This is a genomic window from Mesorhizobium loti (genome assembly GCA_014189435.1).
In the GTDB taxonomy this organism is placed as follows: Bacteria; Pseudomonadota; Alphaproteobacteria; order Rhizobiales; family Rhizobiaceae; genus Mesorhizobium; species Mesorhizobium loti_G.
This window is the reverse complement of record CP050293.1, coordinates 5,678,754-5,791,205: the sequence shown is the minus strand read 5'-3', so window position 1 is coordinate 5,791,205 and position 112,452 is coordinate 5,678,754. Positions and strand designations below refer to the sequence as shown.

Genomic DNA, 112,452 nt, shown 5'->3' with positions numbered 1-112,452 from the left:
TAGATCGGGTTGTAGTAGCCCATCAGCACGATCGGCGTTTCATTGTCGCCGGCGCGGAAGTCGGCCGCCATCTTCAGCGTCTTGACCAGCGTCTGGCCGCCTTTCAGCGCCCTGAGGCCCGCCGCCTGGATCGCCGGGCCGTCGGCCATCGGATCGGAGAACGGCATGCCGAGCTCGATGATGTCGGAACCTGCGCCGGGAAGCGCCTTCATGATCGACAGCGAGGTGTCGTAGTCCGGGTCGCCGCCCATGAAATAGGTGACAAGCGCAGGGCGGCCTTCGGTCTTCAGCTTCGCCATGCGGCGATCGATGCGGGTCACCATGATCAGATCTCCATGCCCAGCATCGAGGCCACCGTATGCACGTCCTTGTCGCCACGGCCGGACAGATTGACGATGACGATCTGGTCCTTGTCCATGGCGGGCACGATCTTCACCGCATGCGCGATGGCGTGCGCGGATTCCAGCGCCGGGATGATGCCTTCGACGCGCGTCGTCAGCTTGAAGGCCTCCAGCGCCTCGTCATCGAGGATCGGCACATATTCGACGCGGCCTGAATCGCGCAGCCAGGAATGCTCCGGGCCGACGCCGGGATAATCGAGGCCGGCCGAAATCGAATGCCCGTCCATGATCTGGCCGTCGGAGTTCTGCAGGAGATAGGTGCGGTTGCCGTGCAGCACGCCGGGTTTTCCGGCATTCATCGAGGCGCAATGCTCGATGCCGTCGAGACCGCGGCCGCCGGCTTCGATGCCGATGATGCGGACCTCCTTGTCGTCGAGGAAGGGATGGAACAGGCCAATGGCGTTCGAACCACCGCCGACGGCGGCGATGATGGTGTCGGGCAGCCGGCCTTCCTGTTCGAGGATCTGCGCCCGCGCCTCGATGCCGATCACCGACTGGAAGTCGCGCACCAGCTCCGGATAGGGGTGCGGGCCGGCGGCGGTGCCGATCAGGTAATAGGTGTCCTCGACATTGGTCACCCAGTCGCGCAGCGCCTCGTTCATGGCGTCCTTCAGTGTGCCGTGACCTGATGTCACCGGCCGCACTTCGGCGCCGAGCAGCTTCATGCGGAAGACATTGGGGCTCTGCCGGGCAACGTCGGTCGCGCCCATATAGACGACGCAGGGAAAGCCGAAGCGCGCCGCGACCGTGGCCGAGGCCACGCCGTGCTGGCCGGCGCCGGTCTCGGCGATGATGCGCTTCTTGCCCATGCGCTTGGCCAGCAGGATCTGGCCGAGGCAGTTGTTGATCTTGTGCGAACCGGTGTGGTTCAGATCCTCGCGCTTGAAATAGACCTTTGCGCCACCGAGATGTCTGGTCAGCCCCTCGGCGAAATAGAGCTTCGACGGCCGCCCGGCATAATGGGTCGAAAGGTCAGTCAGTTCGGCCCTGAAATCCGCATCGTTCTTGACCTCGTTCCAGTGACGCTCCAGGTCGAGGATCAGTGGCATCAGCGTTTCGGCAACGAAACGACCGCCGAAAATGCCGAACATACCCTGTTCGTCGGGCCCGGTGCGGAAGGAATTGGGTGTCGCCGGCTTGTTCATCGCCGATCTCCTGGCTTGTCGTTTAGGGCTTTAGGCGGCGCGGTCGTCGCGTGCTGCCCGGACGGCCCGGAAAAACTGTTCGATCAGCGCCGGATCCTTGACACCCGGCGCGCTTTCCACGCCTGAGGAAATATCTATTCCGGGCGGGTTGGCAAGCCGAAGGGCATCGCCGATATTGGCGGCGTTGAGCCCACCGGAAAGCATGTAATCGACGCCGCCGTCAAGGCCGGCGAGAATGCGCCAGTCGAAGGCAACACCATTGCCGCCCGGCAGTTCGGAGCCTTTCGGCGGCTTGGCGTCGAACAGAAACCGGTCTGCTATGCCGATGAATGGCTTTATCCGCTCGAGATCGGCAGCCTCGCCGAGCGGCAGCGCCTTCATCACTGGCAAGCCATAGCGGGCCTTGACCTCGGCCACCCGCTCCGGCGTTTCCGCGCCGTGCAGCTGCAACATGTCGGGCTGCATCTTGGCAACGATCTCATCCAGGAAGGCGTCGCTGGCATCGACGGTGACGGCAACCGCCAAAGCCTTGCCGCGCGCCGCCTCACGCAGGCGGCCAGCCTCGGCAGGTTCGACATAACGAGGGCTCTTGGCAAAGAAAATAAAGCCGACATGACTGGCGCCGCCGGCCAGCGCCGCGGCCATTGCCGCGTCGGTCTTCAAGCCGCAGATCTTGATGTCGAGTGCCATGGCGCGGGAATTGGCATGAAAAGCGAAAAGAGTCGAGAAAAAGCATGCTGTTTGCCGGCACGGCCAAAGGCGCTACCTATGAATGGACAGGATGCAAGGCGGGAGCACGATCATGGCCGAGAGAACCGTTGCCGAACTCAAACAGAAGATCACGCAGGCGCGCGAGGTCATTGCGCACCTGATGGACAAGGCCGCCTTCAACGGCGCCGAAGCGCACCGCGCGCTCGACTATTTCGGCAGCGATGCCTTCGATGGCAACTTCTTGCCGTGGCCGCATCATGGCGATGAGGGGTTGCGACCGGAGGAGTTGAACGCCGCGAATGACGATTGAATTTCGTCATCCTAGGGCGGAGCGACGCGAAGCGGAGCGCAGACCCTAGGATCCATGCCGTGACATCCACCGAAGGATGCGGCGGTGGAGAATGGCGGCGTTTTCCGCGTTGCGACGATCCCAATTCTGCTCCGCTGCGGCGCTCGTGCGTCGCGGCATGGATCCTAGGGTCTGCGCCGCGTCGCTTCGCTCCTTGCTTCGCCCTAGGATGACGAAGTTGAGACTGCTCAGCCAATCTCCAACGTTTGCACCGTTAACAGCGGACAGCCCTCAAGGCCTCACTTCGCCCATCACTACTCGAACGCGATCGCCTGCAGCGCGCCGCCATTGCGCTTCAGCCATGCCTTGCAGCGCTCGGTGTCCGGGCAGAGCTGCTCGCACAGTTTCCAGAATTTCGGACCGTGGTTCATCTCTTTCAGATGCGCCACTTCATGCGCGACGAGGTAATTGATGACTGGCGACGGCGCCATCATGATGCGCCAGGAAAACGACAGATTGCCGTCGGAGGTGCAGGATCCCCAGCGGCTTGACGTGTCCTTGAAGCGGATCGCCTTGGCGCGCTTGCCCAGCGTCTCGGTGTGCTTGACCACCAGCTTCTCGATCTCGCGCTTGGCCTCGCGCTTGAGGAAATCGGCGATGCGGCGCGGCAGGTGTATGCGCTCGCCATGCACGATCAGCAGCGGACCGCGCTCGTCGCGCGACACGGTGACGGTGCCGCGTTTCGAAGGCTCATGGACGATGCGGTGCGCCACGCCGCGCACCGGAATCTTGATGCCGGGCCGCACCTGCGGCCGGGCCGGCACTTTGGCCAGCCGCTGTTCCAGCCAGTCCTGATGGCGGTCGAGAAATTTTTCCACCTCGCCCCGGCGCAGGCCGGGCGGCACGGTGATGCGCAGGCCGCGACCGCCTGAATCGATGCGCAGCGTCAGCCGCCTCGCGCGATCGTTCTCGACGATCTTGAGCGGCAATGAGCGGCCGGCAACGACGTGCTCGCGCTCTTCGACTGGCGCGGGCTTGGGCTTTGTCAGGTTGCGGAAGAAGCCGAATGACATGGCGCAACGATACGTGATTCGAGGAAAACGAATAGAACAAAAAAGAAACGGCGCCGCTCGCGCGACGCCGTTTTTTTCACGATGTGGCCTGTCGCTTGGCCTCAGTCGTCAAGCAGGTTCGAGCCCTTGCCACGCTTGGTGGTCGTCGTTCCCGTGCCCGGATCGGTCTTCGTCGGCGCCGTCGACTTGTTGCGGTTGGCCATGAAGCGGTCGAACTCGTCCTGATCCTTGGCGCGGCGCAATTCGCGGGCATACTCGTCGAACTGGGTCAGCATCTCGTCGAGCTTGCGGCGCTCTTCGTTCAGGCGCTCAAGTTCCTTTTCGCGCCAGTCGTCGAAAGCGACGTTGCCGGTGCGGGCGGAACCATTGCCCCAGCGCGCGGCCTTGTCGGAACCGCGGCGGCAGCCGGCGAAGATGCCGTCGGTCGCGCGGTTGACGTCACGCTTGAAGCCGTCGAGGCGATCGCCCCAGATGATGTAGGCAAGCATGGCGAAGCCGAGTGGCCAGAACACCATGAAACCCACAACCATCAACGCGATGGTCGCCGGCGTCCAGGCCGGACGGATCAATGCAGATGTGTTCATTTTCTCCCATTCCTTCGGTTGGAGACAGCCAAACCCGGCTGCGTGGAATCGAAATGGGAAGAGAAAAACGGCGATTCAAGACAATGTCCGCCAAAACCGGACAAGCAACTGAAATGATTATCGCTTTTTGAGACTGTCGAGGAAAAGCACGACCGGGCATGAAGAGCAGTGGCAATGCCGCCGGCGGTACAATGGTCTGATGCATCGGCCGGGAACCCGTCCCTTTCAAAAATCCAGCGGCGCGTTGTCGACGACCTCCTTCATGACGAAGAACGTCCTCGTCTGGCGGACGCCGGGCAATGCGATCAACTGATCCCCATGGATCCGGTTGAAATCCGCCATGTCACCGACCCTGATCTTCAGAAAATAATCGAAGTCGCCTGCCACCAGATGGCAATCAAGAATGAATTTCAGCTTCGCGACTGCCTTCTCGAATTCCGCGAAACTTTCCGGGGTCGAGCGGTCGAGGACGACACCAACCATCACCAGCGCGCCTCTGTCGACCTTCCGTGGCGTCACCACCGCCCTGACATGGCTGATGTAGCCTTCATCGAACAAGCGTTGCGTGCGGCGATGGCACGTCGCCGGACTGACAACAACCGACTGCGCCAGCTCCGCATTGGTCAGCCGCCCATTGTCCTGGAGCAGGCGCAACATTCTGAGGTCGATCCGGTCGAGCGACGCTTTCATGGAAGATTCTTCCGCTATTGAGGCACTTTATCGAAGAAAAATAACGTTTTCGCGTCAGAGATTTAGATTCAGGGCATTTTCTGCTCGATCTTAGAGAGCACCTTTCAAGGGAAAAATGATAGTGTTTCCAGTATCAAAATTACAATCAGAGGAGGATTTCTCATGTTGGAGAAGTTCGAACGCTATCCGCTCACATTTGGACCGACCCATATCGAGAAACTGGATCGGCTCAGCGCTCATCTCGGCGGGAAGGTCGATCTCTATGCCAAGCGGGAAGATTGCAATTCCGGCCTCGCCTTCGGCGGCAACAAGCTGCGCAAGCTCGAATACATTATCCCGGACGCGATCGCCTCAAACGCCGACACGCTGGTTTCGATCGGCGGTGTTCAATCCAACCATACGCGCATGGTGGCGGCCGTCGCAGCGAAAATCGGCATGAAATGCCGCCTGGTGCAGGAAAGCTGGGTGCCCCACGAGGACGCCGTCTATGATCGCGTCGGCAACATCCTTCTGAGCCGGATCATGGGCGCCGATGTCCAGATGGTCGATGAGGGCTTCGACATCGGAATCAGGGAAAGCTGGGAACAGGCGATTGCGGATGTGAAAGCCAAAGGCGGCAAACCTTATCCGATTCCGGCCGGGGCTTCGGTGCATAAATATGGCGGCCTGGGCTACGTCGGCTTCGCCGAAGAGGTGCGCGCGCAGGAGAAGGAACTCGGCCTTGCCTTCGACTACATCGTCGTCTGTACCGTCACCGGCTCTACCCATGCCGGCATGGTGGTCGGCTTCGCCAAGGACGGCCGCGAGCGCAAGGTGATCGGCATCGACGCATCCTGCACTCCGGCGCAGACCAAGGCGCAAGTGCTGGATATCGCGCGGGCCACGGCGGCGCTGGTCGAACTCGGCAAGGAGCTCGGTGAAGACGATGTGATCCTCATCGAGGATTATGCCTACCCGGTCTACGGCGTGCCCTCGCAGGAGACGAAGGAAGCAATCCGCCTGTGCGCGCGCCTTGAAGGCATGATTACCGATCCTGTCTACGAGGGAAAATCCATGCAGGGCATGATCGACCTGGTGAGGAAGGGCTATTTCCCCGAAGGGTCGAAGGTGCTCTACGCCCACCTTGGCGGCGCTCCGGCCATTAACGGCTATGCTTACACGTTTCGTAATGGCTGAATGCCTGCAGAGCGTCGCAGGCGACTCGTTGAGCTTGCGGCGCTCGTTGACATCAACACGACAGTCGCCCACGGCGATTCAGGACAATGCCCGCAAAATCCGGACAAGCGGCTGAAATGATTGTCGCTTCTTGAGTTCTTCGAGGAAAAGCACGACCAGGCCGGCAATCAGGCCCCAGAATGCGGCACCAACGCCGAACAGCGTCAGCCCCGACGCGGTGACGACGAAGGTGACGGTGGCGGCCATGCGGTCGCCCTCGTCCTTGAGCGCGATCGACAGCGCGTTGGCGAGCGACGCCATCAGCGCCAGACCCGCCACCAGCACAATCAGGCTCTGCGGCAGCACGGCGAAGATCGCCACCAGCGAGGCGCCGAAAAGCGCGAAGATGAGATAGGCAAGCGCATAGAACGGGCCGGTCTTCCAGCGCTCGGCGGGATCGGGATGGACGTCCGGCCCGGTGCAGATCGCCGCCGAGATCGCCGCCAGATTGGTGGTCGAGCCGCCGAACGGCGCCGACAGCAGCGAGAACAGGCCGGTGACGCCGATCAGCGGGCCGGGCTCGGGGTGGTAGCCGGCGGCGCGCAGCACGGCGAGGCCGGACAGGTTCTGCGAAGCCATGGTGACGAGGTAGAGCGGCAATGCCAGGCCGATCATCGCCTTCGCGGTGAAATCAGGCGCAATCAGCGTCAGCGTCGACAGTTCGGGTGTCGGCAGGCCGCCGACACGGCCGGTGAGGAAAGCGGCGAGGCCGCCGCCGATCAGCACCGCCAGCACCGACAGGGCCGGATTGAACAGGCGGATGACGAAGAAGGCCGCGATTAGCGGCAGGATCAGCCACGGGTCGACAGGAATGGTCTTTACCGCATTGAACGCGAAGGTGACGACGATGCCGGCCAGCATGCCGGAGGCGACCGAGGGCGGTATCCTCGAGATCAGCTGCGTCAGGGGCCGGAACAGGCCGGTGGCGATCAGAAGGATGGCGGTGACGATGAAGGCGGCGACGGCCTCGCCCATCGAAAAGCCGCTCGAGGCCGCGATCAGCGCCAGGCCCGGCGTCGACCAGGCGGTGATGACGGGCATCTTCGTGCGCCAGGACAGCCACAGGCTCTCGATCGCCATGGCCAGGCAGATGGTCGTCACCCAGCTTGCCGTCTCGATCTGCGTCGCGCCGACTGCCTTGGCGGCGGCGATGACGATGGCCAGCGTGCCGCCAAAGCCGACGATGGCGGCGACGAACGCGTGTATCGGAATGGAAACGCGCATCAGTTCCCCCTCTGCGCCATCGCGTCGACGGCCCGCACCAGCATGTCGAGGTCCTGCGGCCGCGACAGGCGGTGGTCGCCGTCAGGGATCAGCGACAAGGTCACGTCGTCGGCCGGCAGCAGGCTGACCAGCTTCAGCGCGTGGCTTGCCGGCACGTCCGCATCGGCCAGCCCCTGCAGGATATGCACCGGGCAATGCGTGTCGATCGGGCCTGTCATCACCAAATTGTCGCGCCCGTCCTCGATCAGCGAGCGCGTGTAGATGTAAGGCTCGGCGGAATAGTCCGACGGCTCTTCGAAGAAGCCTTTCTCAGTGAGGTCGCGCTTCTGCGCCTGCGTCAGCACCGGTTCGACCAGTTCGGCGGTAAAATCCGGCGCCGGCGCCAGCAGCACCAGGCCGGCGATGTTGCTATCGCCAGCCTTGCGCAACTCTTGCACCATGCGCAGCGCGATCCAGGCGCCCATCGAAGAGCCGACCAGGATCTGCTTGCCCTTGGTGAAATGGCGGAACACGGCAAGGCTCTGCGCAAGCCATGTCGAAATCGTGCCGTCGGCAAAGGCGCCGCCGGATTCGCCATGGCCGGAATAATCATGGCGCAGGAAGGCGCGGCCTTCTCTTGCCGCCCAGTCCGACAGCGTCTCGGCCTTCGTGCCCAGCATGTCCGACTTGTAGCCGCCGAGCCAGACGATGCCGGGCGCGGAGCCAGCATTATGGCGCACCGCGATGCGCGTTCCGTCGACATCGATAAAGACGGGGGGCGTGGCGTTCATGACTTTTTCCTCAAGCCCGTCTTTTGGCACAAGGTTTCTTGTGACACAGCCGGTGGCGTGGCGAAAAGTGCTCACTATGTTCTTTGTTTGGTGCAGGGCAGCGATCAGGGTGATTTTCTGTCAATGCTGTGCTATTGACTCCGCCCGCGCGCTCACCACATTGGCGCGTCCACGCATCAACACTGACAAACCCTGAACGAAACGGCCAAGGAGACCACGACCATTCGCAGACCTTTCAAAGCAGCGGCGCCGACCAAGGATGGCCCGCGCTCCAACCGTGACATCCGGGTTCCCCGGGTCCAGCTTATCGACGCCGAAGGCCAGAACCGCGGCGATGTTTCCATCAACGACGCATTGCTGCTCGCCGAAGAGGCTGGGCTCGATCTCGTCGAGATATCGCCCAACGCGGTACCCCCCGTCGTCAAGATCCTCGATCTCGGCAAGTTGAAATACGCCAACCAGAAGAAGGCTGCCGAGGCGCGCAAGAACCAGAAGGTCATCGAGATCAAGGAGATCAAGATGCGCCCGAACATCGACAGCCATGACTACGAGACCAAGATGAAGGCGGTTCGCCGCTTCTTCGAGGAAGGCGATAAGGTCAAGCTGACGCTGCGCTTCCGTGGCCGCGAGATGGCGCATATGGAACTCGGCATGCAGCTTTTGAACAAGGTTCGCGAGGAAGTGGCTACGATCGCCAAGGTCGAGGCGGAACCGAAACTTGAGGGCCGTCAGATGATGATGGTGCTGTCGCCGCGCTAAGGTGTGCTGAGCGCACCTTGGATCACGATGACGTCAGCCTGATCATCGGGCTCTAAATCCGCCTGAATTGTGTTACAGGGCGTCCCGGCGATCGGCGGGACGCCCATTTTCTCAGCCACAGCTGCGATCGCCGGCTAAGCTCTTCGACGATCGGATTCCTCCCTTGGACAAAGAACTCAAATACGGGCTGGGTAACTACCAGCGCACGCGCAGGCTGGTGCTTGCCGTGCTCGTGGTGGTGCTGTTTGCCGCGCTGCTGTTTGGGCAATCGACCTTTCCGCCCGAAACGGCGATGCACGAGTCGATCGAGATGTTCGGCGTGTTGCTGATTTTCCTGGGTATCTGCGGTCGCCTTTGGTCGACACTCTACATTGGCGGGCGCAAATCGTCCGAGGTGGTCACCGGCGGGCCTTACTCGATCACCCGCAACCCGCTCTATGTGTTCTCGACCGTGGCCGCGGCCGGTGTCGGCGCCCAGATCGGTTCGTTCTCCGGCATCATCCTGTTCGCGGTGTTGTGCGCGGGCGCCTTCCACATCGTCATCCTGCGCGAGGAGAAATTCCTCAAGGAAGCGCTAGGCGCCCCGTACCAGGCCTATCTGGCGCGGGTGCCTCGCTTCTTCCCGAAATTGTCGCTCTACCAGGAGGGCGATACGGGCAGCTTCAAACCGCGCCTGTTGTTGACCACGCTGCTCGACGGCCTGGTGTTCCTCGTAGCGCTGCCGGCCTTCGAACTGATCGACGGCGCCCAGCAGTCGGGCATGTTGCCGGTCTGGTTCACGCTCCCCTGACCAAGGACGCAGCGCCGCATCCCCTACAGGTGTTGCACAGCCGCCGTCTTTGACGTATAGGACCGCCGTTCAAGAAAACCGCCCGGCAGGGCATGCCGTGGCGGTTTCATTTGCTTTTCGGGCTTTGGTCGGCCCGAAGCGAACAAGAAGCGCGATAGTGCGCCAACTAGACGGAGTAGCAAAATGCCCAAGATGAAGACCAAGTCCGCCGCCAAAAAGCGGTTCAAGATCACAGGTACGGGTAAAGTCCTGTCGGCTGCTGCCGGCAAGCGTCACGGCATGATCAAGCGTTCCAACAAGTTCATTCGAAATGCCCGCGGCACGATGGTTCTGGCTGAACCGGATGGCAAGAAGGTCATCAAGAATTTTCTGCCGAACGGCCTCTAAGGCATTCGGTCCGGACACGCATTAGTTTTACGCAATTCCGAACGGAAAACCGCAAGGCACTTTTCCTGGAATTGCTTTTAAGGAGATCATGACATGGCACGCGTAAAGAGAGGCGTCACTTCGCACGCCAAGCACAAGAAGGTCCTGAAAGCCGCGAAAGGCTTCTACGGCCGCCGCAAGAACACCATCCGCATCGCCAAGCAGGCGGTGGAAAAGTCGATGCAGTACGCCTATCGCGACCGCAAGAACCGCAAGCGCTCGTTCCGCGCTTTGTGGATCCAGCGCATCAACGCCGCGACGCACGAGCATGGCCTGACCTATGGCCGCTTCATCGACGGCCTCAACAAGTCGGGCATCGAGATCGACCGCAAGATCCTGTCGGACATGGCCATCCACGAGCCGCAGGCTTTCGCAGCCCTGGTCGCCAAGGCCAAGGTGGCGCTCGAATATCTGAAGAACACCACGCCGAACGCTTTTGAAAGCGCTGTCGCCTAAGACCAGCGCTTCCCAAGCATTCGCAATTCTGATTTGGGGAACCCGCGCTGGCACGGCTGGCGCGGGTTTTTCTTTTGCCTGATGTAACCAAAATGGTGACACGCCCGGTGATGGTGGGTCGCCCGATCGAGAGAGCTTCGCCGTGAACGCCACCGCTGGAAATCTTGAAGCCCTGGAAGATTCACTTCTGGCCGACATCGCGTCGGCCGCCGATGAGCCGGCCATCGAGGCCGTGCGCATCGCTGCTTTCGGCAAGAAGGGCACCGTGTCCGAGATGCTGAAAACACTTGGCGCCATGACCGCCGAGGAGCGGCAGGTCAAGGGCCCCGCCATCAACGGCCTCAAGAGCCGCGTCACCGATGCGTTGACGGCCCGCAAGGCCGACTTGAAGGATGCGGCGATCACCGCGCGCCTCGCCGCCGAAAGGGTCGACGTGACGCTGCCGGTGCGGCAGTCGCCGGCCGAGCGCGGCCGCATCCATCCGATCAGCCAGGTCATCGACGAGATTGCGGCGATCTTCGGCGATCTCGGTTTCTCCATCGCCGAAGGGCCGGATATCGAGACCGACTATTACAATTTCACTGCGCTGAATTTCCCCGAAGGCCATCCGGCGCGCGAAATGCACGATACCTTCTTCTTCCAGCCGGACGAGAAAGGCGAGCGCAAGCTTTTGCGCACCCACACCTCGCCGGTGCAGATCCGCACCATGGAGACGAAGAAGCCGCCGATCCGCATCGTCATTCCGGGCAAGACCTACCGGCAGGATTCGGACGCCACCCATTCGCCGATGTTCCATCAGGTCGAGGGGCTGGTGATCGACAAGACGGCCAATGTCGCCAACATGAAGTGGGTGCTGGAGGAGTTCTGCAAGGCCTTCTTCGAGGTGCCGCAGGTGAAAATGCGCTTCCGGCCGTCCTTCTTCCCGTTCACCGAGCCGAGCCTCGAGGTCGACATCCAGTGCGACCGCTCCAGGCCAGGCGAGGTGCGCTTCGGCGAAGGTTCCGACTGGATGGAGATCCTCGGCTGCGGCATGGTGCACCCCAACGTGCTGCGCCATGGCGGGCTCGATCCGGATGAGTATCAGGGCTTTGCCTGGGGCATGGGCATCGACCGCATCGCCATGCTGAAATACGGCATGCCGGATTTGCGCGCCTTCTTCGATGCCGACGTCCGCTGGCTGTCGCATTACGGTTTCAGGCCACTCGACATGCCGACCTTGTTCGGGGGCCTGAGCGCATGACAGCGCCGCACACCGGCGGCTGCCGTTGCGGCGCCGTGCGGTTCGAGGCCTTGGCCGAACCGCACCACGTCAGCTATTGCCATTGCGGCGATTGCCGGCGGGCCAGCGGCGCGCCGGTATCGGCCTTTGTCGGCTTCCTGGTCGATCAGGTCGCGTTCACCGGCAAGGCGCTGAAGATGTTCGAGAACGGCCCGGTGACGCGCTCGTTCTGCGGCATTTGCGGCTCACCCATCGCCTATGTCGACGAGCGGCTGGAGGACGACATCTACTTCATGCTGGGCGCTATGGACATACCGGCCGATTTTGAACCCACGCTGCATGCCTATGTCAGCGAGCAGCTTCCCTACCTGCATATGTCCGACGATCTGCCGAGACATCTGAAATCAAGCGTCAAAAGACCAGACGGAACAGTCCCATGAAATTCACCCTCTCCTGGCTCAAGGACCACCTCGAGACCGACGCCTCGCTCGACGAGATCGTCGAGCGGCTGACCTCGATCGGCCTCGAAGTCGAGCATGTCGACGACAAGTCGAGCCTGAAACCCTTCGTCATCGCCAGGGTGCTGACGGCGGTTCAGCACCCCGATGCAGACCGGCTGCGCGTGCTGACCGTCGATACGGGCGACGGCAAGCCACCCGTGCAGGTGGTGTGCGGCGCGCCCAATGCCCGCGCCGGTCTGATCGGCGCCTTTGCCGCGCCCGGCACCTATGTGCCCGGCATCGACGTGACGCTGACGGTCGGCAAGATCCGGGGCGTCGAAAGCCACGGCATGATGTGCTCCGAGCGCGAGCTGGAGCTGTCCGACGAACACAACGGCATCATCGACCTGCCTGAGGATGCGCCTGTCGGCACCAGCTTCGCCGCCTATGCGCACATCGACGATCCGGTCATCGAGATCAATCTGACGCCGAACCGGCCGGACGCCACCAGCGTCTACGGCATCGCCAGGGATCTGGCGGCGAGCGGTCTTGGCCGCCTGGTCGGCGGCGCCATCATGCCGCATGTCGGCAGCGGCATGTGCCCGGTCAAGGTGACGATCGAGGCGCCGGAGCTCTGCCCCGGCTTTGCGCTGCGGCTGGTCAAGGGCGTCAAGAACGGCCCGTCGCCGAAATGGCTGCAGCAGCGGCTGATCGCCATTGGGCTCAGGCCAATCAGTGCACTGGTCGACATCACCAATTACGTCACCTTCGACCGCGGCCGCCCGCTTCATGTGTTCGACGCCAAGAAGGTCGCCGGCAATCTGACCGTGCGGCGGGCGCGCGATGGCGAAAAGGTACAGGCGCTCGACGGCCGCGAATACACGCTGACGCCGGAGATGTGCGTCATCGCTGATGACAGCGGCGTCGAGTCGATCGCCGGCATCATGGGCGGCGAGCATTCCGGCTGCGACGAGAACACGACCGACGTGCTGATCGAATCCGCCCTTTGGGATCCGATCACCACCGCCCGCACCGGACGCACGCTCGGCATCATCACCGACGCGCGCTACCGCTTCGAGCGCGGGGTCGACCCTGACTTCATGGTTCCCGGCGTCGAGCTGGCAACGAAACTGGTGCTCGATTTCTGCGGCGGCGCGCCGACGGAGATCGAAGTGGCAGGCTACACCGAGCACAAGCCGAAGATCGTCTCCTTCCCGCTGTCGGAAGTGAAGCGGCTGACCGGCATCGAGGTGCCGAAGGCGGAAAGCCTCGACATCCTGTCGCGCCTCGGCTTCAAGCCTGAGGGCTCGGGCGATGTCGTCAACGTCGCCGTGCCGTCATGGCGCCCCGATGTCGACGGCAAGGCCGATCTGGTCGAGGAGGTCATGCGCATCCACGGCGTCGACAACATCGCACCGCAGCCGCTCGGTGCGCATGACGCGGTCAACGCAAAGATCCTCACCACGCTGCAGGTCCGCACCCGCACGGCCAAGCGCGCGCTTGCCGTGCGCGGCATGATGGAGGCCGTCACCTGGTCGTTCATTCCGGCCAAGCACGCCGAACTGTTCGGCGGTGGCCAGACGGCGCTGAAGCTTGCCAACCCGATCGCCGCTGACATGTCCGACATGCGGCCCTCGCTGCTACCGGGCCTGATAGCCGCCGCCCAGCGCAATGCCGACAAGGGCATCGGCGACGTGGCGCTGTTCGAAGTGTCGGGCACGTATGAAGGCGACGGCGCCGACCAGCAGCGGCGCGTGGCCGCCGGCGTGCGCCGCGGCACCGCCAAGCTCGACGGCTCCGGCCGCAACTGGGCCGGCAACTCAGGCCCGGTCGGCGTGTTCGACGCCAAGGCCGATGCCATCGCCGCACTCGAAGCCTGCGGTGCGCCGGTCGAGCGGCTGCAGATCGAGGCCGGCGGTCCGGCCTGGTATCATCCCGGCCGTTCCGGCACGATCAAGCTCGGCCCGAAAACCGTGCTCGGCACCTTCGGCGAATTCCACCCGAAGACGCTGGAAGGGCTCGATGTTTCCGGCCCGCTGTGCGGCTTCGAAGTGTTCGTCGATGCCGTGCCCGAGCCGAAGGCCAAGCCGACCAAAACCAAGCCCAAGCTGGAACTATCCGCCTTTCAGGCGGTGAAGCGCGACTTCGCCTTCGTCGTCGACAAGGCGGTCGAGGCCGGCACGCTGGTCCGCGCGGCGCTCGCCGCCGACAAAAAGCTGATCACAGGCGTCTCGGTGTTCGACATCTTCGAAGGCGCTTCGCTCGGCGAGGGCAAGAAATCGATCGCCATCGAAGTGTCGATCCAACCGGTTGAAAAGACGCTGACCGACGAGGATTTCGAGGCGCTGGCCAAGCGCATTGTCGAGAACGTCGGCAAGCAGACCGGCGGCGTTCTGAGGGGCTAGAAACTTGCGAGCAGATGGCGAATCGTCCTCCAATGGGCGATGGACCATCTGCGTTATTCCGGCCTTCCTTTTGAAGAACAGCGCGCAGCGTTTCTCGACATCGTTTCGGCAGATCCGCTGGTCCTTGACGCGTTGGTACGGGCACGCACGCTTGGCCTCCCGGACTGGCTGGTCGTTTCCGGCGCGCTCTACAACACCGTCTGGAACCATCTGACCGGCAGACCTTCGGGCTACGGCATCAGGGATGTCGACCTGTTCTATTTCGATGACCGCGACCTGTCCTACGAGGCCGAGGACGCGGTGATCTGCCGGTCGGCGCGGCATTTCGAGGGCCTGCCGCTCCCGGTCGAGGTGCGCAACCAGGCGCGGGTGCATCTGTGGTATCCGCAGAAATTCGGCCAGCCGTGCCCGCGCTATACGAGTTCCAGCGAACCCGTCAGCTATTTTGCTTCGAAAACGCATGCGGTCGGGGTTCGATACGATGCTGACGGGCAGTTGGAGCTGGTGGCGCCGTTCGGGCTTGATGACCTCTTTTCGTTTCGCATCGCGCCCAGCCGGGTGATGGACAGCAGGCACACGCATGAGACGAAGGGGGCACGGGCGAAGGCTAACTGGCCGGAGATTACGGTTGTGCCGTGGTGACCTCACCCTCCCCCTTGTGGGGAGGGTCGATCCGCGCAGCGGAGCGGGGTGGGGGGTCTTTGGAGGGCGCTCCCCCACCCCGTCCCGCTGTCTCCGCTTCGCTGCGACAGCGAGCCGACCCTCCCCACAAGGGGGAGGGTGAAGGCTCACCCATTCACCAGCGCCAGCAACTCCTCCGTATAGCGCTTGCCCATAACCTTGTCCGGCGACAGCGCATCGCCAATCGCCGCCACTTCTGCCGCGCTCAGTGCGATCCCGGCCGCAGCCGTGTTCTGCTCCAGATGGCGGATCTTTCGTGCACCCGGGATCGGCACGATGAAATCGCCCTGGTGCAGCACCCAGGCCAGCGCCAGCTGCGCCGAGGTCACGCCCTTTTCAGCCGCTACCTTTTCCAAGGTGGCGATGACAGCGGCGTTGGCTTCCATCGCCTCCGCCTGGAAGCGCGGCAAGGTCCGGCGCCAGTCGTCGTCGCTCAAGGCTTCCGGTTTGGCGATCGTGCCGGTCAGCAGGCCACGGCCGAGCGGGCTGTAGGGAACGAAGCCGATGCCGAGTTCGCGGCAGACGGCAAGCACCTCGTCCTCGGGGTCGCGGCTCCACAGCGAATATTCGCTTTGCACGGCCGATATCGGATGCACGGCATGCGCCCGGCGGATGGTCGCGGCACTCGCCTCCGACAGGCCAAGCGCGCGCACCTTGCCCTCGCGAACCAGCTCGGCCATGGCGCCGACCGTATCCTCGATCGGCACGTTGGGGTCGACGCGGTGCTGGTAGTAGAGGTCGATGACATCGGTGCCCAGCCGCTTCAGCGAGGCCTCGGCCACCGCCTTGACGTGCTCGGGGCGGCTGTCGACGCCAGCCATGCGGTCGAGGCCCGTGCCTTCCTCCAAAATCCTGAAGCCGAATTTTGTCGCGATTGTCACCTTATCACGCACCGATTTCAGCGCCTTGCCGAGCAGGATCTCGTTCTCGTAAGGGCCGTAGACTTCCGCTGTGTCAAAGAAGTTGACGCCGATATCGACGGCGCGGTGCAGCGTGGCGATCGCATCGGCTTCCGCTTGGCCGCCATAGGCGAAGCTCATGCCCATGCAGCCGAGGCCGACCGGGTAGACGTTCAATTCAGTTCCTAGCTTGCGGGGTTGCATCACGCGTCTCCTTGTTTGTGGTGCCAAGGAGATAGCGTCTTGCGCTGTGTTCGATAATCGGCTCTCATTTGTACAGGCTGTTCTAAAAGATAGATCAATGAATCGCGCGCATCTTTCCCAACTGGCCGTGCTGGCAACCGTTGCCCAATGCGGCAGCTTTCGCGGCGCCGCCAGGGAACTCGCCATTGCGCCATCGGCGGTCAGCCATGCGGTGTCCAGCCTCGAGGCGCGGCTTGGCGTTCGCCTGCTGTCGCGCAGCACGCGCAGCGTCGCGCCCACCGAAGAGGGCGCGCAATTGCTGGAGCGGCTGCGGCCGGCGCTCTCCGAAATCGACCTGGCGTTGGAGACGGCGGTCGAGGCGCGCGACCGGCCGGCTGGGAATCTACGGCTGAGCGTGCCGCGCACGGCGGCGCATCTGGTGCTGACGCCGCGGCTGGGCGCATTTGCGGCGGCCTATCCCGACATAGTGCTGGAGATCGTCATCGAGGACCGCTTCACCGATGTCGTAGAAGGCGGTTTCGATGCCGGCGTGCGGCTTGGCGAGAGCCTGCAGCGCGACATGATCGCGGTGCGTATCGGGCCGAATATTCGCGGCGCGGTGGTCGGCGCGCCGGTCTACTTCGAGGCCAACCCCAAGCCGCGCCACCCACGCGACCTGGCCGGCCACCGCTGCATCCGCTTCCGCTTCTCCAGCGGTATCCTCTATCGCTGGGAGTTCGAGAAGGGCCGCGAGGCGATCGAGATGGCGGTGGAGGGACCGCTGATCCTCGACGAGGACCATCTGATCGCCCAGGCGGCAGTCGACGGCGCCGGGCTTGCCTTCGTCTTCGAGGACTATGTCCGCGCCCCGCTTGCCGCCGGCAGGCTGATCCGCGTGCTGGAGGACTGGTGCCCGTCCTTCGATGGCTTCTTCGTCTATTATCCGAGCCGCCGCCAGATGCGCCCGGCGCTCAGGGCTTTTGTCGATTTCTTCAAGGTGAGCGGGTAGGTGCGCGCTCACCCTCCCCCTTGTGGAAGAAAACCGGCATCGCGGTCGTTCACCAACGATGCAAACATCGATCACCAACACGCCAACCCGCTATGGCTGGGGCGCGATCATTCTCCACTGGCTGATTGCCCTGATCTTCATCGGCCAGTTCGGGCTCGGTTTCGTCATGGTGCGGCTGACCAGCCAGCGCACCGCCTTCGAACTGATCCAGCTGCACAAATCCTTCGGTTTTCTGCTGCTCGGTCTGGTGGTGCTGCGCATCGCCTGGCGCCTCGGCAATGTATGGCCGCCGCTGCCGCGCTCGGTCGGAACCCTGGAGCGTCGGGCCGCACCACTGGCCCATCTTGCGCTCTATGCCTTTCAGCTTGCGTTGCCCTTGTCCGGCTGGGCGCTGGTGTCGGTGTCGATGCTGGAGATCCCCAGCCTGCCGTTCAATCTGTTCATCATGCCGAACCTGCCGCTGGCCGAATCGGACGCCGCTGAAAGTTTCTGGGCGGCGGCGCACTGGTATCTCGCCTATGCCGGCATCGCCCTGGTCGCCCTCCATATAGCTGCGGCACTGCGGCATCATTTGCAGCTCAGGGATGGCGTGCTCACGCGCATGATCACGCCTTCGTCAGATCAGGAATAGAGCGGGCGGTTCATTCGTTCATGGGGTGAGGGCGCAGGAAATGCGCTGCCTCCAACAAGGAACACCCCCATGTACACGCGCATCCTCGGATTTGCGGCGATCGCCGCTTGCCTTGCCATGCCTGTCTCAGCGGCCGTCGCGCTTGGCGACGCCGCCGGCAGCTATTCGATCAGCCCGGCCAGCTCCAGCATCCGCTTTTCCATCGGCAAGGTCGGCGGCGGCGGCCTCAATGGCGCCTTCGCCCGCTTCAAGGGCTCGATCCGTATCGACAACAGCGATGTTGGGCACTCGCAGGTCAATTTCACCATCTTTCCCGAAAGTGTTGGCACCGGTCAGGGCCGCATCGATGCCTTCCTGCGCTCCGACGCGGTGTTCGATGCCGCCAACAGCCCGGAAATCCAGTTCCGCTCGACCAGCGTGACCCGCACCAGCGACACCACGGCCCTGGTCTCCGGCCGGCTGACGGCACGTGGCAAGACGTTCCCGGAAAAATTCACGGCCGAGCTTGGTGGTCTCAAGGCCGGCACGATAAAATTCCATGTCACCGGCAAGGTGCTCAGGTCGCGCTACGGCATGGATGTCGGCACGCCGATCTATTCCAACATCGTCGACTTCGACATGACGCTGACCGGTAAACGGGGCTGAGCGGTGCAGAACTTGGGTTCCTCGCCCCCGCAAGCGGGCTACGGGATGCACACATCTTCTGTGACTGCTAGGCTGATCGGCCCGAGGCTTGATCGCCAGGTGGTTCCCCCAATCCGTCGCTGCTTCGCAGCGCCACCTTCCCCCTCCGGAGGGAAAGGAAGGGAGCGTTTCTGGACGAGCGTTGACGGCAAAAAGCTTGGCGCCTTTCCTCTACCCCGTCGATCGGGGGAGAGGTGGCTCGGCGAAGCCGAGACGGAGTGGGGGTCGACCAGCGCAGCATAAGACAATGGCATGCGCCAAGCGGCCATGCACGCTATCGCTTGGAAATGTGGGCATGCCGTAGGGGGCGAGGAACCAGCACTGCGCATTGGCTTTTCCGCCGATTTCGGGCAAACCTCGTCGCCTGTAATCGCTATGGAGAAGCGTGATGTTCCGATGGGGTGTGTTGTCGACGGCCAAGATCGGCCGCGAGCATTTGTTGCCGGCAATGGTCGAGGCGGAGAACGGCGTGCTGTCGGCGATCGCCAGCCGCGACCTGTCGAAGGCCAAGGCGCTGGCCGAGCGCTTCGGTGCACGCCATGCCTTCGGCTCCTATGAGGACCTGCTTGCCTCCAACGAGGTCGACGGCGTCTACATCCCGCTGCCGACCTCGCAGCATGTCGAATGGGCGGCCAAGGCCGTCGAAGCCGGCAAGCATGTGCTGGTCGAAAAGCCGCTGGCGCTCGACGCCAAGGACATTGCCCCGCTGATCAAGCTGCGCGATGCCAAAAAGGTGCTGGTCTGCGAAGCCTTCATGGTCATCTACCACCCGCAATGGATCAAGGTGCGCGATCTTATCGCCAGTGGCGCCATCGGCCGGCTGCGCCATGTGCAGGGCGCCTTCTCCTACTACAATGTCGACCCCAACAACATGCGCAACCAGCTCGATCTCGGCGGCGGCGCGCTGCCCGACATCGGCGTCTACCCGACCGTGTCGACGCGCTTTTCGACCGGCAAGGAGCCGTTGCGCGTGCAGGCGACGATCGAGCGCGACAAGAAATTCGGCACCGACATCTACTCCTCGATCCGTGCCGATTTCGGCGATTTCGAGCTGTCCTTCTATCTGTCGACGCAAATGGCGGCGCGCCAGGTCATGGTGTTCCACGGCGAGAAAGGTTTCATCGAGGTGTTCTCGCCCTTCAACGCCGGCCTCTACGACCACCATCGGGTCGAGCTGCACAACCAGAACCACACCGAGGCGCAGGTGTTCCGCTTTCCCGGCACGCAGCAATACCGGCTGGAGGTCGAGACCTTCGCGCGGGCGGCACAGGGCGGCAAGGAGCGCGTCTTCACGCTGGAGGAATCCATCCTCAACCAGAAGGTCATCGACGCCATCTTCCGCGCCGGCGGCACGGACGGCTGGGAGACCGTCTGACCCCTTACATTTAAGTAGCCGGCTAATTCTGGGAGGAAAGATGGCTGACGATGCGGACGTGATCATTGTCGGCGCCGGCCTTGCCGGGCTGGTTGCCGCCGCCGAGCTTGCCGAGGCCGGCAAGAAAAATCATCATCGTCGACCAGGAGCCGGAGCAGTCGCTGGGCGGCCAGGCGTTCTGGTCGTTCGGCGGGCTTTTCCTCGTCGATTCGCCCGAGCAGCGGCGCATGCGCATCCGCGATTCGCACGATCTGGCGCTCGAGGACTGGATGGGCACCGCAGCTTTCGATCGGCCGGAGGATTTCTGGCCGCGCAAATGGGCGCAAGCCTATGTCGGCTTCGCCGCCGGAGAAAAACGCTCATGGCTCCTGCAGCGCGGCCTGAAATTTTTTCCCGTCGTCGGCTGGGCCGAGCGTGGTGGTGGCAACGCCATCGGCCACGGTAATTCGGTGCCGCGCTTCCACATCACCTGGGGCACCGGCCCCGGCGTGCTCGAACCTTTTGTCCTGCGCGTGCGCGAGGCTCAGAAGCGCGGATTGATAGACTTCAGATTCCGCCATCGGGTCAACGAGTTGACGCGAACCGGCCAGACGGTGACCGGCGTGCGCGGCGACATATTGCAGCCGAGCCCGGTCGAGCGCGGCCACAAGAGCTCGCGCGATGTATCAGGCGATTTCGAGCTTCATGCGCAAGCGGTGATCGTCGCTTCCGGCGGCATTGGCGCCAACCATCAGCTTGTCCGCGAAAACTGGCCGCAACGGCTGGGCGCGGCGCCCAAGCGCATGATCACCGGCGTGCCCGACCATGTCGACGGCCGCATGCTGGCGATCACGGAACAGGCCGGCGGCTCGATCATCAACCGCGACCGCATGTGGCACTATGTCGAGGGCATCAAGAACTGGGCGCCGATCTGGACCGACCATGCGATCCGCATCCTGCCCGGTCCGTCATCGCTGTGGCTCGACGCGCGCGGCAAGCGCCTGCCGGTGCCGCTCTATCCCGGCTTTGACACGCTGGGCACGCTCAGCCACATCATGAGCACCGGCTTCGACTATTCCTGGTTCATCCTGACCAAAAAGATCATCCAGAAGGAGTTCGCGCTGTCGGGCTCCGAGCAGAACCCCGATTTGACCGGCAAGAGCTGGCGCCAGGTGCTCGGCCGCGCCACATCGGGCATTCCGGGACCCGTGAAAGCGTTCATGGAGAAGGGCGAGGATTTCATCGTCGAGGCCGACCTGCCGACGCTTGTCGCGCGCATGAACGCGCTGGCCGGCGGCGAACCGCTGCTCGAACTGGCTGAGGTCGAGCGCGAGATCCGCGCTCGCGACAGGCAGCTCGACAATCCGTTCTCCAAGGACATGCAGATCACCGCCTTGCGCGGGGCTCGCGCCTATCTCGGCGACCGGCTGATCCGCACCGCCAAGCCGCACAAGATGCTCGACCCGGCGAATGGCCCGCTGATCGCGGTCCGCCTCAACATCCTGACCCGCAAGACGCTGGGCGGCCTGCAGACCGATTTGGACAGCCGCGTGCTGGGTGCGGACGGCCAGCCTGTCGCGGGGCTCTATGCCGCCGGCGAGGCCGCCGGTTTCGGCGGCGGCGGCGTGCACGGCTATGCGGCGCTGGAAGGCACCTTCCTCGGCGGCTGCATCTTTTCCGGCCGCAGCGCCGGCCGTGCGGCCGCCGCCGCGGTGGCGTGAAACGACGCCACCGCGGTCTGATTTCCAGCTTGGGCTCCTTATACGCCCAAGCGATAAGCATATGACTTTTTTATATTTTTCAGTTTTCTACCGTCTCGAATACAAATGCGGATGCTTTTATCTTTCGCAGTGCAGCCGGTCCTGAGCCGCTGCAGGCAGTCATCACCTCGTGGTGACAGTTAGAAAGAAGGAAGTCTCCGATGTTCCTCTCAGACGGGCTCTATCTGCCCACCCATCGTCCGTTGCCGAAGTCGCAGCTCGAACAGGCGCGGCTGGAGGCCAACACCAATCGCCGGGCGGTCAGCTTGCTCGCGCCATTCACCGCCACACGGTGGCTCCTGGTCGTCGGCGCCCTGCTGGCCGCCGCCGCGATCGCTGCTCAGCTTTCCTGATCACAAGGCAGGAGATGACCATGCAAGCCTCCCCTATTTCCCCTGACGGAAACGCTCTCCACCGCTTCGTCGTCGGACGCGATGGCGAAGGCCATTGGATCGCGCGCGATGAAGAAGGCCAGACCGGCGGCGTTTTCGCCGACAGGAATTCCGCGGTGCGTTTTGCCACGATGGAAAGCGGCCACCGGGCCGGCGCGATACGCTTCGCACCGGCGAGCGTCCGACTTTCCCTGTTCAACTGATCGCGCCCGGTTCCGTCCTCATCGGAACGATCTGGCCATGGACAATTCCAACGCTGCCGACCTGACCGGATTGCTCGATCGTCTCCCGCATGTCGGCAGATTGCTCGAACACCAGCTGTGGGAGGCCGCATGCGGCCTGTCGCTCGACAGATCATCCCGACATGGCCGCCGGTTTGCCCAGTTGGTCGAGGCCGGCGCCACGCTCGACGCCATCCTCTTGCTCGTCGCCGTGTCGAAGCCGGAGCGTTCGGTGTCCGCCATCAGCAGGATCGGCGAGCGTTGGCTTTGCAGCCTTCAAGCCACGCCTGCGGAGGCGCCGGCCAGGCCCGACAAATTCGACGCGGATCACACTGATCTGGCTGCCGCGCTGCTGTCGGCCCTGCTTTCCTCGCATCTCGAACAGGCAGCGTATCCAAGAAATCATCCAGGAGACTCTGATTGCCATGACACCAGAACAAGCACGACTTCGCCTGACCGGTGCGATGACCGCACTGGTAACGCCGTTAACCGACGGCGAGGTCGACCTGAAGCAGCTGACCACGCTGTTGCATTGGCAGATCGAACAAGGGATAAACGGGCTGGTCCCGTGCGGCACATCAGGTGAAGCCCCGACCTTGTCGTGGGAGGAGCGCCTCGACATCATCGCGCTTTGCGTGAAAATTGCCGGCGGCAGGGTCTCGATCATCGCCGGCACCGGCACCAACAGCACCGAGACGACGATTGCCTTTTCGACAGCCGCCGAAGCTTTCGGCGCCGACGCCGCCCTTATCGTGACGCCGTACTACAACAGGCCGAGCCAGGAGGGGATTTTTCGTCACTTCGAAGCGGTCGCGCGCGAGATCAGCTTGCCGATCATCGTCTACAATGTGCCGGCACGAACCGGCGTCGACCTGTCGCTGGAGACGATCGAGCGCCTGGCGCAGATTCCAACCATCGTCGGCATCAAGGACGCTACCGGCGATGTGAGCCGGCTATCCTCGCTTCCGGCTGTGCTGAGGCGCCGCTTCATCTGTCTGTCCGGCCACGACGCGACGTCGTTCGGCTTCAACACGATGGGCGGACGTGGAACCATCTCGGTGGTTTCCAACGTCGCGCCGCGACTGTGCGTCGAGATGCACGATGCCTGCAGGCAGGGCGACCACCACACCGCCCGCGCCATCCATCATCGCTTGGCGCCACTGATCGCTGCGCTCGAACTGGAGAGCAATCCCGTCCCGGTCAAATACGCCTTGAGCCTGGCGCTGGGATTGAGCCCGGACGTTCGGTTGCCGATGACGGCTGCCCGTCCCGAAACCGAAACCGCTATACGGGAGGCCATGCTGGCCCTGAGCGGGAGCCCCGATGTCGCGCAATCAAACGCGGTGCTGGCCACGTCCGCGCCGTGGCGGCTTTGAGGGTACGGAAGTCGCTTTGCCGTCAACGGCATAGACCAGTCCCGGCTGGACAATCCATTCGCCGGTCCGCAGCGCCTCGACGTCAAAGCATCCGCTGCGGTCGCGCGGTGCAACGCCGACAAAATGGTATTGCAGCCCGCCCGCATCGACGACTGTCTCGGCGATCGGATGGCCAGCGAGCCGGCCAATGATCGCGCCCTGCTCCCTGAGGTTTGCCAGCACGAAATACTCCGTCGGCACCCTGCGGCTAACCCGGGAGGTCAGCCAGACTGAATGTGATTTCATGTTCGTCTGAAGCCAGTTCGTCATTCCGGCCGCCAATCAGGCGGCGGCCCGGAATTACATAGTCGCTGGCTGCATAGGAATTCGAGAGCAGGTTTTGGTCTGAGTTATAAAGGCCGCATATATCCTGCCCTATCAGGGATCCTGCCGATGCGGTCGGCGCGGCTCGATACAGTCAGGCGACGGCGTCGTCGCCGGGCCATCAGCGCAGTCCGGTCCGCCGGGTTGTACGTCCGGCCAGGGCGCGCAATCAATTGCGGGTCCGCTGACGCAATCGGGGCGCCCTGGGCGGTCCGGCCTATCGGGCCAGTCCGGTCTATCGGGTCTATCGGGTCGATCTGGCCGATCAGGTCTATCCGGACGATCGGGCCTGTCGGGGCGCCACGGCCGGTCCGGCCTCCACGGTCTGTCGGGTCGGTGGTCGCGATCCCGCCAGTGGTGTTCGCGCCAGGGGCGGTCGCGATAATCGTCCGTGTCGACACATGCGCTGAGCGTCGCGGCGCAAAGAAGGAGCGCCAACGCGCTTCCAAGCCTGGTCATGTCTGCAATTTCCTGCTGTCGGTCAAACCCATGGTGGTCTGCACCGCCAGCATTGCGCCTGCATTACGCCGGCCGCATCCGATCACATCTGTGTAGTCATCTCACTCACAGGATGGGAAAATAGTTCACCAGCGCCAGGCGCCGCGCCCAAGGGCGGCTACGGCGTCCGCAATCCGGGTGAAGCTCGCGCGGGCGCGGCCGACCGTGTGCCGCGCTCTTAGATAGCCGTGCACCAATCCCGGCTCCTCGAACCAGGTGGCGCGGCCGCCTGCCGCCACGATACGGTCGCGATAGGTCTCGCCGTCGGACGACAGCGGGTCGCACTGCGCGGTGATCAGCACCGTCGGCGGCAGGTTGGAGAAGTCGGTGTCGGCAAGCGGGGCCAGCGTCGCGTCGCCGCTGCGATCCTGCCCGCCGGTGCGGATATGCTTGTAGAATTCGAGATCGCGCATGGTCAGCATCGGCGCTTCGGCGTGGGTCACATAGGAGCCCGTGGAGCGGTCGCCGCCGAGGCCGGGATAGATCAGCACCTGGCCGATCGGCCTTTTCGCGTGGCCGCGCGTCGCATGGCTGACCGCGGCGGCCAGATTGCCGCCGGCGCTGTCGCCACAAAGCACGATCGGGTGCGGGCGGTTGGCGGCGGCCCATTCGAAGGCGCTCATCGCATCGTCGAAGGCGGCCGGATGCAGGTGCTCGGGCGCCAGCCGGTAGTCGACCGAGACCACCTCATAGCCGGTGCGGGCACAGAGTTCGGCGCAGACATCGTCGTGGCTGTCCAACCCACCAAGGATAAAGCCGCCACCATGGACATAGAGCACCGTCACCGCAGCCTCGCGTGTGCTTCGGTAGATGCGGATCGGGATGTCGTGCGTGGGCGTTGCAATGGCGGAGGTTTCAACCGCAACGCCTTCGGGATAGCCGGCAAAGAATTCACGGCACATGCGATCGTAGATCTCGCGCTGCTGCGCGATCGTGTAGTCGATCGTGTCGGACGGATAGTAGGAATTGGTCTTCTCGATGAAGGCCCAGGTCTCGGCATCGATGAGGGTTTTGTAGCCGGTCATGGAACTCCTTTACCTCCCCCTTGATGGGGGAGGTCGCGGTAGAGCGGCGGGTGGCGGCGCTTCACCCCACCCCGGCCCTTCGGTCCGACCCTCCCCATCGAGGGGAGGGTAAGGCCGCTCATTTCCCCTTCCACACCGGCTCACGCTTTTCGGCAAAAGCGCGAAAACCCTCCATGCCGTCCTCGGAGCCATACAGTGCATCGACCGTCGGCAACTGGCGGCGCGTCACCTTGTTCATCGCGTCCTGGAAAGTCAGCGCCTCGGCCACCCGCGCCGTTTCCTTGATCGCGGCGAACACCAGCGGCGGCCCGCCGGCGAGCAGCCGGGCGATCTCCCAGACGCGCTCCTCGAGCTTCTCCTTGGGCAGCACTTCGTTGACCAGGCCCCAGCGATGCGCTTCAGCGACATCCATCCAGCGGCCGGTGAGCAGCAGATCCATGGCGACATGGTAGGGGATGCGCTTCGGCAGCTTGATCGTCGCCGCGTCGGCCAGCGTGCCGGCGCGGATTTCGGGCAGCGCGAAGGAGGAATGGTCCGAGGCGTAGATGAGGTCGCAGGATAGCGCCAGCTCGAAGCCGCCGCCCACCGCCATGCCGTTGACGCAGGCGATGACCGGCTTGTTGAGGTCGCGCAGTTCCTGCAGTCCGGCAAAGCCGCCGACGCCATACTCGCCGTCGACCGCATCGCCGCCTGCGGCCGCCTTCAAATCCCAGCCGGCGCAGAAGAACTTGTCGCCGGCGGTCTTGACGATGGCGACGCGCAACTCCGGATCGTCGCGGAATGCCTTGAACGTCTCGCCCATCAGCCGCGAGGTCTTGAGGTCGATGGCGTTGGCCTTGGGCCGGTCGAGCGTGACTTCGAGGATGGTGCCTTCGCGGCGGGTCGAAATGACGTCAGACATTCTTCTTGTCTCCCAGCACCAGCAGTGCGTCGGCGATCCATGCGCCCTTGCCTTCGCTGCAGACGATCAGCGGGTTGATGTCGAGTTCCTCGATCTCGCCGGCATTCTTCTGCACGAAGCCGGCAATGCCCGAGATGGCGTCGATGGCAGCGGCGACATCGGCCTTCGGCCGGCCGCGATAGCCTTCGAGCAGCGGGAACAGTTTCAGGCCGCGCAATGCCGCCTCGATGTCGTCGCGGGTTGCCGGCAGCATCAGGGTGACGCTGTCGCGCAACAGCTCGACCAGCACGCCGCCGGTGCCCAGCGTCATCACCGCGCCGAACATCGGGTCGCGGGTGAAGCCGACGATCAGTTCGGCAACGCCGTCGCGCACCATGCGTTCGACATAGAGGCCGGTGCCGAGCGGCAACAGGTCATGCGCTGCCGTGCTGACGGATTCGGCATCCCTCAGATTGAGCCTGACAGCACCAACCTCGGATTTGTGGGTGACGCCGAGCGCCTTTAGCGCCACCGGGAAGCCGAGCGCCATCGACGAGATCACCGCCTCGACGGCATTGGCGGCGCGTTCGCCTTTCGGCACCGGCAGGCCGGCCTCGATGAGGCGCGACTTCGCTTCGGCTTCGTCAGGGGTGACGTGGTCGCCACCAGGCGCACCGGCGGCTGACGTGTCAATCGGCTGCGCCTGCGGCTCAGCCCAGGCCCAGCCGATGAAGGCTGCCGCCCCGGCTGCATCCATCGCCTCGGAAATACCGAACAACGGCACCATGCCGCGCGCCATCAGCCCAGCCGTGTATTCCTCCGGCAGGTTCTCCGGCAGCGAGGAGACGATCGCGCCTTGCGCCTTGTTTGTCTTGAGCGCCGATTCGAAAGCGCGCAGCGTCGCCCACCAGTCGGTGTCGGAGCAGCGATCGGGGCGCGGGAAGTCGAGCACCAGCATGTTGAGATCAAAACCGCCCGACACCATGGCGGTGAAGGTGGCGGTCATCGCCGGCTCGTTGTTCCAGATGAAGGTGTGGTAGTCGAGTGGATTGGCCACCGCGACCAGCGGCCCCAGCGTCGATTTGACATGGGCGCGGTGGGTGCCGGTCAGATCAGGGAAATTGACCCAGCGGCCTTCGGCGCTGTCGGCCATCACCGACGCCTCGCCGCCGGAGCAGCTCATTGATGACAGCCTATAGCCGGGCAAAGGTCCGGTGATGTGCAGCAGCTTCAGCGCTTCGATGAAGGCGGGGATGGAATCGACACGCGCAATGCCGAGCCGCCTCAGGAAAGCGCCCGAGGCCGCGTCCGAGCCGGCGAGTGAGGCAGTGTGCGAGACGGTCGCCTGCCTGGCCTGTTCGGAACGGCCGACCTTCATGGCGATGATCGGTTTTTTCAGTTCGCGCGCCCTGGCGGCCAGCCGTTCGAAGCCGGCTACCGAATCGAAGGCCTCGATGTGCAGGCCGAGCGATGTGACCCGCTCGTCCTCGATCAGGCCAAGTGCCATTTCCGACAGGCCGGTCTGCGCTTGGTTGCCGGCCGTCATCAGGAAGGCGATCGGCAGGCCGCGCTTCTGCATGGTCATGTTGATGGCGATGTTGGAGGACTGGGTGATGATGGCGACGCCCTTGCCGCCCTCGGCCAGCCTTATGCCGCCATGCTGGTCGGGCCACAGAAGCGCGCCGTCGGCATAGTTGATCAGGCCATAGCAATTCGGCCCGATGATCGGCATCGAGCCGGCTGCTGCAACCAACTCGGCCTGCAGCCGCTCGCCGTCGTCGTCATAGGCCTCGGTCTCGAGGAAGCCGGCGGCAAAGCAGACGGCGCCGCCGGCGCCGCGCTCGGCCAGCGCCTTGATCACCTCGATGGTCAGATGCCGGTTGACGCCGACAAAGGCGGCATCCGGCGCGTCAGGCAAATCGGCTACTGAACGATAGGCCTTGCGGCCGGCGACCTCGTCCTTGCTCGGATGCACCGGCCAGATCTCGCCGGCGAAGCCCATCTTGATCGATTGCGCGACGACGGCCGCGGCCTGCGCCCCGCCGAACACGGCGATCGATTTGGGGCGCAGAAGACGTTCAAGCTTGTGCACGAGCACCCCCCTCTGCCCTGCCGGGCATCTCCCCCTCAAGGGGGAGATTGGCAGCTTCGTCGTCGGCTCAAGACCGACAACGGTGATAATTGGCGAAATCGAAAATGCCATTCGATCTCCCCCCTTGAGGGGGAGATGTCCGGCAGGACAGAGGGGGGCGCCAAGGAACGCAAACATATCTTTTTCAGGCCCCAAACGGGCGCAGCAGCGCCCTTGAAATAATGTGGCGCTGAATCTCGGACGTGCCTTCCCAGATGCGCTCGACGCGGGCGTCGCGCCAGATGCGCTCCAGCGGCAGGTCGTCCATCAGCCCCATGCCGCCATGGATCTGGATCGCCTCATCGGCAACGTATGCGAGCATTTCGGTGGCCTTCAGCTTGGCCATGGCCATGTCCTGATCGGTGACGGTGCCCTGATCGTACTTCCAGCCGGCTTCGAACACCATCAGGTCGGCGGCCTTCAGTTCGGTCGCCATGTCGGCGAGCTTGAACGACACGCCCTGGAACTTGCCGATCTGCTGGCCGAACTGCTGGCGCTGCGCGGCATATTCCACGGCATGGCCAAGCGCCCGCTCGGCGCGGCCGAGACAGGTGGCGCCGACCTGCAGCCGGGTGGCGCCGAGCCAGGAGTTGGCGACGTCGAACCCTTTGTGGACTTCGCCGAGCACCTGGCTCGCCGGCAAGCGGCAATCGTCGAATTCGAGGATGGCGTTGGTGTAGCCGCGATGCGAGACGTTGCGGTAGCCATCGCGGACGGTGAAGCCCTTGGTGCCCTTGTCGACGAAGAAGGCGGTGATCTTCTTGCGTTTGCCGCGCGGCGAATCCTCTTCGCCGGAAGCCATGAACACGATGGCGAAGTCGGCGAGATCAGCGTGGGAGATGAAGTGCTTGGTGCCGTTCAGCACCCAGTCGTCGCCGTCCTGCACAGCGGTCGCCTTCATGCCGCGCAGGTCGGAGCCGGCGCCCGGCTCGGTCATCGCCAGGCAGTCCCATTTCTCGCCACGGATGCAGGGGAACAGATATTTTTCGCGCTGCTCCGGCGTGCCGGCCAAAAGGATGTTGGAGGGACGCGCCACGCAGGTCCAGTGCAGCGCATAATTGGCGCGGCCGAGTTCCTTCTCGTAGAGCAGCCAGGTCACCGTATCGAGGCCCGCGCCGCCGACATCGGCCGGCATGTTGGCGGCATAGAGCCCAGCCTCGATCGCCTTGACCTTGATCCCCTCGATCAGGTCGCGGCGCAGCACGCCGGTGCGCTCGACCTCGCGCTCATGCGGATAAAGCTCGTTCTCGACGAAGGCGCGCGTCGTCTCGACGATGAGCCTCTGTTCCTCCGACAGCCCGAAATCCATGGTCTCAGCCTTTCTTCTTGCCGGTCTTTTTCTTCGGCTTTTCGGCTTTCTTCACCGGCTTCAAGGCTTTGGCCTTCTCGGCCGCCTTGGAGGCCGTCGGCTTCTTCGCCGCCAGCTTGGCCAGTTGCTTGGTATAGTCCTTGTGCAGCGCGCCGGCGCCCCAGCCCTTGCCTTTGTTCTGCTTCGACAGCGCATCCATGATCGCGACCAGATTGTCGTCGCGGATCTTTTCCAGCTCGCGGATCGACAGGCCATGCGCCTGGTCGTCCGATTGCGTGGCGATCAGGTCGACCAGCTCGTCGTTGAACTCCGGCACGTCCATCAGCTTGGTCCATGGCCATTTCAGGCACGGGCCGAACTGCGCCATGAAGTGGCGCATGCCGGCCTCGCCGCCGGCGACGCGATACACCTGGAACATGCCCATCTGCGCCCAGCGCAGGCCGAAGCCATAGCGCATGATGTCGTCGAGTTCCTCGACCGTGCAGATGCCGTCCTTGATCAGCCACAGCGCCTCGCGCCATGCCGCTTCGAGCAGGCGGTCACCGACGAAGGCTTCGATCTCCTTGCGGATGACGACAGGCTTCATGCCGATCGAGGCATACATCTCCTTGGCGACCTCGATCGCCTCGGGGAAGGTCTGCTCGCCGCCGACGATCTCGACCAGCGGCAGGAGATAGACCGGGTTGAACGGATGGCCGACGACCAGCCGCTCCGGATGCTTCTTCATCGCCACCTGCATATCGGTCGGCTTGATGCCGGAGGTCGAGGAACCGACAATGGCATTGGCCGGCGCATGGGCGTCGATCTCGGCCAGCACGCGGTGCTTCAGGTCGAGCCGTTCCGGCACGCTTTCCTGGATGAAATCGGCATCGGCGACCGCCTCGGCGATGGTCTTGGCGAAGGTCAGCTTGCCTTCCTTGGGCAGGCCGCCGGGCACCATCTGCTTGTAGGCGCGGCGCGCCCCCTTCATCACTTCGCCGACCTTGCGCGACGCCTCGGGATCGGGGTCGAAGATCGACACGTCGATGCCGTTCAGCAGCAACCTCGCCACCCAGCCGGCGCCGATGACGCCGCCACCGATGGCGGCCGCCTTGTTGATGATGCTCATGCTGAGGCTCCGGTTCTTGAAATGGCTGTTGCGGGATCGATAAGGGGCACGCGCTCGCCGGCGCGGATCACGGAGGCGTCGTACGCCTTGCGGGCAAAGACCTCGAGCACAAAGGGCCGGAAGAATTCGATCGGCAGCGTCTCATAGTCGGGGTCGAAGCTCGATTGGTCCCAGCGTTCGCAAAACTGGTCGCAATCGTCGAAATAGGCGTGGCCGGCGAAGCGGTCGCGGGCGTGGCGGTTGCCGCCGAGATGATGGGCGTAATAGAGCCGCTGGAAGTCGCCATGCTTTTCCACCACCCAGGTGCATTGCTCGCGCACGAAGGGTTTCAGGATCGAAGCGGCATATTCGTCGTGATTGTAGGGCGCATAGATGTCGCCGATGTCGTGCAGCAGCGCGCAGGCGATCCAATCGGTGTCGGCGCCGTCGCGCCAGGCGCGCGTCGCCGCCTGCAGCGAATGGCCAAGCCTTGTGATCTTGTAGCCCGACAGGCCCTCGTCGAGCTGCACCAGCGCATCGAGCAGCCGCTCGCCGGTCCTGGCCGCATAGTCGATTTCATGCGCGGTCAGGAACTCGTAGTCGTCCCGGTCGCCATCCTTCATCGCTGTGAATTTGACGGTAGTCATGCCGACCTCCCAGCGAATAATCTATGCCGCGATCGGCGCCCGCTTGGTGAGGTTGAGCTTCTGCCTTACCTCTTCCGGTCCAAGAATCCTGGCGCCGAGATTGGTGACGATGCTGGCGGCACGCTCGACCAGCTGCGCATTGGTCGCCAGCACGCCCTTGTCGAGCCACAGATTGTCTTCCAGCCCGACGCGGACATTGCCGCCGGCCAGCACGGCTGCCGCGGCATAGGCCATCTGGTTGCGGCCGATGGCGAAGGCCGACCAGTTCCAGGTCGACGGCACATTGTTGACCATGGCCATGAAGGTGTTGAGGTCGTCAGGCGCGCCCCACGGCACGCCCATGCAGAGCTGCACCAGCGCGTCGGGGTTGAGCACCTTTTCCTCGACCAGCTGCTTGGCGAACCACAGATGACCGGTATCGAAAGCCTCGATCTCCGGCTTGACGCCGAGCGCCGTCATCATGCCGCCCATGGCGCGCAGCATGCCGGGCGTGTTGGTCATGACATAGTCGGCCTCGGCGAAATTCATGGTGCCGCAGTCGAGCGTGCAGATTTCCGGCAGGCACTGGCGCACATGTTCCATGCGGTTGGTGGCGCCGCCCATATCGGTGCCTTTTTCGTTGAGCGGCAGCGGCGCTTCCGGCGAGCCGAACACCATGTCGCCGCCCATCCCCGCTGTGAGGTTGAGCACCACATCGACATTGGCCTCGCGGATGCGCTCGGTCACTTCGCGGTAGAGATGCACGTCGCGCCTGGGCTTGCCGGTCTCCGGATCGCGCACATGGCAATGGACGATCGCTGCACCCGCCTTGGCCGCATCGATGGCCGAATCGGCGATCTGCTTGGGAGAGCGTGGCACATGCGGGCTGCGATCCTGCGAGCCACCGGACCCGGTGACGGCACAGGTAATGAAGACCTCACGGTTCATCGCAAGCGGCATGGAATTCTCCTCCCATAGAAACAGACCTCAACAATGACTGACTTGCCGGAAACTGTTTTGCGTTTTACGAAGCTCTCATGATCAAAAGCGAAAAACCGACCATCTTTCGTTCGGAACGCTCGCCGCTCAAGGTGACGCTACTGGTGTTTTCCGGTTCGTCCATCATGTGCGTCGCATCCGCCGTCGATCCGCTGCGCGCCGCCAACCGCATCTCCGGCGAGACCCTGTTCGATTTCAAGCTGGTCTCGGTGACCGGCGAGGCTCCGGTCACCACATGCGGCCTGCCGGTCGCGGTCAGCGGCCGCTTCGACGCGGCTGAGCCAACCGACGTGCTTGTCGTCGTCGCCGGCTTCGGCACCCAGAATTATGCAACCTCGGCTCTGTTGTCAGGCCTGCGCCGGGCGGCGCGGACGGCACGCGCCTGCGGCGGTGTCGAAGCCGGCACCTGGCTGGTGGCGCGCGCCGGCCTGCTGGAAGGGCGCAGCGCCACCACCCACTGGGAGGACATGGAGGATTTCTCCTCGGCCTTTCCCGGTGTCGATGTCCGCCCGGACCGCTATGTCATCGACGGGCCGGTGTTCACGTCGGGCGGCGCGTCGCCGACCTTCGACCTGATGCTGCATCTGATCCGCACCCGCCTCGGCATGGCCGTCGCGCTCGATGTCGCCAGCGTCTTCATCTACGACCAGGCGCGCGCCGCCACCGACGCGCAGCCGCTGGTCTCGCTTGGCCGCCTCGACGGCTATGACCCGCGCCTTGCGCAAGCCATCAGGTTGATGGAAGCGCATGTCGACCAGCCGCTGACCATAGAGGCGGTGGCAAAGCGTGCCGGGGTGACGGCGCGCACACTGGAGAGCATCTTTCGCAAATCGATCGGCGAGACGCCGGGCGCCTATTATCTCAGGCTTCGCCTGGGCGCCGCGCGCCGGCTGGTGGTCGATACAAGGGTTGCCATGGCCGACATTGCCGGGCGGACCGGATTTTCGTCCGCCGCGGCGTTTTCGAGAGCGTTTTCAAGGGCTTTCGGCGAAGCGCCGGTCCGGCTGCGGAGGGGGTAGTTTAAAAGAGGGATCAGGCCGCGTTCTGATGGTCGCCGTCGATCTGCGAGCGCATCTGTCTGGCCAGGCGGGTCTCGAAGCGGCTGGCGACCGCGCGATCCCATTCGTTCGAAATCTTGGCGTCGTCGGTTTTCCTCGGCATCGCCATCAGCCGGTCGATGATCGATCCGGCCTCGCCAGGTGAGAGCAGGGCGTCGATTTCACGTTCGTTCTGCATATCGGTTCGCCTCCTTCTTCCTCTCCCGCCACGAGCCAGTCTTATACGAGATACGTGACGGCTGTTTGAAGGCAAGAGCGAGGTCATTGAAGGGCGGCAAGGGGCAAAACCGTGTCGTCGGACGCAGCCTTGCGCAAAGTTTGTTTCCGCGTCCGGGCAGGCCAGGTGAAGCAGAGATCTATTGTTGGTACGCAATTTCCAAGGGAAAGCGCTGTACGCTTTTCCCGGGAAAACCGTCACACACTTTTCCTGGAATTGCTCAAAGCCGCTTTTCGAACAGCACCGTGGTGAAACCACTGTCCCATTCGTCATCGGGATAGCGGTTTTTCTCTATATAGCCGACCGCCTTGTAGAGTGCTTGTGCGGGCAGGTTGAATGTGTCGGTTTCCAGCCGTGCCTGCCCCAATCCGGCGGCGCCGATCGCCTGTTCGGCATGGGAAAGCAATTTGCGGCCGACACCTTGCCCCTGACGGGACGCGATGACGTGCAGGGCTTCGATGAAGTCCGCGCGCCAATGGATCAGGCCGGCGACCGCGCCATCGATCTCGGCAACGGCAAATTCAGGCCAGCGTTGGTCGACATAACGGCCACCAATATCCGTCTCGATGTAGCGCTGCGCCGCGGCCTCGGTGATGTTCGGCAGCCAGGTGCCTTCGAATGTTTCCTGCAGGACCCGCTTCAAAGCCGGGATATCGCTTGCCTGCGCCGGGCGCACGATGATTCGATCCTCTGCCATCTTCCGTCTCCAGCCAGCTCCCGCTCGGGCCCTCTTTCGGCGCGCGCGGCATCTTGATCTCGCGCCGGCTGCCGAAGATCTGTGCGATCCTCGGCAGCCTCTCGCGAAATGCGCTGACTAGCAGATGGTGATGGCGGCGGCTTTCAGCCAGAGGTGGCGGATGTCGGTCCAGAAAACGGGCTTTACACGTACCGGTTGACGATGTTTTCCAGCAGTTCCTGGCGGCCGGACCTTGGCTGCGGCTCGATCTTCTTCTTGACAACGCGCTCGGCGATGTCTTCCAGCGTGCGTTTGCCGGAGAGCATCGCCTTGCCCTCGGCCGTGTTCCAGCCGGCATAGCGTTCGGCCAGCGGCGCCGACAGCGCCTTGTCCTCGACCATGCGGGCTGCGGCTTTCAGGCCGCGTGCGCAGGAATCCATGCCGCCGATATGACCGATCAGCAGGTCCTGCGGATCGAGCGACTGGCGGCGCAGCTTGGCGTCGAAATTGGTGCCGCCGGTCTTGAAGCCGCCGGCCAGCAGGACCTGGTAATAGGCCAGCGCCATTTCCGGCACATTGTTGGGGAACTGGTCGGTGTCCCAGCCCGACTGGTAGTCGTTGCGGTTCATGTCGATCGAGCCGAAGACGCCGAGCGCATTGGCCAGCGCCAGCTCGTGCTCGAAGGAATGGCCGGCCAGGATGGCGTGGCCCTGCTCGATGTTGAGCTTGACCTCCTTCTCCAGCCCGAAGCGGTTGAGGAAGCCGTAGACGGTGGCGACATCATAATCATACTGGTGCTTGGTCGGCTCCTGCGGCTTCGGCTCGATCAGGATCGTGCCCTTGAAACCGATCTTGTGCTTGTAGTCGACGACCATGCTGAGGAACCGGCCTGCCTGCTCCTGCTCGCGGGCAAGGTCGGTGTTGAGCAGCGTCTCATAGCCCTCGCGCCCGCCCCACAGCACGTAGTTCTCGCCCTTCAGCCGCTTGGTGACGTCCAGGCAGCTCTTCACCGTCGCCGCTGCGTAGGCAAACACATCCGGATCGGGGTTGGTGGCCGCACCCGACATGAAGCGGCGGTTGGAGAACAGGTTCGCCGTGCCCCACAAAAGCTTGACGCCGGTCTGCTTCATCTTACCAGCGAAATAGTCCGCGATCTCGTCGAGGCGCGCCGAGCTCTCGGAAAAATCCTTGCCTTCCGGCCGCACATCGGCGTCGTGGAAGCAGAAATAGGGCGCACCGAGCAGCGAGAACATCTCGAAGGCGACATCGGCCTTGAGCTTGGCCAACTCCATCGTATCGACGCCGCCGGCCTTGGGGAACCACGGCCGGTCGAAGGTCTGGCCGCCGAACGGATCGCCGCCCGGCCAGGCAAAGGAATGCCAGTAGGCGACGGCAAAGCGCAGATGGTCTTCCAGCCGCTTGCCGGCGACGACCTCATCGGGGTTGTAGAACCGGTAGGCCAGCGGATTGGTCGAATCCGGCCCCTCATACTTGATCTCTTTGATGTCGCCGAAAAATCCGCTGCTCATGTTTTTTCCTCTCGAATAGTTCGCCCGATTACCTCAGGCGTAATTGGTTTCGTTCTTCCACTGGCTGAAAAGGCTGGTGTCAAAGCCACTCAGTAAAGGAGACAGACCATGACGGACCTCAACAGGATCGCCCAGAACTACATCACCGCCTGGAACGAAAGCGACGCCGGGCGCCGGGCCGACTTGCTCAAGGCGACCTTCACCGAAGACGTCAGCTATCGCGATCCGCTCATGCAGGGCGATGGCCATGAAGGTGTCGCGGCTCTGATCGACGGCGTGCAGCAGCGCTTTGCCGGGTTTCGCTTTTCGCTGAAGGGCACGCCGGACGGTTTTGCCGACAAGATCCGCTTCTCGTGGAACCTTGGTCCGGAAGGCATTCCTTCCGTCATCGAAGGCACCGACATCGGCGTCATCGAGAACGGCCGCCTGAAGAGCGTCACCGGCTTCCTCGACAAGGTGCCGGCGCAGTGAAGGTACTCCGCCAAGGTGCGGTGGAGAGCGCCAACCGCCAAAGTCGGCTCCGCCCCTCATCGCCCTGCCGGGCACTTCTCCCCGTATAGAGACGGGGAGAAGGGGGCTGGCGGCAACCTCGGCCGCCATCTTTCGACCTTGGCGATTGGCGAAATCATCTATGACAGCGTCCCTCTCCCCGTCACTATACGGGGAGAGGATGCCGGCAGGCAGGTGAGGGGCAGCGCAAGCGCCCGGAAACGGGTTATGGGTTAAGCCCTGGCTCACGCCGTGGCGCCTTTGATCGCCGGATAAAGCGCCCGGTAGCGCTGATAGGCATCGGCATAGACCCCGCCGAGCGCCGCGTCCGGTTCGATCGTGGCGTCGGTCCTCGGTGCCGTACAGATTTCAAGCGGATCGGCACCTGTCGCTGCGATCAGGCCGAGCCGTGCGGCGCCAAAGGCGGCGCCGAAGTCGCCGTCGGCGGGAATGTCGACGGGCAGTTGAAGCGCGGTGGCAATCGCCTTCAGCCAGTAGCGCGAGCGCGAACCGCCGCCGATCGCCGTCACCCGCGTCAAGATCGTGCCGGCCTTGGCCAGGGCTTCGAGGCTGTCGCGGAAGGCAAAAGCGACGCCCTCCAGCACGGCCTGTGTCAGCACGGCACGGCTCGATTCATGCGCCAGCCCGGTGAATGCGCCGCGAATGGCGGAATCATTGTAGGGGGTGCGCTCACCCGAGAGATAAGGCAGGAAGGACACATCGCCGGGCGCCTTCAATGTGTCGCCGAGCTCGGCGGTCAATTCGCCGGCGTTCTTCCCGGTGATTTCGGACAGCCAGTTGAGCGAATCGGTTGCCGACAGGATGACGCCCATCTGGTGCCAGGTGTTCGGAAGCGCGTGACAGAAAGTATGCACGGCACTTGCTGGATTGGGCAGGTAGGAAGCATTGGCGGCAAACAGCACGCCCGATGTGCCGAGCGAAACGAAAGCGTGGCCGGCGTCGACCGTGCCCATGCCGCAGGCCGAGGCTGCATTGTCGCCAGCGCCGCCTGCGATCGGAATGCCGGCCTGGACGCCCCATTTGGAGGCCAGTTCGGCACGCAGAGCGCCTGCCTTCTCCGTGCCCTCGACCAACGACGGCATCTGCTTCTCATCAAGCGATGTCGCCGCGAGCAGGTCCGCACTCCAGCGCCGCTTGCCGACATCGAGCCAGGACGTGCCGGCAGAATCCGACACTTCCGAAATATGTTCGCCGCTCAGCCAGAGCCGCAGGAAATCCTTCGGCAGCAGCACTTTTGCGACCTTGGCGAAGACAGCGGGCTCGTTGTTCTTCACCCAGGCAAGCTTTGGCGCGGTGAAACCGGGAAAGACGATGTTGCCGGTCAGCGCGCGGAAGCGCGGATCGGCATCGAGGACGGCGGCCTCGGCATGGCTACGCGTGTCGTTCCACAGGATGCAGGGCCGCAGCACCTTGTCGGCGGCATCGAGCAGCGTTGCGCCATGCATGTGACCGGACAGGCCGATACCCTTGACCGCGGCGAATTCCCCGGGATGCCTGGCCTTGAGGTCGGCAATCGCCTCTTCGCAAGCACGAATCCAGTCGTCGGGATTCTGTTCCGACCAGCCCGGATGCAGGCGTGAAACATCGAGCGACGCATGGCCGGAGCCGATGACGGTTTGCCCGGCATCGATCAGTAGCGCCTTGACGCCCGATGTCCCGAGATCGAGGCCGAGATACATGATTTCCTCCCATGCCATTTAATTTTTTCGGGTCTCGAAAAAATCTGGCTTGGCCAGTTTTTAAAACAAGATCCGCTTCGGGTCAATTCTCTGACAAATCGGCGGCGCGTCGCACAAACAGCGCTGACAGCGGACTGTCGGGCCGCGCCATCGAACGTTCTGCCGTGAGCGCCCTGGCCAGCGCGCCGTCGCCGGCGCGCAAGGCCGCCTCGATCAGTGTCAGGTCGATGACGTCGCGCTGGGCATGGCTGCCGCCGAAACGGTGGGCGATCGCCCGTATCGGCCGGATCAGGCGCACGGTCTCGGCATAGCTGCCTTCGCCGAACGCCTTGATGGCGAGCGTCACTGGATGGCCGACATCCCTTGTGAAAGCCGCATTGTCGTCATTGCCGCGCATGGCTTCGCGCTGCGCCTCAAGCAAGACGAGGGCTGGCGCATCGAGCCCGGCGCCGACAAAGGCCATCATCGCGTGGGCATCGTTGAAGGCATAGAGGCCGGCGCCGGCCTTGCGCCAGTTGTCGGCGAGCGCTGCCCAGCGGTCGCCGACATCGAAGCCACCGAGGTGGAGCCGCCACAGGATCGCCGAGGCATCGACCATGTTGAGCGCCATCGTCGATTGCACGCTGTAGATGGGGCCGTCATAGAGCCCCAGCACTTGATCGATTTCGCCGAGATCATAGTGAAACAGCGCCAGGTGCCACCAATTGTGCACCTGCAGGAAGCTCTCCCTTGTCCACGCTTCCGGGTTGGCGCGCATCCAGGCGATGCCATCCCTTTGCCGGCTCTGCATTTCCATGACATGGGCGACGGCGTGCTGCGCCCAGCCATCGCGCGGCTCCATGTCGACTGCCGAGCGCCCAAGCTGTTCGGCCCTGACATAGTCGCCCATTTCCTCCAGCCCGAACGCCTGCATGCTGAGCATGGCGTGGTAGCCGGGCATGCTGCTTTGCCAGGACGGCAGGGCGCGTGCGATGCGGTCGCGCAGCATGCGGGTATTGCCGGTGAAGAAATCGATCTGGTGGCCGACCTGCAGTGCCAGCCCGTCGCGCGGGGTCTCGATGGTGACATCTTCAAGAATGCGGCTGGCCTCATGCCACCGCCCGTTGGCGAGATGACCAAGGGCTGCGACATGCGCCTGCTCGCGCGTGGTCGCGGCAAGCGGCAGTGACGCCTCATGGCAAGCCTTGGCCACCGCCGTCGCCTCCAGCTCGGTGGCGAGGCCGAAGAGATAGCCCTTGAAGACATGCGCCATGACGAAGCCGGGATCTTCCGCGATGGCGCGGTCGATGGAGGCTACGGGATCGCCGATGAAGCACTGCAGTTCACGCACCGCCTGGCTGTAGGGCGTGAATCCCGCCTCCGTCGCACCAGAAAGCGTCAGGCCGAATGCATCCCTGATTGCCATGCGATGTCCTTTCATTGACGCGTGACAGGCCCTCGATCCTTCGGCCCAAGGCGATCCTAAAGCATGGGCCACGGACACGCCAACCACGCGCTGCGCCAGACCATTTCAGTAGTCTTTGCAGTTTAGCAACCATTCGGAGCAGATTAGGCTTTGTAAAATCGAACCAATTGTGTCTTCATTGCGGCGCCGGGCGGGGAGCTTGAAATCGCGAATCGAGAGGGACGCGATGCGGCATCTGAAAAACAGGCTTCCGAACAGTCGTTCGGAGGATGCAGAAGGCACGGTTGCTTTGCTGCGGCGAAGGCCGCGCCAGCTACATCCATGGCTTATTAGCGTCCTCTCAACTACGGCCTTTGCGTTGCTGCCCAATTCCGCCGCGTTTGCCGCCTGCGTGCTGGGCCCATCCGCCGGGAACACCGTCTACACCTGTGATAGTGGCTCATCGGGCGGCAGCCTCACCGATGCTGCCGGCGACAACACACTGAATTTTCCCGCCGGCGGCACCGGGCAGATATCAGGCAACGTCACCTTTGGCGTCGGCACGGACCGCATCGACATGCAGTCCGGCACCATCACCGGCACCGTCGATCAGGGCGGCGGCACCGATTTCTTCACCATTGGCACGGGCACGGTCGCCGGCAATGTCCAGCAGGGCGCCGGCGTCGACGACTTTAATATGAGCGGCGGCCAGATCGGCTCGCTCAACCAGGGCGACGGCCTCGACACCTTCACGATGACCGGCGGCCGTATCGTCGATTTCTTCGACGATGGCGACCACGCGGTGATGACCGGCGGCCGCATCGGCCGCGTCAACATGAAGCTCGACCAGAACTATTTCAACATGTCCGGCGGCACCATCGACCGCAACCTCGTCACCGGCTTCGACAAGGACACGATCATCCTCTCGGGTGGCACGATCGGCGGCAACATCAGCGTCAGCGGCGGCAATGACAGCGTCACGGTCACCGGCGGCACGGTCGGTGGCGATATCCTGATGAGCTTTGGCGCCGACAATTTCGTGTGGAACGGCGGCGGCATCATCTATGGCGCCGTCGATCTCGGCGGCGATAACGACACCGCCAAGCTCAGCAATCTCACCAACGCCAATCTCGGTGGCACGGATGCAATCACTGGCGGCCTCGGCACCGACGCGCTGACCCTCGACAACGTCAAGCTCGATGGGATCAGCCGGCTCCAGAACTGGGAAAGCATCGGCGCCACCAACGACACCGAGCTGACGCTCGACGGCAATCTTGTGCTGGGCGACAGCGGCACCGGCACGGGTTCGCTCAGCGTCGACGCCTCGAGCACGCTCTATGGCGGCGGTTTCAACGCGGCGATCCAGGCCTTCACGGCCGGCCAGTTGGCGCAGGTCACCAATGCTGGACGCATCGACCTGACCAACGGCAGCACCGGCGCGACCGATCGGCTGACGATATCAGGCAATTATACCGGCCTGGGTGGCCTGCTGCTCATCCAGACCGAGCTCGGCGACGACAGTTCCGCATCCGACCGGCTGGTCCTGTCGGGCGGAACGGCTTCCGGTTCGACCGGCATTTCCGTGGTCAATCTCGGCGGCGCCGGCGCCTCGACCACGCAGGACGGCATCATGGTCGTCCAGGCGGTCAACGGCGCCACCTCGGGCGCCACCACATTCGCGCTCGACGCTCCGGTCGCCGCCGGCGCCTTCGAATATTATCTGTTCAAGGGCGGCGTCAGCGCCGGCAGCGAGGAGAACTGGTATCTGCGTTCGACGCTGAACACGCCGGCCCCGCCGGCCCCAGCCCCGCCGGTGGTCGAACCCACGCCGCCGCCGGAACCCGAGCCGCCGGCGGCCGAACCGCTGCCCCCGCCGCCCTCCGAGCTGCCGCCAACGCCGCCGCCGACCGAGGGCGACATCAACAATCCGCCGGTAGATCCGACGCCGCCGGTGCAGGCAGCAGATCCGGAGCCTGAGCCGCCACCGCCGCCGCCACCGGCGCCGCCCGCGGATCCACCGCCGCCACCGCCGGTGGTGCCGACTGAGGCGCCAGCGCTTCCGGTGCCGACACTGCCTGGCCCGCCACCGGTCCAACCGACGCCGCCGACGCCCGGAGCGACGGCGGTGGAGGCAGCAGAGATCACGCTCTATCGCATCGAAGTTCCGGTCTATTCGGCGCTGCCGCCGGTCGCCGAACATCTGGCGATGACGACGCTCGGCACCTTCCACGAACGGCGCGGCGAGCAGAGCCTGTTGTCGAACACGGAGCTGTCGCCGGTCTGGGGCCGCATTTTCGGCCAGGACAGCAAGATGGCGTATTCGGGAACGGTGTCGCCGTCCTTCGACGGCACACTGTTCGGCCTGCAGGCGGGCTTCGATCTGTTCGGCCGCGAAACGTCGTCAGGCCAGACCGACCGCGCCGGCCTGTTCATCGCCTACGCCAGCATGAATGGCGATGTGCGCGGCCAGGCGCTGGGCTGGAACAATCTGTCCGTCGGCAGCATGGATCTCACCGGCACCAGCGTCGGCGGCTACTGGACCCGCATCGGCCAAAGCGGCTGGTATCTGGACAGCGTCCTCATGGCCACCTTCTTCGGCGGCAACGCAACATCGTCGCGCGACGTCGGCATCGACATCGGCGGAACCGGCGTCACCGCTTCGCTGGAAGGCGGTTATCCCTTGGCGCTGGGGCAAGGCTGGACGCTTGAACCGCAGGCGCAACTGGTCTGGCAGCATCTGGCGCTCGACGATGCTTCGGACCGCTTCTCGTCGGTTTCCTTCGATTCCAACGACAGCGTCACCGGCCGGCTGGGCGTACGGCTGCAGGGCGAGACTGCTATCAACGGCATGCCGTTGCAACCCTACCTCAAAGTCAACATCTGGCACGACTTCGGCGGCACCAGCCATGTCAATTTCGACACCACCGATATCTCGACCGAGGGCCGGTCGACCTCGTTCGAATTCGGCGGCGGCGTGATCGCCAAGGTGACGGACAAGGTCAGCATCTTCGCCACTGGCGACTACACCACCAATCTCGGCGGCGACAAACGCCGGATACTCGAAGGCAATCTCGGCTTCAGCGTCAAATGGTGAGGCAGATCATGATCCCGGAAACCGGTTTCGGGATCATGGCCAGACAGACAGCCTAATTGCTGGAACGCATCGCCACCGTGGCGATGCCGGCGCCGACCAGCAGCGTGCCGCCGGTGCGGTTGAAGATGCGGATTGCCTTGGGGTTGCGCACGACGTTGCGTGCCCTTGCCGCGATCAGCGCATAGCCGAAGGCATTGGCGAAGGCGAGCGCCAGGAAGGTCGTCTCGAAGATCAGCATCTGCGTCCAGAAATCGGCGTGCCGGTCGAGGAACTGCGGCAGGAAGGCGACGAAGAAGGTGATGCTTTTCGGGTTGAGCGCGGTGACCAGCCAGGCATGCGCCATCATCTTGGCCGACGACACCGCGTCGGTGCGCGGTTCGGCTTTCAGCGCGCCGCCGGCGCGAAACAGCTTCACGCCGAGATAGATCAGGTAGCCGGCGCCGATCAGCTTCAGGATGGTGAAGACACCAGCCGAAGCCGCCAGCAACGCGCCGATGCCCAGCATCGACAAGGTCATCGCGGTGAAGTCGCCGAGCGCCACGCCGACGGCCATCGGCAGGGCGGTGCGCCAGCCCTGGCCCAGCGCGTAGGACACGACCAGCAGGATGGTCGGACCCGGAATGATGAGAAGGATCGTCGATGCGGCGGCGAAGGCGGCCCAGTTTTCGAAGGACATGTTTGTCTCCTTTGAGCTCAAAGAAGAGGATAAATCCTTAGGCCCGGGAGAATGTAAAGAGGCGATTTCCCTAATTGCGCCAGCGGCAGACCGGCGTCAGTTCGCGCCGCTCAGCGTGCTCACGATATCGGCCAGGCTGACATTGGCACCGAGAACGGTTGCTGCCGCGACAATGGCAGCGGCAAAAAGCTTGATGTCGGTTTTTAAGGTCTTGCACATGGAGGCCCCTCGCTGATCGCTTGAGAAGTAGGAAACACCAGTGCCGGGATTATGACCCGACCGAGGTCTTTTTGTGCGGCAGCTCCCAGTCAAGGATCAGCAGGAAGGTCGGGCGCCCGCCGGGCAATGCGCAAACGCAGGTCCTGCAAGGTCTTCACGCTTTATCAACCATGAATGATGAAAATGCCTGCTATCCGGCCGGACCGTGCTTCCCGCCGACAGCGTAGGGTTTGGGTATATGCGTGAGTTGCCGCAAGGTCTGACGCCGCCGCGAAACGGCGACGCATTCGAAACCGATCATCATCTTTCCCGCCGCGCCATCCTGTCCGGGGCAGGGGCGCTCGCGTTGCTCAGCGCCGCCGGTTGCTCGACCTCGGGCGGTGGCCTGCCGGCGCTCGAGCTGGACGACGTCACCACCGGCTCCGTGCGGCCGATCCGGCCAAGCATCAGCGTCGACAAGAACATCACCAGCCCCGGCGTCATGTATGCCGCGATGACGGATGGCGGCTTCAACATGCCGGAAGTGCCCTATCTCAAGGTCAAGCCGGAATTCCGCCGCCAGATCGTCGTCGACACGACAGGCGAGGCGCCCGGCACCATCGTCGTTCATCTGCAGGAGCGCATGCTCTATCTCGTCCAGCCGGGTGGCGACGCTATCCGCTACGGCGTCGGTATCGGCAAGGACGGCTTCCGCTGGTCCGGCCGCGCCAACATCCAGTATGGCAGGGAATGGCCGACCTGGACGCCGCCGCCCGAGATGATCGCGCGCAAGCCGGAACTGGTGAAATGGCAGGCCGGCCAGCCCGGCGGCCTCACCAACCCGCTCGGCGCGCGCGCCCTCTACATCTACCAGGACGGCAAGGACACCGGCTATCGCATCCACGGCTCACCCGAATGGTGGAGCATTGGCCAGGCGATGTCGTCGGGCTGCGTGCGCCTGATCAACCAGGATATCATCGATCTCTACAGCCGCGTTTCCAAGAAGAATCCGGTCGTCGTCGTCTGACCCTCATGCGGCGTGTTGGCGCCGCTCGAAACTCCCGTTGCGCGATCCGGCAAGACAGGCCAAGGTGCTTTGAAAACCATCGCGCCGGGAGAAATCAAGCATGGCTGGAACGTTTGTCATCGCGCAGGGCGGCGGCCCAACCGCCGTCATCAACCAGACGGTGGTCGGGGCGACGCTGGAGATCCGCAAGCGGCATCCCGGCGCCAAGGTCCTGGGCTCCATCCACGGCGTGCGCGGCATTCGTGACGGCAATTATGTCGACCTCTCCGCCATATCAGAGGAGCGTTTGCGGCTGATTGCCGGAACGCCAAGTGCTGCCCTTGGCTCGACGCGCGACAAGCCGGATGCCGCCTATTGCGATGTCATCCTCAACGGCCTGAAGAAAGCCGGCGCCGACGCTTTCATCTACATCGGCGGCAACGACACATCGGGCACGCAGCAGATCCTGACCGACGCCGCCGGCGGCAAAATCGCCTTCGTCCACGCGCCAAAAACCATCGACAATGATCTCGAGGAAAACGACCACACGCCGGGCTTCATTTCGGCGGCCGAGTTCGTCGCTGGCGCCTTCCTCTCCGTCGACCTCGATTTCCGCGCGCTGCCCGGCATCTATGTAGGCATCGTCATGGGCCGGCATGCCGGCTTCCTCACTGCCGCGGCCGCTGCATGGCAGCTCGACCCCGACAGCGGCCCGCACCTCGTCTACGTGCCCGAGCGCCCATTCTCGGCCGCCGGTTTCATCGACGACGTGCGCGCCACGCTCGATCGCCACAAGCGCTGCATCGTCGCCGTTTCGGAAGGCGTCAGCACCGCCGACGGCAAGGCGCTGGTCGAAAGCCTGGTGCCGCCGGACAAGCTCGAGCGCGACGCGCATGGCAACGTCAAATTGTCGGGCAGCGACCTGCCGGCCGCACTCGAGCGCGCGCTGGCCGAAGGGCTGCCGGGCAAGCGAGCCCGCGTCGATGCGCTAGGCTACATGCCGCGCGGCTATATCGGCGCCATCAGCGCGGTCGACGCGCAGGAGGCTTTCGATGCCGGCGCCTTTGCCGTCACTGTCGCCGAACAGGGCGGCGGCTCGGTGGCGCTGCAATATGACGGCACCAAAACGGTGCTGAAGAAGGTGCCGTTGAAGAACGTCGCCGGCAAGACCCGCCACATGCCGGACGATTTCATGAAGCCCGATGTCAATCAGCTGTCCGATGCCGGCATGGCCTACCTCAAGCGGCTGGTGCCAGAAAAATACAAGGTCGGGAAGCCGTTCGTTTGATGCCGGGCTCACACTTGATGCCGGACTGGTTCAGCAGGCGCATCGTCGACGACAAGACGACAATGCTGACCGAGCCGTTCGTGCATGCCTATGTACGTGCCAACATCTGGCATCTGCGCGGCCGCGATGCCGACCTGCTGGTCGACACCGGCATGGGCATCTGTCCGCTGGCGCCGCAGATCGAGACGCCCGACGGCAAGCCGCTGCTGGTCGTCGCCACCCACATCCATCTCGACCATGTCGGCTCGCTGCACGAATTTCCGTTGCGGGCCGGGCCAAGGATGAGCGCGGAACAATTCGAGAGCATGGATGAGGCGGCGACCTACGCCTACATGTTCCACGATCTCGAAGGCGCCGTTTCGAAACTGCCGGCGCCGGGCTGGAAGGCGGCCGACTACAAGATCCCGCCCGCTCCATTGACGCGTACCCTGGACGAGGGCGATGTGGTCGATCTCGGCGACCGGCAATTCCGCGTGCTGCATCTGCCGGGCCATTCGCCGGATTCGATCGCGCTGTTCGACGAGGCCGACGGCCTGTTCTTCAGCGGCGACGCCATCTACGACGACACGCTGATCGACAGCCTGCCGGACTCCGACCGGGCCGCCTATATCAGTACGATGCAGCGCCTGCTCGACCTGCCGATCCGCATCGGCCATGGCGGACACGGACCGAGCTTCGACCGCAAGCGCATGCGCGAGATTGCCACCACCTATATCGGGCAAACCGCGGGGATCTGATGCCCCGCGAGGTAGGGAGCCCTGCCTCGCAACATGGTCTCCGTGCCGTCGTCCGGATATTAAATCTTCGTAAGGTCGGCCGAAAACCCTAAATCGGGCCAATCCACGCCCTAGATGCAGAGCCGTCGATCCGGTCGGCTGCCATGCCAGGCGAGACGGGCAATCGCGACCCTCGACACGCCGGAACCCTGTCCCTGCATGGGAACAGGCCATGGCGCAGGATCAATTCTCGCCCGGACAAACGACCATGTCAGATATTCTTCGCAGACATCGCGTCGCGGCCTTGCTGGGCGCTGCGCTGATCATCTCCCCCTTCGTCATGTCTTTCGCCCAAGGCGAGGGCAACACTGTTCCGACGACCCAGACACCTGTCGCCGGCATCACCGCGCCCAACGGCTCGTTCGCACCCATCGTGGCCGCCGACAAACCGGCGGTGGTGACGGTTACCACCGTCATGAAGGCACAGCCGGAAAGCACGGACGACGGCGTGCCTCTCGGCAACTCGCCATTCGACGACTATTTCCGCCAGTTCTTCGGCGACCAGGGCATGCCCGCTCCGCGCACGCCGCCGCAGCAGCCGGCGCAGCGCGCCGAGGCACTCGGCTCCGGCTTCATCGTCGCCTCCGATGGCACCATCGTCACCAACAATCACGTCATCGATGGCGCCTCTTCGATCAAGGTGACGCTCGACGACGGCACCGAACTTCCCGCAACGCTCGTCGGCAGCGATGCCAAGAACGATCTCGCCGTGCTCAAGATCAAAGCCGGCAAACCCTTGCCGACGGTCAAATGGGGTGACTCCGACAAGTTGATGACCGGCGACCAGGTATTGGCGATCGGCAATCCGTTCGGCATCGGCACCACGGTCACCGCGGGCATTGTTTCTGCACGCGGCCGTGACCTGCACAGCGGGCCGTTCGACGACTTCATCCAGATCGACGCGCCGATCAATCATGGCAATTCCGGTGGTCCGCTGGTCGATGTGAACGGCAATGTCGTCGGCATCAACGCGGCGATCTATTCGCCCAATGGCGGCAGCGTCGGCGTAGGCTTCGCCATCCCGTCTGATCAGGCCCAGAAGGTGGTCGCCAAACTGATGAAGGGCGGTTCCATCCAGTACGGTTATCTCGGCGTCGAGATCCAGCCGGTGACGGCGGATGTGGCGAGTGCCATGGGCCTCGATCATCCGGGCGGCGCTCTGGTTTCGCAGGTCAATGATGGCTCGCCGGCTGCAACCGCCGGTGTTGAGACCGGCGACGTCATCACCAGCTTTGCCGGACAGGACGTGAAGGATCCCAGGGACCTGTCGCGGGCCGTCGCCGACGTCGCGCCCGGTGCCCGGGAATCACTTGAGCTCTGGCGCAAGGGCAAGGCAGTGCAGATTTCCGTCGACGTCGGCCGCAACACCGACGATGTGAAGACCGCGTCGGTGGACGACGGCTCCGGCGCGCCAAGTGCCGGGCAAGGCTCGCGCGTTCCGGCGATGGGGCTTGGCCTGATGGACATCACCCCCGACATCCGCGAGCAGATGAACCTCGCCGACAATCAGCGCGGCGCGGTGGTTGCTAGCGTCAATCCCGACAAGGCGGCAGCGGCTTCCGGAATCCAGGCCGGCGACATCATCGTCGCCGTCAATCAGGTGCCGGTGAAGAGCGCCAGGCAAGTGACGCAGGCGATCGCCCAGGCCGGCAAGTCCGGCCGCAAGTCGGTGCTTCTGCTGGTCGAGCGCGACGGCGGCCAGATCTATGTCGCGGTGCCTTTCGCCAATGGCTGAGATGTCGCGTTGACGTGAGCGCAGGACCGGCAGGGTTCGTCGGTGACGATCCCTGCCGGCCTCTGCCCGTCAAGATTTCGGTTGCCCGCAACGACATCTTCGAGAACATTGCATCAGGCCGATGTCGGCCTGATGCATGGGGATTGCCGCGATGGTCACCCGGGGTTTCTCTTCAGGACGGCGCCCGCCAACCGATGACGATGCGCGCATACCGCCGGGCCAATATCTTGAACAGGGGTTTCCAGTGCTGTCGGCGGGTCCGACGCCGCGCGTGCGCACCGAGGATTGGTCTTTCACGCTGAAACATGGGCCACGCCCGATCAAGAAATGGAACTGGGCCGAGTTCAACGCGCTGCCGCTGACCAAGATGACGCGCGACATCCATTGCGTGACCGCATGGACCAAGTTCGACACGCCGTGGCAGGGCGTTCTGGTCGACGATATCCTTGCCGATGCGGGTTTGGAGCCGCCGACCGGCTTCACGCTGGCACACGCGTTCGACGGTTACACCACCAATGTGCCGGTCAAGGATCTCACCGCCGGCAAGGCCATGGTGGCGCTGCTTTACGAAGGCAAGCCGATCACATCGGACCATGGCGGTCCGGCAAGGCTGCTGGTGCCGCATCTCTATTTCTGGAAGTCGGCCAAATGGCTGAACGGCCTGCAATTCACCACGCGCGACGAGCCCGGTTTCTGGGAATTGCGCGGCTACCACATCTATGGCGATCCATGGCGCGAGCAGCGCTACACGGACGATCCATGAGCGATGCGGCAGCAGTGCAATCGCCTTGGCAGACAGCCAGGATCGTCCGCATCGAAATGCGCACGCCGCGTGTCACCAGCTTCTTTTTCCAGCCGTCTCGACCCTTCGCCTATCGCGCCGGGCAGCATGTCGACGTCAGGCTGACGGCGCCGGACGGCTATCAGGCGCGCCGCTCCTATTCCATCGCCTCCGCACCCGAGAGTGGCGGCGTGGTCGAACTGGCGATCGAAAAACTCGACGATGGCGAGGTTTCGCCCTTCTTCCACGAGGTCGCGGCAATTGGCGACGAAATCGAACTGCGCGGACCGCTCGGCGGGCATTTCGTCTGGCCGGAAGATGAGGATGGTCCGCTTGTGCTGGTCGGCGGCGGTTCGGGCGTCGTTCCCTTGATGTCGATGGTCCGTCATCGCGCCGCGCAGAATTCAAGCGTGCCCGTCGTCCTGGTCTTTTCAGCCCGGGTCTGGGACGAGGTGATCTTTCGTGACGAGCTGATCGCCCTCGACGACCGCAAAGGCGGTTTCGATCTGGTGCTGACGCTGACGCGCGAAGCCGCACGCCGCCCGGCCGACTATGCGCGGCGGGTGGACGTCGCGATGATGGCGCAAGCGATGGCGCGGCTGCCCGAGCCGCCCGGTCTCGCCTTCGTCTGCGGCTCCAATGCCTTCGTTTCCGCCGCCGCCCAGGCGCTGATCGATGCCGGCGTTGCAGCGGAAAACATTCGCACCGAACGCTACGGAGTTTGAACGGGCTCCGACGGTTCGGTCGAGACTCGATGCTTCAAGCCTTGAAAATTGACCGGTGAGGTAATACCTTGTCGAAATATGGTATTACCAGGGAATGAAGATGGCCACCACCGTTACGGCAAAGGGACAAGTGACCATTCCCAAACCGGTCCGCGATCTCCTGGGGATCGTCCCGGGCAGCAGGGTCGATTTCCGACGCGCCGCCGATGGCAGCGTGGTGCTGGCTCGTGTTGACAAAGAGCCACCGGCGAGCCGCTTCGCCAAGTTGCGCGGCCATGCCGGCGAGGGGCTCACGACCGACGCGATCATGGCGCTCACGCGTGGCAAAGCGTGACCTTCGTCGACACCAACGTTCTGCTCGACCTTGTCACGGATGATCCCAATTGGGCGGACTGGTCGATCGCGCAGCTCGAGGCCGCGAGCCTCGATGGGCCATTGTTGATCAATGATGCGGTCTATGCAGAACTTGCCGTTCGCTACGTCAGCATCGAGGATCTTGAGGCATTTCTGGATGCGGCCGGTCTCGAAATGGCTCCGATGCCAAGAGCCGCCCTTTTCCTAGCTGGAAAGGTATTCACGCAATACCGCCGATCGGGAGGATCGAGGACCGGCGTCTTGCCCGACTTCTTCATTGGCGCCCATGCCGCCGTCGCCAGGCTTCCGCTCCTGACCCGTGATGTCGGCCGCTACCGGACCTATTTCCCATCCTTGAGGCTGATCGCTCCGGATCCCTGATGGCTGCCGGATGGCCTTCGCGCTTCAGCCAACTGGCGAGAAATCCGCCGACAGCAGCTGGAAAGGCAAGGCGCCATAAGCGGCCACCGTGGCCTCGTCGTTCCATTCGCGAAACTGCCGCGATGGCCGCGCTTCGAGCGTCAATGCAGCTCGCGCGCCGTCGAGCGCCACCTTGCCGCGAAAATGCAGCACGCGTTCTCTACCGGATCGGCTGATGGCCATGGCGCGCAACCGAGCGATATGCTCGTCACCGGCATTGATCTCCATTTCGATGCGGCGTCGGACCGGCGGAACACTGATCCTCACGGTGATATCAAGCATCATGTCGCCGGTCGTTTGCGGACAGGCGATGGCCTGCGAAAACACCAAGGGCGCCGGTGCGGCCTGCGGCTTGCGCGCGGCCGGTCTGCCACGCCAAGGTTTGGCGGGCGGCTCCTGCTGCAACCGGCCCTGCTTCCGCTTCAGGCGCAATTGCTTGGCAAGCCCACGCGACAGCCAGACAAGGCCGCCGAAATCCGTGCGCGGCTTGGCCTGCAGAACCGACGACCAGCGCGACAGGCCAGCCCGGTCGGCCATCTCGAAGGTTCTGGCCAATGTCGGCTCCGGCACGGCAATGCCGATCTCAAACACCAGGTAGGACAATGCCACCGCCGCAGGAACGGCCAGGCCGCGTCTGCCGACGATGTCGAGGAACACGTCCCAGTCGACGTCTCCGCCATGGATGGCGACAGCGCAATCGACGAGCCAGTCGCTATGGGTGTGGGCGTCGAGCCCGCCATGGGCGATGGCCAGAGCCATGCGATCGGCCGGCGACGGCACGAAGACCGCGACGCCGCTGAATTCAGCCGGGATCGCCCGTTGCCAGATCGCCAGATCGTCTTCCGCGCTCGTCTGCGACCCGTCATAGCCGAGCTGGTGCAGGTCGATGTCGCCGAAACGGCCCTTGAAGAAGTTCATCGACCGCAGCGACGCCAACCGGGTTCGCAGATATTGCGCGCTGACGCCCGAGGCGATCTGCCAGTCGCGATCGCGCAGGATGTCGAAGACGGCAGCCATGTCGCGCGGGCGCACCAGTATATCGATGTCGTGCGCGACCCGGCCGCGCTGCGCCGACGCATTCAAGGCAATTCGGCTGGCGCCCTTTATCAGCATGATGTCGGCGCCGCCGTCGGCCATTGCCTTCAGCGCCGGCTCGGCCTCGCGCATCGCCATGCGCGACTTGGTCCACAGCATCTTCTGCAGGCCAACAAGGCGCGGATGGGCGGAATGGCCTGCAAGCTTCCTGCCGAACCTGTCGGAGATGGCGGCAAGCAGACGATGTTCTCGAAACGAGACGAGATCGATGTCGTTCTCGTCCAGCCAGCGCGCGGCGCAGCCGGCGGCAGCGTCTTCATCGGAGAGCAGCGCCGCCTTGAGCAACTGGTCGAGCTGACCGGTCGGCCAGGACCAACCATAGTCCGGGAAGCGGCGGCCGACGCGGCGAGCGGGCGTGGCTTTCAACTGGAGCCCGCCTTGTTCTGGGCTCGCCGCTGCATGGCGAGCCTTGCCACCTGGAGATAGCCGCGGTCGCGTTCCGGATCGCGGCCATAGGAAAGGCTGCCCGGCCTGATGCGGCGCAATGCAAGCACGTCGTCGAGCATGGCAAGGACAAAGCCTGCCTCACGAACCCGGGCGATCCAGTCGATCATCTCGCCGCGGCCGCCTGGTGGGTCGATGATGGGACCGATGGTCAGCGCCACCTCCTGGCGGATCATCATCGTCGTGCGCGACCATCCCGCCCCGCTGGTCGCCTCGGGCAAATCGGGCCTGTCACCGCGAAACGTCCGCCAATGCGTAAAAACGCCCGCGGTTTCGGGATGACGGTCGAGATAGCCCAGCTGCTTTTCGATCTTGTCCGCCAGCCACAAATCGTCGGCATCGAGCGTCGCGACGAACGGAGTCGAGAGTGCGGCAAAACCCTTGGTCGTGGCGCTTCCGGGCCCCGCATTTTCTTGCCGCAGCACCGTCACCGGCAGGTTCATCGCCTCGATCACGGCAGCCGTATCGTCGGTCGAACCGTCATCGACCACGACGATGGCCTCGGCTTTCACCGTCTGGGCCAGAACGGAGTTCAGGGCCGCGCCTATGGTGGCGGCCGCGTTGAAAGCCGGAATGACGACGCCGTAGCCTGTCATCACAGGAATCGCCACTGCGCGAGGTCCTTGAAGTCGAAGATTCCTTCCACCCGGCGCAAGCTGGGGTCGGCCTTGCGACGCTTCATCGATTTGTGAATGGCGCGGATGAACTCGCGAAAGGGCACATCGGCTTCCTTGGTCATGTTGCCAGGATGACGCCTGTAATAGAGAGCCACCGTATCGGGCATAACGTATTTTGCTTGGCTCTCAAAGATACGCAGCAGATAGTCGGTGTCCTCGGCCTGTTTGAAATCCTCGTCGAAGCCGCCGGTGCGCTCGATGAGGTCTCGCGCAAAGATCCCGGCGGACAGGTGGATCCCTCGCACGGTGATGGAGTGGCTGTCGGCGGCCGGTTCCAGCGTCTCGCCATCTATCTTGTCCACGAGGGTCATGAGCGAATAGGTCAGGTCGAGGCCCGGATCCTGTTCGAAGCAGGCGAGATCCGCCTTGAAGCGCCCTGTCGGGGAGATGTCATCCGAATCGAGAAATGACACCAGGCGAGTCTGCGGCAGCAACTGTTTCAGCCCGGCATTGCGTGCTCTGGTGACCCCGCCATTGGTCTGCTGGAAAAGACGAATGCACGGGGCCTCGTCGATCAACGACCGCACGACCGCCGCCGAGCCATCGGTCGACCCATCGTCGATGACGATGATGTCGAGGTCGATGTTTTCGCGTTGCCTGAGCAGCGAGCGCAGCGCGAGGCCAACGAGCTGTTCGCGATTGTAAACCGGCATGATCACGCTCAGTTTCACGAAGCGCCCCCCGCGAGAAAGTCCGCAATCGTGCCGGCGATCTCCTGTGGCTGTGTCCCCAGCGACAGACGATAGCACGGCAGCAGGCGGGTCAGGTCGCTGAAAAAGCGAAAGCCGCTTTCCCGCTCGCCCGGCATCTGCGCTATACCGGACGGCGCCAAGGCGATCATGGCATCCCTGCGCGACACCGGCACGATCGAACTTGTCCCACCACCGCCGATATGTGGCACCACCAGCGCAACGATGTCCAGAGTTTCAGGCACCGGCCGAGGCGCAATGTCATCAATGTGAAACGTATGCTTGCCTTGCCAGTTGAGCGGACCATGGGCCGGCAGGCGGCGCTCCAGCCCAAGCCGCGCAAACCCCCGGGGATCCTGCTTGAGTGTTGAAAACAGCGGGCGGGCAGTCACGCCGTTGGCGAGGTCGACCAGCACATAATCGTCGCCGACGCTGTCCAGGCCGTTGAGGAGGCCGGCGGCGACGGTCCCGGATTTCCCGGCGCCGCCCGCGCCGGCCAGCAGCACGCCCTTGCCATTGGCGCCGAGCGTGCCGGCATGGGCAAGGCGCATGCCGCACGCCGCATATTCCCAATGCAGGAAAGCCCGCAGCGGCGCTCCCGGCTCCCACGGTGGAAAGGCGTCGGCCGAGGCCATCAATTGCACGCCAACGCGACGTTGCGGATCGTAGAACTGCCAGAAGTCGAGATCGTGAAAATAGTTGCCGCGCAATCCGGCTTCCGCCAGGCTGGCGAAGGCATGCTGCGTGAAGGGTCCCTGTCCCCAACTGGCCGGTGCCGCGATGCCGTCAATGCCGGGATGTGCGACGAAGATGCGGCAAGTGACGGCAGGCGTTCGGTTGCCCGGAGCAGTGACAAAGCCATGCGCGACGGCATCCGCCAACGCGCCCGCGCTCACATGCGCGGTCAGCTCCAGATGCGGCAAGCCCACCTTGCGGGTCAGTGGATAATGCGCGGTGCTGCTCTCTGCTTGCGCCAGGACATGACGTGCGTAGTCAGTCAGGTTTTCGAGCGTGACGTTCGGCATGATTTGCCTGTTCCGGAGCCGTCCGGCAACGAGAGCTTGATGGGCGCCTCAGGTGGCCTGCTTCACCGCGGGCCAGCCGAGGGGCTCCTCGACCTCGTGGATGGGGTCAACGACGATGAGGTCGGCAAGGTCGTCATGGATGTCGACCTTGAGGGGCTCGCTGGCAGCGGCAAGCTGAGCCAGCAATTCGCTGGGAACAGGTCTTGCCACGGCGTCGGCCACGGCCGCCAGCAAGCCGAATTCGAGCAATTGTGAAACAAAGCCGTCAATCTCGGCGGCACCGAGGGCGCCAATTCCGGTCGCGGCACCGACCAGTTCGGAGGCAGGCACGCCGGACGACAGTGCATCCCAAAGTCTGCTGCCTGAATCCGAGAAGCCGAAATATTTGCCCGTGGTCAGGTCAAGAACGACGGCTTCGCCGTCGAAGGATTCAAAGACGATATCCTTGCTCGATATTGCGTAGACGTCGGTATGACGCATTGCCCCTGGCCCCCGCAGCTTGCGCGAGCAATCGTCGGTCGGCGCGGTTGCTCTCGCTTACTACGCCTAAACGCTCGATTCCTCCTTGGCAAGCCGGCGTGTACCGGCGCGGCACGGACCATTTTGGGGACTGATCCGGTTCCGAGCGTGTCACGCCTCGATTTCGACCGCCGAAAGCGGTTTTGAGCAACAGGCGAGGATAAAACCGTCGTCGATTTCATGATCGAGGATACCGCCATTGTGGCTCATCTCGACATCGCCCGCGACCTTCCTCACCTTGCAGGTGCCGCACAGGCCGAACTCGCAGGCGGCGGGAATCCGCACGCCCGAGGCCCGCGCCGTCTGCAGCACGGTCTGGCCGGCGACGCATTCGGCGTCGACATCCGAAAGCGCGAAACGGATCGGCGTCGCGGCTTCGACGGCAATGGCGGCACCGTTTTCAGCCGGCGAGGTGAACGGCGCCGGGATTTCTTCCACGACAGGCGCCGCAAAGCTCTCCTGATGGTATTTCGTCATGTCGAAGCCGGCGGAGTCCAGCATGCCGCGCACGGCGCGCATGAAGGGATCGGGGCCGCAGCAGAAGATCTCGCGCTCGCGGAAATCGGGTGCCAGCAGCGGCAGCCGGATCGCATCGATGCGGCCCATATGGCCGAACCAGCCCTCACGGCTCGACCGCTCCTCGATCATGAAGCCGAGCGACAGGCCGGGCATACGGCTGCCGAGCAGTTCGAGTTCCTTGCGGAAAATGATTTCTTCCGGGCGGCGCGCGCAGTTGACGAAGCCGACATCGGTCCACGGCGCGCAGTCATTCAGCCAGCGCAGCATCGACATCATCGGCGTCACGCCGGAGCCGGCCGAAATGAACAGGTACTTGGCCGCCGGGTGGCTGTGCAGCGAAAAATCGCCGGTCGGTCCATAGGCCTTGACGTGCGAGCCCGGCGTCAGGTGGTCGAACATCCAGCGCGTGCCGGCGCTGCCCGGCTGCGCCTTCACCGTCACCGCGATCGAGAACGGCCGCGATGGCGAGGACGACAGCGTATAGGTGCGCATCAGCGGCCCGTCCGATGTCGGCAGTTCCAGCGTCACGAACTGGCCGGGCTTGTAGCGGAACCAGGTCTGGTTGTCGGAGCGGAAGGTGAAGGTCTTCACGTCGGGTGCTTCGTCGCTGACACCGATCACTTCCAGCACCTGCAGCCTGTCGTTCCAGGGCGTCATCTGGTCGAGATGGCGATAGAGGCCAAGATCCGTCATCGCATTCATCCTCTTGTCCCTTTTGTCTCGTGCTAGGCGACGCTGCGCAGCGCGGGCCGGCCGCCCTCGGCAAGGCGCGGGCCGATGAACGACGCGTACCACTCGACGAACTGGATCACGCCACCCTCATGCAGCTCCGAATAGGGACCGGGCTCATAGGCCGGCGACAGGATGCCGAAGGCGTTTTCCTCGACGATGCGGCGGTCCTGGTCGTTGGTCTCGGTCCAGACATGGGTGAGGTCTTCGATGGTGTAATCGACCCCCTCGACCGCATCCTTGTGCACCAGCCACTTGGTCGTCACCGCCGTTTCCGTGGCGCTGATCGGCAGCACACGGAACGTCACGGCGTGATCGATGAGGATGTGATTCCAGGTCGTCGGATAGTGATAGTGCATCAAGGTGCCGATCCGGTCGGCGGAAACGGTGTCGGAGAGGTTCTTCTTGACCGCCAGCTTGCCGGTCATGGTGTAGCTGACGGCATCGCGCAGCAGCGGCGCGCGGGTGGCGCGGTATTGCCCGGCCGGATCGATGCGGAATTTGCTCGGCAGGCCCGATGCCTCGCATTTGGCCCAGTGCGCGACCATCTCGGGGTCGCTGTCGGCGCCGTTGACGCCGGTCACGGTCGGTGCTTCGGGGAAGGTCTTGCACAGCTCGGGATGATTGGCGGCGCAGTGGTAGCACTCGCGGTTGTTTTCCCAGACCAGCTTCCAGTTGCCCTTCTCGATGATCGTGCTCTCGAAGGCGATCTTTGCTTCACGCAAACGGTGCGGCAAAAGATAGGGTTCGATCATCGCCCGCATCGGTGCGAAATCCGCCGGCTGCTTGGCCAGGCAGATGAAGATGTAGCCGCCGACGCTCTCGCAGGCGACCGGCTTCAGGCTGAACTCACTCTTGTCGAAACCGTCGGCCATCTGGCGGGCAAACAGCAGGCGGCCGTCGAGCTCATAGGTCCACTGGTGATAGGGGCAGACCAGCTTTGCCGCCGTACCCTTCTCCGTGTTGCAGACGCGGCTGCCGCGATGCCGGCAGGAATTGTGGAAGGCGTTGATCTTGCCTTGCTGGTCGCGGACAAGAACGACCGGATAGTCGCCGATCTGCACTGTGATGTAGCTGCCCGGCTTCGGCAGTTCACAATCGTGGCCGATGAACAGCCAGTCGCGATACCAGATCAGCTCCATGTCGAGCTTGAAATAGTCTGGATCGGTGTAGAAGGGCTGCTCTAGCGAAAAGCCTTGCCGGCGGCCATTCAAGAGCCTCAGCATGTCGTTGCGAATATCCATGTCCTGTCCTCGCTTCAAGGACTGAACTGGTGGTGACGGAGGAAGGATTGGACGCAGGCCGGCGATAAGCCGGACATGCACTATCCACCTCTTGACCGCCCACCGCGATCAGTCGAGTTCAAACATCTCGGGCTGGTTTCCGGGCTCTGGAGTTGTCCTTGCGGACCATCGCGACACCTTCCCAGGCAGTTGCCCAGTGGTCTCCCGTTGCGACTTGAACTCCACCACCGTTGCGGGGGCAGCGCCGGATTCTGACCGGCTTCCCAATTCTCCGCCTCGTCGTCACGAAGCGGCACCTGAGATGGCATGATCTAACCACGACAGCGATTTCGACATCGGCATGAAAGCGACATCGTATCCATGCGGCGCGACACGGGATGCGAAACGTTCCCGTTGGCGATTGCGCAGCTGAAATCCCATCTCAGCGGCAGCCATTCCCCTCGAAACCGACCCCTGACCGGGGTCAAAAAAGGTTAACGGTTTCGAAAAGTGACTATTAGCTCATTCTAAAATCGAACCGAACGGTTCGTTTCTGTTGACGGTGCGTGCAGGACGGTGTGAACGGTGGGCCTCCGAAACAGTTGGTGATCCATGCGCGGTTTTTGCCTAAATATTTGAAATAACAAAGAAAATATGTGCCGTAGACGCCCTTGGCGTAATTTCAAGTGGTGGATTCATGGTCCACATGGAACAACTTCGTGATTGGAAAAGGCGGACCGGCCCTACCACATCGGAGCTGTCCGAACGACGCGATTTCCTCCCAAGACACGCCGCTAGACGGACGGAAAAATACTGGAGTACATAAAATGAAAAAGATCATTCTCACTGCCGCCGCCCTTCTGGCCATTTCCGGCAGCGCCTTCGCTAATGGTAGCGACCACTATGGTTCGAACGCCCCGGCAGCCACTGCTGTCGACAGCTCATACACCGCTTCGATCAAGAAGTCGGAACCGGCTGCTCAGACGCCTGCCCAGGGTAGCGACCGCAACCTCTTCGGCAACCACTAACAGCCGAATCACCAGTTGACGGCGGGTTCGCCCGCCGCCCTGGCGAAATCCAAAAATTCAGGAGACTTGAAATGAAGAAGATCATTCTTGCTACCGCCGCCGTTCTGGCCATCTCGGGTAGCGCTTTCGCCGGCAGCGACAACTTCGGCTCCAATGGCGCCAACCAGCCTGCCGTCACCTCGGTTGACAGCTCGCATACGGCTTCGGTCCAGCAGAAGTCGGCTCCGGCTGAAAAGCAGCCCGTCGTTCAGGGCAGCGATCGCAACCTCTTCGGCAACAACTAACAGCGGATTCGCGGTTGACGGCGGGTCTGCCCGCCGTCCTGGCGAAATCCAGAAAATCCAGGAGACTAAAATGAACAAGATCCTTATTGCTGCCGCCGCCGTTCTGGCCATCTCGGGCAGCGCTTTCGCGGGCAGCGACAACTTCGGCTCCAATGGCGCCAACCAGCCTGCCACCACCGCCGTCGACAGCTCGTACACGGCTTCCGTCAAGAAGTCCGAGCCGGCTGCGCAGACGCCTGTCACCCATGGCAGCGACCGCAATCTGTTCGGCAACAACTAACATCCGACCTAACTAACATCCAACAACCGTGAGGCGGTGGGTCAGCCCGCCGCCTCAAGTTCGAAAATACCGGAGTATCGAAATTGAAAAAGATTGTTCTTACTGCCGCCGCTCTTCTGATTGCCGCCGGCAGCGCCTATGCCCGCAACGACAACGTTGGCGGCGCAGACATCAACAAGCAGGCGACCGTCAACGTCGACACCTCGCATACGGCTTCGATCCGCAACACGGCCTCGCCAGTGTACAAGCTGCTCAATTCGTCGGGCGACGTACAGAAGTCCGCCCCTCAGGGCAGCGACCGGAACCTCTTCGGCCGCTAACAGCCGAAGCTGATATCAAAAAAGAGCGGCGGGCCTTGCCCGCCGCTTTTTTACGTCCGAGACGTGGTCCTGCCTCAGGCCGCCTTTGCTTCCGGCTTTTGCAGCGCAAAGGAATGTCCGTCCGCATCGAAGATATGCAGGTCCTCGCCATTGGCGCTCAGCCGCAATATCGAACCGCGCTTGACCTCGACATTGCCGGGCAGCTTGGTCACCAGCGGCAGGTCGGCGCGGCCGATGTCGACATAGACCAGCTGGACCTCGCCGAGCTGCTCGACATAGTCGACCGTCCCTTCGAACAGATAGTCGGCGCCATTGGCGATGATCAGATCTTCCGGCCGCACGCCAAAGCTCACCGCAGCCCCCTTTGCCGAAGCTGGCGTCGCGATCGGCACGGTTGCCTTGCGTCCGCCGACATGGCTGACGACGGTCGGGTTGCCGGTCTTGTCGATGGTCGCCGGCAGGATGTTCATGGCCGGCGAGCCGATGAACTGGGCAACGAACAGATTGCCGGGTTTCTTGTAGAGGTCCATCGGCGTGCCGACCTGTTCGATATGGCCGTCCTTGAGCACCACGATGCGATCGGCCAGCGTCATCGCCTCGACCTGGTCGTGGGTGACATAGATCATGGTCGTGTTGGGCATCGATTCCTTGAGCTTGGCGATCTCGATGCGGGTGGCGACGCGAAGTGCGGCGTCAAGGTTCGACAGCGGCTCGTCGAACAGGAACACTTTCGGATTGCGCACGATGGCGCGGCCGATGGCGACGCGCTGGCGCTGGCCGCCCGACATCGCCTTGGGCAGGCGGTCGAGATATTTGGTCAGCTGCAGGATTTCAGCCGCCTGCTTCACACGGCGGTCGATCTCGGCCTTGTTCTCTTTGCCGATCTTCATCGAGAACGCCATGTTGTCGTAGACGGTCATGTGCGGGTAGAGCGCGTAGGACTGGAACACCATGGCGATGCCCCGCTTCGACGGCGGCACGTCGTTGACCACCTCGCCCGCGATCTTGAGCTCGCCGGAGGTGATTTCCTCGAGCCCGGCGATCGACCTCAGCAATGTCGACTTGCCGCAGCCAGACGGGCCGACAAAGACGATGAACTCGCCCGACTTTATGTCGAGGTCGATGCCGTGGAGAATGTTCAGATTGCCGTAGGACTTCTTCACTTGTCTTAGCGTGACATCGGCCATTGGTTTCCTCCCAGTAATTTTGAATTCAAGTGATTTGAAATTCAGTCGATACGCCCGAACCAGGCGCCGTAGCCGCCGAGCTTTATGGCGCCGCTGCTCGTCTGCCCCGAGAATCCGTGTCCCGGCAAAGGTTGCAGCGATCGGTTGCCAAGGTCAACCTCGGCCGGCCTGGCGCCCAGATTGAAGATGCAGACGATCTGCTCGTTGCCGGCGCGGCGCGTGAAGGCGACGGTGTCCCCCTCACTTTCGATGAAGGTTATGTCGCCCTTGGCCAGCACCGGATGGGCGCGCCGGAAGCTGAGAAAGCGCCGGTAATGCTCGAGCAGCGAAGTCTCGTCGCCCTGCTGGACATTGACCGCTTGCGCCAGATGCTTGGCCGGCACCGGCAGCCAGGGCTTTGCCTGGGAGAAACCGCCATTTTTGGCGCCGCCGTCCCACACCATCGGCGTGCGGCAGCCGTCGCGGCCCTTGAATTCCGGCCAGAAGCGGATGCCATAGGGGTCCTGCAAATCCTCGAAGCGAAGGTCCGCCTCGCCGAGCCCAAGCTCTTCGCCCTGATAGATGCAGACCGAACCGCGCAAGGACATCAGCAGTGCCGAGATGAGCTTGAGATAGGCGGTCGGATCGGCCTCATTGGCCGCCCAGCGCGAGGCGGGGCGCATCACGTCGTGGTTGGAAAAAGCCCAGCACGACCAGCCGTCGCTGGCGACCTTGCCGAAGGATTCCAGCACCGAGCGGACCTTGGCCGCGCTGATCTTTTCCGGCGCCAGGAAATCGAAGGAATAGCACATGTGCACGCGCTTGCCGCCGGCGGTGTAGGCAGCCACCACCTCCAGCCCGCGCTGCGAATCGCCGACCTCGCCGACCGCGGCGGTTGCCGGATATTCGTCGAGCAGGGCGCGGAACCGTTCGAGGAAGCCGAGGTTCTCGGGGCGGCTCTTGTCGTAGAGATGGTCCTGGTAGTTGTAGGGGTTGACCGCGGGCGCCGTCTGGTCGTTGCGCTCTTCCGGCGGCAGCGGCGGATTGTTTTCCAGGCCCTGGCTGTGGAAGTAGAAATTGATGGTGTCGAGCCGGAAACCATCGACGCCGCGCTCCAGCCAGAAGCGGGTGACGTCGAGCAATGCGTCCTGGACCTCGTGGTTGTGGAAGTTGAGGTCGGGCTGCTCGGCCAGGAAGTTGTGCAGGTAGTATTGCTGGCGGCTGGTGTCCCATTGCCAGGCCGATCCGCCGAAGATCGACAGCCAGTTGTTGGGCGGCGTGCCGTCCGGCCTGGCGTCCGCCCAGACGTACCAGTCGGCCTTCGGGTTGGTGCGGCTTGACCGGCTTTCCTTGAACCATGGGTGGTTGTCGGCGGTGTGCGACAGCACCTCGTCGATCATCACCTTCAAGCCCAGCCTGTGTGCCTCGGCGGTCAGCGCGTCGAAATCGGCCAGCGTGCCGAACATCGGATCGACGTCGCAGTAATCCGACACGTCGTAGCCGAAATCCTTCATCGGCGACTTGAAGAACGGCGAAATCCAGATGGCGTCCGCACCGAGTGCCGCGATGTAGGGCAGCCGGCCGATGATGCCCTTGAGGTCACCGATGCCGTCGCCGTTCGAATCCTGGTAGCTGCGCGGATAGATCTGGTAGATCACCGCACCTCGCCACCAGTCGCTATCGATGGCGAGATCAGGCTTCGAGCTGGCCTTCAAAGCGGATTGCATCGTCTCAGCCTCCTTTCACCGAGCCGGCAAGCAGCCCGCGGACAAAATAGCGCTGCAGCGAGAAGAAGACGATCAGCGGCACGATGATGGTCACGAATGCCGATGTCGTCAGGATCTCCCAGTCGCCGCCGCGTGAGCCCAAAAGCGCGTTGAGCTTGGCGGTCAGCACGATCTGGTCTGCCTCTGTACCGAGGAAAACCATCGCCACCAGCAGATCGTTCCATACCCACAGGAACTGGAAGATGGCAAACGAAGCCAGCACCGGGAACGACAGCGGCAAGACGATCTTGACGAATATCTCGAAATCGCTGGCGCCGTCGATGCGCGCCGATTCCATGATTTCGCGCGGCAGGCCGGCGATATAGCTGCGCAGCAGATAGATGGCGAAGGGCAGGCCGAAGCCGGTATGCGCCAGCCAGATGCCGAGATAGGTCTTCGACGGCATGCCGAAGAAAGAGCCGACGCCGTTGTAGAGCTTCAACAGCGGGATCAGTGACATCTGCAGCGGCACCACCAGCAGGCCGATGATGACCGCGATCAGCAGCGCCCGGCCGGGAAACCGCATCCAGGCCAGTGCATAGGCGGCAAAGGCGGCGATCAGGATCGGGATGATCGTCGCCGGGATGGTGACGGTCAGCGAGTTCATGAACGACCGTCCGATGCCCTCGGAAAACAACACCGTCTTGTAGTTGTCGGTGGTGAATTTCGGCGGTGCCGACGAGGCATAGTAGACGCGCTGGCCGCGATCGCCTTCGAACGCCTTGGGCGAGACCATGACGAAGCTGCCGTCGGCATTGAGAAGCAATGTCACGCCGTCGCCGAGATCGGCTGTCGTGCCGGCGGGATATTGCGTCGGTGCCGCCGATTTGACGCCGAAGGCGCTGATGTTGCGGGCAGCACCGTCACCGAAGATGTTGCCCTGAAGGACGAACTTGCCGTCCTTTTCGACTTGCGTCGAGGCGGCCGGCAGTCGGCCGGCTTCGGTCTGGGTGGAACTGGCGAAGGAGTTCCACCAGCCCGAGGCGATGATCTGGTTCTTGTCACGCAGCGACGAGACCAGGATGCCGAGCGTCGGGATGGTCCAGATCGCGACGAAGACAAGCACGGCGATGTGGACGCCAAAGCGGCTGGCGAAGGAATTTCCGGTCGCAACGGCCATCTCAATGTCCTCCCGTCTCTTTGTTCGCCTGGCGGATGTTCCAGACCATGATCGGGATGACCGCGATCATGATGATGATGGCGATGGTGGCGCCACGGCCGAAATCGCCGCCGCCACGGAACATCCAGTCGAACATCAGATTGGCCAGCACCTGGCTGTTCCACTGGCCGTTGGTCATGGTCAGCACGATGTCGAACACTTTGAGCACCAGGATGGTGATCGTGGTCCAGACCACGGCAATGGTGCCCCAGATCTGCGGCACCATGATCTTCCAGAAGATCTGGAATGGATTGGCGCCGTCGATGACGGCGGCTTCCAGCGTTTCCTCGGGAATGCCGCGCAGGGCGGAGGACAGGATGACCATGGCGAAGCCGGTCTGGATCCAGATCAGGATCACCATCAGGAAGAAATTGTTCCAGAACGGCAGCGATATCCAGACCTGCGGCTGGCCGCCGAAATGCTGGATGATGGCGTTGAGGATGCCGATCTGCGTCTGGCCCTCGCCACGATACTCGTAGATGAATTTCCAGATCACGCTGGCGCCGACGAAGGAGATCGCCAGCGGCAGGAAGATCAGGCTCTTGGCGATCGTGCCCCACCAGATCTTGTCGGTGAGCACGGCGATGATCAGCCCGAGGAAGGTGCAGGCGGCGGGCACGACCGCCAGCCAGATGATGTTGTTGAGGATCGAGTTGCGGAACTCGCGGTCGCCGAAGGCCCATTCGTAATTGGCCAAGCCGACGAAATTGATGCCGCCGCGATCGAGGAACGACAGCCGCAGCGTCTCGACCACCGGATAGATCAGGTAGATGGTCAGGATGATCATCGCCGGGCCAACAAACAGCCAGGGACGAACCAGCCCCTGCCGGCGCAGATTGTCGATGGCCGCGGCACCGGCAACGCCGCGCGATGGGAATATCAGGTCGACCAGCTTGTTGGCGCCCCAGAAATAGGCGACGCAACCGCCGACGCCGACGATGATGACGAAAATGGCCGAGAAAATCTGAGCCGCCATGGGTCCCTCCCCCTGCGCATCACCAGCCAAAGCCGAACGGTCCGGGCGGTGAGATGCGCCGATTCAGTTGTTCAGAGCGCGATGGTCAGGCAAGACGGGTTTTCCCTTTTGCTGATCGCGCTTCATGCCGGATGTCTGTGTGCTCATGATAGTCGCTGCGGCACGCGCCGCCGGTCGGATCCGGGCCTCCAGGGCTCGGATCCATTTGGGATGGGATAGTCCAAACTTCAGCCGAACAATCGGCTGCTTACCTCTGTCGGACCCCTACTTGATGGCGTCCCAGCTCTTCTGGATGTCGGTAGCGACATCCTGCGCGGACTTGCCGCCGACCAGGTCGATCATGCCGGTCCAGAAGGCGCCGGCGCCGATCTTGCCCGGCATCAGGTCGGAACCGTCGAAGCGGAAGGTCGAGGCGTTGGCGAGGATTTCGCCCTGCTTCTTCAGCGCGTCGCTGGCGTAGGCATCCTTGTTGACCGACTTGAGCGGCGTCACGAAACCACCCTCGGCCATCCAGATCTCATGGGCGAGCGGCATCTTCAGGAATTCGATGAACGCGCGCGCCGCCTTGGAGTCCTTGGTGATCATCGCCAGCGTACCGGCGCCGAGCACGGGCGTGCCCAGTTCAGGCTTGGAGGCGTAGGGCGGGAAGTAGAAGAAGTCCGCGTCCTGGCCGACCTTGGTGCCTTCCGGGAAGAAGGTCGGGATGAACGATGCCTGATGGTGCAGGTAGCATTTCGGCGGCACCGAGAAGAGGCCCTTCGGGCTGTCGCGGAAATCGGTCGCCGCAACCGCCTTGGCGCCGCCGTCGACCATCTTGTCGTCGGTCGCGATCTTGCCGAAGATGTCGATGGCGTTGACCACCGCCGGATCGTTGAACGGGATCTCGTTCTTGACCCATTTGTCGTAGACTTCCGGAGGCTGGGTGCGCAGCATCAGGTCTTCGACCCAGTCGGTCGCCGGCCAACCGGTGGCGCCGCCCGAGCCGAGGCCGATGCACCACGGCTTGCCGCCATCGGCGATGATCTTCTTTTCGAGATCGGCGAGTTCTTCCTGCGTCTTCGGCACCTTGTAGCCGGCTTCCTCGAAATTGTCCGGCGAGTACCAGACCAGCGACTTCACGTCAGCCTTGTAGGGAAAGGCGAAGAAGCCCGGCTTGCCGTCCTTGTCCTTGAAGGTGCCGAGATCGACCCATGACTGGCCGGCGCCGTAATTGTCCTTGACCCATTTGGCGGTGTCGTCACCAAGCGGCGTCAAAAGGCCTTTCGATGCCAGGTCCTGGATCAGGCCCGGCTGCGGCAGCACGGCGATGTTGGGCGGGCTGCCGGCCTGTGTATCGATGACGATCTGCTGTTCGTAATTCTCCGAGGAGGAGTATTTGATCTCGACGCCGGTGGCTTCCGAGAAATAGTCGAGAACGCCGCGCACCAGGCCTTCGTCCTCGCCGCGCCACGGTCCGAAGATCGACAGCGTCTCACCCTTGAGATCGACTTTCTTGAGCTCTTCGTAGTTCGCCCAGTTGAAGCGCTTGTCTTCGCCCGGCTTGAACTTCAATTCGGCATGCGCGGGCGCGTTCAGGGCGAGCGTGGCAAACGCAGCACCCAGCAAAAGCATTTTCTTCATCGGTATTCCTCCCAGTGGGTCACACACACCGGACGGAACCTCCATTCCGCCCGCCGACGCCGCAGGACTGTGACTCAGTCAGAAAGGAACCGCAACCTTTCGAAGAGTCTTCCAAAGCGCTTTGGCTTTTCTGATCTCGCCATTGAATCGTCGGGAAGTCAAGAGGCTGGCGAGCTAATCGATTTAACTTCGCGCATTTGCGGCAGAAAAAGTGCGCTGCAGCATGCTTTTATGGCAGTGCAGCAGCAATTTTTGCTTCAAACAGGCCCAAACCGCGTCTATGGTCCATCCTCCTATGGACCGGCCCTTACGGCACTTGGGTCGATTCAATTTAAAAGCGCTTTGAGGGAATGGAGACTTTCGTGAACCTCAAGCAGCTCGCCCATATGCTGGCCCTTTCGCAGACCACGGTAAGCCGCGCGCTGAACGGCTATCCCGAGGTCAACGAGGAAACGCGCCGGCGGGTGATGGATGCCGCCAAGCGTCATGGCTACCGCCCCAATCCGAGCGCGCGCCGGCTGGCGACCGGCAAGACCGGCATGATCGGCTATGTCCTGCCGACCGGTGCCGCCGTCGATATCGATCCGCATTTCGTCGAGTTCCTATCCGGCCTCGGCGACTACGCTCGCTCGCACGAACTCGACCTGGTTCTGTCGCCGGCCGACGCCGACGATCAGGAGACGACCTACCGGCGTATCGTCGCCAACCGGCAGGTCGACGCCGTCTATATCTCCTCGCCAAGGCCCGCTGACCGGCGCGTGGCGCTGGTCAACACGCTCGGCATTCCCTTCATCGTCCATGGCCGCAGCGAAGGTTTCGATTTCGACTATGCCTTCACCGACATCGACAATGAGGGCGCCTTCCACGAGGCGGCCAGGCTTCTGATCCAGCTCGGCCACCGGCGGCTGGCGCTGATCAACGGCGACGATCGCGAGACCTTCGCCATCCATCGCGAACGCGGCGTGCGCCGGGCGCTTGCCGCGAGCGGGCTGACATTGGGCGAGCGCCATGTCTGCTCGGTGGATATGACCGAGGAGAACGGCTATCGCGCCACCAGGCGTCTGCTGGAAGAGGGCGACGCGCCGACGGCGATCGCCTGCTCCAGCCTGATCATGGCGCTGGGCGTCGTGCGTGCGGTGCGCGACCTTGGCCTGAGCATTCCGGGCGACGTGTCGCTGATCGCCCATGACGATGTCTTCCCCTGGCTGAGGCCGGAGAATTTTTCGGTGCCGCTGTCGACGACGCGCTCATCGATCCGTCTGGCCGGCGCCCGCGTCGCCGAGCGGCTGGCGGCACGGATTTCCGGCCTGGAAGAGGGCGCCCGCGGCGAGGTCTGGCCGGTCGACCTGGTGGTCAGGGGATCGGTGGCCGGCGCGCCGGGCTAGAAGCGTCGGCGTGAGCCGGCCACACAAAGTACTATCAGCGCACTATCAGCTAGCCTTGTCCGCATTTTTTGGTGGCGAATGAGCTGGATGATTGGCTGGCGTCTGGCCTTCAACATCGCAAACCACGCAACAGAAAAATCCATTGGTACTGGCGAGTTGGCTTGTCTGAGCATCAATCGATCCGTCGGCTTTCCTTGTCAGTGAGCGGCTGTGATCCTCCGACCGAAACCGCATGTATCGGCTTATGTTGGCTAGGCCGACAAACAACGGCCGAAACCCAAAACCATGCCCCTGTTCGGCGTAATAACGGGATACTCCCTCGTCCAGGGCCAATTCGAGCGCGGTGCCAGCGTCGGCCAGATAGGCATATGCTGGATTGCCACGAAGGCTGCTCAGGACACCCATTCCAGCATCCGCCACAACAAACTCAAAGCGGCCAGGAGAGGCGCTATAGACGACGTAGCCCGTATCGATACGCCCACTATGGTCGATGACGTTCGCGTAAAACTCGCCAATGGCCGCCGTAAGCTTACCGCCGTAGTCGTCAGAAAATCCGGCCGAGATCGCTGCTCGTTTGGCGCGTAGCACAAAGTTGGTCCACGCGAGTTCATCTCGTCGAAGTTTATCGACCGAAATATATCCCTGGTGTCCTGATGTGGGCTCGAACCAGGAATCTGTGTCGCGCATGTTGCGCATAAGTTCGCGATAATTGTCCGCAGTGAGCCAAAGAGGTCCACCATCTTCGTTCACGATGTTTGGTTGCGTATGTCGCAACTCTAAGAGCGGTCCGAGGCCATCGGCATGAGTCGGCGGCAGGCCTGCCTCTGTGAGAGTGCCGCTCTGCACGCCGAGGCAAATGTCATCTACCAGATCGAAGGTCAGCGTCTCGATTTTCCACCTCACGCAGCTTTTGCAAAAGGCGCATCGCTGCCGTAGTAGGTGGCCCGCAAAAAGGCGATCTGCTCTTCAACATTGTGGATCAAAAGTCTGTCGACTGTCTCGCCGACGATGGTCGGCGCCGGGGGCCAGCGAAGCGCATTGTTATCTAATCGTTCGGCGCGCCGACGCTTCAAAGTTTTCATGAATGCGTTGGTTTCGATATAGATGACGTGGCGATAGAACTGCCGCAGGAAGGGAATGACCTGAGGATCGCCGCGCACCACAATGTTCAGTTCCCTGCCGGAGGCCTTGGCCAGATCAGCGAGCCTATCTAGGTGAAACTGCCTTCTGAGCTTTTGGCCTGAGCCGGTGATAAATTCGTAGGCGAGCGTCTCGATCTCGGAGTGGTCAGCAATGAACTTCGACCAGCGCTCAAAGTCGCGATAGGTCCGACCGTTGGGATGGAGTGCGCAGGGCAACCCTTCACGCTGGAATTCCTCGAACGTGATGGCGATGCGCTTCATAGCGTGAAGGTCATCTGTTCGCGGGTTATCAAGGAGAAGACTGAAGTTTGGCGTCGTTACGAGCGCGATCCCAAGTCCCTTCATCGCCTTGATGATGGCAAGGCGCTGCTCGCCAAGGGTCCACCATGGCTCAATCCGGTGATCGTGATTGACTCCGGTTAGAACAAGGTCAGCCGCTGGGTTTATGCTGTATGCCTGACACAAAGCTTCGCGCGTTTCGAAATGAAGCTTCCCGCGCTTGAAGTCGATGAGGTCGGCTAAGCGTAGAGCGAACGCTCTGCCAGCGAGCGCTATCGTTCGACTGCTTCCATGGTAGATGAGCGGCACGATATCCGCGCTCAATTGGGAAGAACAAACGGATGTCCGTGGAATGCCTTCCAAATTAAGGCCGCCGACCTCTCTCATCTGCTGCACAAAGAGCTGCGGGTTATGACGGCAGACGCGCGTACAGTGAGCCGAGTCTCCGCAGCACAATTCCAGACAGTCGACAAGTGAAGCGCGGACCGAAAGGCCGCCGCATTCGGAGAAATGAGGGCATCCGGGGCAACCCAAGGCCATGGTATTGCTGTATGGATCATCCGTTAGCGATCGGATAATCACTTCATGGCTTCGCGTATCTGGACGATGGAGGTTCAGCACAGAGATACTTCTGCTTTCTTCGAGAGCTTGTGTACCCGGCCAACGACACCGTTCGCCGCGCCCCCCGATTTCTCAATTGCAGAGATTACGTCGCCAGCGGGATTATCGAATGAGCCGACGACGCTATTGCCTCGGCGCAAACTCACCCGCCCGCCCTTTGTCTCAACAATAAGCACTTCGCCGTTGGCGACATTTACCCCGGCGCTGATCGAAGCAATCGCTCGGCGGGGCTGGTTTGTGGGATTGACCGTAAACAAGCCCGGCGTAGCAAGCTCTGCCCGCTTCGTATCGACGTGCTTACGTATCGCTTTCTTTGTTCTGTTTAAAAACTCCACTCCCATCAGATCACCTCTTCAAATAGCGGCCGATAGTATTTCGAACGACCCTGAGCGAACTCACGAATCACACCGCGCGCCGCGAGGCTGGCAAGGCGGTTGTTCCAAGCTGTAGTGCTCTTGGTCTGTTCAGACTCTCCAAATTTTTCCATGAGATGGTTGGCATCAACCTCATGATACTCGTTAACCAAGTCGAATGTCATCTGTTGCTTCGGATCAAGGCTACCAATCAACTCCGCTCTGGAGACACGCTCGTCGCGGTCTAGGCGACAGCTCATAATCGCATCGCCTTTGGTGTTCGCCACAACCAGCAACTCGTCCAAAATTTCGTCGTTAATGTTCGCAACGACTGGATAATACCTGGATGAAATCGTGCGCATGTATCCCTTCAGGGCAAACACCGATTCTCTAAGATAGCTGGCGGTGGCCACGTCGATGTTTGCAAAGTCAAGGAATAGCGGGGTCGGTGCGGCTGGTTCGCAATCAATGGCCCTTACAAAGGCTGCAAAAGCAGCTTTGCCATTGATGGAGCCGGATAGTACCGGGCCGGTCCCAATGATTGCCATATCCATTTTCATGATCGTCACCTTACTCACGTGTCTGACGTGAGATTGCTCGTTTAGATCGGCGATGTCAAGAAAATCGTTGGAATGAAAAGGCAAAGACTTTTTCGACCTTCCAAGCTGGAAGGAAGCAAAACATGTTTTTGGCGGCTCTCTAACTTACCTTGAAAACCGCTCGTCGGCTTCCGGCCCCCATTTCGGCCATTGGCGGCAAGTAGGCTGATTGAGTTTTGACCCAAGCCCGCCTTGACTAAAGCTCACTCCTTTGCCGCCGCCTTGATATCGAGCAGCCCATAGCCGAAATCATTGTCGCGTCCCTTGGGGCCGAGATCCCTGGCCGTTGCCGCCAGCGCTTTCTCGATATCGTCGGCCGAGCGGTCGGGCGCGGCATGGATGAGATTGGCGATGGCGCCGCTCACGATCGCCGCCGCGAACGAGGTGCCGGTGACCACGTCCGAGCCGGCGCCGCTCGGCGCCACCATCTCGACGCCCGGCGCCGAGATGAAGACATAGGCGCCGCGATTGGCCTGCGGCATCAGCCCGTCCTTGGCATCGGTGGCGGTCACCGCGATGACGCCGTCGAAGGCAGCCGGATATCCATAGGGTGCTTTCGGCCCGTTGTTGCCGGCGGCGGCGACCAGGACCATGCCGAGCGCGCGGGCATTGCGGCAGGCGACGCCGAGCAGGTCGTTCTTCGGCCCGACAAAGCTCATATTGATGATGCGCACGTCCTGCTCAGCGGCCCAGTCGAGCGCAGACAGGATGACGTCCATGGTCGACTTGCCGCCCTCGAAGGCACGCGCGTGGTAGATCCTGGCGCCGGGCGCCATGCCTTCCAGCGCGCCGACACCGGCGATCAGGCCGTCGATCGACGTGCCGTGATCGCGCTTTTCGATCGGCACGTCGGGCATGGCGTCGAATTGCCCGGCAATGACGCCTGCCAGCGCCGGGTTGGTGTCGTCGATGCCGGTGTCGATCACCGCTATGCGGACGTTTTCGCCGCTGGCCTGTTTGGAATCGAGCGCGATGCGGTCGAAGGCATAGTTGACGATGCTGGCGGCCTGCTGCAGCGAATAGACATGGTTGGGCTCGCGCCGCTGGGTGCGGCCGTCGGCGGCCAGCTGCGCCAGCACGACGCCGACGGGCCGGCCGTCGGGAATGCCGAAGCGCACCAGCGTGCTGCCGAGCAGCCGCGACTGGCGCTGCGAGCGCACCTGGAGGCCGAAGGAGGCGGCGATCTGCTGGACGGCGCCGGCATCGCCGTCGACGGTCACCAGCACCTCGTCGGGCACGAAATCGCCAACCACCGCGCGCGGCGGCTGAACGGCGATGAGATCGGTCGGCGAGACGATCGGGCCGCCAGGCGGGGGGCCGGCCTGATTGTCGGCCGGCGGCGTCGCGGGCGCCGGCCGTGGCGTCGGCACCGGTGCCGGCGTCGCCGCCGGGTTGGGGAACAGGTCGACGATCAGCGCCGGCAGGAAGACAGCGCCGGATTGGCCTGCGTCCGATCCGCTCTTTGCGTCGCTGCCGTCCTTGGCGCAGTCCGTTCCCGCCGCATTGGTTCCGTCGCGGCAGTCGATTTTCGCCGGGTCGGGATTGGGGTCGTTGGTCTGCGCCGACGCGGGCACGGCGGCGATTGTCATCGCCGCCGCAAGCATTGCCGCAAATCGAATGACTGCCTCAGCCGCCATCAACCGGTTTCCTTCCCTCGATCACAGTCTCCGTAAAAGGCTGGGCGGCAATAAGGCCGATTTGCTTCGCATAGTCGGCTGCGTTGGCAGCCGGCATGCCAAGCCGGAACACACCGTCGGCGGTCGGTCCACCGATGATCTTCAGCCCGTTGCCGCCGAGGAAGGCGGAAATGTCCGACATCTTGGCATCCGGTTTGAACTTGACCAGGGCGAACGGCATTTTCGACAGATCGTCTTGCGCGCCGGCAATCTCGAAATCACGGCCCTTGCCGCCGGGCTCGACAAACGACTGCACCATGACCAGGGCCAGCAGAACCGCGGCCGCGGCCCAGGCGACACCGACCGGCACCGCCATGAAGCGGCCCCAGGCCTGCGCCAGCCAGGACGAACCTGCCGGTTTGCGCGCAGCCCCGGCCTCGGCATCAAGCGCCTTGGCGAAGCGGCTGAGCGCATCGGACGGCGGCCGGATCGCCTCATTGGCGGCCGTCGCGCCGGAGAATTCGGCTTCCGCCTCGCCAAGGGCGGCAAGTGCGGCCGGATCGCTGGCCAGCCATTCCTCGACGGCTTCCAGATCCGAACCTTCCAGCGAGCCGTTCAGATAGAACGGCAGCAGCGTTTCCATTTCGTCGCGGCGCGACATCTTTTCAGCGGCGCTCATGGCCACCCCCTGTCGTGACCGGCGGCCTTGAGGGCCTCACCGAGTTTCTTGCGGGCGTAGAACATTCGGGTCTTGACGGTGGCGACCGGAATGTCGAGCACCTCGCCGATCTCGCTCACCGACTGTCCGTGATAATAGGCAAGATCGATCACCACGCGGTGCTCTTCGGGCAAGGCGTCGACGAAGCGCCGCAAGGCGGCAGCCTTGTCCTCCTTCATGGTGACGACTTCCGGCGTGTCGGCGCTGTCGGGCACCGCGGCGGCGGCCTCGTCGTCGATCCAGTCTTCCTTCTTCTTGCGCAGCAGGGACAGCGCCTTGAAACGGGCGATGCCGAGCAGCCATGTCGAGACTTCGGAGCGTCCTTCGAAACCTGGCGCCTGACGCCACAGTTCGAGGAACACTTCGTTGGCGATATCGTCAGCCATCATTTCCGATCCCGTCTGGCGCGCCACGAAGCGGTAGACCCGCGCGTGGTGACGCATGAACAGGAGCCGCACGGCGGCACGGTCGCCCTTCGCGACCCGGTCGACAAGCGCGCGATCGGTCTCCGTCGCTGCCGTCATGGCCGGTCGAGCCACCTGGCTCCTGTCTGCTCTGTCGCTGATCGGTCCAAAAGGTTCATCCTCCGCCAAGGAATTTTGCGGAGGCTAACCGAAGAGCGCGGAGGTTGCCAGAGCATCCCTTCTCCCCGTCACTATACGGGGAGAAGGTGCCGGCAGGCGGATGAGGGGCGGCGCCGACGTGGGGTCTTATACTCGACGTTGGCGCTGCCCCTCACCCTTACCCTCTCCCCGTAAAGGACGGGGAGAGGGGGACGCCAACGTCGCGCCTTTCACCCCAAAAACGGCTTAGCCTTCATCGTCTCCGGCACGGGAACACCCAGCCGGCTCAGCACCGTTGGCGCCAGCTGCAGCTGGTCGAGCAGCGTGTCAGCCTGCGGACCCTTGCCGGGGCCGAAATAATACAGCGCGAAATCCTGCATCTCGTCGTCATGGCCGCCATGATGGCCACGATCGGTCTGGCCATGGTCGGCGGTGACCATGACCTCATAGCCGGCTTCGATCCAGCGCGGCAGGAAGGCCGCCAGCATGCCGTCCATCGCATAGACGGCATGGTCCATCTCGTGGCAGTCATGGCCGAAGCGGTGCCCCATCGAATCCAGCGTGCAGGTGTGCAGGATGCCGTAGTCGATGCCGTGGCGTTTGGTCAGCATGGTCAGGGTCGCGAACAGGTCGACATCGCTCGGCGTCATCTGGTTGCGGGCGTTGTAGCCGGTCATGGTGTGGAAGCGGCCATGCGTGATCGGTCCGTCTGGTTCGTCGAATTCCATGTCGTCGACCAGGTCGAACGGATAAGCGCGGAAGAATTCCGACCAGTAGGAATGCGTCACGGCGCCCGTCTTGCCGCCGGCCTTGCTGACTTCGGAGAAGATGTCGGGCTGCGCGACGCGGAACCGGTTCTCGTTGGACAGGATGCCGTGCACCTGCGGCGAAACCCCGGTGTGGATCGAGGCGTAGCAGCAGGCGGAAGTGGACGGCAGCACGGAGCGCATCTTCCAGACCCGCGCCTCGCCCGATTGGACCCAACCTTCGAGGTTGCCCATCAGCCGGCGCCAGTTCCTGTAGGGCACGCCGTCGAGAATGATCAGCAAAAGCTTGGATTTGAGCGCCATGGGCTGCTCCATGCGGTTTGGCGGTTGAAACGGGAACGCCGTGTGCCGTTTTGGGCACACGGCGTTCTTGATAAATGAAATCGGACGATCAGATTTCGGCTAAGCGTTGAGCCAGCATTCGGCAAGCGCGTAGCCGTCCATCATTTCGCCGATCGGACTCTTGGCGAAGCCGCCGATCTTGTTGGTGGCGGCAGCGTCGATGAACTGGTTGAAGAAAGGGACGATCAGCCCGCCTTCGTCGCGCATCATCACCGCCATGTCGTGGTAGATCGCCTTGCGCTTGGCCTGGTCGAGTTCGCCGCGCGCGGTAAACAGCATCTTGTCGAATTCCGGCCGCTTGAAACGCGTGTCGTTCCAGTCGGCGGTCGAGACGTAGCCGGTGGAATACATCTGGTCCTGCGTGGCGCGTCCGCCCCAGTAGGAGAGCGAGAAGGGCTGCTTGTTCCAGACTTCCGACCAGTAGCCGTCGCCAGGTTCGCGCTTGATCTCGATCTTGATGCCGGCCTTGGCGCAGGACTGCTGATAGAGCTGTGCGGCGTCGACGGCGCCGGGGAAGGCGACGTCCGAGGTGCGCAGCACGATCGAGCCGCTATGGCCTGATTTCTTGTAGGCTGCCGCTGCCTTTTCCGGGTCGAACTTGCGCTGCTCGATGTCGGCGGAAAACAGCGGATAGGCTTCGTTGATAGGGAAGTCGTTGCCGACCGAGCCATAGCCGCGCAGGATCTTTTCCAGCATCTCGTCGCGGTCCATGGCAAGCTTCAGCGCCATCCGCAGGTCGTTGCTGTCGAAGGGGGCTGTGTCGCAGAACATGTTGAACGGGTAATAGCCCTTGCCCGAAGCGTTCTCGATGGAGACGCCGGGAATGCGCTTGACGAGATCGACCACCTTCGGCTCGACGCGGTTGATCATGTGCACCTGGCCACCCTGCAAGGCTGCAAGCCGAGCGGTCGCATCATTGATGACGATGATCTCAACCTGGTCGGCATGGCCGGCCTTGTCGCCCTGCCAGTAATTGGCGAAGCGTTCGCCGCCATGGCGCACGCCCGGCTGGTTGACGGTGACCTTGTAAGGCCCGGCGCTAATGCCGGCATTCGGGTTGTCCTTGCCGCCATTCGGCTGGATGACGAGATGGTAGTCGGCCATCAAATAGGGGAAGTCGGCATCGGCGTCGCCGAGCGTGACGATGACTTCCTTGCCGCTCGCCTTGACGCCCTTGATGTTCTTGAGGATGCCGAGCGCGCCCGACTTCGACTTCTCGTCTGCATGGCGCTCGATGGTGGCCGCGATGTCTTCGGCGGTGACGGTCTTGCCATTGTGGAACTCGATGCCGTCGCGCACCTTGATCGTCCAGGTCTTGGCGTCGGCCGAAGCGCCGATCTCTTCGGCGATCAGGTTGACCAGCTTGTTGTCGGGGGTGAGGCGCACGAGATACTCGCCCCAAAGCTTGCCGAAGCTGAAGGTGACCTGGCTGAGGTTCAGCGCCGGATCGAGGCTGTTGGTCGATTCACCGCCCTGCAGGCCAGCCTTGATGGTGCCGCCCTTCACCGCCGTCTGGGCGAAAGCCCTGCCTGCCAGTGTCGTTGCGAGTGCGGCCGACACGCCCAGTGCCGCAGTGCGGCCGAGGAAGTCGCGGCGCGATATACGGCCCTGGCCGGCGAGTTCAGCGAGATGGTCGAGTTCAGTCTTCATGTCCTACCCCTTTTAAGAAAAAATCGTGCGGGCGCCGCCCGTCCGGAAGGACGTGTGGCGCTCTAGTGTTGCATCCGGATGACGGCCGCCGGCTCCCCTGACCTGGCGGCTCGCTAATTCCCCGCGCTGGCCATGCGCCGTCCCTTGATCGCCTTTTCCAGCCAGCCGATCTCCATCTCGGGGACAGATGACAGGAGAAGGTCGGTATAGTCGTCGAAGGGCGGGCTCAGCACCTTGCTCTTCGGGCCATAGCGCACCACTTCGCCGCGATACATCACCGCGATCGAATCGGCGATCGACTTCACCGTGGCGAGGTCATGGGTGATGAAGAGATAGGCGACGTTCTCCTCCTTCTGCAGCTCGAGCAGCAGTTTCAGGATGCCGTGGGCCACGAGAGGGTCAAGCGCCGAGGTCACCTCGTCGCAGATGATCAGCTTCGGCTTGGCGGCGAGCGAACGGGCGATGCACACGCGCTGTTTCTGGCCGCCGGAAAGCTCGGCCGGGTAGCGGTCGGAAAAGCCCTTGCCCATCTCGATCTTGTCGAGCAGTTCGGCAACGCGCTTGTCGCGCTCGCGGCCGCGTATGCCGAAATAGAACTCGAGCGGCCGGCCGATGATGGTGCCGACGGTCTGACGCGGGTTCATCGCCACGTCGGCCATCTGGTAGATCATCTGCAACTGGCGCAGATCCTCCTTCGGCCGATCGGCCAGCCGGTTTGCCAGCGGACGCCCGTCGAAGGTGACGGTGCCTTGTTCGGGCGGCAAAAGGCCGGTGATGGCGCGCGCCAGCGTCGACTTGCCGGAGCCCGACTCGCCGACCACGGCCAGCGTCTGGCCCGGATAGATGTCGACCGAGACGTTCTTCAGCACCTTGATGTGGCTGTGGCCATAGGCGGCGGTGACGTTCTTCACCGACAGGAACGGCGTCGTGCCGGGCTTCTGCTCGGCATGTTCGATCTCATGCACCGAGACCAGCGCGTTGGTGTATTCTTGGCGCGGCTCCTTGATGATCTGCCGCGTGCCGCCCCATTCGACCAGCCTTCCATGGCGCAGCACCATGATCTCGTCCGACACCTGGGCGACGACGGCAAGGTCGTGGGTGATATAGAGCGCCGCCACATGCGTATCGTGGATCGCATCCTTGATCGCCGCCAGCACGTCGATCTGCGTCGTCACGTCGAGCGCCGTGGTCGGCTCGTCGAAGACGATCAGGTCCGGCTCGGAGCACAGCGCCATCGCCGTCATCACACGCTGCAGCTGGCCGCCCGAAACCTGGTGCGGAAAGCGCTCGCCGATGGTTTCGGGGTTGGGCAGGCTGAGCTTCTTGAACAGCGCAACCGCGCGCTTCTCGGCCTCGGCTCGTGTCGCGGTGCCGTGCAGCAGCGTGGCTTCCACCACCTGGTCCATCAGCTTGTGCGCCGGGTTGAAGGCGGCTGCCGCCGACTGCGCGACATAGCAGACCTCGCGGCCGCGCAGCTTGCGGAAGCCATCCTTGCCGCCCTTGAGGATGTCGCGGCCGTTCAAGATGACCTCGCCGCCGGTGATGCGCACGCCACCGCGGCCATAACCCATCGACGACAGGCCGATGGTCGACTTGCCGGCCCCGGATTCGCCGATCAGGCCAAGCACCTTGCCCTTTTCGAGTGTCAGCGAGACATCGTGCACCAGCACGATGTTCTTCGGCGGTTCGCCGGGCGGGAAGACGGTGGCCTCGATGCGCAGGTTGCGTATGTCGAGCAGCAGGCCGGGTTTCGCTTTGCTGTCGGCCATCACCCGCGTCCCCCCTTGAGGCTTGTCGTCCGGTTGAGCACCCAGTCGGCGACCAGGTTGACGGAAATCGCCAGCAGGGCGATCGCCGCCGCCGGGATGAGCGCTGCCGCGATGCCGAAGACGATGCCGTCCTTGTTTTCCTTGACCATGCCGCCCCAGTCGGCGTCCGGTGGCTGCACGCCAAGGCCGAGGAACGACAGCGTCGACAGGAACAGCACCGCGTAGATGAAGCGCAGGCCGAGTTCCGAAACCAGTGGGGACAGCGCGTTGGGCAGGATCTCGCGGAAGATGATCCAGGCGCTGCCCTCGCCACGCAGTTTCGCCGCCTCGACATAGTCCATGACGTTGATGTCGACGGCGACCGCGCGCGACAGGCGATAGACGCGGGTCGAGTCGAGGACGCCCATGACCAGGATAAGCGTCACCAGGTTGGTCGGCAGCACCGAGAGCACGACGAGAGCCATGATCAGGGTCGGGATCGACATCAAAAGGTCGACAAGGCGCGACAGCAGCGTATCGAACCAGCCGCCGAAGACCGCCGCCGAGAAGCCGAGGATGGCGCCGAGCGAGAACGACAGGGCGGTGGCCAGGACCGCAATGAACAGGGTGATGCGGGCGCCGTAGATCATGCGCGACAAGAGATCGCGGCCGAGATTGTCGGTGCCAAGCAAATGGGCAGCCGACATTGGTTCCCAGACATCGCCGACGATTTCGCCATTGCCGTGTGGTGCGATCCACGGTGCGAAGACCGCAGCCAGCACGAACAGCGTCGTCAGGATAATGCCGATCAGCGCGGGGATGGGGATGCGTTTGATATCGAGCATATCCGCCCCCTATTTCGGGTGTCTGAGACGCGGATTGGCGACGATAGCCCCGATGTCCGCAATGATGTTCAGGCTGATGTAGACGGCGGCGAAGATCAGGCCGACCGCCTGCACCACCGGCACGTCGCGTTTGGTGACGTGGTCGACGAGATATTGTCCCATGCCCGGATAGACGAAGATCACCTCGACCACGACGACGCCGACGATCAGATAGGCGAGGTTGAGCATGACGACGTTGATGATCGGCGCGATGGCATTGGGGAAGGCGTGCTTGCGGATGACGTTGAAGGCCGACAGGCCTTTCAGTTCCGCCGTTTCGACATAGGCCGACTGCATGACATTGAGGATCGCCGCACGTGTCATGCGCATCATGTGGGCGAGCACGACCAGCGTCAGCGCCGTTGCCGGCAAGGCGATCGCCTGCATGCGCTCGCCGAATGGCATGCCGTCATAGACGGTCGAGATGCCGGGGAAGATCTGCCACTTCACGGCGAAGAAATAGACGAGCACATAGCCGATGAAGAATTCGGGGAAGGAGGTCGAGGCAAGCGCCAGTCCTGAGATCAGCTTGTCGACCCAGCCATTGCGGTAGCGCACCGCGATCAGGCCGAGGATGATCGCCAGCGGCACGGCGACGACCGCCGCCCAGAAGGCGAGGAACAGCGTGTTCCACAGCCGGCCCTTGATCGACGTGGCGATATCCTGGCCGCTCGACATGGCGGTACCGAGGTCGCCGGTCAGCACGCCGCCGAGCCAGCGGAAATACCTGATGTAGGCCGGATCGTTGAGGCCGAGCTGCTCGCGCAGATTGGCGAGCGACTCCGGTGTCGCCGATTGCCCGAGAATGGCTTGCGCGACGTCGCCGGGCAGGATCTGGGTGCCGGCGAAGATCAGGACCGAAACGGCCAACAAGAGGACGATGCCCAGCGCGATGCGCTGGGCAATTAGTTTCAGGATGGGTGAAGACATATCCGCAAAGCCGGCTCAGGCCTGCAGCCAGCACTTCGCCAGGGCGTAACCGTTCATCAGCTCCTGATGCGGATCGTCGACCCAGCCGTCGACCTTGGCGCCGGTCGCGTCGATGAACTGGTTGAACATCGGCAGGATCAGGCCGCCTTCGTCGCGGACCATGACGCCCATGTCGTGGTACATCGCCTTGCGCTTGGTCTCGTCGAGTTCGGCGCGGGCCGCCAGCACCATCTTGTCGAAATCCGGACGCTTGAAACGCGTGTCGTTCCAGTCGGCCGTCGACAGATAGGCGGTCGAGTACATCTGGTCCTGGGTCGAGCGCCCGCCCCAGTAGGACGCGCAGAAGGGCTGCTTGTTCCAGACTTCCGACCAGTAGCCGTCGCCCGGTTCGCGCTTGATCTCGAGCGTGATGCCGGCCTTGGCGGCGCTCTGCTGGAAGAGCTGGGCCGCATCGACGGCGCCGGGGAAGGCGACGTCCGATGTGCGCAGCAGCACGGCGCCGTCATGGCCTGACTTCTTGAAGTGGAACTTGGCCTTGTCGGGATCGTATTTGCGCTGTTCGATCTCGGAGAACAGCGGGTAGGAAGCGTTGATCGGGAAGTCGTTGCCGAGCGAGCCGTAGCCGCGCAGGATCTTGTCCAGCATCTCTTCGCGGTCGATAGCCAGCTTCAGCGCCATGCGCAAATCGGCGTTGTCGAAGGGCGCCGTGTTGCAGTGCATAATGAAGACGTAGTGGCCGGGGCCGGCGTGATTACGGATGGTGACGCCCGGCAGGCGCTTGATCAGGTCGACGATCTTCGGCTCGACGCGGTTGATCATGTTGACCTGGCCACCCTGCAGGGCCGCCGTACGCGCGGTGGCGTCGTTGATCACGATGATCTCGATCTGGTCGGCATGGCCCATTTTGTCGCCCTGCCAGTAATTGGCGAAGCGCTCGCCGCCATGGCGCACGCCGGGCTCATTGGTCGTGACCTTGTAAGGACCGGCCGAGATGCCGGCATCGGCCTTGTCCTTGCCGCCATTGGGCTGGACGATCAGGTGGTAGTCGCTGAGCAGATAGGGAAGGTCGGCATTGGCTTCCTTCAGGGTCAGCACGACTTCCTTGCCGCTGGCCTTGATGGTCTCGATGCCCTTCATGTAGCCCAGCGCGCCGGACTTCGACTTCTCGTCCGAATGACGCTCGAGTGTGGCGGCCACGTCTTCGGCGGTCACCGTTTTGCCGTTATGGAATTCGACGCCGTCGCGGATCTTCAGCGTCCACACCTTGGCGTCGTCCGACGAGCCGATCTCCTCGGCGATGCGATTCTCGAGCTTACCCTCCGGGGAGAGTTCGACGATCATTTCGCCCCACATCTTGCCGAAGGCGAACGGCACCTGCGTCATCATCAACGCAGGATCGAGGCTGTTGGTGGATTCACCGCCGACCAGCCCGGCCTTCAGTGTACCGCCCTTGACCGGGCCGGCCGCGCGCGCCGCACTTGAAAGCAACGAGTTGGCGAAGGGTGCGGAGATACCAAGCGCTGCCGCCCGGCCGAGAAAATCACGACGGCTCAGCTTGCCCGACGCGGCACGCCGGCTAAGGAATTCCAGTTCGTTCGACATTTTGAGTTCCTCACTCTGTTGGTTCGACTCTGCGGTCGTTTTTCTTGTTTCTTGTGAGGAGAATAATGACCGCAAGGGAAAGCGGTAAGCAAGACCGAATGCGACATGCCGTGGCGTAAATCGTACGTCGCAATTGGACCAATGAAATCGGCGCTCAAAGAAGCGCGCGCGGCACCTTCTCCTCGAAGTTACGCTCGAAAACGAGTTTCTCGCCCTCATAGGCCTCGATTCGGGCGCTGACGATGAAGTTTTGCGCGTCCGACCGCATCTCCGCCGATGTCTCGGTGCGCACCGACCATCCATTTCGCGACAGGGTCTGCGTCCAGTGCGTTTTCCCCGATGCCGACAGCGGATCGTCGGGGTGGATCGTCCAGGTCTCGCGGGCGATGCTGCCGTTTGCCAGGCCATGGGCGAGATCGCGGACCTCGCCGAAATCATCAACGATGGAAAGCGTGACCATTCCGGTCTTCTCGTCACGATCGACATGGCGCTCGGAATTGGTGGCGCGGATCGTCTCCGTTGCCCAGGGGTGGCCCCTTCCGGTTCGGCGAACGTTATTTCGTCGCCTGTCGCCAGCGGCCGCACCGGCAAGCTGAGCATCGCTGCCGACAAGGTGAGTTGCACCGGCTCCGGCGACGGCCAGATGGCAGGCCAATAGGCATTCGAAACGGCAACACGCAGGCGGTGGCCGGCCGGAACGCGGTAAGCGCATTGATCGAGCACGACGCGCGCGGACACGGTTTCGCCCGGCACCAGCGCCTCGGGAAATTCGTGCGAAGCGCGATGCGTCAGGTTGAGCACGCCGTAGGAAATCAGCTCCGAGGCGCCGTCGGGATGCACGTCGCACAGCCGGATCGCAATGTTGGCCTGCGGGCGATCGGAGGATAGCCGCACCTCGACTTCCGGCGCGCCGACGATGTCGACCGCCTCGCGAAATTCCGGCTGGTCGAAACACACCGACAGGGCATCGTCGGGGCGCTGATCGCCGGGCAGTTCGGGGCCGAAGGTGAACGGAAAATACTCGCCTCCGGCCAGGCCGCAGCTTTGCGGCGAGGCGACGATGGCGGGGTTTTCGCCGGCGGGAATCAGATCGACCGTTTGCGTCTTGATGGCTGGCGAGGGCCATTGCTGCTCGGCAATCCAGCGACCCGGTCGCTCGGGATGCCAGCGCGCCGGACGCACGCTGTCCATGACATAGGCGCGGTAGGCAGGGTCGGCCTCGACGCCGGTGTCGACGCCCTTCAGCCAGCGGTCCCACCAGCGCAAGGCCTCCTGCAGGAAGCCAATGGCGGGTTTTGGTCCGGCGTAGTGCGGGTATTTGTGGATCCATGGTCCGACGATGCCCTTGACCGGGGCTTCGATGTTGCTGGCCAGATGCGAGACAGTGTTGCGGTAGCCGTCATGCCAGCCGCCGATCGACAGCACGGCGGCTTTGACGGCGGAAAAATCCTCGCAGATCGAGCCGCGCTTCCAGTAGGCATCGCGGTGCTGGTGCTTCAGCCACAACGGCGCCAGGAAGGACTGGTTCTCCAGCCGGGTCAGCCACAGATCGCGCCATCTGTTGTCGCCGGCCAGCAGCGGATCCGGCGGCCGCGACGAGTAGGACAGCATGGTCGAGGCCCAGCCGAAATTCTCGATCAGCAGGCAGCCACCCTTGTAGTGGATGTCGTCGGCATAGCGGTCGACGGTCGAGCACAGGCTGATCACCGCCTTCAGCGACGGCGGCTGCTTGGCCGCGACCTGCAGGCAGTTGAAGCCGCCCCAGGAGATGCCCATCATGCCGACATTGCCGTTGCACCAGGGCTGGCTTGCCGCCCAGGCGATGACGTTGCAGGCATCCTGCAATTCCTGCTCGGAATATTCGTCGTCCATCAGCCCTTCGGAATCGCCATTGCCACGCATGTCGACGCGGATCGAGGCATAGCCGTGGCCGGCGAAATAGGGATGCGTCAGCTGATCGCGAAAGATCGTGCCGTCGCGCTTGCGGTAGGGCAGATGCTCGAGGATTGCCGGCACCGGATCGTCGCCGGCATCTTCCGGCATCCAGACCCGCGCCGACAGCCGGCAACCATCCGGCATGACGATGGCCATATCCGGGAATTCGACGACCTTGCGGGGAAATTCGGTGACGGTTTTCATGCGATGCTCCAGGATCGTCAGTGACGCATGAAGCGTGCGCGTCATGAAGTCAAACGGGCGACGGCCTGTGTCCCCTGGACGACGCCAAGTCGGGTCCAGTTCAAAGCCTATCTTGCGCCGTTCCACCAATTTATGTATTACTTTTATTACTAAGTTCGACGTATTGAGGATCTCGCCTGAAAATCGTTTGGGATGAGCCAAAGCGTGTGACGAACCTCGAAAATCGAGGTCTCGATTTTGCTGAACTCGATCTCGATTTTGCTGAACTCGATATTGAGTTTTTCGCGACTTCAACCGTCCTCCCGGCCAAGGCTGGCCGGTTCAAGGCGATTGGCGAGTTCGCAGAGAGCATTGTCGCGGTGATCTTCAAGCCGCTTGGTTCCGAAGCGATTTCGGTGATCTCGATGCGCCGTGCCAGCCGAAAGGAAAGGTCAGTATATGAGCAATCCTAAATCGCATGTTCGACCTCTGACCGATGGGGAGGAAGCGGAAATTCAAAGACAAATTGCCGCTGATCCCGATGACGCGGAGGCGACCGACGAACAGCTGATGCAAGCCAAGCCTTTCGCGGACGTGTTTCCGGAACTTTTCGAAAGCATAAGGCGTGCTCGTGGCCGGCCAGCCGTGGAGAAGCCTAAGCAAGTTGTGTCCATCCGTCTGGATCAGGATGTCGTCAGGAAATTCAAGGCGACCGGCAAGGGCTGGCAGGCCAAGATAAATGAGGTGCTGAAAAACGCGAAAGTAAGTTAGTCAATCCGCGTCAATTCAGCGGAATGTCGTTCTCATCCTTGCTCGCCTGATAGGCGCCGGACAAGTCGTCATAGCGTGCCGAGATCTCGCCGATGCGCGTTTCCAGGCGCTGGCGCTCTGTCTCGGGCAACGCCCGCACCAGCCTGCGGATCGAAAAGCTCTTCCAATAGGCATTCTCGGTGTTGTAGCCGCCGGGATCGAGAGTGAAGACCTCCTTCAGGATCTTCAGGTCGTGCGGGATCGCAAAACTGTCGCGCGAATCCTCATGGCTGAAGAGGTAATAAAAATTGTCGAAGCCGGTCCAGGTGATCGCCGACAGGCACAGCGAGCAGGGCTCGTGGGTGGCGAGGAAGATGGCGTCTGTCGTGTCGACGCGCTCGGCCTTCGGCATTTCGTAGAAACGCTTCAGGCAGTGCACCTCGCCATGCCAGAGCGGGTTTTCCATCTCGTTGTTGGTCTCGGCCAGCACCAGCGAACGATCATCCTTGCGCAGGATCGCCGCGCCGAACAGCTTGTTGCCATGGGCAACGCCGTCGGCCGTCTTCGGCACGATGTCGTGCTCGATGACGTCGAGCAGCCGGTCGATCAGCGAAATGTCGGTCATATCTGGGGCTCCTGCTGCATGTCGCCCAAAAGTGCCCCGGTTTTGGGGTAACGACTTGCACAAAAATTAAGGGAGATGGATCTCGTAGGCGTGCGAGAAATGGAATTCTTCGAGGTTTGAGCCGTCGCCGCCACGGTCGACGATCAGGAAATCCTGCGCCTCGCCAAGCGGCGTCAGCACGCCATGCCAGAGATTGCGGCGGTAGTTGATGCCTTGTCCGGGGGCGGTGATGAAGGCGTGCGGCTCGCCCGGTCCCTCATCGCCGTCATGGCAGACAACGACCAGGAACGGGCGTGGCGACAGCGGAATAAAAGCCTGGCTGCCGAAAGGGTGGCGCTCGACCATGCCTAGCTTCAGCGGCAATTCGTAGGGCGTGCCGCGCACCATCGAGATCAGCACGCGGGCGTTCGGCCCCGCTGCTTCAGCGGTTGCGAGATCGTGGTAGCGCTCAGCCCTGCCGCCATTGATCGGATAGTGGTTGTCGCCGCCCATGTCGATGACATCGCCGAAGGGGGCAAAGCTCTCGCGGGTCAGCGGCCGCGCGACGATACGGGTCATGGCGCGCGCTTTGCAATGCCGGCGCCGCCAAGCTTGGCGTGCCGGTTGACGTCCTTGTACAGCAGATAGCGGAATTTACCCGGGCCGCCGGCATAGCAGGCCTGCGGGCAGAAGGCGCGCAGCCACATATAATCGCCGGCCTCGACCTCCACCCAGTCCTGGTTGAGGCGATAGACCGCCTTGCCTTCCAACACATAGAGACCGTGCTCCATGACATGGGTTTCGGCGAAAGGAATGACGGCGCCCGGCTCGAGCGTGACGATGGTCATGTGCATGTCGTGGCGCAAATCGGCCGGATCGACGAACCGCGTCGTCGCCCAGCGGCCCTCGGTGCCTGGCATCGGCGTCGGCGCGATTTCCTGTTCATTGGTGAAGAAGGCTTCAGGCGCATCGAGACCGTCGACCGCCTCGTAAGCCTTGCGAATCCAGTGGAAGCGTACGTCGGCCCTGCTTTCGTTGCGAACCGTCCAGCCGCTGGCCGGCGGCAGGAAGGCGAAGCCACCGGGCCGCAAGACATGCTTCTTGCCGCCAAGCAGGACGGTCAGTTCGCCTTCGACCACGAACAGGGCGCCTTCCGCACCGGCATCGGGTTCCGGCCGATCGCTGCCGCCACCGGGCGCGACCTCGACAATGTATTGCGAGAACGTCTCGGCAAAACCGGATAGCGGTCGCGACAAGATCCAGACGCGGGTCTTATCCCAGAACGGCAGAGCGCTGGTGACGATGTCCTGCATCACGCCCCTGGGAATGACGGCATAGGCCTCGGTGAAGACGGCGCGGCCGGTCAGAAGCTCGCTCTGGCCGGGGTGGCCGCCATGCGGTGCGTAATAGGTTCGGTCGGGCATCCTGATCGTATCCATGGGTTCAAACCTATTGCGGAAGCATGTCCTTGAGGCGGAGCAGCGCGATGCGCTCGACCTGTTTGCAGGCGGTTTCGAATTCGACGCCGCGGCTGTTGCCGATGCGCGCCTCGAATTCCGCCAGGATCTCCTCCTTCGTCTTGCCCTTCACCGCGATGATGAAGGGGAAGCCGAAGGTGGTGACATAGGCGGCATTGAGCTTGGAAAACAGTTCGCGCTCCTTGTCGGTCAGCGCGTCGAGGCCGGCCGACGCCTGTTCCCTGGTCGATTCCGCCGTCAGCCGTTTGGCCTTGGCCAGTTTGCCGGCAAGGTCGGGATGGGCGTTGAGCACCGAAAGCCGCTCGGTTTCGCTGGCGGAACGGAAGATGCGGCAAAGCGCATTGTGCAGGCCGCCTGAAGTGTCGTGCGCCGGGCCCAGTTCCAACTCGAAGGCGCGCTCGGCGATCCACGGCGAATGCTCGAACACGCCGCCGAATGTATGGACGAACGTCTCGAATTCCATCTTCGATGGTCTGAGTGCCGCCGGCTTGTAAGGATTGACCTCTTGCCAGTGGCGGGCGATGTCGATGCGCCGCGCCAGCCAGACCTTGTCGTGCGACTTCACATAGTCGACGAAGCGCTTCAGCGCCGCCACCCGGCCCGGCCGCCCGACGAGGCGGCAATGCAGGCCGATGTTCATCATGCGCGGCCGCCCTGCCTGCCCCTCGGCATAGAGTGTGTCGAAGCTGTCCTTCAAATAGGCAAAGAACTGGTCGCCCGAGTTGAAGCCCTGCGGCGTGGCGAAACGCATGTCGTTGGCGTCGAGCGTATAGGGGATGATGAGTTGCGTGCCGCCCTCATGCTCGAACCAGTAGGGCAGTTCGTCGTCATAAGTGTCCGACACATAGTCGAAGCCGCCTTCTTCCGCCACAATCCGCACGGTGTTGACCGAAGTGCGGCCGGTGTACCAGCCGGTCGGGCGCGCGCCGGTCACTTCGTAGTGCAGCTTGATCGCCGCTTCGAGGTCGCGGCGTTCATCCTCGACACTGTGGTCGCGGTAGTCGATCCATCTCAGCCCGTGTGAAGCGATTTCCCAGCCGGCTTCCTGCATGGCCGTGACCTGATCGGGCGAACGGGCGAGCGCGGTGGCGACGCCGTAGCAGGTGATCGGCACCTCAGCCTCGGTGAACAGACGAAGCAGCCGCCAGAAGCCGGCCCGCGCCCCATATTCGTAGATGGATTCCATGTTCCAGTGGCGCTGGCCCACCCAGGGTGCCGCGCCGACGATTTCCGACAGGAAGGCTTCAGACGCCTTGTCGCCATGCAGCACGCAGTTTTCGCCGCCTTCCTCGTAATTGACGACGAACTGCACGGCGACATGCGCACCGCCAGGCCATTTCGGGTCCGGCGGATTGGCTCCGTAGCCGCGCATGTCTCTGATGTAACGCATCGTCCCTCCCGCCGGGCATGGCCCGAAGTATGGTCAGAATATCGAAAGGGCGCTTCTCGCATTCCCCCGAAAATTTTTGAAAGTGTTTTTGTCGCACTCCGCTCGACCGGGACTTATGCATCGCCTTTAATTGGCGCACAATTCACTGTTGATACTTGATGGTACCGGGTCAATTCGCTCGTACCGGAAATGGGAGGCGGCCAATGGCAGAAACGTCGAAAGCCGATGGCGGGCGTCTGACGACCCATGTCCTCGACACGGCGACCGGCAAGCCGGCGGCGGGACTGTCGATTGCGCTCTATCACCTCGAGGGCCAGACGCGGACACATCTGAAGACCGTTGTCACCAATGCCGACGGCCGTTGCGACAAGCCGCTGCTCGCCGACGCGGAGTTCCGCACCGGCGAATACGAACTGATCTTCGCCGCGGGCGACTATTTGCGCCAGCAGGGGCTGAGCCTGCCGAAACCCGCCTTTCTCGATGTGATACCGATCCGCTTCGGCATGGCCGAACCGGTGCATTACCATGTGCCGCTGCTCGTCTCGCCCTACGGCTACTCGACCTACAGGGGGAGCTGAGGCATGGCCAAGGTCAATATCCGCAACGAAATCCGTTTCATTCTCAACGGCAGGGATGTGGTGCTTTCGTCGGTGGCGCCGGATGCGACCTTGCTCGACTGGCTGCGGCTCGACCGTTCGCTGCGCGGCACCAAGGAAGGCTGCGCCGAGGGCGATTGCGGCGCCTGCACCGTGTTGGTCGGCAAGCTCTCGGAGGGCGGGCTGGTCTATGAAAGCGTCAATGCCTGCATCCGATTCCTCGGCTCGCTGGACGGCACCCATGTCGTGACCGTCGAGCATCTGCGTGGTTCACCCGGCCAGTTGCACCCGGTGCAGCAGGCGATGGTCGATTTCCACGGCTCGCAATGCGGCTTCTGCACGCCGGGCTTCGTCATGTCGCTCTATGGCCTGTGGATGAAATCATCAAATCCGTCGAACGCGGATATCGAAAAGGCGTTGCAAGGCAATCTCTGCCGCTGCACCGGCTACGAGGCGATCATGCGCGCGGCGCACGCCATCTCCAGCTACGGCAAGGCGGCAAAGGATCCGCTGGCGGCGGAGCGCAAGGCAATCACCGCCAGGCTCGAGGCCATGCATGACGGCGCCCGGGTCGAGATCGGTGCCGGCAAGACGCGGCTGGTGGTACCGGCCAACGTCGACGATTTCGCCGCTGTGCTGGACAAGGAGCCCGGCGCCACCATCGTTGCCGGCTCGACCGATGTCGGCCTGTGGGTGACCAAGCACATGCGCGATATTTCGCCGGCCATTTTCATCGGCAATCTCGACGGACTTTGCACCATCTCGGAAGACAACGGCGTCATCACAATCGGCGCCGGCGTCACCTACACTGACGCCTTCGCGACGCTGGCGAAGCGCATCCCGGCGATGGGGCCGCTGTTCGACCGCATCGGTGGCGAACAGGTGCGCAACATGGGCACCATCGGCGGCAACATCGCCAATGGCTCGCCGATCGGCGATACGCCGCCGCCCTTGATCGCGCTCGGCGCAAGCCTCACCTTGCGCAAGGGCAAGAAGCGGCGGACGATCCCGTTGGAAACGTTCTTCATCGCCTACGGCAAACAGGACCGGCTATCAGGCGAATTCGTCGAGGCCGTGCACGTTCCTGTTCCCGCCAAGGGTACAAAATTCGCCATCCACAAGATCACCAAGCGTCGCGACGAGGACATCACCGCGGCCCTCGGCGCCTTTTTTCTCACGCTGGCCAAGGACGGAACGGTCGCAGACGTCCGCATCGCCTATGGCGGCATGGCGGCGACGCCGAAGCGGGCGTCTTCTGTCGAAAAAGCGCTGCTCGGCAAGCCATGGACCGAACAGACGGTTGAGGCAGCGATGGCCGAATATGTCAGGGATTTCACTCCGCTGACCGATATGCGGGCCTCGGCCGAATATCGTGCCCTGGCGGCGCGCAATCTCTTGCTGCGCTTCTTCGCCGAGACCAGCGGCACCAGGGAGCCGATCCAGGTTTCGAGGCACGAGGCGGCATGATGAACAAGCACGCTGCCCCCAACCTCAAGGCTGAAAAGATCGCTGGCGGCGTCGCCAACGACCAGCGTCACGATTCCGCGCATAAACATGTCAGCGGCACCGCCATCTATATCGACGACATGCCGGAACCGGCTGGCACGCTGCATGGCTGCCTCGGGCTTTCCAGTGCCACGCATGCCACGATTACCAGCATGGATCTCTCGGCGGTGCGCACGGCGCCCGGTGTTGTCGACGTGCTGACGGCCAGTGACGTGCCGGGCGAGAACGACATCTCGCCGACCGGCCGCCACGACGAGCCGGTGCTTGCCGACGGCAAGGTGCAATTCTACGGCCAGCCTATCTTCTGCGTCATTGCCGAGACGCGCGAGCAGGCGCGCCGCGCCACCAAATTGGCCAAGGTCGAATACAAGGAATTGCCTTTCGTCACCGACATAGGCGAGCTCGATCCGAAAAAGAGCAAGCTCGTCACGCCGCCCCTCACGCTGAAGCGTGGCGATGCCGCTACGGCGATCCGTCAGGCGCCGCGCCGGCTGAAAGGAAAAATGCGCATTGGCGGCCAGGAACACTTCTATCTCGAGGGCCATATCGCCATGGCTGTTCCGGGCGAAGACCAGGACGTCACCATCTATTCCTCGACCCAGCATCCGAGCGAAGTCCAGCACATGGTCAGTCATGCGCTTGGCGTGCCGAGCAATGCCATCACGGTGGAAATCCGCCGCATGGGCGGCGGCTTCGGCGGCAAGGAAACGCAGGGCAATCAGTTTGCCGCATTGGCCGCGATCGCCGCGAAGAAGCACCATCGCGCCGTGAAGATCCGGCCCGACCGCGATGACGACATGATCGCCACCGGCAAGCGTCATGATTTCCTCGTCGACTATGAGGTCGGCTTCGATGACGACGGCAACATCCTCGGCGTCGATTTCATGTTCGCGGCGCGCTGCGGTTTTTCGTCGGACCTTTCCGGCCCGGTGACCGATCGCGCGCTGTTCCACTGTGACAACACTTATTTCTGGCCGGCGGTGCACGCCCAATCGGCGCCGCTCTACACCAACACCGTGTCGAACACGGCGTTTCGTGGTTTCGGCGGCCCGCAAGGCATGGTCGGCGCCGAGCGCGTTATCGACGAGGTGGCCTTTGCCGTCGGCAAGGATCCGCTAGAAATCCGCAAGAAGAACTTCTACGGCACATCGGACCGCAACATCACGCCCTACCACCAGACGGTCGAGGACAACATTATCCAGCGCATCGTCGCCGAGCTGGAGCAAAGCGCCAGCTACGCGCGGCGGCGGCGCGAAATATCGGCCTTCAATGCCAACAGCCGTTTCATCAAGCGTGGCCTGGCGCTGACGCCGGTCAAGTTCGGCATCTCGTTCACCGCCACGCATTACAATCAGGCCGGCGCGCTGGTGCATGTCTACACCGACGGTTCGGTGCATCTGAACCATGGCGGCACCGAGATGGGGCAGGGTCTCTACGTCAAGGTGGCCCAGGTGGTGGCGGAAGAGTTCCAGATCGACCTCGACCAGGTGAAGATCACCGCGACCACGACCGGCAAGGTGCCGAACACCTCGGCCACGGCAGCGTCGTCCGGCTCCGACCTCAACGGCATGGCGGCGCAGAATGGCGCTCGCCAGATCAAGGATCGGTTGACCGATTTCGCCGCCGAAAAATACCAGGTGCCGCGCGATCAGGTGCTGTTCCTGCCCAACCGGGTGCGCATCGGCAACCAGGAAATTGCCTTCGCCGACCTCGTCAAGCAGGCTTACATGGCCCGCATCCAGCTGTCGGCGGCCGGTTTCTACAAGACGCCGAAAATCCACTGGAACCGCGACAAGGGGGAGGGTCGTCCCTTCTACTATTTCGCCTATGGTGCGTCGTGCTCGGAGGTCTCGGTCGACACTCTGACCGGCGAATACATGGTCGAGCGCACCGACATTCTCCACGATTGCGGCCGCTCGCTGAACCGGGCGATCGACATCGGCCAGATCGAGGGCGGCTTCATCCAGGGCATGGGTTGGCTGACGACGGAAGAACTGTGGTGGGACGCCAAGGGCCGGCTGCGCACGCACGCGCCGTCGACCTACAAGATCCCGCTCGCCTCAGACCGGCCGAAGGTCTTCAACGTCACTCTGGCCGACTGGCCTGAAGCCAGCGAGCCGACGATCCATCGCTCCAAGGCGGTCGGCGAGCCGCCGTTCCCGCTCGGCATGTCGGTGCTGCACGCGCTGTCGGACGCGGTGGCGAGCATTGCCGACCACAAGATCTGCCCGCGCCTCGATGCGCCGGCAACGCCAGAACGGGTGCTGATGGCGATCGAGCGGTTGAAGAAAGAGATCAAGGCCGGCGCCTGAACTGGCAAAACGTGCAAATTCAAGGCGAGAAGATTATATTTCCCATTCGGGAACGCAAAAAATGAACTCGAAAGTGCAAAGCCTGAAAGCCTTTCTCGCCAGCGTCGGCCGGGTCGCCCTGGTCGAAGTGGCCGGCACAAAAGGCTCGACGCCACGCGAGAAGGGCGCCTTCATGCTCGTCTCGCAGACGGCGATCTTTGGCACGATCGGCGGCGGTCAGCTCGAATACATGGCGATCGACAAGGCCCGGCAGATGGTGGGTTCTTCACCCTCCCCCTTGTGGGGAGGGTCGGCCGGCAAAGCCGGACGGGGTGGGGGCGCGGACGCTAGCGCCAAGCCGCCCCCACCCTCGTTCGCGAACGCCGCTGCGCAACGTCCGCTCACCGACCCACCCCACAAGGGGGAGGGTGAAGAAGCCCACATCGAGGTTGACGAGATCTGCGCAACCCTAGACGTCCCGCTCGGCCCCGAGATCGGCCAATGCTGCGGCGGGCGCGTCGAAGTGCTGATCCGGCTCGTCGATGCCGCGCTCGCCGCCGAGCTGATCGCGGCCGCGGAAGCCGAGGAGGCGCATCTGCCGCATGTCTACATCTTCGGCGGCGGCCATGTCGGCCAGGCACTGGCGTCGACGATAGCACTTCTTCCCGTGCACGGCGTCGTCATCGAGACGCGCGCCGAAGCACTGGAAGGCATGCCGGAAACCATCGAGACACGGCTGACGCCGATGCCGGAGGCTGAGGTGCGTGATGCTCCGGCCGGCACCGCTTTCGCCATCCTCACCCACGACCATGCGTTGGACTTTCTGATCGTCGCCGAGGCGCTGAAACGCGGCGACACCGCCTATGTCGGCATGATCGGATCCAAGACCAAGAGAGCAACGTTCAGGAACTGGTTCCTGAAATCGGCGGATGGCAGGGAAGCCGAATTTGCCCGCCTCGTCTCGCCGATCGGCGGCGATGCCGTCAAGGACAAGCGCCCGCAGGTCATCGCGGCGCTGGCGGCGGCCGAGATCATGACCGCGTTGGTCAGTCACAGCGCAGCCTTGAGTGCCGACCATCAAGTTCCGCATGGCAGGGTGATGGCAGGCTAAGCTGCGCCACAGCTAAACCGGCCGCTTCAGCCCCAGATGGTCGCGCAGTGTCCGGCCCTCGTATTCCGTGCGGAACAGGCCGCGCCGCTGCAGTTCCGGCACGACGAGCGTCGCAAAGGCATCGAGTTCGCCGGGGAAATAAGAGGGCATGACATTGAAGCCGTCGGCAGCACCCCCCTCGAATCGCGCCTGCAGCTCATCGGCCACGTGGGCCGCTGTGCCGACGATGCGCCAATGGCCGCGCGCGCCGGCGAAATGGCGCGCAAGCTGGCGAATGGAAAGGTTGTCGCGGCGCGACTGCTCGATGACCAGCGCCTGCCGGCTTTTCATCCCCTCGCTCTCCGGCAGTTCGGGCAACGGCCCGTCGATCGGATGGCGCCACAGGTCGGAGATGCTGAGATAGCTGGACAGCAGCGCCACGCCGACATCGTCGGGGATCAGCTCCTGCAGTTCCTCGTGTTTCTCGCGGGCTTCGGCTTCTGTTTCCGCCACCACCGGCGCGACGCCCGGCATGATCTTGATGTCATCCGGCTCGCGCCCATAGGCCGCCAGACGCCCCTTGAGATCGTCGTAAAAGGCCTTGGCTTCCTCGAAGGTCTGCGCCGCCGTGAACACCACATCGGCGGTGCGAGCGGCAAGGTCGCGACCGACATCCGAGGCGCCGGCCTGGACCATGACAGGCGCGCCCTGGGGCGAACGCGGCAGGTCGAGCGGGTCTCGCACCGAAAAGCTCCGGCCGTCATGGCCGGAGGCGCCGAGCTTGCCGTGCCACAGGCCGGTCACCACCTCGGCGAATTCGCGCGCCCGTTCGTACCTGTCGGCATGGGGCTTGAGGCCCGTCGAGCCGAAATTGGCTGCCTCGATGGGGCTGGCCGAGGTGACCAGGTTCCAGCCGGCCCGGCCGCCGCTCAGATGATCGAGCGACAGGAAGGTTCGTGCCAGCCCATAGGGCTCGTTGTAGCTTGTCGAGGCGGTCGAGACGAGGCCGATGCGGCTGGTCTGGACCGCAAGCGCCGAAAGCAGGCTGATCGGCTCGAAGCCGATCGAGCGCGACGTCTGGCTGGCGATGCCGACATTGGCCTCGCGCAGGCCGGCGGCGTCCTCGCAGAACACCATGTCGAATTTCGCCGCTTCCGCCGTGCGCGCCAGCTGGATGTAATGGTCGATATCGATGCCGGCCGTCACATGCGCCTTGGGGTGACGCCAGGCGGCGATATGGTGGCCTGTCGCCCACAGAAAGGCGCCGAGCTTCATCTGGCGGGTCATTGATCACCTCCGCCGGCGAGGCCGAGATGCGAGCGCAACGCCGCGCCGCGATAGCTCTGGCCGGTGATGCCATGGCGCCGGAGCTCTGGCAAAATGCGGTCGGCAAAACTGTGAAGTCCCGGGACATCAGCTGGCAAAACAAAATTGAAGCCGTCACAGCCACTCGATTCCAGCAAAGCCTGGAGGCTGTCGATGCCCGGTTCGGATGTCGTTGCCAGAACTTTCACTGTCTCCGGTTTGCGGCCGATAGCGGCGGCTCGGCGCTTCAGGTCGCCAACGGCAACTTTCAAGGCCTCTGACGGCTGTCCCTCGATAAGGACAACGTCAGCGGCGCCGCTTGCGAGATCAAGATCAGCCTCCGCCGGGTCGGATATGATGAGCACCGGCCTGTCCTGCGGCGACCGTGCGACATTGAGCGGCCCGCGTACCGAGAAGAATTCGCCGACATGGTTCAGCGGGTGCATCATGTCCGGATCGTGGAAGCGGCCCGCTGCCTTGTCGAACAGCAGCGCGTCGCGCCCCCAGCCAATCCACAGCGCCCGTACGATGTTGATGAACTCCCTGGCGCGGCGGCGGAAATCATCGTCGGAAAAACCTTCGGGCCGGCTGAAGTTTCCGGCCTCGCGCGGGTTTTGCCGCAACGTGGCGTTCCATCCGACGCGGCCATGGCTGATGATGTCGAGCGAAGCAAACCGGCGCGCCAGGTTGTAGGGCTGATGCGCGAGCGTAGAGGCGCCGGCAACGAGACCGATCCTGTTGGTCACCGTCGCGAGAGCGGCCAGCAGCGTGGTCGCTTCGAACGGGCTGCTCGATGGCTTATCGGCGGAGTCGGAAATGATGACCATGTCCACGCCCGCCGCTTCCGCCTTGCGCACGAAGCTGCTGATCTGGCCGAAGTCCAGGATGGCCTGCCCGCTGGCGGCAGCGATGTTGAGCGAAACGGCAAGATGCATTGTGGCGCCGTTGTCCATCGGTGGTCCCTGCGAGACGAAGTGGAGCTGGAACTATGTTCGCCACATCAGGCGATGGCAACCGCCGGCGGTGGGCCAACCGCCGGTCACGTGCCGGCCAGCAACTGGTCTCCGGCTAGGTCTGGGGTGCGAAAGTCTGGACATGTCGTATGTGCTGGCGCTGGCGGCTCATGCCTCGACGATTGGCCGAGGCATCAATCACTTCGTCATCCTGGGGCGAAGCAAGGAGCGTAGCGACGCGGCGCAGACCCCAGGATCCATGCCGGGACTCCTGAGCGCTGCAGCGGTGCAGAATTCTGCTCCGCTGCACTCCACGGCGAAGGTCGCGGCATGGATCCCAGGGTCTCCGCGACGGAGCTTCGCTCCTGCTTCGCCCAGGGATGACGAGTTGGTGAGGCTTCGGCCAATCTCGTACGTAGGCGTGAAGCATCGACCGGTGCCTTCCGCGCGGCAGGCGGCCCTCATTTACCAGCAAGCAGATCGTTGATCAGCCGCTGGCAGCGCTCGGCCATGAAGTCGAGCAGCAGCCGCACTTTCGGGTCCTGCAGCTTCTTGTGCGGATAGACGGCGGCGAACTGCACCGGCGTCGGCGGCGTGTTGCTCAGGATCACCTTCAACCGCTGGTCGCGGATGAACGGCTCGACCTCGAAGCGCGGCTTGTTGATGATGCCGCGCCCCGACAGCGCCCAGCCGGTCAGCACGTCGCCATCGTCGGTGTCATACGGCCCGTGCACTTCGAATTTCTGCGGGCCTGTGGGGGTCTGCAGCGTCCACACATATTCGCGCGCGCCGGAATAGCGCAGCATCAGGCAGTCGTGCTTCTTGCCGATCAGCTCCTGCGGCTCAATTGGCTCGCCGCGCGCCTCCAGATATTTCGGCGCCGCCACCAGCACGCGTTCGCATTCCATGATGCCGCGCATCCTGAGGCTGGAATCCTCGATGATGCCGAGCCGGAAGGCGACGTCGATGCCTTCCTTCATGATATCGACATTGTGGTCCGAGAGCCTGAGCCGAACCTCGATATCAGGATACTTGTCGTGGAAATCGGGAATGCCCGAAGCCACCAGCCGGCGGCCGAGGCCTAATGGGGCGGTGACGCGGATGGTGCCGCGCGGCTGGCCGGATAGCGCCGAGACCGCGGCTTCCGCCTCGGTGATCGCCTCCAGCACCTGCTTGGCGCCCCCGTAAAAAACCGTGCCATGCTCGGTCGGCATCAATTGGCGCGTGGTGCGGTTGAACAGCCGCACGCCCAGGTGCTTCTCCAGCTCCTTGATGCGGTTGGAGGCGACCGCCGGCGAAATGCGCATGTCGCGGCCCGCCGCCGACAGATTGCCGAGTTCGACGACGCGAACGAAAACGGCGATGTTGTCGAGATAGGCCATGCGGTTCCGTGGCTTTCCTGAGGCCGCCTTCGGGCGGCTCCCATCCTGCTGCGTGTGACTACCCTAGTATTTTCCATTTTTTTTGAAAGTCCTCGTGCACCTCGCCTCTTTCCGTTTGCGCTCCAGCCCGTAAAGTCACCGGATCGGCAGGGACGACTTCAATGATGGATTTCGCGATTTTCTGGGACTGGCTTAGTTTTGCCGTGCGCTGGCTGCATGTCGTCACCGGCATCGCCTGGATCGGCTCGTCCTTCTACTTCGTCGCGCTCGATCTCGGCCTGCGCCAGCGCCCGGGCATGCCCGTCGGCGCCTTCGGCGAGGAATGGCAGGTGCATGGCGGCGGATTCTACCACATCCAGAAATATCTGGTGGCGCCCGCCGAGATGCCGGAACACCTGACCTGGTTCAAATGGGAATCCTACGCCACCTGGCTGTCCGGCTTCGCCATGCTGTGTGTTGTCTATTATGCCGGAGCCGATCTGTTCCTGATCGATCCGAACGTGCTGCCGATGTCGGTGCCGGTCGGCATCCTGCTGTCGCTGGCGACCATCGGCGTCGGCTGGGTGGTCTACGATCTTCTGTGCCGCTCACCGCTGGGAAAAAGCGATACCGGCCTGATGCTGGTGCTTTACTGCGTGCTGGTGTTCATCGCCTGGGGGCTGACGCACCTGTTCACCGGCCGCGCCGCCTTCCTGCATCTGGGCGCCATCACCGCCACGATCATGTCGGCCAATGTCTTCATGGTCATCATCCCCAACCAGAAGATCGTCGTCGCCGACCTCATCGCTGGCCGCAAGCCTGATCCGAAATACGGCAAGATCGCCAAGCAGCGCTCCCTGCACAACAATTATCTGACGCTGCCGGTGCTGTTCCTGATGCTGTCGAACCACTATCCCCTGGCGTTCGGCACTGAGTTCAACTGGGTCATCGCCTCGCTGGTGTTCATCATCGGCGTGCTGATCCGGCACTATTTCAACTCGGTCCATGCCCGCAAGGGCAACCCGACCTGGACCTGGATGGCGGCGCTTGTCCTGTTCATCATCATCATCTGGCTGTCGACCGCGCCGAAGGTACTGACCGGCGAACCCAGGGAATCGGCGGCGGCGCAAATCTATGTCGCGTCAGCGCATTTCCCGGCCGTGCGCGACACCGTGCTCGGCCGCTGCTCGATGTGCCATGCGGCGGAGCCGGTCTATGAGGGCATCTATCATGCGCCCAAGGGCGTGATGCTCGACACCGATGCCGACATCGCCAACCACGCCCGGGAAATCTATCTGCAGGCCGGCCGCAGCCACGCCATGCCGCCCGCCAACGTCTCCCAGATCACCGACAAGGAGCGGGCGCTGCTGGTGGCCTGGTTCGAAGGCGCAGGGAAATAGCATGAGCTCGACACTTCTGCGCGGCCGCACGCTGTCCTTTGTGCGCTGGCCGCAAACCATCGATGACCATTCCGCCTGGCGCTACGAGGAGGATGGCGGCCTGCTGATCCGCGACGGCAGGATCGTTGCCGCCGGCGCCTATGCCGATGTTGAAAAGCAGGCCGGCGAGACGGCGAAGAAAATCGACCATCGGCCGCATCTGCTGCTGCCGGGCTTCATCGATGCGCATGCGCATTTCCCGCAGATGCAGGTCATCGCCTCCTATGGCGCGGAACTGCTCGACTGGTTGAACACCTACACTTTTCCGGAAGAGACGAAGTTCGCCAATGCGCAGCACGGCCGCCGCATCGCGCGGCTGTTCCTCGACGAAATGGTGCGCCATGGCACCACGACGGTTGCCGCCTACTGCTCGGTACACAAGGCTTCCGCCGAGGCGTTCTTTGCCGAGTCGCATGACCGCAACATGCTCAACATCGCCGGCAAGGTGATGATGGATCGCAACGCGCCCGACGGCGTGCTCGACACGCCGCAATCCGGCTATGACGACAGCAAGGCGCTGATTGCGCAGTGGCACGGCAAGGGCCGCCAGCACTACGCCATCACGCCGCGCTTCGCCATCACCTCGTCGCCGGAGCAGATGGAGATGGCCGGCGCGCTGTGCCGCGAACACCCCGACCTGCACATGCAGACGCATCTGTCGGAAAACCACGCCGAGATCGCCTTCACGCAGGAACTCTACCCCTGGTCGCGTGACTACACCGACGTCTACGAGCACTACGGCTTGTTGAGGAAGAAGAGCCTGTTTGGCCATTGCATCCATCTGTCGGAGCGCGAGGCGGATGCGCTTTCTGACTCGGGCTCAGTGGCGGTGTTCTGCCCGACCTCCAACCTGTTCCTCGGTTCCGGCCTGTTCGATTACCAACGCTTTCGCCGCCGCGACAAGCCGATCCGCATCGCCGCCGCCACCGATGTCGGCGGCGGCACCAACTATTCGATGCTGCGCACCATGGACGAGGGCTACAAGGTGATCGCGCTGAATGGCGAGAAGCTCAACCCGTTCCAGTCCTTCTGGCAGATGACGCGCGGCAATGCCGAGGCGCTGTCGGTCGTGGAAAAGATCGGCACGCTGGACGAGGGCAGCGATGCCGATATCGTCGTGCTCGATGCCAGGGCGACGCCGGCCATGCGGCTCAGGATGGAAACGGTCGAGACGCTGGCGCAGGAGTTGTTTCTGCTGCAAACGCTGGGCGACGATCGCACCGTGCGCGAGGTTTACGTGGCTGGGCGGCCCGCCAAGACCGACATGATCGCCGGGTAAGCCCCCTCACCCGGATTGCCAAAACCGAATTGCAAAGAGCAATCCGGGGCAATCCGACCTCTCCCCGAGGGGAGAGGAGGAAGTCGAGGTCCCGTGCCGTCTCTTCTCCCCTCGGGGAGAAGGTGGCCGCGCAGCGGCCGGATGAGGGGGCCACGGCGACGGAGCTTGACCGGGCGGAGCTTGTCGTACAAACGACGTGTGACGATTTTCGGAGAGAGAAAATGGCCGTTGCTGACGACATCGCTCTGATCAAGAGACAGGAAGAGACCCTTGTCTTCGCCGCCTTCGACGAGGCCGTCGCTTTCAAGATCGGCTCAGCCATCCGCGATCGGGCGTTGGCCGAGAACCTGCCTGTGATCGTCGACATCAGGACCTTCGATAGGCCGCTGTTCTATGTCGCGCTGCCGGGCTCGAACGCTTCCAATCCCGACTGGGCGCGGCGCAAGATCAACGTGGTCAAACGGTTCCTGAGAAGCACCTATCGCATGGTGCTGGAACAGCAGCGCCCGGACCGCACCTTCAAGATTGGCGAGGGTCTCGACATATCGGACTATGTGCTGGCCGGCGGCGGCTTTCCGGTGACGGTGAGGGGCGCCGGTGTCATAGGTGTGATCGCCGTTTCCGGCCTGCCGGAGCGCGAGGATCATGGTGTCGTGGTCGATGCGCTGTGCGATCATTTGGGCATCGACAAGCGCGGGCTGACGCTGCCTCGGGACGCCGAATGACCGTGCTCGATCCCAAGACCTTCCTGACCTCAATCTTCAACGCGGCCGTCGCCGCCGCCGATCCGGAACGAACCATCCGGGATCATCTGCCAGCCAAGCCCAAGGGCCGCACCATCGTCATCGGCGCGGGAAAAGGCTCGGCGCAGATGGCGGCGGCGTTCGAGAAGGTGTGGGACGGCCCCATCGAAGGGCTGGTCGTCACCCGTTACGGCTATGGCGCGAAATGCGAGCGGATCGAGATCATCGAGGCGGCGCATCCGGTGCCGGACGCCGCCGGGCTCGAAGCCTCGCGGCGCCTGCTCGCCAAGGTCCAGGGACTGACGGCGGACGATCTGGTCGTGGCGCTGATTTCGGGTGGCGGCTCGGCGCTGCTGCCGTCGCCAGCCGGCAGCCTGACGCTCGCCGACGAGATCGCCGTCAACGAAGCGCTGCTCGCCTCCGGCGCGCCGATCGCGGCGATGAACACCATCCGCAAGCACCTTTCAACCATCAAGGGCGGCAGGCTGGCGGCGGCCGCCTGGCCGGCCAAGGTGGTGTCGCTGGTCGTCTCCGACATTCCCGGCGACAATCCGGCGCTGGTGGCTTCCGGTCCGACGGTACCGGATACCGGCAGCCGGCAGGATGCGCTGGCATCGATTGCTGCTTACGGCATGAAACTGCCGGCCTCGGTCATGGCGCATATCGATTCGCCGGCCGCCGATGCACCAAGCACGAATGACAAGCGCTTTTCGCGCAACGAAGTCCACCTGATCGCCTCGGCCGGCGTTTCGCTCGAAGCAGCGGCGGCTGAGGCGAAACGGCAAGGCGTCGAAGCGGTCATCCTGTCCGATGCCATCGAAGGCGAAGCGCGCGAAGTCGGTGGCGTCCATGGGGCAATCGCGCGCGAAGTGGCGACGCGCGACCGGCCATTTTCAAAGCCGGTTCTCATCCTGTCCGGCGGTGAGACCACCGTAACGCTGCGCGCCAAGGGCAAAGGGGGCCGCAACTCAGAATTCCTGCTTGCCTTCGCCATCGGCATCAACGGCGCGGAAGGTATCCATGCGCTGGCCGCCGACACCGATGGTATCGACGGTTCGGAAGACAATGCCGGCGCCTTCGCCGATGGTTCGACCGTATCGCGCATGCGCGCGGCCGGTGTGGACGCCAAGGCGATGCTGGCCGGCAACAATGCCTGGACGGCCTTCAATGCCGTCGGCGATCTTTTTGTGCCTGGTCCGACCGGCACGAATGTCAACGATCTCAGGGCTATATTGATCCGCTGAACTGTGATGCTGGCCGTGGTAGTGGTCAGTTTGAAATTGTGGGTTCAGTCCGTGATAGGCGTTGCATAGACGACAATGGAGTAGCCATCCTGGAGTGCGGCCGAAGCGGCATTCCGCAAAATGTCGTCAACGATTGCAGAAACGTCGGAGGAAATTTCCCTGGCATCGCGCACTTCGGCATCCTGCCAACCACACTCAACCAGATGTGCAGGCGTTGAAGTTATTGCGCTCGCTAGATTCATGGCACTTGCATAAACCAACAGCGCGTGGCGTTCGCCATCAGGATATTTTTCGGTTCCGTCTGCTTGAGCCACTACTGTTAGCACGTGAAGGTTCATTCTAATCCGCCATTCAGCGTTGTCATACGGGCCGCGCTGAGAACACCTATTTTGCGACAGCAGTTTTCAAACCGACCCGCTACCTGTCCTCTACACCTCGTGCAGATAGAGGTGGTAGTCCAGTTCGCTGACCGTGCGCGCCACGCGCAGGTACTCGGACTGCTTGATCGCCACGAAGGTGCGATGCAGGTCCTCGCCGAGAGCGCCTTTCAGGAAGCTGGATGCTCGCGCCGCTTCGATCGCGGCGCGCCAGTCGACCGGCATCGTCGTGCGCGTCACGGCTGCCTCGTAGCCGTTGCCCGTCGTTTCGGGGCCGGGATCGAGGCCTTCATCCATGCCCTTGATGATGCCGGCGAGTACCGTCGCGGCGATCAGATAGGGATTGGCGTCGACGCCGGACGGGCGGTGCTCGATGCGCCGGTTCTTGGCGTCCCCCGCTGGCACGCGTAAGGCCACCGAGCGGTTGTTGACGCCCCAGGTCGGCGCCACCGGCGCATAGGATTGCGAGACGAAGCGCCGCCAGGAATTGGCGTGCGGCGCAAACACCAGCATCGATTCCGCCATCGTCTGGATCAGGCCGCCAAGTCCCTGCAGCAGCGGCAGCGACCAGCTCTCGCCGCCGGCTTCGGCAAAGACGTTTCGGCCGGCCTTGTCCTGCAGCGAGACGTGGAAATGCATGCCCGAGCCGGCATATTTCTCGATCGGCTTGGCCATGAAACAGGCGGTGACGCCATGGCGGCGCGCCTGCGCCCGCACCAGCCGCTTCAGCATGACCAGATCGTCGGCCGCCCGCATCACGTCCTTGCGGTAGTTCAGCGTCAGTTCGTACTGGCCGGGCGCATATTCGGAAATGACGGTCTCGGCCGGAATGCCTTGCGCCTTGGCGGCGGCATAGATGTCGGAGAACAGCGGCTCCATGCCGTGCAGATGGTCGACGGAATAGACTTCGGTCTTGCCCGAGACGCGGCCATCGAGCACGGCGCGCGCCGGCTGCACCTTGCCGTCGGCATCGCGCTCATTGGCCAGCAGGAAGAATTCGAGTTCGAAGGCGCCGGCCGGATAGAGACCCTTGGCTGCCAGGATGTCGACCTGTCGCGCCAGCGCCAGCCGCGGATCCGACGACATCGGCCGACCGTCGAGCATGTACATCGCCATCAGCAATTGGCCGCGCGGCGGGCTCGTGCCGTAGAGCGGCACCAGCGTGCCGGGGATCGGCCAGGCCCTGAGGTCGCCGTCGCCGGTGGTCCAGATCAGTCCGGTCTCGTGCACATCCTCGCCGGTGATATCGAGGCCGAGGATCGAGATCGGCATATGGCGGCCGCCCTCGAAAATGCTCTTCAGCTCATGCCGGCGCACGATCTTGCCACGGCCGACGCCATTGGCGTCGGTCAGCACGATATCGAAGGCTTCGATCTCGGGATAGGCGTCGAGAAAGGCTTGCGCCTCGGCTGATGTCGAGCCCGAAGGTGAGGTCATCATGGCATTGGGGTGGTCCATCGCCGCTTGTCTCACGCCGCAAGCTTTGCCGCAACCGCGCCGAAGGCGGTGATCAGCCGGTTGACCTGGGCACCTGACGTCGCCGGCGAGATCAGCATCATGTTGTGGAAGGGTGCGATCAGCACGCCGCGATTGACCAGCGCGACATGGATGGCGGCCTCCAGTTCCGGTGCATGCGCCACTTCCGCCTCGGCGCCATTCCTCAACGGGCCGGGCGCGCAGATGAACTCGACGCGGGCGCCGACGCGCGAAACATGCCAGGGCAGGCGGTGGCGGTCGATCACGCCGGTCAGCCCGGCATCGAGCCGCCGCGCCAGATGATCCATCCGGTCATAATTCTCACTGGTCATCACCTCTTCGAGCGTGGCGCGCATCGCCGCGAACTGCAGCGGATTGGCCGAGAGCGTCGTGCCCATACCGGAATAGCCTGGTTCCTTGGTCCTGTTGTAGTTGGCATAGCGCGAAGCGACGTCGTCGCTCATGCCCCACACACTTGCCGGCACACCGCCGGCAATCGGCTTGCCTAGCACGAAGAAGTCCGGGTCGAGACCATACTTCCTCGTGTAGCCGCCGGGGCCGGTCGAGATCGTATGCGTCTCGTCGATCAGAAGCAGTGTACCGGCTTGGCGCGTCAGTCTGCGCAGTGCGTCATGGTAGCCCGGATCGGCCAGCACCATGCAGGAATTGGTCAGCACCGGCTCGGCAATGACGCAAGCGACATCCTTGTCCCTGAGCGCGGCTTCGAGTGCTGAAACATCGTTGAACTCGATGACCTTGGCCGTGCGGGTCAGGTCGCGGAACTCGCCCGCCAGCCCCGGCCGGTTGACGGGCTTGCCGTCGATCAGCCTCACCATCGTCTCGTCGACCGAGCCGTGATAGCAGCCATTGAAGACCAGAATTTTCTCCCGGCCGGTGATGGCGCGGGCCACGCGCAGCGCAACGCGGTTGGCGTCGGTTGCAGTCGTCGCGATCTGCCAGAACGGCAGGCCGAAACGCTGCTGCAGCAGCGGCCCGATGGCGAGCGCGTCTTCCGAGGGCAGCATATAGGTCAGGCCCCGTCCTGCCTGACGGCGGATGGCGCGCGCCACCGGCGGCGGCGAATGGCCGAACATCGAGCCGGTGTCGCCAAGGCAGAAATCGTCGAGCCTGATACCATCGATGTCGGTGATGGTCGCGCCTTTGGCGCTATCGACCAGGATCGGAAACGGCGTCGGCCAGTCGTTCATCCAGTGCATTGGCACGCCGCCGAAGAAGCCGGGCAGGCCGTTGCCGGCCTTGGCTTGCGACCTTGGCCGCGCCTTGCGGAAGGCCGCCCCCTCGGTGTCGCGCAATTCTGCGATGCGGTCTCGGCTGATACCGCCGATGGTCTTTGAACTGTCGCTGCTGTGCATGAAAACCCCTCTGGCTGGTCCCTCTTAGCCAATCCACGTCGGCAACCGCAATTGGCCGCGCGTCTGCCCTGCATTGGCTCAGCCGGTGCGTGGGCGGCGGCGCTTGACCCTGCCGATGAAGTGAGCGTCAATACGGGAGACAACGGGGGTGAGAGAAAATGCGGACGACTATCTGCGGATTGGGCCTGTTCTTGTCGACCGGCACAGCCCTGGCCTCGGGCGGAATCTGGTGTTCTGCCGATGACACGGCGGTGAAGTTCGAGGTCGAAGCCGGCGTCACAAGGGGCATGGGTGGGCCGACGTTCAATTTTCGCGGCGATCTCGAAATTTTAGGCAGGCCTGCCGGCGACAGCCTGCGCAAAACCGTCTTCGAGGATTCGAACCTGACGCAATACTGGCTCGACGGCAAGGAATTGCGGCTGAACGTCTATAGCGAGCATAAGGCCGTGCAAACCTACAACTCGGTCGAACTGACGATCCTGACCAAGACCAGCGACGAAGGCGTCTATGACGGGCAGTACACGCTTGCCGTCTATGACAATGCCGCCGACGTGGACAAGGACGGCAAGCCGGCGGAGTTGACGGGCAAGGTGTCGTGCGGGGCTGAGTAGGCTCGCCGATCGGCTGTGTCAGCCTGCCTGCATCGAGGCGATGGCGCGTCGCATCAGGTCGAGAAACATCAGCCGCTCGTCCTCGCTGAAGCCGGTCAGTGCCGCCTCGTTCTGCAAACGCGCGGCCTGCGTCGCCGGTTCGCGCAGGCCAACGGCTTTCGCGGTGAGATGGATCGACTGCGAGCGCCCGTCTTCGGGGTGCAGGCGTCGTTCGATCAGCCCGTCACGTTCCATACGGATCAGCGTGTTGGCCATCGTCGCCTGTTCCACGTTGAGACGCTGCACGAGTTCGCGTTGCGTCAGGCCATCTTCGTCCCACAGCGCCAGCAGCGTCATGAACTGGGCTGGCGCCAGGCCAAGCGGCCGGATGCGCTGCTGCAGCCCGTTGGCAAACAACCGCGCCATGTGGTTGGCCAGGAATCCGGCGGATCGTTCCTTCTGAAATGCCATGCTCGCCAGATAATAGTTGAATAGCATGCTATGCAATGATATATAGCTTGCTATGGAGATTAAAATGAAAACCAGGATTCATGCAGCGGCGGGCGCCATAGCGCTCATCACGGTTTCGGCTTTCTGGCTGTCGACGGCCGCGGTTGAACTGCTTGGCGACGCGGCGGCGATCACAATTGTCAAAAACTGTGTGCTGGCCGGCATGGCGGTGCTCATTCCGGCGATGATCATTGCCGGCGCGTCAGGCTTTTCGCTCGGCAAGGGCTGGAAGAGCCCGGTCGTGGCGCGCAAGAAATGGCGCATGCGCATCATCGCCGCCAACGGATTGCTGGTGCTCGTGCCCTCGGCCTTCCTGCTCAGCAGCCTTGCCGCGGCCGGTCGCTTCGACAGCCTTTTCACAATCGTTCAGACGATCGAACTGGCGGCCGGCGCGACGAATATCGCACTGCTGTCGCTCAACATGCGCGACGGGCTGTCGCTGCGGCGCAAACCTCTTCGGCTGGCCGCGCGAGCGCGGTGAGTTCAGACCGTGATGTCGATGACGCCGCAGTCGCCGGCCGCACTGCCGAACGCGACGCGGCGTTCTTCCTTGTCCCACATCATCGAGGTGATGGCGCCCTTGCCCGGTCGTCGCAACAGCACTTCCTTGGCGTCGGCAAAACGCACCGCCATCACCATGCCGTCATCATAGCCGACGGCGACGACATCCTGGCTCGGGTGGCAGGCGACAGCCGTCACCATGGCGTTGCCGCGCGTGCCGAGTTCCAGCGGCGCCTTGCCCATTGGACCGTCCTTGCCTGAAAACGGCCAGACAATCGCCGCCGGCGCGCCGGAACTCGCCAGCCATTTGCCTTTCACGCTCCACGACAGGCTTTTGACCTTGCCGGGATAGCCGGTCATGCGCATGTGCTTGCCGTCGGCGAGCTTCCAGCCGTGCAATGCATTTTCCTGCATGGTGGTGACGAGGAAGGCGCCGTCCGGCGAGAAGGTGACGCCGGTGTGGGCGCCGGCCCATTCGAGCTCCACCGGCTTGCCTTCGGCGGCCGGGAAATGCAGCGTCGCGCCATTGTAGCGGGCAACGCCGAAGCGCATGCCCTTGGGCGAGAAGGCCAGTCCCTCGACCGAACGCGGATGGACGAATTCCCTGGTCTTGCCGTCGGCAAAGCGCACGTAGGCGGTCTTGCCCGTCGCATAGGCGATGGCGCCCTGCGGCCCGGCAGCAACGCTGGTGATCCACTTTTTTCCGGCACTGGTCAGTTCGGTGGCCTCGCCGCCCGCTTTCACGGCAAACACCTTGCCGTCCTCGCCGCCGGTGATCAGCCGGTCATTGGCGACATCGTGGAAGGCGGCCAGCAGCCCATCATTGGCCTGAACCGTCTTGTGGCCATGGTCGAGCCGATGGACGGCGCCGTCCGCCAGCGCGAAATGCGGCACGTCGCCAAGGAAGACGGCGGCAATGCAATGGCCTTCGAGATCAAGCGGGGCGACTGTGGGCATCAGAACCATTCCAATGAAGTTTGTTGCCATGCCCGGGAAGTCGCAGCGCGGCCAGGTGTGGCGCCAACCTTCTCCCCTTGTGGGAGAAGGTGGATCGGCGCGCAGCGCCGAGACGGTCGAGGGGTGTTGGACGGATCGCCGTCGGTGCCAAGCTGGAGCACCCCTCATCCGACCGAGCTTCGCTCAGCCACCTTCTCCCACAAGGGGAGAAGGACAGAAGGGGCAGCGCTAGCGTTATAAGGCTTGGAAATCAAGCCGCCTGGCAGGCGTCAAAACTCTTCTTCAGCCGCTCGGCGTCGAGTTCACGGCCTATGAACACCAGCCGGCTCTCGTGCTTCTCGCCGTCCTTCCAGGCGCGCTGGTGGTCGCCCTCGATGATCATGTGCACGCCCTGGATGACATAGCGCTCATCATCGCCCTTGAGCGCGATGATGCCCTTGAGCCGCAGGATGTTGGGGCCTTCCATCTGGGTGATCTTCTCGATCCACGGGAAGAACTTCTTCGGGTCCATCTCGCCGCCGCGCAGCGACACCGACTGCACCGTCACATCATGGATGTCGGAAGCATGCGCGTGATGGTGGTGGTCATGCCCGTCATGATCGTGGCCGTCGTGATCGTGGTCATGATGATGATCGTGATCGTCATGCCCTTCGAGGAAATGCGGATCGTTTTCCAGCGCCCGGGACAGGTCGAAGGCACCGCGGTCGAGCACTTCGGTCAGGGCGACGCCGGCTCGTGTCGTGCGATGGATCTTCGCCGCCGGATTGATGGCGCGGATCGTCGCCTCGACCTTGGCGAGTTCTTCTGACGTGACGAGGTCGGTCTTGTTGAGCACGACGACATCGGCGAAGGCGATCTGGTCCTCGGCTTCCTTGGAGTCCTTGAGCCGCAGCGGCAGGTGCTTGGCGTCGACCAGCGCCACCACCGCATCGAGCCTGGTCTTGGAGCGCACGTCGTCGTCCATGAAGAAGGTCTGCGCCACCGGCACCGGATCGGCGAGCCCTGTGGTCTCGACGACGATGGCGTCGAAGCGGCCAGGCCGGCGCATCAGGCCCTCGACGACACGGATCAGGTCGCCGCGCACCGTGCAGCAGACGCAGCCATTGTTCATCTCGTAGATTTCCTCGTCGGATTCCACGATCAGATCGTTGTCGATGCCGATTTCGCCGAATTCGTTGACGATGACGGCGTAGCGCTTGCCGTGGTTTTCCGACAGGATGCGGTTGAGCAGCGTCGTCTTGCCGGCGCCGAGATAGCCGGTGAGAACGGTTACGGGAATCTGCGTCTGTGCGTCGCTCATGGCTTGCCTCGAAGGTGCTGGGCCGCGAAAAATCCGGCCCTCGAAAAAGGGATTGTCGGTTCCATATAGGATGTGTGCCGGGTTTTTGCACGGGGCAAACCGATGGGCCAAACCGGCTTGCGACATGATCGGATTTTGACTGGCGAGAGCCGCTGCGATTGCCTAGGTCAAGATGCGGGAGCCAATTCGAGAGGCAAGATATGTCCGGCAAGCCATCCTCCTTGTCATTGAGCCGGCGCCAGGCGCTCGGCGTGATCGCGGTCACCGCCGGCGGTGGTGCCTTCTTGTCCGCCTCGGCAATGGCCGCCCAATCTTCGGCTGCCCAGGCCTCGCTTTATGCCGGACTGGCCCTGTTCGAAAACGGCGCCGGTGTCTGCACCATTACGCCTGAAGTGACCGAGGGACCGTTCTACTTCGACCCGAAGCTCGAACGTGCCGATGTCACCGAGGGCAAGAAGGGTATTGCCCTTGACGTCCGGCTGCAGGTTGTCGACGCGGCCTGCCGCCCGCTGGCCGGCGCTCGTGTCGACATCTGGCATTGCGACGCGCAAGGCGCCTATTCCGGCTATCCGGGACAGGGTGACGGCCGCGACATCGACACGTCGGGCCAGACCTTCCTGCGTGGCTGGCAGAAGACCGATGCAAGCGGCATCGTTTCCTTCGCCACCATCTATCCCGGCTGGTATCGCGGCCGCACCACCCATATCCATTTCAAGGTCTTCCCTGACGACAGTTCGGTGATGACCGGCCAGTTGTTCTTCCCCGACAGCCTCAGCGAGCAAATATTCACCGCTGTCGCGCCCTACAACGACCGGCGAGGCAAGCGCGACACCTCGAATGCCGCGGACGGCATCGCCAGGCAGGCCGGGCCGCAGTCGCAGGCCGCACTGCGCGAGGTGGAGGATGCCTATCAGGCGCTGATGATCGTCGCGGTGAAGTCCGGCTGAGCGACATTCCCTCGCTCAGCCTGCTCGCGACGAAAACTCCTGACGCGAAAACTCGTTTGTCATCTAACTGAAATAAACATCTGGCATTAGCCACGGCGGACACCACAATGCTTGCCGGCAAAGCTGTTTGAAGCTCCGGAATCTTTTTGATCGTCGATTGCCAACCGGCCGGCTGTCTCTATGCTGCCCGCACCGGTACGGCCGAAGAGGGATGACCATGGCCAAGGCGGACAAGACTGCGACAATGAGCCGGCTGCATTCGGCGGCAAGGCTGGCAAGAACCGCACTCGCGGCGCGGCTCCTGGCGCATGGCTTCTATGCCGGCCAGGATCAGATCATGCTGTCGCTCGACCGCGAGGATGGCCAGACGCCGGGCAATCTCGCCGGACGCCTCGGCGTGCGCCCACCCACCATCACCAAGACCATCAACCGGCTGCAGGCCCAGGGTTTCCTGGAAAAGCGCGCCTCGTCGGCCGATGCCCGCCAGGCGCATATTTTTCTCACCGACACAGGCCGCGACATCATCCACGCCATCGAGAAGTCGGTGAAGAAGACCGAGAAGCAGGCGCTGAAGGGCCTCGACAAGAAGGACCAGAAGGCGCTGTTCAAGCTGCTGGCCCGCATCGAGGCCAACCTCTCGAACGAGGAACTGGTGCTCATCGACGACGACGCCGAGTCGGACGACTGACCGGCCGATTGTCGCGGCAGGCGATCAAGCCGCCGCCGCGGTGGACCCATGGACCAGCGACGACCAGCGCCCCGGCGTCATGCCGAACGCCTTCTTGAATTGCCTGATGAAATGGCTCTGGTCGCTGAAGCCGGCTTCGATAGCGATCTGTGCCAATGGCTCGCCGGCGGCGATCATCCGCCGCGCACGCTGAAGCCGGCGCATCACCAGGAAGCGATGCGGACTGGTCGAGAAAGCGGCGCGGAAATGCCGTGACAAGGCATAGCGGTCGAGACCGGTTATCGCTTCCAGTTCACCGGAGCGCACCGGCCGGGTCAGGTTTTCCGTAAGATAGTCGCGCGCCAGTGCCGCCGCCCGCCACGCCGTCCTGGTCATCGGCTTCGCCGGTTGGCCGGCATGCCGTGTCAGGCTTTGCATCAATTGCGTCAGGAAGTCGTCGACGAACAGCTCGTCGAGTTCCTGCTCCAGCGGCCCCAGCGCCGAAAGCAGCGTTGTGCAAAAGGCCGTGTCCGTTACCACACCATCCCTGACAAATGGCAGCGACGCACCGCCAAGACAGTCGAGCATCAGCGACGGTTCCAGATAGAGCATCCGGTAGCGCAGGCCGTCCTCGGTGCCGGCGCCGCCATCATGCAGCTCGTCGGGATGCAGCACGATGATCTGGCCGGGCAGGCTGTGGCGCGCTGCGCCGAGATAGCGAAACGTCTGCACCCCGTGCAGCGTCACCCCGATCGCATAGGTGTCGTGGCGATGCAGGTCGAAGGCGCTGCCATGGAAGCGCGCCTCGATCCGCTCCATGCCGGCGGGGTCGGGGGCGGAGATGATGCAGTTTTCCGCCGCATCGACGCACAAACGTCCAAGACCTTGCAGGGCCTGGCTGTCTAGATCGTGCGACATCGTCTCCTTCAGCCCCGAAATCGGGCGCAAACCTCGAATGGTCTATTTCTCATGTTCGATACGAAATTTGCAATCGTGCTCAGGGAGGATTTGCCGGTCTGGCAGAAACTCAACGTCACCGCGTTCCTGACCAGCGGGATCGTCGCGCAGTTTCCCGACATCATCGGCGAACCCTATCGCGACCGCGCCGGCAATCTCTACAACCCGCTGTCGATCCAGCCGGTCATCGTTTTGTCCGCCGACCAGGCAACGCTGGGCACCATCCACCGGCGCACGTTGGAGCGTGGCGTGACAACCTCCCTCTACGTCGAGGAGATGTTCGCGACCGGTTTCGACGCCGCCAACCGCGCTGTCTTCGCCGAATTCGCGCCAGAAGACGCCGGGGTGGTCGGTATAGCGCTTCGCGCCGAGAAGAAGGTGGTCGACAAGATCACCAAGGGCGCCCGCATGCACGCCTAGCCAAGGCACTACGCCTGCCGGCGGCTCTTGTTGTGCCAGCAGGCTTTCATGTCGCGACAGCCGACAATTGGCTTGCCGGGAGCCGGCAATTCCCGCAAAGGTGGGCTCCAGCCCAGCTTCCTACCCGGCCTGCAAGTGAGTGCTCCCCAAAGATATGTAGAAAGCGCGACGCCCCCGGTGGCGATCCTGTGCATGCTTTCCACCTATGTCTGTTTCACCTTCCTCGACACATCAAGCAAATACCTCGTCCTTGCCGGCGTTTCCGTGCTGATCGTCGCCTGGGTGCGCTTTGCCGTGCATGTGGTGCTGGTCGGCACGCTGCTGCGCGGCTGGCGCCAACCGGCGCGGTTTCGCCCGGTCAACCTGCCGGCACATGTCCTGCGCGGCCTGTTCCTGTTTGGATCGACCATCTTCAACATCCTGGCGCTCAAGTCCCTGCAACTGGCCGAGACCACCTCGATCTATTTCTTCGGGCCGATGGTGATCACGGCGCTGGCCGGTCCGCTGCTTGGCGAGTGGGCAGGTTGGCGGCGCTGGCTGGCGATCCTGGCGGCCTTTGCCGGGGTTCTGATCATCACGCGGCCGGGTGTCGGCGTTTTCGGCATCGGGCATCTCTTCGCGCTCGGCTCGATGCTGTCGAACTGCTTCTACGTCATCATGACGCGCCGCATGTCGGCGACCGAAACGTCGGAAAGCCTGAT

General features: G+C 63.2%; 112 protein-coding genes, 3 pseudogenes and 1 riboswitch (2 of these 116 running past the window's edge). Of the genes and pseudogenes, 51 read left to right on the top strand and 64 right to left on the bottom strand.

The features are described from left to right. The 3 genes in view from HB777_27660 to HB777_27650 are tightly spaced (at most 30 nt apart) and all read right to left on the bottom strand, a layout consistent with a single transcriptional unit that may run on beyond the window. On the bottom strand, positions 1–323 hold the start of the coding sequence (locus tag HB777_27660; GenBank protein QND67331.1) for a tryptophan synthase subunit alpha. Its footprint begins 517 nt before the window's first position; 323 of the gene's 840 nt are visible here — the first part of the coding sequence; its start codon is at positions 321–323; its stop codon lies off the left edge, out of view. Positions 324–325: 2 nt separating this feature from the next. Then, entirely contained in the window at positions 326–1,546 is a 1,221-nt protein-coding gene (gene trpB / locus HB777_27655; GenBank protein QND67330.1) for a tryptophan synthase subunit beta, read from the bottom strand. Between the two features lie 30 nt (positions 1,547–1,576). Then, positions 1,577–2,236 (bottom strand): phosphoribosylanthranilate isomerase, encoded by a 660-nt coding sequence (locus HB777_27650; GenBank protein ID QND67329.1) that lies wholly within the window; start codon positions 2,234–2,236, stop codon positions 1,577–1,579. A gap of 112 nt (positions 2,237–2,348) precedes the next feature. Between HB777_27650 and HB777_27645 the strand changes: the two genes are divergently transcribed. Then, complete coding sequence (locus HB777_27645; protein QND67328.1) at positions 2,349–2,567, top strand: hypothetical protein; 219 nt, start codon at positions 2,349–2,351, stop codon at positions 2,565–2,567. Between the two features lie 293 nt (positions 2,568–2,860). Here HB777_27645 and HB777_27640 read toward each other — a convergent pair whose 3' ends face one another. The 3 genes from HB777_27640 to HB777_27630 all read right to left on the bottom strand — a co-directional run bounded on the left by HB777_27640 (position 2,861) and on the right by HB777_27630 (position 4,893). Further along, positions 2,861–3,619 carry a M48 family metallopeptidase gene (locus HB777_27640; GenBank protein QND67327.1) on the bottom strand — a complete coding sequence of 253 codons (759 nt, stop codon included), beginning with the start codon at positions 3,617–3,619 and terminating at the stop codon, positions 2,861–2,863. Positions 3,620–3,720: 101 nt separating this feature from the next. After that, positions 3,721–4,203, bottom strand: a complete 483-nt coding sequence (locus HB777_27635; GenBank protein ID QND67326.1) for a DUF2852 domain-containing protein — start codon at positions 4,201–4,203, stop codon at positions 3,721–3,723. 225 nt (positions 4,204–4,428) lie between these two features. Continuing rightward, positions 4,429–4,893: an AsnC family transcriptional regulator gene (locus tag HB777_27630; protein ID QND67325.1), complete on the bottom strand. Its 465-nt coding sequence runs from the start codon at positions 4,891–4,893 to the stop codon at positions 4,429–4,431. 162 nt (positions 4,894–5,055) lie between these two features. Between HB777_27630 and HB777_27625 the strand changes: the two genes are divergently transcribed. Beyond that, complete coding sequence (locus HB777_27625; protein QND67324.1) at positions 5,056–6,069, top strand: 1-aminocyclopropane-1-carboxylate deaminase; 1,014 nt, start codon at positions 5,056–5,058, stop codon at positions 6,067–6,069. A 78-nt stretch (positions 6,070–6,147) separates the two neighbouring features. Here HB777_27625 and HB777_27620 read toward each other — a convergent pair whose 3' ends face one another. After that, positions 6,148–7,332 carry a benzoate/H(+) symporter BenE family transporter gene (locus tag HB777_27620; protein ID QND67323.1) on the bottom strand — a complete coding sequence of 395 codons (1,185 nt, stop codon included), beginning with the start codon at positions 7,330–7,332 and terminating at the stop codon, positions 6,148–6,150. Next, positions 7,332–8,102, bottom strand: a complete 771-nt coding sequence (locus HB777_27615; protein QND67322.1) for an alpha/beta hydrolase — start codon at positions 8,100–8,102, stop codon at positions 7,332–7,334. The genes HB777_27620 and HB777_27615 overlap by 1 nt, the downstream gene beginning before the upstream one ends. A gap of 222 nt (positions 8,103–8,324) precedes the next feature. On the opposite strand from HB777_27615, the gene HB777_27610 reads away from it, so the two are divergent. From HB777_27610 to HB777_27575, 8 genes are all read left to right on the top strand, one after another. Further along, on the top strand, positions 8,325–8,861 hold the full coding sequence (locus HB777_27610) for a translation initiation factor IF-3 (GenBank protein ID QND68929.1): 537 nt from the start codon (positions 8,325–8,327) through the stop codon (positions 8,859–8,861). A 163-nt stretch (positions 8,862–9,024) separates the two neighbouring features. Next, positions 9,025–9,651 (top strand): isoprenylcysteine carboxylmethyltransferase family protein, encoded by a 627-nt coding sequence (locus tag HB777_27605; protein QND67321.1) that lies wholly within the window; start codon positions 9,025–9,027, stop codon positions 9,649–9,651. A 183-nt stretch (positions 9,652–9,834) separates the two neighbouring features. After that, positions 9,835–10,038: a 50S ribosomal protein L35 gene (rpmI, locus tag HB777_27600; GenBank protein QND67320.1), complete on the top strand. Its 204-nt coding sequence runs from the start codon at positions 9,835–9,837 to the stop codon at positions 10,036–10,038. 93 nt (positions 10,039–10,131) lie between these two features. Next, a complete protein-coding gene (rplT, locus tag HB777_27595; GenBank protein ID QND67319.1) occupies positions 10,132–10,533 on the top strand; it encodes a 50S ribosomal protein L20 in 402 nt (133 codons plus the stop codon). Between the two features lie 142 nt (positions 10,534–10,675). Then, complete coding sequence (pheS, locus tag HB777_27590) at positions 10,676–11,773, top strand: phenylalanine--tRNA ligase subunit alpha (protein ID QND67318.1); 1,098 nt, start codon at positions 10,676–10,678, stop codon at positions 11,771–11,773. After that, positions 11,770–12,192: a GFA family protein gene (locus HB777_27585; GenBank protein QND67317.1), complete on the top strand. Its 423-nt coding sequence runs from the start codon at positions 11,770–11,772 to the stop codon at positions 12,190–12,192. The genes pheS and HB777_27585 overlap by 4 nt, the downstream gene beginning before the upstream one ends. Then, on the top strand, positions 12,189–14,597 hold the full coding sequence (locus HB777_27580) for a phenylalanine--tRNA ligase subunit beta (protein ID QND67316.1): 2,409 nt from the start codon (positions 12,189–12,191) through the stop codon (positions 14,595–14,597). The genes HB777_27585 and HB777_27580 overlap by 4 nt, the downstream gene beginning before the upstream one ends. Positions 14,598–14,636: 39 nt before the next feature. Continuing rightward, on the top strand, positions 14,637–15,239 hold the full coding sequence (locus tag HB777_27575) for a nucleotidyltransferase family protein (GenBank protein ID QND67315.1): 603 nt from the start codon (positions 14,637–14,639) through the stop codon (positions 15,237–15,239). Between the two features lie 146 nt (positions 15,240–15,385). Here the strand turns inward: HB777_27575 and HB777_27570 are convergent, their stop codons facing one another. Then, a complete protein-coding gene (locus HB777_27570) occupies positions 15,386–16,381 on the bottom strand; it encodes an aldo/keto reductase (GenBank protein ID QND67314.1) in 996 nt (331 codons plus the stop codon). 97 nt (positions 16,382–16,478) lie between these two features. On the opposite strand from HB777_27570, the gene HB777_27565 reads away from it, so the two are divergent. The 8 genes and pseudogenes from HB777_27565 (at position 16,479) to HB777_27530 (ending at position 23,787) form a co-directional block, all read left to right on the top strand. Beyond that, the gene (locus tag HB777_27565; protein ID QND67313.1) at positions 16,479–17,369 is read left to right on the top strand and encodes a LysR family transcriptional regulator; all 891 of its coding nucleotides are present in this window, start codon (positions 16,479–16,481) and stop codon (positions 17,367–17,369) included. Between the two features lie 58 nt (positions 17,370–17,427). Next, positions 17,428–18,000, top strand: a complete 573-nt coding sequence (locus HB777_27560; protein ID QND67312.1) for a cytochrome b — start codon at positions 17,428–17,430, stop codon at positions 17,998–18,000. 69 nt (positions 18,001–18,069) lie between these two features. Next, complete coding sequence (locus HB777_27555; GenBank protein ID QND67311.1) at positions 18,070–18,645, top strand: polyisoprenoid-binding protein; 576 nt, start codon at positions 18,070–18,072, stop codon at positions 18,643–18,645. A gap of 427 nt (positions 18,646–19,072) precedes the next feature. Beyond that, on the top strand, positions 19,073–20,059 hold the full coding sequence (locus HB777_27550) for a Gfo/Idh/MocA family oxidoreductase (protein QND67310.1): 987 nt from the start codon (positions 19,073–19,075) through the stop codon (positions 20,057–20,059). Between the two features lie 40 nt (positions 20,060–20,099). After that, positions 20,100–21,759, top strand: a pseudogene (locus HB777_27545) (FAD-binding dehydrogenase). A gap of 200 nt (positions 21,760–21,959) precedes the next feature. Further along, positions 21,960–22,151 carry a hypothetical protein gene (locus HB777_27540; protein ID QND67309.1) on the top strand — a complete coding sequence of 64 codons (192 nt, stop codon included), beginning with the start codon at positions 21,960–21,962 and terminating at the stop codon, positions 22,149–22,151. Between the two features lie 14 nt (positions 22,152–22,165). Then, a complete protein-coding gene (locus HB777_27535) occupies positions 22,166–22,393 on the top strand; it encodes a hypothetical protein (GenBank protein QND67308.1) in 228 nt (75 codons plus the stop codon). A 443-nt stretch (positions 22,394–22,836) separates the two neighbouring features. Further along, a complete protein-coding gene (locus HB777_27530) occupies positions 22,837–23,787 on the top strand; it encodes a 4-hydroxy-tetrahydrodipicolinate synthase (protein QND67307.1) in 951 nt (316 codons plus the stop codon). On the opposite strand, the gene HB777_27525 is transcribed toward HB777_27530, so the two are convergent. Next, positions 23,746–24,072: a hypothetical protein gene (locus HB777_27525; protein ID QND67306.1), complete on the bottom strand. Its 327-nt coding sequence runs from the start codon at positions 24,070–24,072 to the stop codon at positions 23,746–23,748. The two genes, HB777_27530 and HB777_27525, sit on opposite strands and share 42 nt — an antisense overlap. A 106-nt stretch (positions 24,073–24,178) precedes the next feature. On the opposite strand from HB777_27525, the gene HB777_27520 reads away from it, so the two are divergent. Further along, positions 24,179–24,535: a hypothetical protein gene (locus HB777_27520; protein ID QND68928.1), complete on the top strand. Its 357-nt coding sequence runs from the start codon at positions 24,179–24,181 to the stop codon at positions 24,533–24,535. A gap of 199 nt (positions 24,536–24,734) precedes the next feature. Here the strand turns inward: HB777_27520 and HB777_27515 are convergent, their stop codons facing one another. The 8 genes and pseudogenes from HB777_27515 to HB777_27480 form a co-directional block, all read right to left on the bottom strand. Beyond that, positions 24,735–25,673, bottom strand: coding sequence for an alpha/beta hydrolase (locus tag HB777_27515; protein ID QND67305.1), 939 nt, complete (start codon positions 25,671–25,673; stop codon positions 24,735–24,737). A 118-nt stretch (positions 25,674–25,791) separates the two neighbouring features. Next, positions 25,792–26,574: a crotonobetainyl-CoA hydratase gene (gene caiD / locus HB777_27510; protein ID QND67304.1), complete on the bottom strand. Its 783-nt coding sequence runs from the start codon at positions 26,572–26,574 to the stop codon at positions 25,792–25,794. Then, positions 26,567–28,645, bottom strand: coding sequence for an acetate--CoA ligase family protein (locus tag HB777_27505; GenBank protein ID QND67303.1), 2,079 nt, complete (start codon positions 28,643–28,645; stop codon positions 26,567–26,569). Before HB777_27505 ends, caiD begins: the two co-directional genes overlap by 8 nt. Beyond that, a pseudogene (locus HB777_27500) lies at positions 28,632–28,818 on the bottom strand (hypothetical protein). Before HB777_27500 ends, HB777_27505 begins: the two are co-directional and overlap by 14 nt. An 11-nt stretch (positions 28,819–28,829) precedes the next feature. Then, complete coding sequence (locus HB777_27495; protein QND67302.1) at positions 28,830–29,993, bottom strand: acyl-CoA dehydrogenase; 1,164 nt, start codon at positions 29,991–29,993, stop codon at positions 28,830–28,832. Positions 29,994–29,997: 4 nt separating this feature from the next. Continuing rightward, on the bottom strand, positions 29,998–31,101 hold the full coding sequence (locus tag HB777_27490; GenBank protein ID QND67301.1) for a carnitine 3-dehydrogenase: 1,104 nt from the start codon (positions 31,099–31,101) through the stop codon (positions 29,998–30,000). Continuing rightward, positions 31,098–31,727 carry an HD domain-containing protein gene (locus HB777_27485; GenBank protein QND67300.1) on the bottom strand — a complete coding sequence of 210 codons (630 nt, stop codon included), beginning with the start codon at positions 31,725–31,727 and terminating at the stop codon, positions 31,098–31,100. Before HB777_27485 ends, HB777_27490 begins: the two co-directional genes overlap by 4 nt. Before the next feature lie 21 nt (positions 31,728–31,748). Then, positions 31,749–32,666 (bottom strand): 3-keto-5-aminohexanoate cleavage protein, encoded by a 918-nt coding sequence (locus HB777_27480; protein ID QND67299.1) that lies wholly within the window; start codon positions 32,664–32,666, stop codon positions 31,749–31,751. 77 nt (positions 32,667–32,743) lie between these two features. Between HB777_27480 and HB777_27475 the strand changes: the two genes are divergently transcribed. Beyond that, the gene (locus HB777_27475) at positions 32,744–33,724 is read left to right on the top strand and encodes a GlxA family transcriptional regulator (protein QND67298.1); all 981 of its coding nucleotides are present in this window, start codon (positions 32,744–32,746) and stop codon (positions 33,722–33,724) included. Positions 33,725–33,737: 13 nt separating this feature from the next. Here HB777_27475 and HB777_27470 read toward each other — a convergent pair whose 3' ends face one another. The 3 genes from HB777_27470 to xylA all read right to left on the bottom strand — a co-directional run bounded on the left by HB777_27470 (position 33,738) and on the right by xylA (position 36,185). Then, entirely contained in the window at positions 33,738–33,941 is a 204-nt protein-coding gene (locus HB777_27470; GenBank protein ID QND67297.1) for a hypothetical protein, read from the bottom strand. 259 nt (positions 33,942–34,200) lie between these two features. Next, complete coding sequence (locus tag HB777_27465; GenBank protein QND67296.1) at positions 34,201–34,677, bottom strand: GNAT family N-acetyltransferase; 477 nt, start codon at positions 34,675–34,677, stop codon at positions 34,201–34,203. Between the two features lie 182 nt (positions 34,678–34,859). Beyond that, a complete protein-coding gene (gene xylA / locus HB777_27460) occupies positions 34,860–36,185 on the bottom strand; it encodes a xylose isomerase (protein ID QND67295.1) in 1,326 nt (441 codons plus the stop codon). A 108-nt stretch (positions 36,186–36,293) separates the two neighbouring features. Between xylA and HB777_27455 the strand changes: the two genes are divergently transcribed. Next, positions 36,294–36,656, top strand: a complete 363-nt coding sequence (locus HB777_27455; protein QND67294.1) for a nuclear transport factor 2 family protein — start codon at positions 36,294–36,296, stop codon at positions 36,654–36,656. A gap of 263 nt (positions 36,657–36,919) precedes the next feature. Here HB777_27455 and xylB read toward each other — a convergent pair whose 3' ends face one another. Together xylB and HB777_27445 are read right to left on the bottom strand one after the other, a co-directional pair. Next, on the bottom strand, positions 36,920–38,374 hold the full coding sequence (xylB, locus tag HB777_27450) for a xylulokinase (GenBank protein QND68927.1): 1,455 nt from the start codon (positions 38,372–38,374) through the stop codon (positions 36,920–36,922). An 82-nt stretch (positions 38,375–38,456) separates the two neighbouring features. Continuing rightward, entirely contained in the window at positions 38,457–39,779 is a 1,323-nt protein-coding gene (locus tag HB777_27445) for a tetratricopeptide repeat protein (protein ID QND67293.1), read from the bottom strand. A 289-nt stretch (positions 39,780–40,068) separates the two neighbouring features. On the opposite strand from HB777_27445, the gene HB777_27440 reads away from it, so the two are divergent. Next, positions 40,069–42,852, top strand: a complete 2,784-nt coding sequence (locus HB777_27440) for an autotransporter outer membrane beta-barrel domain-containing protein (GenBank protein ID QND68926.1) — start codon at positions 40,069–40,071, stop codon at positions 42,850–42,852. Positions 42,853–42,904: 52 nt separating this feature from the next. Here the strand turns inward: HB777_27440 and HB777_27435 are convergent, their stop codons facing one another. Continuing rightward, on the bottom strand, positions 42,905–43,528 hold the full coding sequence (locus HB777_27435; protein ID QND67292.1) for a LysE family translocator: 624 nt from the start codon (positions 43,526–43,528) through the stop codon (positions 42,905–42,907). A gap of 457 nt (positions 43,529–43,985) precedes the next feature. Between HB777_27435 and HB777_27430 the strand changes: the two genes are divergently transcribed. From HB777_27430 to HB777_27395, 8 genes are all read left to right on the top strand, one after another. Further along, on the top strand, positions 43,986–44,753 hold the full coding sequence (locus HB777_27430) for a L,D-transpeptidase (protein QND67291.1): 768 nt from the start codon (positions 43,986–43,988) through the stop codon (positions 44,751–44,753). 100 nt (positions 44,754–44,853) lie between these two features. Beyond that, on the top strand, positions 44,854–46,020 hold the full coding sequence (locus HB777_27425) for a diphosphate--fructose-6-phosphate 1-phosphotransferase (protein ID QND67290.1): 1,167 nt from the start codon (positions 44,854–44,856) through the stop codon (positions 46,018–46,020). Positions 46,021–46,037: 17 nt separating this feature from the next. Continuing rightward, entirely contained in the window at positions 46,038–46,757 is a 720-nt protein-coding gene (locus HB777_27420) for an MBL fold metallo-hydrolase (GenBank protein ID QND68925.1), read from the top strand. A gap of 247 nt (positions 46,758–47,004) precedes the next feature. Then, a complete protein-coding gene (locus HB777_27415) occupies positions 47,005–48,531 on the top strand; it encodes a DegQ family serine endoprotease (protein QND67289.1) in 1,527 nt (508 codons plus the stop codon). 151 nt (positions 48,532–48,682) lie between these two features. Then, the gene (locus HB777_27410) at positions 48,683–49,294 is read left to right on the top strand and encodes a molybdopterin-dependent oxidoreductase (GenBank protein QND67288.1); all 612 of its coding nucleotides are present in this window, start codon (positions 48,683–48,685) and stop codon (positions 49,292–49,294) included. Further along, complete coding sequence (locus tag HB777_27405; GenBank protein QND67287.1) at positions 49,291–50,037, top strand: oxidoreductase; 747 nt, start codon at positions 49,291–49,293, stop codon at positions 50,035–50,037. The genes HB777_27410 and HB777_27405 overlap by 4 nt, the downstream gene beginning before the upstream one ends. Positions 50,038–50,137: 100 nt before the next feature. Further along, complete coding sequence (locus HB777_27400) at positions 50,138–50,371, top strand: AbrB/MazE/SpoVT family DNA-binding domain-containing protein (GenBank protein ID QND67286.1); 234 nt, start codon at positions 50,138–50,140, stop codon at positions 50,369–50,371. Then, a complete protein-coding gene (locus tag HB777_27395) occupies positions 50,368–50,772 on the top strand; it encodes a type II toxin-antitoxin system VapC family toxin (protein ID QND67285.1) in 405 nt (134 codons plus the stop codon). The genes HB777_27400 and HB777_27395 overlap by 4 nt, the downstream gene beginning before the upstream one ends. A gap of 24 nt (positions 50,773–50,796) precedes the next feature. Here HB777_27395 and HB777_27390 read toward each other — a convergent pair whose 3' ends face one another. The 7 genes from HB777_27390 to HB777_27360 form a co-directional block, all read right to left on the bottom strand. Continuing rightward, positions 50,797–52,272 (bottom strand): nucleotidyltransferase family protein, encoded by a 1,476-nt coding sequence (locus tag HB777_27390; GenBank protein ID QND67284.1) that lies wholly within the window; start codon positions 52,270–52,272, stop codon positions 50,797–50,799. Beyond that, on the bottom strand, positions 52,269–52,946 hold the full coding sequence (locus tag HB777_27385) for a glycosyltransferase family 2 protein (GenBank protein QND67283.1): 678 nt from the start codon (positions 52,944–52,946) through the stop codon (positions 52,269–52,271). The genes HB777_27390 and HB777_27385 overlap by 4 nt, the downstream gene beginning before the upstream one ends. After that, positions 52,946–53,698, bottom strand: a complete 753-nt coding sequence (locus HB777_27380) for a glycosyltransferase family 2 protein (GenBank protein ID QND67282.1) — start codon at positions 53,696–53,698, stop codon at positions 52,946–52,948. Before HB777_27380 ends, HB777_27385 begins: the two co-directional genes overlap by 1 nt. Next, the gene (locus tag HB777_27375; GenBank protein QND67281.1) at positions 53,695–54,741 is read right to left on the bottom strand and encodes a serine kinase; all 1,047 of its coding nucleotides are present in this window, start codon (positions 54,739–54,741) and stop codon (positions 53,695–53,697) included. The genes HB777_27380 and HB777_27375 overlap by 4 nt, the downstream gene beginning before the upstream one ends. Positions 54,742–54,789: 48 nt before the next feature. Further along, positions 54,790–55,221: a PqqD family protein gene (locus HB777_27370; protein ID QND67280.1), complete on the bottom strand. Its 432-nt coding sequence runs from the start codon at positions 55,219–55,221 to the stop codon at positions 54,790–54,792. Between the two features lie 150 nt (positions 55,222–55,371). Next, positions 55,372–56,481, bottom strand: a complete 1,110-nt coding sequence (locus tag HB777_27365) for a hybrid-cluster NAD(P)-dependent oxidoreductase (GenBank protein ID QND67279.1) — start codon at positions 56,479–56,481, stop codon at positions 55,372–55,374. Between the two features lie 23 nt (positions 56,482–56,504). Continuing rightward, on the bottom strand, positions 56,505–57,752 hold the full coding sequence (locus HB777_27360) for an aromatic ring-hydroxylating dioxygenase subunit alpha (GenBank protein QND67278.1): 1,248 nt from the start codon (positions 57,750–57,752) through the stop codon (positions 56,505–56,507). A 112-nt stretch (positions 57,753–57,864) separates the two neighbouring features. Beyond that, positions 57,865–58,067: riboswitch (cobalamin riboswitch) on the bottom strand. 491 nt (positions 58,068–58,558) lie between these two features. Here HB777_27360 and HB777_27355 point away from each other — a divergent pair. The 4 genes from HB777_27355 (at position 58,559) to HB777_27340 (ending at position 59,643) form a co-directional block, all read left to right on the top strand. Next, on the top strand, positions 58,559–58,759 hold the full coding sequence (locus HB777_27355) for a DUF680 domain-containing protein (GenBank protein QND67277.1): 201 nt from the start codon (positions 58,559–58,561) through the stop codon (positions 58,757–58,759). Positions 58,760–58,830: 71 nt separating this feature from the next. Then, positions 58,831–59,043 (top strand): DUF680 domain-containing protein, encoded by a 213-nt coding sequence (locus HB777_27350; GenBank protein ID QND67276.1) that lies wholly within the window; start codon positions 58,831–58,833, stop codon positions 59,041–59,043. Between the two features lie 70 nt (positions 59,044–59,113). Further along, on the top strand, positions 59,114–59,323 hold the full coding sequence (locus HB777_27345; protein ID QND67275.1) for a DUF680 domain-containing protein: 210 nt from the start codon (positions 59,114–59,116) through the stop codon (positions 59,321–59,323). An 83-nt stretch (positions 59,324–59,406) separates the two neighbouring features. After that, positions 59,407–59,643, top strand: coding sequence for a DUF680 domain-containing protein (locus HB777_27340; GenBank protein QND67274.1), 237 nt, complete (start codon positions 59,407–59,409; stop codon positions 59,641–59,643). A 74-nt stretch (positions 59,644–59,717) separates the two neighbouring features. Here the strand turns inward: HB777_27340 and ugpC are convergent, their stop codons facing one another. The 5 genes from ugpC to HB777_27315 form a co-directional block, all read right to left on the bottom strand. Then, the gene (ugpC, locus tag HB777_27335) at positions 59,718–60,830 is read right to left on the bottom strand and encodes a sn-glycerol-3-phosphate ABC transporter ATP-binding protein UgpC (protein ID QND67273.1); all 1,113 of its coding nucleotides are present in this window, start codon (positions 60,828–60,830) and stop codon (positions 59,718–59,720) included. A gap of 41 nt (positions 60,831–60,871) precedes the next feature. Continuing rightward, a complete protein-coding gene (locus HB777_27330; GenBank protein QND67272.1) occupies positions 60,872–62,536 on the bottom strand; it encodes an alpha-glucosidase in 1,665 nt (554 codons plus the stop codon). A 4-nt stretch (positions 62,537–62,540) separates the two neighbouring features. Continuing rightward, positions 62,541–63,695 (bottom strand): carbohydrate ABC transporter permease, encoded by a 1,155-nt coding sequence (locus HB777_27325; protein ID QND67271.1) that lies wholly within the window; start codon positions 63,693–63,695, stop codon positions 62,541–62,543. A gap of 1 nt (position 63,696) precedes the next feature. Next, positions 63,697–64,710, bottom strand: coding sequence for a sugar ABC transporter permease (locus HB777_27320; GenBank protein QND67270.1), 1,014 nt, complete (start codon positions 64,708–64,710; stop codon positions 63,697–63,699). 264 nt (positions 64,711–64,974) lie between these two features. Continuing rightward, positions 64,975–66,330, bottom strand: a complete 1,356-nt coding sequence (locus HB777_27315) for a carbohydrate ABC transporter substrate-binding protein (protein ID QND67269.1) — start codon at positions 66,328–66,330, stop codon at positions 64,975–64,977. Positions 66,331–66,692: 362 nt separating this feature from the next. Between HB777_27315 and HB777_27310 the strand changes: the two genes are divergently transcribed. Then, positions 66,693–67,715 carry a LacI family DNA-binding transcriptional regulator gene (locus HB777_27310; protein QND67268.1) on the top strand — a complete coding sequence of 341 codons (1,023 nt, stop codon included), beginning with the start codon at positions 66,693–66,695 and terminating at the stop codon, positions 67,713–67,715. A gap of 45 nt (positions 67,716–67,760) precedes the next feature. Here HB777_27310 and HB777_27305 read toward each other — a convergent pair whose 3' ends face one another. From HB777_27305 to HB777_27240, 14 genes and pseudogenes are all read right to left on the bottom strand, one after another. Then, complete coding sequence (locus tag HB777_27305; GenBank protein ID QND67267.1) at positions 67,761–68,618, bottom strand: hypothetical protein; 858 nt, start codon at positions 68,616–68,618, stop codon at positions 67,761–67,763. After that, complete coding sequence (locus HB777_27300) at positions 68,615–69,523, bottom strand: DUF4417 domain-containing protein (GenBank protein QND67266.1); 909 nt, start codon at positions 69,521–69,523, stop codon at positions 68,615–68,617. The genes HB777_27305 and HB777_27300 overlap by 4 nt, the downstream gene beginning before the upstream one ends. 227 nt (positions 69,524–69,750) lie before the next feature. Continuing rightward, complete coding sequence (locus tag HB777_27295; GenBank protein ID QND67265.1) at positions 69,751–70,098, bottom strand: hypothetical protein; 348 nt, start codon at positions 70,096–70,098, stop codon at positions 69,751–69,753. Then, complete coding sequence (locus tag HB777_27290; GenBank protein ID QND67264.1) at positions 70,098–70,670, bottom strand: hypothetical protein; 573 nt, start codon at positions 70,668–70,670, stop codon at positions 70,098–70,100. The genes HB777_27295 and HB777_27290 overlap by 1 nt, the downstream gene beginning before the upstream one ends. 242 nt (positions 70,671–70,912) lie before the next feature. Beyond that, complete coding sequence (locus HB777_27285) at positions 70,913–72,346, bottom strand: S8 family serine peptidase (GenBank protein ID QND67263.1); 1,434 nt, start codon at positions 72,344–72,346, stop codon at positions 70,913–70,915. Next, positions 72,336–73,010 (bottom strand): anti-sigma factor, encoded by a 675-nt coding sequence (locus HB777_27280; protein ID QND67262.1) that lies wholly within the window; start codon positions 73,008–73,010, stop codon positions 72,336–72,338. The genes HB777_27285 and HB777_27280 overlap by 11 nt, the downstream gene beginning before the upstream one ends. Continuing rightward, entirely contained in the window at positions 73,001–73,567 is a 567-nt protein-coding gene (locus HB777_27275; GenBank protein QND67261.1) for a sigma-70 family RNA polymerase sigma factor, read from the bottom strand. The genes HB777_27280 and HB777_27275 overlap by 10 nt, the downstream gene beginning before the upstream one ends. Positions 73,568–73,836: 269 nt before the next feature. Next, the gene (locus HB777_27270) at positions 73,837–74,676 is read right to left on the bottom strand and encodes an alkaline phosphatase family protein (GenBank protein QND67260.1); all 840 of its coding nucleotides are present in this window, start codon (positions 74,674–74,676) and stop codon (positions 73,837–73,839) included. A 99-nt stretch (positions 74,677–74,775) separates the two neighbouring features. Further along, positions 74,776–76,365, bottom strand: coding sequence for a twin-arginine translocation signal domain-containing protein (locus tag HB777_27265; protein QND67259.1), 1,590 nt, complete (start codon positions 76,363–76,365; stop codon positions 74,776–74,778). A 113-nt stretch (positions 76,366–76,478) separates the two neighbouring features. Beyond that, complete coding sequence (locus HB777_27260; GenBank protein QND67258.1) at positions 76,479–78,134, bottom strand: ABC transporter ATP-binding protein; 1,656 nt, start codon at positions 78,132–78,134, stop codon at positions 76,479–76,481. Beyond that, on the bottom strand, positions 78,134–78,958 hold the full coding sequence (locus HB777_27255; GenBank protein ID QND67257.1) for an ABC transporter permease: 825 nt from the start codon (positions 78,956–78,958) through the stop codon (positions 78,134–78,136). The genes HB777_27260 and HB777_27255 overlap by 1 nt, the downstream gene beginning before the upstream one ends. A 9-nt stretch (positions 78,959–78,967) precedes the next feature. Continuing rightward, the gene (locus HB777_27250; GenBank protein ID QND67256.1) at positions 78,968–79,927 is read right to left on the bottom strand and encodes an ABC transporter permease; all 960 of its coding nucleotides are present in this window, start codon (positions 79,925–79,927) and stop codon (positions 78,968–78,970) included. A gap of 15 nt (positions 79,928–79,942) precedes the next feature. Then, a complete protein-coding gene (locus tag HB777_27245; GenBank protein ID QND67255.1) occupies positions 79,943–81,529 on the bottom strand; it encodes an ABC transporter substrate-binding protein in 1,587 nt (528 codons plus the stop codon). A gap of 154 nt (positions 81,530–81,683) precedes the next feature. Then, a pseudogene (locus HB777_27240) lies at positions 81,684–83,668 on the bottom strand (CocE/NonD family hydrolase). A gap of 176 nt (positions 83,669–83,844) precedes the next feature. Here HB777_27240 and HB777_27235 point away from each other — a divergent pair. Beyond that, entirely contained in the window at positions 83,845–84,120 is a 276-nt protein-coding gene (locus HB777_27235; GenBank protein QND68924.1) for a hypothetical protein, read from the top strand. Continuing rightward, on the top strand, positions 84,107–84,418 hold the full coding sequence (locus HB777_27230; protein ID QND67254.1) for a BrnA antitoxin family protein: 312 nt from the start codon (positions 84,107–84,109) through the stop codon (positions 84,416–84,418). Before HB777_27235 ends, HB777_27230 begins: the two co-directional genes overlap by 14 nt. Positions 84,419–84,428: 10 nt before the next feature. On the opposite strand, the gene HB777_27225 is transcribed toward HB777_27230, so the two are convergent. From HB777_27225 to puuE, 4 genes are all read right to left on the bottom strand, one after another. Continuing rightward, on the bottom strand, positions 84,429–85,022 hold the full coding sequence (locus HB777_27225) for a nucleoside deaminase (protein QND67253.1): 594 nt from the start codon (positions 85,020–85,022) through the stop codon (positions 84,429–84,431). 66 nt (positions 85,023–85,088) lie between these two features. Beyond that, on the bottom strand, positions 85,089–85,580 hold the full coding sequence (locus HB777_27220; GenBank protein ID QND67252.1) for an ureidoglycolate lyase: 492 nt from the start codon (positions 85,578–85,580) through the stop codon (positions 85,089–85,091). Then, complete coding sequence (locus HB777_27215) at positions 85,577–86,440, bottom strand: (S)-ureidoglycine aminohydrolase (GenBank protein ID QND67251.1); 864 nt, start codon at positions 86,438–86,440, stop codon at positions 85,577–85,579. The genes HB777_27220 and HB777_27215 overlap by 4 nt, the downstream gene beginning before the upstream one ends. A gap of 10 nt (positions 86,441–86,450) precedes the next feature. Next, positions 86,451–87,869, bottom strand: coding sequence for an allantoinase PuuE (gene puuE / locus HB777_27210; protein QND67250.1), 1,419 nt, complete (start codon positions 87,867–87,869; stop codon positions 86,451–86,453). 203 nt (positions 87,870–88,072) lie between these two features. Between puuE and uraH the strand changes: the two genes are divergently transcribed. The 4 genes from uraH (at position 88,073) to xdhC (ending at position 93,373) form a co-directional block, all read left to right on the top strand. After that, positions 88,073–88,447 (top strand): hydroxyisourate hydrolase, encoded by a 375-nt coding sequence (gene uraH, locus HB777_27205; GenBank protein QND67249.1) that lies wholly within the window; start codon positions 88,073–88,075, stop codon positions 88,445–88,447. 3 nt (positions 88,448–88,450) lie between these two features. Then, positions 88,451–89,932 carry a xanthine dehydrogenase small subunit gene (gene xdhA, locus HB777_27200; GenBank protein QND67248.1) on the top strand — a complete coding sequence of 494 codons (1,482 nt, stop codon included), beginning with the start codon at positions 88,451–88,453 and terminating at the stop codon, positions 89,930–89,932. Beyond that, complete coding sequence (gene xdhB / locus HB777_27195) at positions 89,932–92,283, top strand: xanthine dehydrogenase molybdopterin binding subunit (protein ID QND68923.1); 2,352 nt, start codon at positions 89,932–89,934, stop codon at positions 92,281–92,283. Before xdhA ends, xdhB begins: the two co-directional genes overlap by 1 nt. Positions 92,284–92,344: 61 nt before the next feature. Beyond that, positions 92,345–93,373 carry a xanthine dehydrogenase accessory protein XdhC gene (gene xdhC / locus HB777_27190; GenBank protein ID QND67247.1) on the top strand — a complete coding sequence of 343 codons (1,029 nt, stop codon included), beginning with the start codon at positions 92,345–92,347 and terminating at the stop codon, positions 93,371–93,373. Positions 93,374–93,385: 12 nt separating this feature from the next. On the opposite strand, the gene HB777_27185 is transcribed toward xdhC, so the two are convergent. From HB777_27185 to HB777_27175, 3 genes are all read right to left on the bottom strand, one after another. Further along, a complete protein-coding gene (locus tag HB777_27185) occupies positions 93,386–94,639 on the bottom strand; it encodes an LLM class flavin-dependent oxidoreductase (GenBank protein QND67246.1) in 1,254 nt (417 codons plus the stop codon). Then, positions 94,636–95,592 (bottom strand): LLM class flavin-dependent oxidoreductase, encoded by a 957-nt coding sequence (locus tag HB777_27180; protein ID QND68922.1) that lies wholly within the window; start codon positions 95,590–95,592, stop codon positions 94,636–94,638. The genes HB777_27185 and HB777_27180 overlap by 4 nt, the downstream gene beginning before the upstream one ends. Positions 95,593–96,071: 479 nt before the next feature. Next, positions 96,072–96,992 (bottom strand): LysR family transcriptional regulator, encoded by a 921-nt coding sequence (locus tag HB777_27175; protein ID QND67245.1) that lies wholly within the window; start codon positions 96,990–96,992, stop codon positions 96,072–96,074. A 161-nt stretch (positions 96,993–97,153) separates the two neighbouring features. Here HB777_27175 and HB777_27170 point away from each other — a divergent pair, with 161 nt between their 5' ends. The 4 genes from HB777_27170 (at position 97,154) to HB777_27155 (ending at position 101,676) form a co-directional block, all read left to right on the top strand. Then, on the top strand, positions 97,154–98,371 hold the full coding sequence (locus HB777_27170; GenBank protein QND67244.1) for a urate hydroxylase PuuD: 1,218 nt from the start codon (positions 97,154–97,156) through the stop codon (positions 98,369–98,371). Position 98,372: 1 nt separating this feature from the next. Next, positions 98,373–99,689: a guanine deaminase gene (gene guaD, locus HB777_27165; GenBank protein ID QND67243.1), complete on the top strand. Its 1,317-nt coding sequence runs from the start codon at positions 98,373–98,375 to the stop codon at positions 99,687–99,689. A 221-nt stretch (positions 99,690–99,910) separates the two neighbouring features. Next, a complete protein-coding gene (locus tag HB777_27160; protein QND67242.1) occupies positions 99,911–100,414 on the top strand; it encodes a heme-degrading domain-containing protein in 504 nt (167 codons plus the stop codon). Then, the gene (locus HB777_27155) at positions 100,411–101,676 is read left to right on the top strand and encodes a glycerate kinase (GenBank protein ID QND67241.1); all 1,266 of its coding nucleotides are present in this window, start codon (positions 100,411–100,413) and stop codon (positions 101,674–101,676) included. Before HB777_27160 ends, HB777_27155 begins: the two co-directional genes overlap by 4 nt. Positions 101,677–101,720: 44 nt before the next feature. Here the strand turns inward: HB777_27155 and HB777_27150 are convergent, their stop codons facing one another. The 3 genes from HB777_27150 to HB777_27140 all read right to left on the bottom strand — a co-directional run bounded on the left by HB777_27150 (position 101,721) and on the right by HB777_27140 (position 104,902). Then, complete coding sequence (locus HB777_27150; GenBank protein QND67240.1) at positions 101,721–102,014, bottom strand: hypothetical protein; 294 nt, start codon at positions 102,012–102,014, stop codon at positions 101,721–101,723. Positions 102,015–102,104: 90 nt separating this feature from the next. Beyond that, on the bottom strand, positions 102,105–103,490 hold the full coding sequence (locus tag HB777_27145; GenBank protein ID QND68921.1) for a glutamine synthetase: 1,386 nt from the start codon (positions 103,488–103,490) through the stop codon (positions 102,105–102,107). Between the two features lie 32 nt (positions 103,491–103,522). Then, on the bottom strand, positions 103,523–104,902 hold the full coding sequence (locus HB777_27140; GenBank protein ID QND67239.1) for an aspartate aminotransferase family protein: 1,380 nt from the start codon (positions 104,900–104,902) through the stop codon (positions 103,523–103,525). A 158-nt stretch (positions 104,903–105,060) separates the two neighbouring features. Between HB777_27140 and HB777_27135 the strand changes: the two genes are divergently transcribed. Continuing rightward, positions 105,061–105,513 carry a hypothetical protein gene (locus HB777_27135; GenBank protein ID QND67238.1) on the top strand — a complete coding sequence of 151 codons (453 nt, stop codon included), beginning with the start codon at positions 105,061–105,063 and terminating at the stop codon, positions 105,511–105,513. A gap of 18 nt (positions 105,514–105,531) precedes the next feature. Here the strand turns inward: HB777_27135 and HB777_27130 are convergent, their stop codons facing one another. After that, positions 105,532–105,963 carry a MarR family transcriptional regulator gene (locus HB777_27130; protein ID QND67237.1) on the bottom strand — a complete coding sequence of 144 codons (432 nt, stop codon included), beginning with the start codon at positions 105,961–105,963 and terminating at the stop codon, positions 105,532–105,534. Between the two features lie 64 nt (positions 105,964–106,027). Here HB777_27130 and HB777_27125 point away from each other — a divergent pair, with 64 nt between their 5' ends. Next, positions 106,028–106,483, top strand: coding sequence for a hypothetical protein (locus HB777_27125; GenBank protein ID QND67236.1), 456 nt, complete (start codon positions 106,028–106,030; stop codon positions 106,481–106,483). Between the two features lie 2 nt (positions 106,484–106,485). Here HB777_27125 and HB777_27120 read toward each other — a convergent pair whose 3' ends face one another. Both HB777_27120 and HB777_27115 read right to left on the bottom strand, forming a co-directional pair. Next, on the bottom strand, positions 106,486–107,460 hold the full coding sequence (locus tag HB777_27120; GenBank protein ID QND67235.1) for a WD40 repeat domain-containing protein: 975 nt from the start codon (positions 107,458–107,460) through the stop codon (positions 106,486–106,488). A 250-nt stretch (positions 107,461–107,710) separates the two neighbouring features. Continuing rightward, positions 107,711–108,760: a GTP-binding protein gene (locus HB777_27115; protein QND67234.1), complete on the bottom strand. Its 1,050-nt coding sequence runs from the start codon at positions 108,758–108,760 to the stop codon at positions 107,711–107,713. Positions 108,761–108,960: 200 nt separating this feature from the next. Between HB777_27115 and HB777_27110 the strand changes: the two genes are divergently transcribed. Both HB777_27110 and HB777_27105 read left to right on the top strand, forming a co-directional pair. Beyond that, complete coding sequence (locus HB777_27110; protein ID QND67233.1) at positions 108,961–109,707, top strand: intradiol ring-cleavage dioxygenase; 747 nt, start codon at positions 108,961–108,963, stop codon at positions 109,705–109,707. 217 nt (positions 109,708–109,924) lie between these two features. Further along, positions 109,925–110,395 (top strand): winged helix-turn-helix transcriptional regulator, encoded by a 471-nt coding sequence (locus HB777_27105; protein ID QND67232.1) that lies wholly within the window; start codon positions 109,925–109,927, stop codon positions 110,393–110,395. Positions 110,396–110,419: 24 nt separating this feature from the next. On the opposite strand, the gene HB777_27100 is transcribed toward HB777_27105, so the two are convergent. Continuing rightward, complete coding sequence (locus tag HB777_27100; protein ID QND67231.1) at positions 110,420–111,292, bottom strand: AraC family transcriptional regulator; 873 nt, start codon at positions 111,290–111,292, stop codon at positions 110,420–110,422. 51 nt (positions 111,293–111,343) lie between these two features. On the opposite strand from HB777_27100, the gene HB777_27095 reads away from it, so the two are divergent. Continuing rightward, positions 111,344–111,751, top strand: coding sequence for a DUF2000 family protein (locus HB777_27095; GenBank protein ID QND67230.1), 408 nt, complete (start codon positions 111,344–111,346; stop codon positions 111,749–111,751). A gap of 192 nt (positions 111,752–111,943) precedes the next feature. Further along, a protein-coding gene (locus HB777_27090; protein ID QND67229.1) for a DMT family transporter crosses the window boundary here: on the top strand, positions 111,944–112,452 show its 5' portion. It continues 376 nt past the right edge of the window; 509 of the gene's 885 nt are visible here — the first part of the coding sequence; it begins with the start codon at positions 111,944–111,946; its stop codon lies beyond the right edge, outside the window.

Bases quoted from the DNA above. Each gene is read 5' to 3' on its own strand.
- caiD (QND67304.1), bottom strand. From the start codon at position 26,574: ATGTCTGACGTCATTTCGACCCGCCGCGAAGGCACCATCCTCGAAGTC.
- HB777_27435 (QND67292.1), bottom strand. From the start codon at position 43,528: ATGTCCTTCGAAAACTGGGCCGCCTTCGCCGCCGCATCGACGATCCTT.
- HB777_27300 (QND67266.1), bottom strand. From the start codon at position 69,523: ATGAGAGAGGTCGGCGGCCTTAATTTGGAAGGCATTCCACGGACATCC.
- HB777_27345 (QND67275.1), top strand. From the start codon at position 59,114: ATGAACAAGATCCTTATTGCTGCCGCCGCCGTTCTGGCCATCTCGGGC.
- puuE (QND67250.1), bottom strand. From the start codon at position 87,869: ATGCGTTACATCAGAGACATGCGCGGCTACGGAGCCAATCCGCCGGAC.
- HB777_27135 (QND67238.1), top strand. From the start codon at position 105,061: ATGCGGACGACTATCTGCGGATTGGGCCTGTTCTTGTCGACCGGCACA.
- HB777_27495 (QND67302.1), bottom strand. From the start codon at position 29,993: ATGGATTTCGGGCTGTCGGAGGAACAGAGGCTCATCGTCGAGACGACG.
- HB777_27415 (QND67289.1), top strand. From the start codon at position 47,005: ATGTCAGATATTCTTCGCAGACATCGCGTCGCGGCCTTGCTGGGCGCT.
- HB777_27365 (QND67279.1), bottom strand. From the start codon at position 56,481: ATGAATGCGATGACGGATCTTGGCCTCTATCGCCATCTCGACCAGATG.
- HB777_27465 (QND67296.1), bottom strand. From the start codon at position 34,677: ATGGCAGAGGATCGAATCATCGTGCGCCCGGCGCAGGCAAGCGATATC.
- xdhB (QND68923.1), top strand. From the start codon at position 89,932: ATGAACAAGCACGCTGCCCCCAACCTCAAGGCTGAAAAGATCGCTGGC.
- HB777_27635 (QND67326.1), bottom strand. From the start codon at position 4,203: ATGAACACATCTGCATTGATCCGTCCGGCCTGGACGCCGGCGACCATC.
- HB777_27375 (QND67281.1), bottom strand. From the start codon at position 54,741: ATGCCGAACGTCACGCTCGAAAACCTGACTGACTACGCACGTCATGTC.
- HB777_27320 (QND67270.1), bottom strand. From the start codon at position 64,710: ATGGCGGCTCAGATTTTCTCGGCCATTTTCGTCATCATCGTCGGCGTC.
- HB777_27480 (QND67299.1), bottom strand. From the start codon at position 32,666: ATGCCGCTTGCGATGAACCGTGAGGTCTTCATTACCTGTGCCGTCACC.
- HB777_27555 (QND67311.1), top strand. From the start codon at position 18,070: ATGTACACGCGCATCCTCGGATTTGCGGCGATCGCCGCTTGCCTTGCC.
- HB777_27355 (QND67277.1), top strand. From the start codon at position 58,559: ATGAAAAAGATCATTCTCACTGCCGCCGCCCTTCTGGCCATTTCCGGC.
- HB777_27230 (QND67254.1), top strand. From the start codon at position 84,107: ATGAGCAATCCTAAATCGCATGTTCGACCTCTGACCGATGGGGAGGAA.
- HB777_27145 (QND68921.1), bottom strand. From the start codon at position 103,490: ATGACCTCACCTTCGGGCTCGACATCAGCCGAGGCGCAAGCCTTTCTC.
- xdhC (QND67247.1), top strand. From the start codon at position 92,345: ATGAACTCGAAAGTGCAAAGCCTGAAAGCCTTTCTCGCCAGCGTCGGC.
- HB777_27470 (QND67297.1), bottom strand. From the start codon at position 33,941: ATGCAGAACGAACGTGAAATCGACGCCCTGCTCTCACCTGGCGAGGCC.
- HB777_27525 (QND67306.1), bottom strand. From the start codon at position 24,072: ATGAAATCACATTCAGTCTGGCTGACCTCCCGGGTTAGCCGCAGGGTG.
- HB777_27215 (QND67251.1), bottom strand. From the start codon at position 86,440: ATGGATACGATCAGGATGCCCGACCGAACCTATTACGCACCGCATGGC.
- HB777_27170 (QND67244.1), top strand. From the start codon at position 97,154: ATGATGGATTTCGCGATTTTCTGGGACTGGCTTAGTTTTGCCGTGCGC.
- trpB (QND67330.1), bottom strand. From the start codon at position 1,546: ATGAACAAGCCGGCGACACCCAATTCCTTCCGCACCGGGCCCGACGAA.
- uraH (QND67249.1), top strand. From the start codon at position 88,073: ATGGCAGAAACGTCGAAAGCCGATGGCGGGCGTCTGACGACCCATGTC.
- HB777_27475 (QND67298.1), top strand. From the start codon at position 32,744: ATGATCAAAAGCGAAAAACCGACCATCTTTCGTTCGGAACGCTCGCCG.
- HB777_27120 (QND67235.1), bottom strand. From the start codon at position 107,460: ATGCCCACAGTCGCCCCGCTTGATCTCGAAGGCCATTGCATTGCCGCC.
- HB777_27105 (QND67232.1), top strand. From the start codon at position 109,925: ATGGCCAAGGCGGACAAGACTGCGACAATGAGCCGGCTGCATTCGGCG.
- HB777_27650 (QND67329.1), bottom strand. From the start codon at position 2,236: ATGGCACTCGACATCAAGATCTGCGGCTTGAAGACCGACGCGGCAATG.
- HB777_27630 (QND67325.1), bottom strand. From the start codon at position 4,893: ATGAAAGCGTCGCTCGACCGGATCGACCTCAGAATGTTGCGCCTGCTC.
- HB777_27100 (QND67231.1), bottom strand. From the start codon at position 111,292: ATGTCGCACGATCTAGACAGCCAGGCCCTGCAAGGTCTTGGACGTTTG.
- HB777_27575 (QND67315.1), top strand. From the start codon at position 14,637: ATGGACCATCTGCGTTATTCCGGCCTTCCTTTTGAAGAACAGCGCGCA.
- HB777_27360 (QND67278.1), bottom strand. From the start codon at position 57,752: ATGGATATTCGCAACGACATGCTGAGGCTCTTGAATGGCCGCCGGCAA.
- HB777_27370 (QND67280.1), bottom strand. From the start codon at position 55,221: ATGCGTCATACCGACGTCTACGCAATATCGAGCAAGGATATCGTCTTT.
- HB777_27155 (QND67241.1), top strand. From the start codon at position 100,411: ATGACCGTGCTCGATCCCAAGACCTTCCTGACCTCAATCTTCAACGCG.
- HB777_27550 (QND67310.1), top strand. From the start codon at position 19,073: ATGTTCCGATGGGGTGTGTTGTCGACGGCCAAGATCGGCCGCGAGCAT.
- HB777_27220 (QND67252.1), bottom strand. From the start codon at position 85,580: ATGACCCGTATCGTCGCGCGGCCGCTGACCCGCGAGAGCTTTGCCCCC.
- HB777_27290 (QND67264.1), bottom strand. From the start codon at position 70,670: ATGAAAATGGATATGGCAATCATTGGGACCGGCCCGGTACTATCCGGC.
- HB777_27160 (QND67242.1), top strand. From the start codon at position 99,911: ATGGCCGTTGCTGACGACATCGCTCTGATCAAGAGACAGGAAGAGACC.
- HB777_27125 (QND67236.1), top strand. From the start codon at position 106,028: ATGAAAACCAGGATTCATGCAGCGGCGGGCGCCATAGCGCTCATCACG.
- HB777_27645 (QND67328.1), top strand. From the start codon at position 2,349: ATGGCCGAGAGAACCGTTGCCGAACTCAAACAGAAGATCACGCAGGCG.
- HB777_27620 (QND67323.1), bottom strand. From the start codon at position 7,332: ATGCGCGTTTCCATTCCGATACACGCGTTCGTCGCCGCCATCGTCGGC.
- HB777_27275 (QND67261.1), bottom strand. From the start codon at position 73,567: ATGACGGCAGCGACGGAGACCGATCGCGCGCTTGTCGACCGGGTCGCG.
- HB777_27325 (QND67271.1), bottom strand. From the start codon at position 63,695: ATGGCCGTTGCGACCGGAAATTCCTTCGCCAGCCGCTTTGGCGTCCAC.
- ugpC (QND67273.1), bottom strand. From the start codon at position 60,830: ATGGCCGATGTCACGCTAAGACAAGTGAAGAAGTCCTACGGCAATCTG.
- HB777_27130 (QND67237.1), bottom strand. From the start codon at position 105,963: ATGGCATTTCAGAAGGAACGATCCGCCGGATTCCTGGCCAACCACATG.
- HB777_27315 (QND67269.1), bottom strand. From the start codon at position 66,330: ATGAAGAAAATGCTTTTGCTGGGTGCTGCGTTTGCCACGCTCGCCCTG.
- HB777_27095 (QND67230.1), top strand. From the start codon at position 111,344: ATGTTCGATACGAAATTTGCAATCGTGCTCAGGGAGGATTTGCCGGTC.
- HB777_27425 (QND67290.1), top strand. From the start codon at position 44,854: ATGGCTGGAACGTTTGTCATCGCGCAGGGCGGCGGCCCAACCGCCGTC.
- HB777_27485 (QND67300.1), bottom strand. From the start codon at position 31,727: ATGACTACCGTCAAATTCACAGCGATGAAGGATGGCGACCGGGACGAC.
- HB777_27640 (QND67327.1), bottom strand. From the start codon at position 3,619: ATGTCATTCGGCTTCTTCCGCAACCTGACAAAGCCCAAGCCCGCGCCA.
- HB777_27150 (QND67240.1), bottom strand. From the start codon at position 102,014: ATGAACCTTCACGTGCTAACAGTAGTGGCTCAAGCAGACGGAACCGAA.
- HB777_27250 (QND67256.1), bottom strand. From the start codon at position 79,927: ATGTCTTCACCCATCCTGAAACTAATTGCCCAGCGCATCGCGCTGGGC.
- HB777_27430 (QND67291.1), top strand. From the start codon at position 43,986: ATGCGTGAGTTGCCGCAAGGTCTGACGCCGCCGCGAAACGGCGACGCA.
- HB777_27405 (QND67287.1), top strand. From the start codon at position 49,291: ATGAGCGATGCGGCAGCAGTGCAATCGCCTTGGCAGACAGCCAGGATC.
- HB777_27180 (QND68922.1), bottom strand. From the start codon at position 95,592: ATGCATCTTGCCGTTTCGCTCAACATCGCTGCCGCCAGCGGGCAGGCC.
- HB777_27140 (QND67239.1), bottom strand. From the start codon at position 104,902: ATGCACAGCAGCGACAGTTCAAAGACCATCGGCGGTATCAGCCGAGAC.
- HB777_27115 (QND67234.1), bottom strand. From the start codon at position 108,760: ATGAGCGACGCACAGACGCAGATTCCCGTAACCGTTCTCACCGGCTAT.
- HB777_27185 (QND67246.1), bottom strand. From the start codon at position 94,639: ATGACCCGCCAGATGAAGCTCGGCGCCTTTCTGTGGGCGACAGGCCAC.
- HB777_27560 (QND67312.1), top strand. From the start codon at position 17,428: ATGCAAACATCGATCACCAACACGCCAACCCGCTATGGCTGGGGCGCG.
- HB777_27350 (QND67276.1), top strand. From the start codon at position 58,831: ATGAAGAAGATCATTCTTGCTACCGCCGCCGTTCTGGCCATCTCGGGT.
- HB777_27410 (QND67288.1), top strand. From the start codon at position 48,683: ATGGTCACCCGGGGTTTCTCTTCAGGACGGCGCCCGCCAACCGATGAC.
- HB777_27225 (QND67253.1), bottom strand. From the start codon at position 85,022: ATGACCGACATTTCGCTGATCGACCGGCTGCTCGACGTCATCGAGCAC.
- HB777_27285 (QND67263.1), bottom strand. From the start codon at position 72,346: ATGGCGGCTGAGGCAGTCATTCGATTTGCGGCAATGCTTGCGGCGGCG.
- HB777_27295 (QND67265.1), bottom strand. From the start codon at position 70,098: ATGGGAGTGGAGTTTTTAAACAGAACAAAGAAAGCGATACGTAAGCAC.
- xylB (QND68927.1), bottom strand. From the start codon at position 38,374: ATGTATCTCGGCCTCGATCTCGGGACATCGGGCGTCAAGGCGCTACTG.
- HB777_27175 (QND67245.1), bottom strand. From the start codon at position 96,992: ATGGCCTATCTCGACAACATCGCCGTTTTCGTTCGCGTCGTCGAACTC.
- HB777_27445 (QND67293.1), bottom strand. From the start codon at position 39,779: ATGGCAATCAGGGATGCATTCGGCCTGACGCTTTCTGGTGCGACGGAG.
- HB777_27580 (QND67316.1), top strand. From the start codon at position 12,189: ATGAAATTCACCCTCTCCTGGCTCAAGGACCACCTCGAGACCGACGCC.
- HB777_27530 (QND67307.1), top strand. From the start codon at position 22,837: ATGACACCAGAACAAGCACGACTTCGCCTGACCGGTGCGATGACCGCA.
- HB777_27400 (QND67286.1), top strand. From the start codon at position 50,138: ATGGCCACCACCGTTACGGCAAAGGGACAAGTGACCATTCCCAAACCG.
- guaD (QND67243.1), top strand. From the start codon at position 98,373: ATGAGCTCGACACTTCTGCGCGGCCGCACGCTGTCCTTTGTGCGCTGG.
- xdhA (QND67248.1), top strand. From the start codon at position 88,451: ATGGCCAAGGTCAATATCCGCAACGAAATCCGTTTCATTCTCAACGGC.
- HB777_27255 (QND67257.1), bottom strand. From the start codon at position 78,958: ATGCTCGATATCAAACGCATCCCCATCCCCGCGCTGATCGGCATTATC.
- HB777_27260 (QND67258.1), bottom strand. From the start codon at position 78,134: ATGGCCGACAGCAAAGCGAAACCCGGCCTGCTGCTCGACATACGCAAC.
- HB777_27625 (QND67324.1), top strand. From the start codon at position 5,056: ATGTTGGAGAAGTTCGAACGCTATCCGCTCACATTTGGACCGACCCAT.
- rpmI (QND67320.1), top strand. From the start codon at position 9,835: ATGCCCAAGATGAAGACCAAGTCCGCCGCCAAAAAGCGGTTCAAGATC.
- HB777_27535 (QND67308.1), top strand. From the start codon at position 22,166: ATGACCATGCAAGCCTCCCCTATTTCCCCTGACGGAAACGCTCTCCAC.
- HB777_27110 (QND67233.1), top strand. From the start codon at position 108,961: ATGTCCGGCAAGCCATCCTCCTTGTCATTGAGCCGGCGCCAGGCGCTC.
- HB777_27490 (QND67301.1), bottom strand. From the start codon at position 31,101: ATGAGCATCATCAACAAGGCGGCCGCCATCGGTGGCGGCGTCATCGGC.
- xylA (QND67295.1), bottom strand. From the start codon at position 36,185: ATGAGCAGCGGATTTTTCGGCGACATCAAAGAGATCAAGTATGAGGGG.
- HB777_27245 (QND67255.1), bottom strand. From the start codon at position 81,529: ATGTCGAACGAACTGGAATTCCTTAGCCGGCGTGCCGCGTCGGGCAAG.
- HB777_27270 (QND67260.1), bottom strand. From the start codon at position 74,676: ATGGCGCTCAAATCCAAGCTTTTGCTGATCATTCTCGACGGCGTGCCC.
- HB777_27330 (QND67272.1), bottom strand. From the start codon at position 62,536: ATGCAATCCGCTTTGAAGGCCAGCTCGAAGCCTGATCTCGCCATCGAT.
- rplT (QND67319.1), top strand. From the start codon at position 10,132: ATGGCACGCGTAAAGAGAGGCGTCACTTCGCACGCCAAGCACAAGAAG.
- HB777_27455 (QND67294.1), top strand. From the start codon at position 36,294: ATGACGGACCTCAACAGGATCGCCCAGAACTACATCACCGCCTGGAAC.
- HB777_27540 (QND67309.1), top strand. From the start codon at position 21,960: ATGTTCCTCTCAGACGGGCTCTATCTGCCCACCCATCGTCCGTTGCCG.
- HB777_27265 (QND67259.1), bottom strand. From the start codon at position 76,365: ATGAAGACTGAACTCGACCATCTCGCTGAACTCGCCGGCCAGGGCCGT.
- HB777_27615 (QND67322.1), bottom strand. From the start codon at position 8,102: ATGAACGCCACGCCCCCCGTCTTTATCGATGTCGACGGAACGCGCATC.
- HB777_27385 (QND67283.1), bottom strand. From the start codon at position 52,946: ATGACAGGCTACGGCGTCGTCATTCCGGCTTTCAACGCGGCCGCCACC.
- HB777_27515 (QND67305.1), bottom strand. From the start codon at position 25,673: ATGACCGGCTACAAAACCCTCATCGATGCCGAGACCTGGGCCTTCATC.
- HB777_27420 (QND68925.1), top strand. From the start codon at position 46,038: ATGCCGGACTGGTTCAGCAGGCGCATCGTCGACGACAAGACGACAATG.
- HB777_27585 (QND67317.1), top strand. From the start codon at position 11,770: ATGACAGCGCCGCACACCGGCGGCTGCCGTTGCGGCGCCGTGCGGTTC.
- HB777_27570 (QND67314.1), bottom strand. From the start codon at position 16,381: ATGCAACCCCGCAAGCTAGGAACTGAATTGAACGTCTACCCGGTCGGC.
- HB777_27565 (QND67313.1), top strand. From the start codon at position 16,479: ATGAATCGCGCGCATCTTTCCCAACTGGCCGTGCTGGCAACCGTTGCC.